Raw genomic sequence first — 112320 nt, forward strand, 5'->3', positions numbered from 1 at the left:
CACCAGCACCCGCTGCTCCCTGGGCAGCGTGTCGGCCAGCGAGCGGCGGCGTAAGGGCACTCTGTCTCTCAGGTGCGGCGCGGCCGCCCTGATCTCGATGTCGTGCGCGGCGACCAGCTCGGGCCGGCGCTCCAGCTCCGCCGGGACGAGGTGGCCGAGCAACGCGGCGGCCAGAGTGTACGGGCCGCCGATGCGGCGATCCGCGTCGATGAAGATCGTGTCCACGCGGTCCCTCTCCCGTGGTGAGGCAGGGCCGACGCACCATCCTGACACGCCGGCCCGGCGGGCCGAACCCGTTCCCGCACGCGCGGCTCGCGCGTGCGGGAACAAGCGAACTAGGCGCTGTGGCGGGGCGCGGCTCCGGCGCTCGGCTTCACGGTGCCGGGCTTGTGAACAACGATCTTCTTCATGAGCGGCCTTTCACGTTCAAACGGGACCGAACGATCAAATGACCGATACATGTCAACACATTGAAAAGTCGCCGATCAAGGTCTCATCTGGTAAGGCACATTTCAGTAGCCTTCGGGCCAGCCCTACTCGCCGAGGATCGCGTCGACGAACACCTCGGGGTCGAACGGCGCCAGATCGTCGGGCCCCTCGCCCAGCCCCACCAGCTTGACCGGCACGCCCAGCTCCCGCTGCACCGAGATGACGATGCCGCCCTTGGCGGTGCCGTCGAGCTTGGTCAGCGCGATGCCCGTGATGTTGACCACCTCGGCGAACACCTGCGCCTGCCGCATGCCGTTCTGGCCGGTGGTGGCGTCGAGGACCAGCAGCACCTCGTCGACCGTGGCCTTCTTCTCGATGACCCGCTTGACCTTGCCCAGCTCGTCCATGAGGCCGGTCTTGGTGTGCAGGCGGCCGGCCGTGTCGACGATCACGACGTCGACCTTCTCCTCGATGCCCTTGGCCACCGCGTCGAACGCCACGGACGCCGGGTCACCGCCCTCGGGCCCGCGCACGGTGTCGGCGCCCACCCGCTCGCCCCACGTCTGGAGCTGGTCGGCGGCGGCGGCGCGGAAGGTGTCGGCGGCGCCCAGCACCACCTTCTTGCCGTCGCCGATCAGGGAGCGGGCCAGCTTGCCGGTGGTGGTGGTCTTGCCGGTGCCGTTGACGCCCACGACGAGGACGACCGCCGGCCGCTCACCGTGCTTCTGCACGTGCAGCGTACGGTCGAGGTCGGGGTTGACCTGGGCCAGGAGCTGCTCCCTCAGCAGGCCGCGCACCTCGTCTTGAGTGCGGCTGCCCAGCACCTTCACCTTCGTGCGCAGCTCCTCCACCATGGCGCGGGTCGGCGCGACGCCCACGTCGGCGGTGATCAGGCTCTCCTCGATCTCGTCCCACACCTCGTCGTCGAGGCGGTCGCGGGACAGCAGCTCCAGCAGCCCGCGCCCGAGCGCGTTCTGCGAGCGGGCCAGGCGCGAGCGCAGCCGCACCATCCGGCCCGCGGACGGCGGCGGAACCTCCACCTGAGGCTCGACGACGACCGGCTCGGCGGGCTTGACCGGCGGCGGGGGCAGCGTGGTGGTCGCGCCCTCGGCCTCCTCGCCCGCTCCGGCGGGCCGCTTCTCCTCCTCGGGAAGCACGGGGGCCTCTGGCGGCTTGACCGGCGGGGCCGCCTTACGGCCCGGCCTGAACAGCAGGAAGAGACCGCCGGCCGCCAGCAGGGCGACGACGGCCACGATCACGATGACGCCGAGGTAACCATCCACAAGATGTCAGTTTTCCAGATCGACCACCATGGTCACGCACAAGGCCACACCGACCAGGCGAACCGCGTGGTGCCGATCAGGCGGTCTCGCGCTCTCTCAGCCGCTGGCTGACGACCTGGGTGACGCCGTCGCCGCGCATCGACACGCCGTAGAGGGCGTCGGCGATCTCCATCGTGCGCTTGTTGTGGGTGATGACGATGAGCTGTGAGCTCTGTCTCAGCTCCTCGAACAGCATGAGCAGCCGCTGCGTGTTGGTGTCGTCGAGGGCCGCCTCGACCTCGTCCATGACGTAGAACGGCGACGGCCGCGCCTTGAAGATCGAGATCAGGAACGCCACCGCCGTCAGCGACCGCTCGCCGCCCGACAGCAGCGACAGCCGCTTGACCTTCTTGCCCGGCGGCCGGGCCTCGACCTCGATGCCGGTGGTCAGCATGTCGCCCGGGTCGGTCAGCACCAGCCGGCCGTCGCCGCCGGGGAACACCCGGCCGAAGATCTGCTCGAACTCGCGGGCGACGTCCTCGTACGCCGAGGCGAACATCTGCTCCACCCGGTCGTCGACCTCCTTGACCACGGTCATGAGGTCGCGCCTGGTCTTCTTGAGGTCTTCGAGCTGGGAGTTGAGGAACGAGTGCCGCTCCTCCAGCGCCGCGAACTCCTCCAGCGCCAGCGGGTTGACCTTGCCGAGCTGGTTCATCTGCCGCTCGGCCGCCCTGGCCCGCTTCTCCTGCTCCTCCCGCACGTACGGGACGGGCGGCTCGCCCGGCACCGGCACCTCGGGGCCGTACTCGGCGACCAGCGCCTCGGCCTCGACCCCGAACTCCTCCAGCGCCCGCTGCTCCATCTGCTCCAGCCGCAGCCGCTGCTCGGTGCGGGCCACCTCGTTGCCGTGCACGCGATTGACCAGCTTGTCGAGCTCCTGGCCCAGCTCGCGCACGCGCAGGCGTACCTGCTTGAGCTCGGCGTCGACCGCCACCCTGGTCAGGTCGGCCTCGTCGCGCTCCCTGGAGGCGAGCTCGACGGACGCCGCGAGCGCCTGCAGCACCTGCTTGGCGCCCTTGCTGACGGCCTCGGCCAGCGCGGCCTGGCGCCTGCGCCGGGCGCGCTGAGCGGCCGCCTGGGCGCGTTCCTCGCGCTCCCGCCTGGCCGCCCGCAGCAGGCCGTCGGCGCGGCCCTCGATACCCTTGACGCGCTCCTCGGCGGTGCGCACCTGGAGGCGGGTGTCCATCTCGCGCTGCCTGGCGGCCTCCACGGCCGCCGCCAGGTCGTCGCGCAGGTCGGTGGTCGGCTCGGACTCCAGCTCCTGGGCGTACTCGGCCTCGGCCAGCCGGATCTCCAGCTCGGCCAGCTCCTCCTGGCCCTCCGTGCGGGCCTCCTCCGCCTGGGCCACGCTCCTGGCCAGGCGCTCGGCCTCGTCGCGGGCGGCGTTGGCGGCGGCCTCGATCTGGGCCAGCCGCCTGGCCGCGGCGGCGTTGCGCTGGTCGGCCTCCCGCTGGCGGGCCCTGACCTGGTCGAGGGCGCCCTGGGCGGCGCTCACCCCGGCCTGCGCGGTGGTGACGGCGCTCTGGGCCTCGCTGACGTGGGCCTGCGCCTGCTCCAGCGCCGTCTGGGCGACCTGCTCGGCCTCGATCGCCTCGTCGAGGGCGACGGCGCTCGCCTCGGCCCTGGCCTCGGCCTCCTCCAGGTCTCTGACGGCCTCGTCGAGCGCGGCCCGCACCTGGAGGACGGACGTGCCCCCTTCGGCCCCGCCGGTGGCCACGTGGGCGCCGACGAGGTCGCCCTCCTTGGTGACCGCCCGCAGCTCGCGATGCCGCTCGACCACGGCCCTGGCCTTGTCCAGGTCGTCCACGAGCACGACGTCGGCCAGCACGTGCTCCAGGGCCGGGCGCAGGTGGTCGGACACCGTCACCAGGTCCGCCACCCACCGGCCGTTGCCGGGCGCGGCCGCGCGGGCGCCCCCGGCCCCGCCGTGCCCGCCCCCGGCGACCAGCAGCGTGGCCTGGCCCGATCCTTGCGTACGCAGCAGCTCCAGGGCCTCCACGGCCGTGTCGAGGGTCTTGACGGCGATCGCCTCGGCCACCGGGCCCAGCACGGCCGCGACCGCCACCTCGGCGCCGGGCGTGACCTGCATCGAGGCGGCCAGCGGCCCCAGCATCCCGCCCAGGTCGGCGTCCAGCAGGGCGGCGCCGCCGTCGCCCTTGGCCAGGCCCAGCTCCAGGGCGTCGCGCCGGGCGGCCAGCGCCGCCACCGCGCGCTGCGCCTCCTGGTCGGCGGCGCGGGCCGTGCTCACGCCCGACTTGGCGGCCTGCAGCGCGGCGCGCGGCGCGTCGAGGCCGGACTTGGCCTCCTCCAGCGCGGCACGCGCCTCGTCGGCGACCGCCCTGGCCTCCTCGACCGCGGCCTGCGCGGCGGCCAACTCCTCGGCCAGCACGGGGTCGGCGGCGGGCGCCTCCAGGCGCTGGGCCTCCAGGTCTTCCCTGGCCTGGCGCTCGCGGGCGCCGGCCTCGGCCACGGCCTGCTGGAGCCGGCCGATCTCCTCCTCGGCGGCGCGGGCGCGGCTGCGTACGGAATCGACCCGGCCGCGCAGCTTGGCCAGGCCCTCGCGGCGGTCGGCGGCGGCCCTGGCGGCCAGCGCGAGCCGCTGCTCCTCGGCGCTCAGCTCGGCCTCGGCCTCGGCGCGCCGCTGGACGGCCTCCTCCAGCAGCTCGTGCGCCTGCTCCAGCTCGGCCTTGAGGATGAGCTCCTGCTCGCGCACCTCGGCGGCCTCGCGTTCGAGGTCTTCGGGGTCGCGGCCGCGGCGCTCGATGGCGGCGGCGTCGAGGGCGTGGCGGTGGCGCTCGGTGGCGAGCTGGTCGAGGCCCGTGATGCGCTCGCGCAGCGAGGACAGCCTGAAGTAGGTCTCCTGGGCGGCGGCCAGGCGCGGCTGGGCCTCGGCCTCGGCGGCCTCCAGCGCGCTCTCGCGCTGCTGCGCCTGCGCCAGCTCGGCCTCCACCTGCTGCCGCCTGGCCGTGATCGCGGCCTCGTCGGCGGCCTCGCGCTCCAGCGTGGCGCGCAGGATGCACACGTCGTCGGCCAGCAGCCGCAGCCGCGCGTCACGCAGGTCGGCCTGGATGACGGCGGCCTTGCGGGCGATCTCGGCCTGGCGGCCGAGCGGCTTGAGCTGGCGGCGCAGCTCGGTGGCAAGGTCTTGGACGCGGGTCAGGTTCGCCTGCATCGCGTCGAGCTTGCGCAGCGCCTTCTCCTTGCGCTTGCGGTGCTTGAGCACGCCCGCGGCCTCTTCGATGAAGGCCCGCCGGTCTTCGGGACCGGCGTGCAGCACGGCGTCGAGCTGGCCCTGGCCGACGATCACGTGCATCTCGCGGCCGATGCCCGAGTCGGACAGCAGCTCCTGGATGTCGAGCAGGCGGCAGGTGTCGCCGTTGATCGCGTACTCGCTCTGCCCCGACCGGAACATCAGCCGGCTGATCGTGACCTCGGTGTAGTCGATCGGCAGCGCGCCGTCGGAGTTGTCGATGGTCAGCGTCACCTCGGCGCGGCCCAGCGGGGGCCGGGAGGAGGTGCCGGCGAAGATGACGTCCTCCATCTTGCCGCCGCGCAGCGACTTGGCGCTGTGCTCGCCCATGACCCAGGCCAGGGCGTCGACGACGTTGGACTTGCCGGAGCCGTTGGGGCCGACGACGCAGGTGATGCCGGGCTCGAAGCGCAGCGCGGTGGCCGAGGCGAAGGACTTGAAGCCGCGCAGGGTGAGGGTCTTGAGATACAAGCGCGACCCCCTTCTCCTGAACGGACCTTGAACAGACCTCGGAAAAGCCTACTGGTCCTGGCCGCCCCGCGCGGGCATCCGCGTCGGGGCGGGGGAAGGGTGAATTCTCGGCAAATAACAAGGGACGCCTCTTCGAGACGTCCCTGGATCTTGCGCTCCGATCACTCTCAGGTGAGTGCCGGCTCGCGCTCCTGCACGCGGCTTAGCGCCTCGTCGCGGGTTTGCGCTGCAAGAGCGTCATTCGTGGCCTGAAGTCGGATGAGTTCTGCCTCCAGATCCCGGATACGCTGCTGCAGGCGGCGCATTTCCGAGACCATCCGAGGGTCAGGACCGCCGACGTGGCCGAGTAGAGCCTTCGCCATGGTAAAGGGTCCTCCACGCTGAGTGACCAGACTGGTTCGCGCACTTCTATTCCGCGGGAGGGGTGCGCGTGGTACCTAACAAGAGTCGCACCGGCAGTGTGGGCGGTCAAGTCGAACGAACCGCTGAGCCCTACTGATGGGCACTCCCGACATACAACTATACCCTATTTGGGCGGTTTGGCGAAACGTGCTACCTCTCCATGAACCCGGCCAAACTACCTCGGGGTTCGCTCCACCGTTCCACTACTCCATCCACCCTTCCCGGCGTGTCGCAACCCCTGAGCAGCTCCAGCAGGTTGACGCACGCCGCCCGCGGCCCCTCCGCGACCACCTCCACGCGGCCGTCGTCGGTGTTGCGCGCCCAGCCCACCAGACCGAGCTCCAGCGCCCGCGCCCGCGTCCACCAGCGGAAGCCCACGCCCTGCACCCGGCCGCGCACCCAGGCCGTCAGCCGGACGTCCTCGCCGCTCCCCGCCATCACATCCCCTTCACGCCACCAGCTCCATGGCCGACTCACGCACCGCCGCCTCGTTGAACGCCCTGATGGCGGCCGTCTCCCTGGCCCGCACCCAGGCCAGGCCCAGGATCGACGGGGGCAGCCCGGTGACGGGCACGAAGCGGAGGTCGGGGCGCACGAGCTGGTCGGCGGTGGGCGTGCAGAACAACATCCCACCCCGGTTCAGCGCCACCTGAGTCAAGCCCTCCTGCGTGGTCGCCACCCTACCGGCCAGGGGAATCGGACGTCCGGAAGGGGTCACGGAGGGTGCGATCCGCTCGTGCCACATGCGCGGCGCCGGCCCGTCCAGCCCGATCAGCGGGACGGAGGCCAGCTCCTCCGCCGAGATGCGCGCCCGCCCGGCCAGCGGATGCCGCACGGACAGGCCGAGCCGGTGGGAGACGTGGTTCAGCGCCGAGCCGGTGGCCAGGTCCGGCTCCGCCAGCGGCAGCAGCGTGAACGCGATGTCCACCAGCCCCGACCGCAGCTTCGTGAACGGGTCGGCCAGGGTGATCTCCACCAGCTCGACCGCGCAGCCGGGGTTGCGCCGCTCGAAGGCCCGCACGCTGCCCGTCACGACGTCCGTCGGCGTGGCCAGGAACCCGACCCTGATGACCCCCGTCACCTCGCGCGCCGCCGCCTTCGCCCTGGTCACGGCCTGAGCCATGCCGTCGTAGGCGGGCCGCAGGTCGGCCAGGAACCGCTCGCCGAGCGGGGTGAGCCGCACCCGCCTGCTCGTCCGGTCGAAGAGCCGGCCGCCGATCCTGGTCTCCAAGGCACGCAAGAGCTGGCTCACCCGTCCCGGCGACAAGTAGAGCCGCTCGGCCGTACGCGCGAAGTGCAGCTCCTCGCTGAGGACGACGAAGCACTCCAGCTCCCTGAACTCCATCCGGCACCTCCGATCGCTTAGCCCACCTAAAGCAAGCCTTCGGAGTTCGTCATTGTTCCCGCAGGCCGGCGACAAGAGGCTGAATCGCATGACGATGACAGATGTTCAGGTGAGGGCGCGGTGGCTGGCCGTGACCTCGGTCGCGATCGGCACCTTCACCATCGTGACGAGCGAGATGCTGCCCGTGGGCCTGCTGACCTCGATCGCCGGCGATCTCGGCATCTCGGCGGGCACGGCCGGGCTGGCCATGTCGGCCCCCGGGCTGGTGGCCGCGGTCGCCGCCCCCGTGCTGGCGGTGGGCGCGCGCCGGGTCGACCGGCGGCTCATCCTGATGGGGCTGATGGCGTTGCTGGCGGTGGCCAACCTCGCGGGGGCGATCGCGCCCGACGCCGCGGTCCTGCTGGTGGCCAGGGTGCTGACCGGGGTGAGCATCGGCGGGTTCTGGGCGTTCGCCGCCGGTCTGGGGCCACGGCTGGTGCCCGAGCGGTCGATCGGGCGGGCCACGTCGATCATCCTGGGCGGGGTGTCGGTCGCGTCCGTGCTGGGGGTGCCCGCGGCGACGTTCGTGTCGTCGTTCGCGGGCTGGCGCAGCGCGTTCGTGGCGACCGGCGTGCTGGCCCTGGCGTTGCTCGCGGTGCTGGCGGCGACCCTGCCGCCGCTGAAGCCGTCCCTTGAGCCGGAATCCTCCCCTACGCCGGAAAAGCGCTCCTCGTGGTTCTCAGGGCCCCTCAGGGTCATCCTGGTGCTGACCGCGCTCACCGTCGCCGGCCACTTCGCCGCCTACACCTACGTCCGGCCGTTCCTGGAACAGGTCGCGCACGCCGGGCCCGCCCTCGTCAGCACCGCCCTCCTCCTGTACGGCGCCGCGGGCGTCGCGGGCAACTTCGTGGCCGGCGCGCAGGCCGCCAGGAACCCCCGGACCACGCTGATCGTCCGGGTCCTGCTCATGGCGGTGCCGATGATCGCGCTCGTGACCACCGGGCTGCCCGCCCTCATCCCCCTGGTCGTGTGGGGGTTCGGCTACGGCGGCGTCGGCGTGACGCTGCAGCTGTGGATCATGCGCTCCGGCGGCGGCGAGCTGAGCACCGCGCTGTTCGTGTGCTCGTTCAACCTGTCCATCGCGCTCGGCTCGTTCGCCGGCGGGCGGATCGCCGACGCGCTGCCGGTCTCGGCCGTGATGTGGGCCGGAGCCGCGCTCACCCTGCTCAGCGCGGCCGTCGCTGGCATCGCGGGCAGGAGTAGGACGAGCGGTTCATGAACGCCTCACGCCTGATCGCGGTGCCGCAGCGGGAGCACGGCAGGTCGCGCCGGCCGTACACCTCCAGCGAGCGCTCGAAGTACCCGCTCTCGCCGTTGACGTTGACGTACAGGCTGTCGAACGACGTGCCGCCCTGCTCCAGCGCCGCCCCCATGACCGTGCGCACGGCCGCCAGCAGCTCGGCCACCTTCGGACGGGTCAGCGTCTCCGTCGGCCTGGCCCAGTGCAGCCTGGCCAGCCACAGGGCCTCGTCGGCGTAGATGTTGCCGACGCCGCTGATCAGCGACTGGTCGAGCAGCGCCCGCTTGATCTCGGTGCGCTTGGCCCTGAGCCTGCGGGTGAACTCGGCCTCGTCGAACGCCGCCTCGAACGGGTCGGGCGCGATGTGCGCGATCGGCTCCGGCACGCCGCCGACCAGCGGGCTCAGCATGACGTGGCCGAACGTCCGCTGGTCCACGAAACGCAGGTCGGGGCCGCCGTCGGCGAAGCGCAGGCGGACCCGCAGGTGCTTCTCCGGCGGCGCGTCCTGCGGCACGACCAGCAGCTGGCCGCTCATCCCCAGGTGGGCCAGGAGCGCCTCACCGGCGCCCGACAGCGGCAACCACAGGTACTTGCCGCGGCGCTCGGCGGACAGCACCGCGCGGCCCTTCAGCCGCGCGGTGAACTCGTCGGCGCCGGGCACGTGCCGCCTGATCGCGCGCGGGTGCAACACCTCGGCGGAGGCGATCTCGCGGCCGATCACCCACTGTGCGAGGCCGCGCCTGACGACCTCGACCTCCGGCAGCTCAGGCACATGGCCTCCTCGGGTACCTAACTCTCACCCCACGGGAACGCCCGGAGGGTTCGCACCCCTTCCGGCGCTCAGCCCGCGGGCTGGCTCTCGCGCTGCTCGCGACGGGCCCTGATGCGGGTCCACGCCGCCTCGGCCGCCTGCTGCTCGGCCTCCTTTTTGCTGCGCCCGGTGCCCGACCCGTAGGACTCGCCGCCGACCCGCACCATCGCCGTGAACGACTTGGCGTGGTCGGGGCCGCTCTCCTCCACGTGGTATTCGGGCACGCCGAGCGCCTCGGAGGCCGTCAGCTCCTGCAGCGAGGTCTTCCAGTCGAGCCCCGCGCCGAGCGAGGCCGAGCGCACGATCAGCGGGTCGAACAGCAGGTGCACCACCCGGAACGCCTCGTCGAGGCCCTTGTCGACGTAGATCGCGCCGATCAGCGCCTCAAGGGTGTCGGCCAGGATGGAGGACTTGTCGCGCCCGCCGGTGCCCTCCTCGCCCCTGCCGAGCCGCAGGAACCGGCCCAGCCCGAGCCCCCTGGCGACGTCGGCCAGGGCACGCATGTTGACCACCGCCGCACGCAGCTTCGCCAGCTGGCCTTCCGGCAGGTCGGGGTGGTTGCGGTAGAGGGTGTCGGTGACCACCAGGCCCAGCACCGAGTCGCCCAGGAACTCGAGGCGCTCGTTGGTGGGCAGGCCGCCGTTCTCGTAAGCGTAGGAGCGGTGCGTCAGCGCGCGCTCCAGGATGTCGGGGTCAAGACCGACCGACAGGACCCGCTCCAGCTCGTCTCTGGCGACCTCCACGGCCACCGGCTTCGGACCTGCGCCCACGTGCTTCCTCCTCGGACATCTTCCTATGGCGCGCCGACTGCGGAAGATGCCCGAAAACGTGGTGGGCGTCGGGGTAACACGTTAGCCCCGGCGTCCACCACGGCCGCGGGCGAACCGCCGCCGCACGCATCTGAGACGGTAACGCCGACCGAGGCACTTTGGCACCCGGTCGGCATCACGTCAACTGCTTCAGAATCAGGCGGACGGCTCGATGACCTGACGACGGTTGTAGGTGCCGCAGGTGGGGCACGCGATGTGCGGCTGCTTGGGCGAACGGCACTGCGGGCAGCTCACCAGGGCGACAGCAGTCGTCTTCCACTGGGAGCGACGGGCGCGGGTGTTGCTCCGCGACATCTTTCGCTTCGGGACGGCCACGTCACTTCTCCTGATCGTTATCTTTGTCGGTAATCAGACCTTGCAACGACGCCCAGCGGGCGTCGATCTTCTCGTGCCGGTGATCGTCGCCGGCCTCGGCCAGCTTGACCCCGCACTCCGTGCAGAGCCCCGCGCAGTCTTCACGGCAGACGGGGCTCAACGGCAGTGCGAGCACCACCGCGTCGCGGAACGTCGGCTCGAGGTCGAGCAGCTCGCCGTCGAGCAGCGAATCCTCCTCCGAGGCGTCCTCGTCGGAGTAGAAGAACAGCTCCTGCAGATCGACCTCGATCTCCGAGGAGACCGGATCGAGACACCGCGCGCACTCCCCGGCCAGCGGGGCCTGCGCCGTGCCAGAGACGAGCACGCCTTCCATCACTGCTTCGAGCCGCAGATCCAGCTCGACTTCGGCGTCTTTGGGGACACCGATCATGTCGACGCCGAGATCCGCCGGTGCCGGGAGGGTCAGGGTCATCTGCCGCATCGTCCCTGGCCGCTTACCCAGGTCATGAGTGGAGATCACCCACGGGGAGCGGGGGTCGAGGTGCTGAGTCATCCTGCTCTCGCTAGGCATGGCGAAAACGATCGCCGTCGTACAAGGCCGAAATGAAAGGATAGCAGCTTGCGCTCAGCCCCTGAGCCGCTCGACGAGCAGCTTGTGCACGAGATCGGGCACCAGCCCCGAGACGTCTCCACCATACCGGGCGATCTCCTTCACCCGGGAGGACGACAGGAACGAGTACTCGGGGTTCGTCGGCATGAACAGCGTCTCGACCCCCGACATGCGGTAGTTGAGCTGCGCCATCTGCAGCTCGTAGTCGAAGTCGCTGACCACCCTGATGCCCTTGACGATGGCGGGGATGTCGTTCTGCCTGCAGAAATCGACCAGCAGGCCGTGGAACTTCCGCACCTTGACGTTCGGAAACTCCTTGGTCACGGTCTGCAGGATCTCGATCCGTTCGTCAACGGTGAACAGGCTGCTCTTCTCGACGTTGATGAGGACTGCCACGGTCACCTCGTCGTACAGCCGTGCGGCACGGCCGATGATGTCGAGGTGGCCATTGGTGATGGGGTCGAACGACCCCGGGCAGACTACGCGGCGCAAGACGCCTCCCAGGTCTACGGGTTCCCGGCGGCGCGACCGTACCAAACGGACGCTTCGCCATAACGACGGACCCTCTCCTCAACGTAGCCTTCAGGCCACACCAAGGGCTTTCCCCTGCTTTCCCTCTCGAACGCCACCAAAGCCTCATCCGCCAGCCAGCCGTTGTCCCGCAGCAACGCCAGCACCGCCTGAACCTCGTCATCCGCCACCGCGTACGGCGGATCGGCGAACACGATCCCGAACGGCTGCGCCTCACCAGCTTTCGCCAGCATCCGCTCCACCTTGTCGGCCACCACGCGGGCACCCTCCAGGCCGAGCGCCGCCACGTTCGCCCTGATCGTGCGCACCGCCTTCGGATCCGACTCCACCAGCACCGCCTCGGCCGCCCCCCGCGACAACGCCTCCAGACCGACGGCGCCGGAGCCGGCGTACAGGTCGAGGACGCGGGCGCCACGGAGTCCGTACAGTGAATCCAGCGTCAAGAGGATCCCTTCCCTGGCCCTGTCGCTCGTCGGCCTCGTGCCGCGCCCCGGCGGCACGGCCAACCGCCGCCCACCTGCCACGCCTGCGATGATCCGCGTCATGTGACCCATTGTTCCGCATGTTCGCCCAGGTCAAGAGTGGACAAGTGTCTGCCTCGACTACGCAAGGGTGATTCACATCGGGGGGCCGGGGCCGCAAGATGATGACTGCGGCCTTCAAGGTGACCCACGTGAAGGCCGACCGGCGTGATCGTGAGCCCTTCCGCACGCCGGTTCCCTCGGCACCTGACCCGAGGGTGGGCCCAGCCGGGGACGGCATTCGGGGGGAGGCCGTCCCCGCGGCTGGGCATCATTCAAATCACCTTCTTTTACGGCACAGCCAAGGTCACCGCCACCCGCCGCACGCCTTGCGCCGAGCCCCGCCGCACACCGTGCCGCCGCACCGGCGCCCGAACCCAGCGGGAACTCAGCCCCGTGCGGCGCTCTCGCCCCGAAACGCCATCTCACCGCACCGGCGTGCCCCCGGCACGTGACGCGGCCCCGGCGTGGCGGTGGGGCGTGCGGCGACGGCGCACCCCGCCTTCCGACGCTCTCCAGCCGCCCGTCAGGTCTTCTCCAGGTACTCCGCTCGTTCGTCCGCCAGCAGTCGCTCGATCTCCGCGCGCAGCCCCTCGTGCCGTACCAGCTCAGGGTCCGATTCCAGCAGGGCCGCCGCTTCCTCGCGGGCCGTGGTGATGACGTCCTCGTCCCTGAGGAGTTGCAGGAGCTTGAGCGACGACCGCTTGCCCGACTGCGCGGCCCCCAGGACGTCGCCTTCCCGGCGCTGTTCCAAGTCGACGCGCGACAGTTCGAAGCCGTCGAGGGTGGCGGCCACGGCGTCGAGGCGGGCACGGGCGGGGGTGCCTTCGGGGAAGTCGGAGACCAGGAGGCAGAGGCCGGGCAGGCCGCCGCGGCCGACGCGGCCGCGGAGCTGGTGGAGCTGGGAGACGCCGAAGCGGTCGGCGTCCATGATGATCATGACGGAGGAGTTGGGGACGTCGACGCCGACCTCGATGACGGTCGTGGCCACGAGGACGTCGAGCTCGCCCCGCGTGAACGCGCGCATGATCGCGTCCTTCTCCTCGGGCGGGAGCTTGCCGTGCAGGGTGGCGACGCGCAGGTCGTGGAAGGGGCCCTGGGTGAGCAGCTCGGCCACGTCGAGGACGGCCAGCGGCGGCCGGCGCTCGTCGTCGGAAGACGCCCCCGCGAGGTCTCCCTCGTCGCCCTCCAGGTCGCCGATGCGCGGGCACACGATGTACGCCTGCCGCCCCAGCGCCACCTCCTCCCTGACCCGCTGCCAGGTGCGTTCGAGGTAGTGGGGCTTCTCGGCGGCGGGGACGACGTGGGTGGTGATGGGGGCGCGGCCGGAGGGGAGCTGGGAGAGCGTGGAGACCTCGAGGTCGCCGAAGACGGTCATGGCGACCGTGCGCGGGATCGGGGTGGCGGTCATGACCAGCACGTGCGGACGCCCGCCGCCCGCCTTCTCGCGCAGCGCGTCACGCTGCTCCACCCCGAACCGGTGCTGCTCGTCGACCACGACGAGCCCCAGGTCGGCGAACTGGACGTGCTCCTGGAGCAGCGCGTGCGTGCCGACGACGATGCCGGCCGTGCCGGAGGCGGCGTCGAGCAGGGCGGCGCGGCGGGCGGCGGCGCCCATGGAGCCGGTCAGCAGCGTGACGGCCGTGCCGCCGAACATGCCGCCCTGTGCCAGGTCGCCGAGCATGTTCGTGATCGAGCGGTGGTGCTGCTGGGCCAGCACCTCGGTGGGCGCCAGCAGGGCCGCCTGCCCGCCGGCGTCGACGACCTGGAGCATCGCGCGCAGCGCCACGACCGTCTTGCCGGCGCCGACCTCGCCCTGCAGCAGCCGGTGCATGGGGTGCTCGCGCGCCAGGTCGGCGGCGATCTCCTCGCCCACCTGGGCCTGGCCTTCGGTGAGCGAGAACGGCAGGCGCGTGTCGAAGTCGGCCAGCAGCCCGTCGGGGCGGCGCGGCCTGGGCTTGGCGGGCCAGGCGGTGGCGGCCTGGCGCCGCTGGAGCAGCACGGCCTGCAGCACGAACGCCTCGTCGAACTTCAGCCGCGCCCGCGCCCGCCCGATCTCCGCGAAGTCCTTCGGCCGGTGGATGGCGACCAGTGCCTCGCCGAGGTCCTGGAGCCCGTGGCGGGCGCGCAGGCTCGCGGGCAGCGGGTCGTCGAGCGGGCCGAGGGTGTCGAGCACCATGCCGATGGCGCGCCTGATCGCCCACGGCGTCAGGTCTTTGCCCGCCGGGTAGATCGGCACCGGCGCCGCCGCGAACTCCTCCGCGCTCGCCTCGCCCTCCTCGAACAGCTCGAACTCGGGGTGCGCGAGCTGCCAGCGCGGGTTCGTACGGGAGCCGAACAGGCCCACCTTGCCGGCGAACATCCCGCGCCGGCCCGGCTTGAGCCGCGACTCGGCCACGTGCGAGCCCTTGCCGAAGAACGACAGGTAGATCCGGCTGCCGTTGCCGTCGACGACCTCGACCTCCAGCCACGTGCCGCCGCGGTTGCGCATGGGCTTGCGCATCAGCCGGGTCACCTCGCCGACCACGGTGACGTGCTCGTCGACCTCCAGCGCGTCGAGCGAGGTCAGCTCGCCGCGTTCGGCGTAGCGGCGCGGGTAGTGGCGCAGCAGGTCGCCGACCGTCTCCAGGCCGAGCACACTGTGCAGCAGCTTGGCGGTCTTCGGGTCGAGCGCCTTCGTCAGAGGCTCGTCGAAACGGCTCACGGCAATAAGTTCTACCGCTTGCCGCCGACAGGAATCCTCAGCCGGCACACGGTCACGGCCGTTCGACCCCGATCAAGGCCCACGCGACCACCGCCAAGGCCCCCGGTCACTCCACGCCGATCAAAAGCGGGTAGCCGCCCTGCTCCCCGTCGTACACCACCAGGTCCACCTCCGGCCGCGTGCGCTTGAGGTGCGCCTCCAGGCGGCCGGTCAGCCCCTCCGGCGCCTGCCTGCCCGTGACCAGCGTGACCAGCTCGCCCCCGCCCGCCAGCATCCGGTCCACGACGGCGGTGGCCATGTCCTCGACGGACTCGCCGATGAGCGCCACGTCGCCGTCGATCATGCCGAGGACGTCGCCGGGCCGGCACACCCCGGCGCTGGTGAACGCCGTCCTGTCGGCGACGGTCACGTGCCCGTAGCGGGTGTGCCCGGCCGCGTCGGTCATCGCCACCACGTCGTCGTCGAAGCGCCGCAGCGGGTCGTGCACGGCCAGTGCCGCGAGCCCCTGCACGGTGGCCTTCGTGGGCAGCACGCTGACGGTCACGCCGTCCTGGCGGGCGATCTCCGCGGCGGCGGCGGCGACGGAGCGGACGCCGTCGTCGTTCGGCAGGACGGCGACCTCGCTGCCGGCCTGCCTGATCGCGCTCAGCACGGCGGGCAGGGCGGGCCGGGTGCCGGGCTCGCGCCGCACCACGACGGCGCCGCACTCCTCGAACAGCGCGGCGATCCCGTCGCCCGCCGCGACCGCGACGACGCCGCGGCCCGCGCCGTCGCGCCGGTCGCTCTCCGCCAGGTACGTGATGCGGATCCGGTGCGGCCGGCCCGCCCTGATCCCGGCCTCGACGGCCGGCCCTGCCTCGGGGACGTGGACGTGGACGTTCCACAGCCCGTCGCCGCCCACGACGACCAGGGACTCGCCCATCGCGTCGAGCTGCTCGCGCAGGGCCGCCACGGCCCGGTCGTCGGCCTCCAGCAGGTACATCACCTCGTAGCCCGCCCCCACCTCGCCCATCGGCGACACCCGGGAGGTGGGCTCGGGCACGTCGTAGTGGCCGGCGGAGGTGCCGCCGATCACTTCGGCGAGGGTCTCCAGCATGATCGTCGCCCCGGCGCCGCCGGCGTCCACGACGCCGCTGCGGGCGAGCACGTCGAGCTGGCCGGTCGTGCGGCGCAGCGCCGCGCGGGCCTCCCCCGCGGCCTGCCTGGCCACCTCGTACGGCTCCCCCTCCAGCCCCTGTACGGCCCGCGCCGCCGACTCCAGCACGGTCAGCACCGTGCCCTCGACCGGCCTGGAGACGGCCTCCCTGGCGAGCACGGCCGCCCTGAGCAGCCCGGCCCGCAGGTCGGGGCCGTCCTTGAGCACTTCTGCGAGGCCGCGCAGCGCCTGGCTGACGATCACGCCCGAGTTGCCGCGCGCGCCGACCAGCGCCCCGTACGAGAGCGTCTGCCACATCACGGCCGGCTCGACGTCGTCGGGCAGCGACTCGACGGCCTCGGCGGCGGACAGCAGGGTCAGGTGCAGGTTGGTGCCGGTGTCGCCGTCGGCCACGGGGAACACGTTGAGCGCGTCGATCTCCGTGCGCACCTGGCCGAGCGCGTCGGCGGTCAGGCGGGCCCAGCGTCGTACGGCTGGAGGGTCGAGGATCTTCATGTGCGCCTCCCGACCGGCCCGTATGCGCTACCGTTGTCCGAGGAGAATATCGCCGCTCGGGACCTGGTCCAGATGCTCTGGTTCGCGCCCATCGGCGTGGATCAGATATTCTCGTCTGGCTGGCCGGTTGTCCCGGCATGCCCTCCGCCCGTGGAATGCATCAGCGGACAGGGCTACATCGACTGTTTTAAGGAGCGATACCGTGGCTTCCGTCTGCGATGTCTGCCGCAAGGGGCCGACCTTCGGCAACAACGTGTCCCACTCGCACCGCCGCACCCGCCGTCGTTGGAACCCCAACATCCAGACGGTTCGCGCGGTCATCGGCGGCACGCCGAAGAAGCTGAACGTGTGCACGTCGTGCATCAAGGCGGGCAAGGTCACCCGCTAGTCCCGCACGTCCGCGAAGGCCCGCCTCTCCCGTCGAGGGAGCTGCGGGCCTTCGTCATGCCCTGGCCCGGCCCAAGAAAAAGGGGGGCTCTGGACGGTCGTCCAGAGCCCCCCTTTTCTTGCCGTGTGTCAGGTGACGACGCACTCCCCGGCGACCAGGCCGCAGTTCTGCGCCTCGGAGCCACGGCCCGTGGCCGTGAACGTGACCTCGACCGACTCCCCGGCCGCGAGCGGCACCGTCAGGTCCAGGATCAGCAGGTCGCCGTCCTGCGTCCATTCGGCGCCGTCCACGTCGGTGACGCGGCCGTCCACGGGGACGGAGACGGTGGGGTTCTCCAGCGTCTGGGGAGAGGTGTTCGACAGCGTCAGGTCCGCCGAGTACGTGGCGAGGCGCTGCTTGATCGTCTGCTTGACGTTGACCGAGCCGGCGTTGCCGCCCGTCGAGCCGACCGAGCCCGTGAACGTGGGCGCGGGCGTGCTGCCGCCGGGCGTGCCGGCGCCCGTGTCGGTGTGGGTGTCGTCCAGCGTCGAGACCTCGTCGCTCGGGGTCTCCGACACGCTCTCCTCGACCGGCGGGTCCTCCGTCTCCTCGTCCTTCGGCTCCGCCGGCTTCTTCGTCCTGCTCTTGCTCGGCGACGGCGTGGGCGTCGTGGTCACGCGCTGCGGCGTGCGGACGTTGGAGGAGGCGGTCGGCGTCGGGGTCTCGGCGGGCTCGCTGTCCTCGGCGGCCTCCTCCGCGGGCTCCTCGTCCGTCGGGGCCTCGGAGTCCTCCTCGGCGGGCTCGGAGACCGCGGGGCCCGGCGCGCTGCTCGTGACCTGTACGGCGGCGCAGGTCGCGCCCTCGCACTTGCCCGGCTCGCCGGACGAGCTCATGAACTTGACGCCCGCCACGGTGCCGCCGAGCACGACGGCCACGGCGGCCACGGACAGCAGCGCCACCCGGCCCTTGCCGGGTCCTGACGGGGCGGCCAGCACGTCGTCGCCGCCACCGCCGCCACCGGCGCCGCGGCCCTGCTTGCGGCGGCCACGGCGGCCCCGGGGCTCGTCGTCGTCCGGCCGGCCGGGGTCGTTGGACCAGCCGGCGTCGAGGAAGCCGGTCTCGGCGCTGGCCCAGGCGGGGGTCAGCGCGGCCGTGGGCTCGCCGGCCACCTTGATGTCGCCGGGCTCGGGCGGGCCGCTGTAGACGCTGGTGGGGCCGGACGGCGCGTCGAACCTGGCCGTACCCTCAGGGTCGGCCGCCCCGAACGGCCCGGTCCCCTCTCCAGGACGGCCGAAGGGCGGCTGGCCATCTCCATGACGCCCGGCGCCGGGATGGCCGGGGGCAGGGGCGCCCATACGGTCTGGAGGCCCGTCGAAGAACGCCGTGCGCTCGGCGGGCACGTCGAAGAAGCTCGTGCGCTCGGCGGCGGCGTCCAGCGGGCCGGGCCGGTCAAAGGGGTTCGAGCCGGGCGCACCAGGCGCAGGCGCACCAGGCGCGCCGAAGACGGCCGTCCCCTCGGGCCCGTTCGCGGGGAAGTCGCCGGTCGAAGGCCCGGAGAAGTCGCCACGCCCGCCCTGCTGGTCCCACTCGGGCGGCCGCGCGAAGGCGCCGGTCGTCTCGAACGGACCGGCTTCGTCCTCCTTCGGCCCTCTGGGGGGCGGGAAGGCACCCGCGGGGTCGTTGGCAGGGGGGAGGCCACCGGCGAGGTCGTTGGGCAGCGCGAAGGCTCCGGTGGTCTCGAACGGCTCCGGCTGCGGCCCACGCGGTGGCGGCGCGTCGGTGCGCCGCGGCATGGGGGCCCACTGCCCCGTGACCTCCGGCCGGTCCGGCAGCGACGGCCAGCCCGGCGGCTCGGCCTGCTCGTCAGGACCCCAGAATGCGCTGTTCCCCCGTTCGTCCCCGTCGTCGGATCCACCTGTGCCGTGGCGGCCCATGGCTGCCCTTTCTTTCCGGTTACAGTGGCCGCCAATCTTCATAACACCTTTACTACGCCGTTGTCACAGCAATCCCACGAGTCCTACCCCAAACTCGGAAAATTTCACTTAAATCGGGACAGATAATCACCCAAAGTGATCCCACCCGCGACGCCCGATTTCGCGCCCGTGCACCAGCACGCCCTCCCCCTCGGACACCCGGCCCACCACGTGCCACCCGTCCGGCAGCCGCACCTCCGCCGGGAACGCCGCCGCCAGAGCGTGATCCTCACCACCCGCGAGCACCCACTCCAGGGGGTCGGCCCCCAGCTCCTTGGCCGCCGCCACCACCGGCTCGCCCACGGGGAACGCCTCGGGGTCCAGCTCCACGCGTACGCCGCTGGCCTCGGCGACGTGCCCGAGGTCCTGCAGCAGCCCGTCGCTGACGTCGAGCATGGCGCTGGCTCCCAGCTCGGCCGCCAGCGGCCCCATCGCGTACGGCGGGCTCGGCGCGCGGTGCCCGGCCACGGCCTCGGCCAGCAGGGGCGTGTCGGCGGGCACCCCGGCCTCCAGCAGCGCCCATCCGGCGGCGGCGTACCCGAGCCGGCCCGCCACCGCCACCACGTGCCCGGGCCGGGCACCGGAGCGCAGCACGGGGGCCCGCCCGCCCAGGTCGCCCAGCGCGGTCACCCCGATGACGACCAGGTCGCAGCGGGTGACGTCGCCGCCGGCCACGCTCGCGCCGACGGTCGCGCACTCGTCGGCGAAGCCGTCGGTGAGCGCGTCGAGCCAGGTCAGGGGCAGGTCAGCGGGCAGGCCGAGCCCGACGACGAGCGAGGTGGGGGTGGCGCCCATGGCGGCCACGTCCGCGAGGTTCTGGGCGGCGGCCTTGCGGCCCACGTCGTAGCCGGAGGACCAGTCGCGGCGGAAGTGGCGGCCTTCGAGCAGCAGGTCGGTCGAGACGGCCACACGCCCGTCGGGCGCGGCGATGACGGCGGCGTCGTCACCCGGGCCGAGCATTACCGCCGCACCTTGGGGCAGACGGGTGGTAATACGATTTACTACACCGAACTCGCCGAGATCTCCGACTGTGATGACGCACCTCCTGACGCACACAGGGTACGGTGGGCGTTCGGCGTGATCCAATCGCCCGGGAGGACGTGATGGTGCAGGCCTACATCCTTATCCAGACCGAGGTCGGCAAGGCCGCCGCCGTGGCCCGCGAGATCTCCGGGATTCCCGGGGTCACTCAAGCGGAAGACGTGACGGGGCCCTACGACGTGATCGTTCGTGCGGAAGCGAGAAACGTCGATGAGCTGGGCAAGCTCGTCGTCGCCCAGATCCAGGCCGTGAGCGGGATCACGCGTACGCTGACGTGTCCCATCGTTCACATTTGAAGGTAGTCGTCGCATGCGTGCCGCCGCCGTCCTGCTCGTTCTCCTGACACTCGCCGGTTGCGGCGGCACCGTACAGGTCGAACCGCCCACCCCTGAGGGCGAGGCGGTGGCGGCCTGCGACAAGCTGGCCACCCTGCTGCCCCAGACCCTCGACGGCGACGAACGCGGCACGTCCGCGCCCGAGTCGCCGTACGTGGCCGTCTGGGGCTCGGGGACGATCGCGTTGCGCTGCGGCGTGCCCCGGCCGGCCAGGATGGCGCCCACCGACACGCTCCAGGAGATCGGCGGCGTGGGCTGGTTCGCCGATCCCGACAAGCCGGCGCTGTTCACGGCCGTGACCGACCCGGCCTACGTGGAGGTCACGGTCGGCGGCGAGCACGTGGCCGCCGAAGTGCTGGCCGACCTGTCCGGGCCGATCGGGCGACTGTCACCGCAGGCCGGGTGAGCGCGAGAGCGCGAGCTGGATGAGCCGCTCCACCAGCGCCGGGTACGACAGCCCCGAAGCCGCCCAGAGCTGCGGCGCCACCGACAACGACGTGAACCCCGGCATCGTGTTGATCTCGTTGAAGATCAGCTTGCCGTCGGCCGTGTAGAAGAAGTCGACCCGCGCGAGCCCCTCGCACTCCAGCGCCTCGAACGCGCGCACCGCCATCGCCCGCAGCTCCTCCGCCGTCTCCTGCGGGATGTCGGCGGGCACGGTCAGCGACATCTGGTCGGGGTAGTACTTCGCCTCGAAGTCGAAGAACTCCTGCCCGCCCTCGACCCGCACCTCGCCGGGCAGCGACGCGGCGGCCGGCTCGTCGCCGAGCGACTGCAGCACCGCGCACTCGATCTCGCGGCCGACGATCGCGGCCTCGACCAGCACCTTAGGGTCGTGCTGGCGGGCGAACTCGACCGCCGACTCCAGCTCGGCCCGGTCGGACGCCTTGGAGATGCCCTGCGAGGAGCCCGCCCTGGCCGGCTTGACGAACACCGGGTAGCCCAGCTCCTCGGCCTCCTTGAGCACCTGCTCGCGGTTGAGCCGCCAGTCGCGGTCGCGGATGACGACGTACGGGCCGGTCGGCAGCCCGGCGGCGGCGATCACCGTCTTCATGTACGCCTTGTCCATGCCGACGGCGCTGGCCAGCACGCCGGAGCCGACGTAGCGCACCCCCGCCATCTCCAGCAGCCCCTGGATCGTGCCGTCCTCGGCGTAAGGCCCGTGCATGACGGGGAAGACGACGTCGACGGAGCCGAGCTCGACGGGGATGGCGCCGGGGTCGTAGGCGACCAGCGAGCCGGAGCCCGAGGGCAGCGCGAGCGCCGCGCCCGTGGTGTCGACGATCGGCAGCTCGCCGTCCTCGATGGCGAACCGCTGGTCGGAAGCGGCCAGCACCCACCTGCCGTCCTGGGCGATCCCGATCGGGATCACTTCGTACTTGCTCCTGTCGATCGCATCCAGCACGCTGCCCGCGCCCATCAGGGACACGGCGTGCTCGGAATTGCGGCCTCCGAAAACGACGGCGACGCGTGGCTTGCTCATGGTGTCCGAATCTACCGGGGTGTCCCTGTCACAGCGAGCCGAGCACGCCGTATTCAGGTCATTCTCACACGCCGTACCGCTCCGGCTTGGGCGAGCGGGACATGAGGAGCATGCCGGCCTCCGACGGCGACATGCCGTCGTGGACGACGCCGACGACCACTTCGGTGATCGGCATCTCGACGTCGTGCTTCCTGGCCAGCTCCAGCACCGACTCGCAGGACTTCACGCCTTCCGCGGTCTGCTTGGTGACGGCGACGACCTCGGCGAGCGTCATGCCGCGGCCCAGGTTCTCGCCGAACGTGCGGTTGCGCGACAGCGGCGACGTGCACGTGGCGACGAGGTCGCCCATGCCGGCCAGGCCCGCGAACGTGTGCGCGTCGGCCCCGAGCGCCGCCCCCAGGCGGGAGATCTCGGCCAGGCCCCTGGTGATGAGCATGGCGCTGACGTTGTCGCCCATGCCCATGCCGGCGGAGACGCCGACGGCCAGGGCGATGACGTTCTTCACCGCGCCGCCCAGCTCGACCCCGATCACGTCGGGGTTGGTGTAGGGGCGGAACCACGGCGGCAGGTGGCAGATCGCCTGCAGCCGCTCGGCCACCGACAGGTCCGTGCAGGCCACGACGGTGGCGGCGGGCTGGCGGGCGGCGATCTCGGGCACCAGGTTCGGGCCGGAGACGACCGCGACGCGCTCCTCAGGCACCCCGACCACCTCGCGGATGACCTCGCTCATCCGCTTCGTGGTGCCCACCTCGATGCCCTTCATCAGGCTGACGAGCACCGCCCGCTCGGGGATCAGGTCGCGCCAGGCGGTCAGGTTGGCGCGCAACGTCTGGGACGGTACGGCGAGCACGACGAACTCGGCCCCGTCGAGCGCCTCGGCGGGATCGGTCGTGGCCCGCAGCCCGGCCGGCAACGTCACGCCGGGCAGGTAGTCGGCGTTGGCGTGGTCGCGGTTGATCGCGTCGACCACCTCCTGCCTGCGGCCCCACAGCGTCGTCTCGCTGCCGGCCTCCGCCAGGACCATCGCGAACGTGGTGCCCCACGAGCCCGCGCCGAAAACGGCCACCTTCGTCATTCGATCACCGTCCGGCCGGGTCGTAGGGAGTCGCCGGCGCCTTCTCGCCGCGCAGCTCGGCGAGCTGCACGGTGATCGCGGCCATGATGTCGGCCGTGGCCTCGCGCAGCACGTCGGCGTGCATCGGCTTGCCCGCGTACTTGGACAGGTCCACAGGCGGCCCCACGCTGACGCGGAACGTCTTGCGCGGGAACAACCTGGGCTTCTTCTCACCGTACGGCAGCAGCTCCTGTGCTCCCCAGTGCGCCACCGGGATGACGGTCGCGCCGCTCTCCAGCGCCAGCCGGGCCGCGCCCGTCTTGCCCACCATGGGCCACAGGTCCGGATCGCGGGTGCAGGTGCCCTCCGGGTAGAACAGGATCGCGCACCCGTCGTCGAGCCGCTGCGCGGAGATGCGCAGCGACTTGGCCGCCTCGCTGCTGCCCCGCTCGACCGGGATCGCCAGCAGCCCCGTCACGGCGCGCCCCAGGAACGGCACCCTGAACAGTCCCGACTTGGCGAGGATGACCGGCCAGCGGCCGTTGTTGTACAGGAAGTGCGACAGCAGGACGGGGTCGGTCCACGACAGGTGGTTGGCCGCGATGATCACACCACCGGTCCGCGGGATGCGCTCCCCGTGCCGCCAGTCGCGCTTGACCAGGAGCCGCGACAGCGGCTTGACCACGGCGACGGCGAAGCTCTCCCAGAAACGCGACGGTCGCGTGGGGCGGCTCATGCTTCCTCCAACACGGTACGGGGATGCGCCCAAGTCTCCCGGTTGGCCACGCGGGATGTCGAGGCGGGATGCTTAACCCTATGAGCATCCGCTGGTCCTTGGTCATTCCGGTGAAGACGCTGGTCGCGGCGAAGACCCGGCTGGCCGCCGCGACGGGCCCGCACCGCACCCGCCTGGCCGTGGCGGTGGCCAGTGACACCGTGGCGGCGGCGCTGGCGTGCCCGCCGGTCGCGCGGGTGATCGTGGTGACCGCCGACCCGGCCGCCGCCGGGCCGCTGGCCGCGCTGGGCGCCGACGTGGTGCCCGACCCCGACCGGGGCCTGAACACCGCCCTGCGCACGGGGGCCGCCCACGCCGTCCGGGTGGCGCCGGGCGACGCGGTGGGCGCGCTCCAGGCCGACCTGCCCGCCCTGCGGCCGGCCGAGCTGGCGGCGGCGCTGGCGGCGGCGGCCGAGTTCGACCAGTCCTTCGTGCCGGACGCGCTCGACGTCGGCACCACCTTCTACGGGGTACGGCCCGGCACGCCGTTCACGCCCCGCTTCGGCGGGGAGTCGCGGGCCAAGCACCTGTCCGGCGGGGCCAAGGAGCTGTGCGTGCCGGGCATCGACTCGGTGCGGCGCGACGTGGACACCCCCGACGACCTGCGCGCCGCCATCGCGCTGGGCCTGGGGCGGCACACGGCAGCGGTGGTCGCCGAGCTGTGGCCGGACGCCGGCATCACCCCGCCCGCCTGATCGAGGGGGCGGTGACGATCGCGAGGTACGACAGCGCGAGCAGCGCCACCCCCACCGCGAAGACCCCGTAGCCGCCCAGCCACTCCCCCAGCACGCCGCCCGCCAGCCCGCCCAGCGGCGTCGTGCCCCACATCAGGAAGCGCATGCTGGCGTTCACCCGGCCCAGGAGGTGCCCGGGGGTGATGCGCTGCCGGTAGCTGAGCTGGGCCACGTTGAAAACCACCCCGGCGGCGCCCGCCAGGGCCGCGGCGACGGGGAAGAGCAGCAGCCGCCACCCGGGCCCGGTGGCCAGGGCGGGGAGCTGGAGGAGCACGACGAGCGCCGCGGAGCCGTACAGGGTGGGGCCGACTCCATGGCGGCGCGTCACCCGGGCCACCAGCATCGCCCCCGCCAGGGCGCCGACGGCCGACGCCGACAGCAGCAGGCCGTAGGTGGTGGCACTGACGCGCAGGTGCACGACGAGGTAGAGCGGGTGGCCGACGGCGCAGACGCCGAGCGCCACGCGGGTGAGCGCTCCGCCGAGCGCGACCCGGCTCAGCACCGGCTCCCTGATCACGAACGTGACGCCCTCGCGGACGTCGGCCCAGAGCCGCCCTCTCTCCGCCGGCCCGGGCCGCTCGTCCGCCCGCACGCCCGACAGCAGCAGCCCCGAGGCGAGGTAGCCGGCGGCGTCGGCCAGCAGCGCGAACGGGGCGGTCAGCGCGCCCACCAGCCAGCCGCCCGCCGCCGGGCCCGCCAGCACGCTCACCTGCCGGGTCACCTCCAGACGGCCGTTGGCCCGTTCGAGCTGCTCCGGGGGCACGACCGCGGGCAGGAAGCTCATGTGGGCCACGTCGAAGAACACGGCGCCCACGCCGAGCACGAGCGCGACCGCGTACAGGTGCGGCAGGGTGAGCACGCCCAGCCAGGCGGCGGCGGGCACGGTGAGCAGGACCGCGCCCCTGACCAGGTGGGCCCGTACCAGGATGGGGCGGCGGCGCATTCGGTCCACCCAGACGCCGGCGGGCAGGCCGATCAGGAGGAACGCGGCGGCCTGCACGGCCGTCAGGAGGCCGAGCTGGAACGGGCTCGCCCGCAGCGTGAGCACGGCGGTCAGCGGAAGGGCGACGATCGTGACCTGGGTGCCGAAGCCGGAGATGCCGTTCGACCAGACCATGCGCCCGAAGCTGGAGATCCCGTCCGACCGGAGCAGGCGCCCGAAGCCGGAGAGCCCGCCCGACCGCGCCGTGCGCCCGACGCTCCCCCGGGGACCCATGCCGCGATCGTGCGTGCTCGTCCGCACGGGGGCAACCGATTACGCTGGACGCGTGCAAGGGACCGTACGGAGTTTCGACGAGGCCACGCGCTCGGGCACGGTGTTCCTCGACGACGGCAGCGTGCTGGAGTTCGGCACCGCGGCCTTCGACGCGGGGCCGCTGCGGCTGCTGCGCACGGGGCAGCGGGTCAATCTCGGGATGTCCGGCGGGCGTGTCGCCTATGTCACGCTGTCCACGTTTCCGGTGCCCGGCGAATTTCAAAACACGTGACAAACGTCACGCCCGGGCCGGGGCCCGGGCGTGCTGGTTCATCCGTCGGCCGGATTTATTTCTTTTTGCCGATCTTCTTGCCGCCCTCGTTCACCAGATCCTTGAAATCGGATCCGGGACGGAACTTGGGCGCCCAGCTCTCCGCGACGTTGATTTCCGCGCCGGTCGACGGGTTGCGTGCCGTGCGAGCGGGCTTGTTCACCATCTCGAACGCGCCGAAGCCCGTGATCGAGACCTTGTCGCCGCTGGCCACGGCTTTCTGGATGGCGTCGATGACCGCGTTGACGGCCTCCGTGGCCGTCTTCCTGTCGCCCACCCGATCCGCGATGGCCTCGACGAGTTCTCGCTTGTTCATGAAAGTCCTGCTCCCCCAGTTACGGCTCGGGGTTCCAGCTCACGACTTCGACGTAGAAACCCCTTACGCGCTCGAAAGTAGGCGGGATCGCGAGGGAACTCAATCACCCAGCGTGTTTTTCCGCTCGCGTGGCGTGTCGGACGGCTCCTGCGCGGCCCCGGGAACGGACCCGTGCGGGGGCTCATGCGGGGGCCCGTGCGGGGGCTCGTCGAGGGCGGCCAGAAACGCGTCGAGGCGGGCCGCGGCCCTTTCCGGGTCCCGCTTGGCCAGGTCGCAGATCGACAGGTAGCGGCGGGCGTGGCGCTCCTTGTCGGCGGCGGGCAGCATGCGGACGCGGCGGTGCGCATCGCGCAACCGCCGCGCCAGTTCGTCGTCCTCTAGACGGTCGTCGGCAGCCATGGCTGCCGACCATTCTCGTACGTGGCCACGTCGTCGGCGTGACGCAGGGTCAGCCCGATGTCGTCGAGGCCCTCCATCAGCCGCCAGCGGGTGTAGTCGTCGATCTCGAAGGGCACGACCTCGCCGGCCCAGCGGACCTGGCGTTCGACCAGGTCGACGGTCACTTCCAGCTTCGGCTCCGCCTCGACGGCGGCCTGCAGGGCCTCGACCTTGTCGCCGGGCAGGACGACCGGCAGCAGGCCCATCTTCGTGGAGTTGTTGCGGAAGATGTCGCCGAAGCGGGCGGCGATCACGACGCGGAACCCGTACTGCTGCAGCGCCCACACGGCGTGCTCGCGGGAGGAGCCGGTGCCGAAGTCGGGGCCGGAGACCAGGATCGAGCCGCCCTCGTAGGAGGGGTCGTTCAGGACGAACGTCGGGTCCTCCCGCCAGGCGGCGAACAGGCCCTTCTCGAAGCCGGTGCGGCTGACCTGCTTGAGCCAGACGGCCGGGATGATCTGGTCGGTGTCGACGTTGCTGCGGCGCAGCGGCACCGCCGTACCGGTGTGGGTGGTGAAGGCTTCCATGGAACGTGTCTCCCTTACAGGTCGGCGGGCGCGGTCAGGCGGCCGGTGACGGCGGTCGCGGCGGCGACCTGCGGCGACACCAGGTGGGTGCGGCCACCCTTGCCCTGGCGGCCCTCGAAGTTGCGGTTGGAGGTGGAGGCGCTGCGCTCGCCGGGCTTGAGCGTGTCGGGGTTCATGCCCAGGCACATCGAGCAGCCGGCCTCGCGCCACTCGGCGCCGGCGGCCTTGAACACCTCGTCGAGGCCCTCCTCCTCGGCCTGCTTCTTGACCATCATCGAGCCGGGCACGATGAGCGTGCGGGTCTTGACCTGGCGCCCGCGCAGGATCTCGGCGGCCGAGCGCAGGTCCTCGATGCGGCCGTTGGTGCAGGAGCCGACGAAGACGGTGTCGACCTCGATCTCGCGCAGCGGCGTGCCGGCGGTCAGGCCCATGTACTCCAGGGCGCGCTCGGCGGCGGAGCGGGCGACCGGGTCGTCGAACGACTCGGGGCTCGGCACGGACTCGCCCAGCGGCAGGCCCTGGCCCGGGTTGGTGCCCCACGTGACGAACGGGGTCAGCGTCGAGGCGTCGATCTCCACGACCTTGTCGAACACGGCGTCGTCGTCGGTGCGCAGCGACTTCCAGTACTCGACCGCCTGGTCCCACAGCTCGCCCTGCGGGGCGTGCTTGCGGCCCTTGAGGTAGGCGAACGTGGTCTCGTCGGGCGCGATCATGCCGGCGCGGGCGCCCGCCTCGATCGACATGTTGCAGACCGTCATGCGGCCCTCCATGGAGAGCTTGCGCACGGCCTCACCGCGGTACTCGACGATGTAGCCCTGGCCGCCGCCGGTGCCGATCTTGGCGATGATGGCCAGGATCAGGTCTTTGGCCGTGACGCCGACCGGCAGCTCGCCGGAGACCTCGATGGCCATCGTCTTGGGGCGGTAGGCGGGCAGCGTCTGCGTGGCCAGCACGTGCTCGACCTCGGAGGTGCCGATGCCGAACGCGATGCCGCCGAACGCGCCGTGCGTGGAGGTGTGAGAGTCGCCACACACGATGGTCATGCCGGGCTGGGTCAGGCCGAACTGCGGGCCGATGATGTGCACCACGCCCTGACCGGCGTCGCCCATCGGGTGCAGCCGGATGCCGAACTCGGCGGCGTTCTTGCGCAGCGTCTCGACCTGCGTCTTCGACACCGGGTCGGCGATCGGGCCGAGCACGGTCGGGACGTTGTGGTCCTCGGTGGCGATGGTGAGATCGGGCCGCCGCACCTTCCGGCCGGCGAGACGGAGCCCGTCGAACGCCTGCGGGCTGGTCACCTCGTGGATGAGGTGCAGGTCGATGTAGAGCAGGTCCGGTTCGCCCTCGGCGCGACGGACTACGTGTTGCTCCCAGACCTTCTCGGCCAGTGTGCGGCCCATGATCTCCTCCTTGAGAATCCTCCGACTTGCTTTCTCATATGTCGAGACTGCAGTATCGGTGTATGGACAACTCTAGCGGAGTCGGAGTACTCGACAAGGCAGTTCTTGTACTCAATGCCCTCGAAGCGGGACCCGCTTCCCTGGCTCAGCTCGTCCAGGCCACCGGCCTGGCCCGCCCCACTGCCCACCGGCTGGCCGTCGCTCTTGAGCACCACCGCATCGTGAGCCGTGACACGCAGGGCCGCTTCGTGCTCGGCCCGCGGCTGTCCGAGTTGTCCACCGCGGCCGGCGAGGACCGGCTGCTGGCGGTGGCCGCGCCGGTGCTGATGCAGCTCAGGGACCTGACCGGGGAGAGCGCGCAACTCTACCGCCGCCAGGGTGACGAGCGGGTCTGCGTGGCCGCCGCCGAACGCGCCAGCGGCCTGCGCGACACCGTCCCCGTGGGCTCCGCGCTGCCCATGACGGCCGGCTCCGCCGCGCAGATCCTGCTGGCCTGGGAGGAGCCCGACCGGCTGCACCGCGGGTTGCGCGGCGCCAAGTTCACCGCCGCGACGCTGGCCTCCGTCCGCCGCCGGGGCTGGGCCCACAGCGTCGGAGAGCGGGAGCAGGGTGTGGCGAGCGTCTCAGCGCCGATAAGGGGCAGCGGCGGCAAGGTGATCGCGGCCGTGTCCGTCTCGGGGCCCATCGAACGGCTCACGCGAGCCCCCGGACGCCTCCACGCGGTGCCCGTCATGGCGGCCGCCGAACGGATCACCGAGGCGATGCGCCGCACGTCATGATCGGGAAAAGGATGTATTTGGGGAGCCGAGTGCTGCCCCGGCGCACTAGCCTGAGTGCGTGACAGATCGCATCGAGGTAGCCGCCACTGAGCTGCGACCCCTGCTCGAAGAGTTCATCATGTGGGCGCGCGCGAACGCCCCTGAGAGCGACCCCGAGCTCGTGGGGCCCGCCGCTCTGTGGCACCGTCTCGCCTTCTCGCAGGACCTCGGCACGTGGAAGCGCGCCGACCTGCGTAACCTGCTGCTCGACCGCATGCCCAAGGTCGTGGAGGACCCTGACGCCGCCGCCGACGGGATGCTCCCCGCCGTCGACGCGTACCTGACGTTCCTCTCCCAGACCGGCCGGCTGAACCAGGGCTCCGACAGCCTCGCCGATCTGCAGGCCGAGCTGGACGACGTCGAAGACGAGTTCGTCGACCTCATGGAGGAGCTGCTCGACGACACCGAAGGCGACGACGAGGAGGACGAGAGCGGCGACCTGGGCGACTTCGAGCCGTTCGCCGACGAGCTGGCCGAGCTCGACACCATCAGGCTGCGGCCCGACACCGAGCTGGCCGAGGCCGCCCGGCAGGCGCCGCTGGTCGCCAAGGCCCGCGATCTGGCCGTCTGGGTGGGCTCGGGCCGCAAGGTCGGCGAGGACACCCTGCTCACCGACGCCGAGGTCGAGGAGGCGCTGGCCGCCGCCGGCCTGCCCAGGCCCGAGACCGACGGCCCCATCGCCGAGGCCGTCCCCCAGCTGTGGAACATCTGGAACCTCGCCGTCGACCTCGAATTCCTCGAGCCGGGCGAGGGCGGCACGGTGGCGGTCCAGGACGACACGGCCGAGTGGCCGTTCGACGACGACGAGGACGTCCTCGACGCCTGGATGCTCGGGCTCCACTCCGTCGACTACGGCGACCCCGAGCTCGACGACGACGACCTCACGATGGCCCTCGCGGGCCTGACCAGGGGCCTGCTCATCCGGCTGCTGCTGGCCGGCGGCTCGCGCGAGCGCGCCGAGCTGGCGCAGGAGCTCGCCGAGGCGGCCGCCGACCTCGACGAGCTCGGCGCCGACGCGTGGGAGGCGGCCGGCGACCCGCTCGCCCCCGCCATCGACTGGCTCATCGGGTACGGCATGGTCGAGCTCGACGGCGACACCGTCCGCCTGACCCCGCTCGGCACCGAAGGCGTCGTCCACCTCATCGACGACGCCGACATCGAGGTCGACGCCCGCCCCGCCATCGAGTCCATGAGCGCCCACGAGCTGCTCGCGCTCAGCGCCGAGCTGCCCGAGGAGGAGGCCGACGCCGAGTTCGCCGCCTGGATGCGGCTGCGCGAGCCGGCCAAGGCCGCCGAGGAGCTGCTCGACGCGGCGGCCGAGGACGACAGCGACGCCCTCATCAGGGTGCAGGCGGCCAGCGTCGTCGGCACGCTCGGCGAGGCCGCCGTCCCCGCCTGGCAGGCCGCGCTCAAGCAGCCGTCGCTGCGGCCCTACGCGGCCACGCACCTGAGCCAGCTCGGGGTGGAGGGGGCGCCCGAGCCGACCCAGGACGACACCCACTGGCTCATCCTCGACATGTGGACGATCTCGGCCGGCCTCGGCCGCTCCGAGTTCGTCAGCAGCCTGCGCGACATCGGCCCCGAGATGGTCAACGAGCTGCTCGAAGTGATCTGGAAGATCCCGCACGCGCACGTGGAGGAGCTGCTGGACCTGATCTCCCAGGTCCACCCGGACAAGCAGGTCGCCAAGGCGGCCCGCCGGGCGCTGTTCAAGGCCCGCTCGGTCTGACCCACAACAGAACGCCCCCGCCGTCCGAGCCGAACGGCGGGGGCGTCTTGTTGCACGCGAACGGTCAACCAAGCGCACATAACGGTGCTCAGCCGGGGAACCGGAGGAGCGTTTCCCTGGACGGGGGCCGGCCACGTGCGGTGGGTGGCGTCGCCCACGGCTTGCCATAAAACGCAAAAACGCCCTTTCCTGAAGGGAAAGGGCGAGCGTAGTCCCGACCGGATTCGAACCGGCGCTACCGCCTTGAGAGGGCGGCGTCCTGGGCCACTAGACGACGGGACCTTCGCGGGCTTGTGGCAGTGGTAGTCCCGACCGGATTCGAACCGGCGCTACCGCCTTGAGAGGGCGGCGTCCTGGGCCACTAGACGACGGGACCTTGCCCACAAGCTGCTCTGCCGGGCCTCCCCGGCAACGCAGGTAACTCTACCGCACCCGGAAGACCACACCAAACCGCTTATCCGGCCGCCGGATCAGCTCAGCAGCCCCCTGCGGTAGCCCTCCCCGACGGCGGCGGCGCGGTCGCGGACGTCGAGCTTGGCGTAGATGTGCAGCAGGTGCGTCTTCACGCTGGCCTCGCTGATGAACAGCTCCGCCGCCACCTCCTTGTTCGTGGCGCCGCCCGCCACCAGCCGCAGCACCTCCAGCTCGCGCGGGCTCAGCTTCCCCCTCGCGGGCCTGCGCAGGTGGTCGGCCAGCCGGCCGGCCACGGCCGGGGCCAGCACGGTCTCGCCCCGGTGGACGGCGCGCACGGCGCGGGCCAGCTCCTCCGGCGGCGCGTCCTTGAGCAGGTAGCCGCCGGCGCCCGCTTCGAGAGCGGGCAGGACGTCGGTGTCGAACGTGGTCAGCACCAGCACCTTCGGCCCCGTGCCGCCGATCCGGCGGATGGCGCTCACGCCGTCGAGGCCCGGCATGCGCAGGTCCATGAGGACGACGTCGGGGACGAGTTGCTCGGCCAGGCGCACGGCCTCCTCCCCGTCGGCGGCCTCGCCGACGATCTCCAGGTCGGGCTCGCCACCGAGCGCCGCCCGCAGGCCGTCACGCACGATCGGGTGATCGTCGGCGATCAGCAACCGCAGTGGGGGCATCAGTCCTGCCTCTCGTCGTTCGGGACGGCTGGGTTCGGGACGGCGGGATCCGGAGCGGCTGGATCCGGGGTGGCGGCGGGGAGGGCGGGGACGGCGGCGGCGATGGTCGTGCCCTGGCCGGGCTCCGACTCGACGGTCAGGGTGCCGCCCACGCCGCGTGCCCGCTGCCGCATGCCGTCCAGCCCGAAGCCGTCAGCGGGCCGCTGCGGGTCGAAGCCCCGGCCGTCGTCTCGAATGTCCAGGAGAACGCTTTCGTCCGTGTACGACAAGGTGAGGGCCGTCCTGGTGGCACCTGCGTGCTTGGCCACGTTCGCGAGGGCTTCCTGGGCCACGCGGAACAGCGCCGACTCCACCTCGGCCGCCAGGGCGACCGGCGTGCCCGTGACCTCGAACCGCAGCTCCACGCCCACCGTCTCGGCCCACGACCGCGCCAGGTGGCCGAGCGCGTCCGGCAGCTCGGTGTCCTCCAGCGGCTCGGGGCGCAGCGCGCGTACGGACCTGCGGGTCTCGGACAGGCCGCGGCGGGCCAGCTCGGCCGCGCGGTCGAGGTGGCGGCGGCGGGCGTCCTCGTGCGGGGCGCGGCCGGCGGCGGAGAGCTGCCCGATCAGGGCGACGAGGTCCTGCGCGAGGGTGTCGTGGATCTCGCCGGCCACGCGGTGCCGCTCGTCGAGCACGCCCGCCCGCCTGGCCTGGTCGAGCAGCCTCGCGTTCAGCTCGGCGTTCTCCTCCATGGCGGTACGCAGGCGCTCGACCAGGCGGCGGCGCCGGTCGTGCTCGGCGGAGACGTACCAGCCGGCCAGGACCAGCGGCACCGCCACGCCGGCGATGACGGTGAGCAGCGTCGTGCCCGCCTCGGGGCCCGCCTGGGCGGTCACGTTGACGAGCGCGGTGAGCGTGACGCCCGCCATGACGAGGCGCCCGGGGAGCAGGGCGATCGCGAGCGGGTAGCCGGCCGAGGCGAACACCACGAACGCCGCGCTCTTGGCGGCCAGGGCCGCGGCGAGGGCCAGGAGGACGAGGTAGTGGGCCACGACGAGCGCCCTGCGCGTGTCGCGGCGCCGGTGGAGCCACGGGACGGGAGCCAGCCAGCCGGCCGCCATCAGAGCCGCGACCGGCCACGGCACCGCCGCCCAGAGCCCCTGCTCGCCCAGCACCCCGTTCGGGCCGGCGCCGGTGACGGCGGTGGCGAGCGCGGAGATCGCGAGCAGCGCGTACGCCAGCCCCGCGTACACCCACCTCTCGCGCCCGTCGACCCAGCTCATGCCCCCAAGCCTGGCACGACGTCAACCGATCGGTGGATGGCGGCCGTCAACCGCTTCTCCGCCCGGCCGGCCGATGTGGCGGGCGGGCGGCCCGGGCGAGCATCGGGACATGACCGATCTGACCCGCAGAACCGCCTTCCAGCTCGCCGCCGCCGCCGGGACCGGCGCCGCCGTGACGTCCGTCCAGAAGCCGAGGAAAGAGGTGACCACGTTCGTGTTCGTGACCGGCTCGAACGGCACCGCCTCCGGCGACGCCGAGCTGGCGCTGCGCGGCCACCGCACCGTGGGCGTGAGCCTGCCCGGCCACGGCCCCGAGAGCCAGCTGCACCGGGCCTACCAGGCACCGCAGGACCTGGCGAAGCTGGCCACGCTGCCCTCGCCCATGGCCGGGGTGACGCTGGACGACTACGTCGAGGCCACGGTGGACGTGGTGCGCCGCGTCTCCCGGTACGGCCCCGTGATCCTCGTGGGCGGCAGCCTGGGCGGCTCGACGATCACCAAGGCCGCCGACGCGGTGCCCGGCCTGATCGACCGCCTCGTCTACATCGGCGCCTACTGCTGCACGAAGCTGCGCTCCCCCGCCGAGTACCTGGAGACGCCGGAGGGCAGGACGAGCCTGGGCGCCGCGATCCTGCCGGGCGTCGTCGGGGATCCGCGGGTGCTCAAGGCGATCCGGGTCAACTGGCGCACGAACGACGCCAAGTTCCTCGACGCGGCGAAGGCGGCGTTCATGAACGAGGGGACCGACGGGGAGTTTCTCGCGCTGCTCAACGCGTCGCTGCCGGACGAGAGCCTGGAGGTGTCGAGCGCGGACGCTCGCGGCCGCAAGGACGCCTGGGGGCGGGTGCCGAGGGTGTACGTCAGGCAGTCGCTGGACCGGGTGATCCCGCCGGCCTTGCAGGACCGCATGATCAGGGAGGCGGACGAGGCGACGCCGGGCAACCGCTTCAAGGTCTTCACAGTGCGGACGCCGCACGCGCCGACACGCAAGGCGTACCAGGAGATCACCGACATCCTGGACGGGCTCGCGCAATAAAAAACGGACGCCTCGAAACGAGACATCCGTTCACAAAATGCTGGGGTACCAGGACTCGAACCTAGACTAACTGAACCAGAATCAGTCGTGCTGCCAATTACACCATACCCCACCGCTGCGATCTCCTCGCGGAGCGCTTTGGCGACGTCCGAAAGAATAGCCCAGCTCGGGGGCTAAGACCAAAACGATTGCCGGACGGGGCCTCCGAAGCCCGCACCACGTGCGGGATCGTGCCAAGCTGAAGGGGACAAAACACCACGTGGAGGAGCCCGAGCGTTGGCCGAGAATCCGTTCTTCGCCCCTAGCGACCTGCCGTACGAGCTGCCGCCCTTCGCCGACATCCGGGAGGAGCACTACCTGCCGGCCTTCGAGCGCGGCATGGCGGAGCAGCTCGCGGAGGTCGAGGCGATCGCGAGCAGCACCGAGACCCCGACGTTCGAGAACACGATCGCCGCGCTCGAACGGTCGGGCCGGATCCTCGACCGCACGGCCACGGTCTTCTTCAGCGTCGCCGCGTCCAACACGACCGACGGCATCATGGAGATCGAGAAGGAGATCTCCCCGCAGCTCACCCGCCACAGCGACGCGATCAGGCTCAACCGCGCGCTGTGGGCGCGGATCAAGCAGGTCGCCGCCGACGACCCCGAGGAGGCGTGGCTGCTGGAGAAGTACCGCGACGACTTCATCAGGGCCGGGGCCGACCTGTCCGAGCCGGACCAGAACCGCCTGCGCGCGCTCAACGAGGAGCTGTCGAAGCTGTCCACGCAGTTCGCGCAGGCCCTGCTGAAGGCGTCCACGGAGTCGGCGCTCGTGGTGAGCGACCCGAAGGAGCTCGACGGCTTCGACGAGGCCAAGATCGAGTCGCTGCGCCAGGACGACGGCACGTACGTGCTGCCGCTGCTCAACTTCACCTGCCAGCCCGGCCTGGCCCAGCTCACCGACCGCGACGTGCGCCGCCGCCTGTACGAGCTGAGCGTCGGCCGCGCCCCCGGCAACTTCGCGATAGCGGCCAGGATGGCGGCGCTGCGGGCCGAGCGGGCGGCGCTGCTCGGGTTCCCCACCCACGCGGCCTACACCGTGGCCGACCAGACGGCCAAGACCGTCGAGGCGGTCGAGGAGATGCTCGGCCAGCTCGTCGGGCCCGCCGTGCGCAACGCGAAGCGGGAGGCCGAGGCGCTGGCCGAGCAGGCCGGGTTCGACATCGAGCCATGGGACTGGTCGTACTACTCCGAGAAGGTGCGCCAGGCCCGCTACGACTTCGACGGCGCGGCCATGCGCCCCTACTTCGAGCTGAACCGCGTCTACCGCGACGGCGTGTTCTTCGCCGCCACCAAGCTGTACGGCGTCACCTTCACCGAGCGGCCCGACCTCGGCGGATACCACCCCGACGTGACCGTGTTCGAGGTGGCGAACGAGGACGGCAGCCCGCTCGGCCTGTTCGTGCTCGACCCGTACGCCAGGCCCACCAAGCGCGGCGGCGCCTGGATGAACAACCTGGTCGACCAGTCGTTCCTGTTCGGCCAGCGGCCCGTCGTCATGAACAACCTCAACATCACCAAGCCCGCCTCCGGCCCGACGCTGCTGACCTACGACGAGGTCAACACCGCCTTCCACGAGTTCGGGCACGCGCTGCACGGGCTCTTCTCCCAGGTGCGCTTCCCGCGCGTGTCCGGCACCAGCGTGCCGCGCGACTTCGTCGAGTACCCGTCGCAGGTCAACGAGATGTGGGTGACCTGGCCCGAGGTGCTGGCCAACTACGCCAAGCACCACGAGACGGGCGAGCCGATGCCGGCCGAGCTGGTGGAGAAGCTGACCGCGGCCGAGACGTTCAACCAGGGCTTCAAGACCGTCGAATACCTCGCCGCCACGCTGCTCGACTGGGCCTGGCACAAGCTGGCCCCCGGCGAGACCGTGGCCGACCCCGAGGCGTTCGAGCAGGCCGCGCTGGAGGCCGCCGGCATCGCGTTCCCGCTGGTCCGGCCGCGCTACCGGACCAACTACTTCGCGCACATCTTCTCCGGCGGCTACAGCGCGGGCTACTACTCCTACATCTGGAGCGAGGTGCTCGACGCCGAGAGCGTGGAGTGGTTCAAGGAGAACGGCGGGCTGACCCGGGCCAACGGCGACCACTTCCGCCGCGAGCTGCTGTCCAGGGGCGGCAGCCTCGACCCGCTGACCGCCTTCCGCAACTTCCGGGGACGCGAGCCCAGCATCCAGCCGCTGCTCAAGCGCCGCGGCCTCGACTGAACGCCGCCGCGTGCTCGGCCGCCCACCGCGCGAACGTGCGCGGTGGGCGCCCCGTCACCTCCTCGACCGTGGGCGTGACCTGGTAGGCGCCCTCCGGCACGTTGCCGAAGACCTCGATCTGGAACTCGATCATCTCCTCCGGCACGCCCTGCGCCCGGTGGCGCTCGCGCATCTCGTCCACGGTCAGCTCCCTGAACGCGATCTCGCGGCCGATCGCCTCCGACAGGATCCGCACCTTGGCGGGCACGTCGAGCAGCTCGGGACCGGTGAGGCCGTAGGAGTGGCCCTCGTGGCCGTCCTCGGTGAGCGCGGTGGCGATCACGGCGCCGATGTCGGCCTCGTGCACCATCGCGGTCTTCGTCGCCGCGAACGGCTCCTCGATCAGGCCCCTCTCCCGTACGGGCTCGGCCCAGGCCAGCGCGTTGGCCATGAACTCGGTCGGCTGCACGTACGTCCAGGCCAGGTCGCTGCCGGTCACGGCGGGTTCGAGCGTGCCCGGCGACCAGCCACTGAGCAGCGTCACCTTGCCCACACCCGCCTCCCTGATCGCCTCGACGATCTCGGGCCCGTTGCGCAGCGGCGCGTACGCGGAGTCGGCGGCGTCGATGAGGTGCACGCCCTCGACGCCCTTCAGCGCCGGCCGGAGCGTCTCGGTACGGCCGAGATCCCCCTGGACGACCTCCACCCCTTCGGGCAGCCGCGCCCGGCCGGGGTCGCGGGTCAGGGCGCGGACCCGGTGGCCCGCCTCGAGAAGGTACGCGACGACGTGCCTGCCCACGGAGCCCGTGGCTCCGGTCACCAAATAGGTCATGACGCCGACGTTAGGCACTATTGCGGCACGTTCAGTTCCGCGATCATCCGGCGCAGCCACTCTTTCTCGGCCTGGCCGGCGGCGCGGGCGATCAGCAGCATGCCCCGGCGGTACGGGTCCGGCTCGTCCCGCGCCCTGACCGGCCGGCCGCCCTCGTAGAAGAAGCTCGCGGGCGCCTCCAGGAAGGCCAGCCGGCGGCTCAGGACCCGTGCCTGGTCGGCCGGGTCGGGCAGCGCCGACAGGAACGTCAGCAGCGCGAAGAACCGCGTCTGGTCGCTGATGTCGAGGTCGGCGGGCTCGCGCAGCCGCCGCAGCAGCTCCTCGCGGCCGGCGTCCGTGATCGTCAGCACCTGCCGGCGTGCCGCCGCCGCGCCCGCCTCCTCGTGCCGCTCCACCAGCCCCTTCGCCTCCAGCCTGGCGATCGCGGGGTAGAGCGCGCCGTCGCTGACCGGGCGCAGGTGGCCGGTGAGCGCGGTCAGCCGGGACTTGAGCTCGTATCCGTGCATGGGGCGCTCGTTCAGGAAGCCCAGGATCGTGAGGGACAGGTCGCCGCCGCTTGCCATGGGGTGCATCGTAACGCTATACCTCTTTTCGATATATAGCGAAAAGAGGTACCTGCGATGATCAAGCTGGCGCTGCCCATCTACGTGGAACTTCTCACCGCCGTGGTCGCGGTCGGCGTGATCGACCTGCTCTGGGTCTCCGGGCTCGGCGAGGCGGCCATCGCGGCCGTCACCGTGGGCACCACGGCCGAGTACCTCGCCTACGGGCTCTTCCTCGCCGTGCCGACCGGCGTCACCGTGCTGGTGGGCCGGCGCGACGGCCACGCGCCGCTCGGGCCCGTGATCAGGACCGGGTGGGTGCTGTGGGCGCTCTTCTCGGTGGCCGTGGCCGTGCCGGGAGTGCTGCTGCGCGAGCCGCTGGCGGCCCTGTTCACCGACTCCCCCGCCCTGACCGCCGGCTTCTTCCTGATCTCGCTCGGCGGGCTGCCGGTGTACTTCGCGCAGACGGTCGTGGACGGGGTGCTCAAGGGGCGGGGAGACACCCGGCGGCCCATGCGGCACGCGATCATCTGCAACGTGCTGGTGGTCGGGCTGGACCCGCTGTTCATCTACGGGCTGGGGATGGGAGTGCAGGGTGCGGCGCTGGCCACGGTGATCGCACGGGCCCTCACGCTGGCGATCGCCCTCAGGTCGCTGACCCGCCTGCGCGACCCGGCCGCGGGCGGGACGGGGCGTGACGGTGGGGGCCGCCGGATGGCGGGTGAGGTCGTTCGTACCGGGCTGCCCATGTCCGGAGATTTCCTGGCACGTGCCCTGGTGGGGATGGCGCTGGTGGAGATCGTCGCCGGGTTCGGCACGGCGGCGGTGGCCGGGTACGGGATCGGGCAGAAGGTCATGCTGGCCGGCGTCATGGTGTTCTACGCGCTGCGGCAGGCGGCGATGATCCGCACCGCCCGGTCCGAGGCCGCCGGGTCGCCGCTCCTGCTCGGGCTCGGGTCCGGCGCGGTGGTCGCGGTCGTCCTCAACGTGCTGGCCGCGCCGGTCGCCGGGCTGTTCACCGGCGACCCGGCGGTGGCCGTGGGCTTCCTGCGGTGGATGACGCTCTACCTGGTGCCCTTCGGCGGGCTGATCGCCGTGGGCGGAGTGCTGCAGGCGAGCGGGCGTGGCGGCCGGCTGCTCGCCGCCACGCTGGCGGGCTTCGCCGTGCAACTGCCCCTCGCGTACGCCCTGAGCGCGTGGCTCGGCGTGACGGGCGTGTGGCTCTCGATGGCGGCCGGCGCCACCCTCAGCCTCGCGGGCACGCTCACACCGCGCACGAACGCGCCGGCACCGCCCACGAGCGGAAGCCCGGTGGACGTGCCGGCGCAGTCTGCGGAGGTCAGCCCTTCAGGCGGGTCAGGGCGGCGCGCAGGCGGTCCTGGGCGCGTTCGCGGCCCAGCACCTCGATCGACTCGAACAGCGGCAGACCCACCGTGCGCCCCGTGATCGCCACCCGCACCGGCGCCTGCGCCTTGCCCAGCTTGAGGCCGTGGGCGGTGCCGACCTCCTCCAGTGCCTGCTTGAGCGACTCGGGGTCCCAGCTCACGGTCTCCAGGCGCTCGAGGTAGCCGGCGAGGATCGCCTCGGGGGCGTTCTTCATGGCTTTGTCCCACGACGCCTGGTCGAAGACGGGCTCGTCGAGGAAGAGGAAGTCGACGTTCTGCCGGATCTCCGACAGCACCCCGATGCGCGTCTGGGCCAGCGCGGCGACCTTGCTGAACAGCTCGCGGTCCCACGACGCGTCGAGGTAGGGCGAGCAGCGCTCCTCGAACGTCTCCAGCGGCAACGCCCGGATGTACTCGCCGTTGAAGGCGCGCAGCTTCTTCTCGTCGAAGAACGCGCTGGCGGAGTTGACGTCCTCCAGCTTGAACAGCGGCACCATCTCCGACCACGGCATGATCTCGCGGTCGTCGCCGGGGCCCCAGCCGAGCAGCATGAGGTAGTTGACCATCGCTTCGGCCAGGTAGCCCTCGGCGCGGTAGTCCTCAAGGGCGACCTTGTCGCGGCGCTTGGACAGCTTCTTGCGCTGCTCGTTGACGATCACCGGCAGGTGCGCCCACACGGGCGGGGTCGCGCCCAGGGCCGGCCAGAGCAGCATCTGCTTGGCGGCGTTGCCGAGGTGCTCCTCGCCGCGTACGACGTGGGTGATGTTCTGGGTGATGTCGTCGACCGCGTTGGCCAGCACGTAGAGGGGCGAGCCGTCGGTGCGGGCGATGACGAAGTCTTCCTGCGCGGCGTTGGGGAACTCGACGTTGCCGCGGACGAGGTCGGACACGACCGTCACGCCCTCGTCGGGGGTGCGGAAACGCACGGCGCCCTCGGTGAGGCCGCGCTCGCGGCAGTGGCCGTCGTAGCCCTTGTGCTCGGAGCCGGTGCGGGCGACCAGGGCCTCGCGCGTGCAGTCGCAGTAGTAGGCCCGGCCGTCGGCCAGCAGCTTGGCGACGGCCTCGCGGTGCTGCGGCTCGTACGCCGACTGGAAGTAGGGGCCCTCGAAGACCGGGTTGGTGCCGTTGATGCCGATCCAGTCGAGGGCGGAGATGATGCCCTCGGTCCACTCCGGCCGGTTGCGGGAGGCGTCGGTGTCTTCGATGCGCAGCACGAAGCGGCCGCCCGACTGCTCGGCCAGCGCCCAGTTGAACAGCGCCGTGCGCGCGCCGCCGACGTGGAACATGCCGGTTGGGGACGGTGCGAACCGCACCCGTACGTCAGTCACGGGAGACCACCTTGTTCGTGAGTGTGCCGATGCCTTCGATGCCGACGCTGACCTCGTCACCGATCTCGAGCGGGCCGACGCCCGCCGGCGTGCCGGTCAGGATGACGTCGCCGGGGATCAGCGTCATGACCGCGCTGACGTAGGCGACCAGCGCGGGGATGTCGTTGATGAGCTGGCTGGTGCGCCCGCTCTGCCGGATCTCGCCGTTGACCGTGGTCGTCAGCGCCAGGTCGCTCGCGTCGAGATCGGTCTGGATCCACGGGCCGAGCGGGCAGAACGTGTCGAACCCCTTGGCGCGCGTGAACTGCACGTCCTTCTTCTGCAGGTCGCGGGCGGTGACGTCGTTGGCGCAGGTGTAGCCGAAGATGACGTCCTTGACCCGCTCGACCGGCACCTCCCGGCAGAGCCTGCCGATCACCACGGCCAGCTCGCCTTCGTAGTCGACGCGCTCGGACAGCGAGGTGGGGTAGGCGATGCTCTCGCCGTGGCCGATCACGGAGGTGGACGGCTTGATGAAGATGAGGGGCTCTTCCGGCACCTCGTTGCCCAGCTCGGCCGCGTGCTCGGCGTAGTTTCTGCCGATGGCGATGACCTTGCTCGGCAGCATCGGGGCCAGCAGCTTCACCTGGGACAGCGGCAGCCGCTCGCCGGTGAACTGCACCTGGCCGAACGGGTGACCGGAGATCGCGGAGATGAACTCCTCCCCGGGGCCGCCCTCGACCACGCCGAACGAGACGCCTTCGCCTGTGGAGAACCTCGCTATACGCACCTGACAAGGCTATCGCCGCCGCCGGAGGGGTCCGTCACGTTTTCCGCGCGCCACCCCGCACGGGTCAGGAGCTGTCCATTTTTGGATCCAGAGTCCGTTTTGCAGGGCTTCGGGCGTGTAACAGCGGTTATTTGTGCCTTGAAGAAGACACCTAGGGAGGTGACGGATCGTGTCGGACACGATGTCCAACCGGCCCGGCGGGGCCACCGCGACGGGAACCGTGCCACGGGCCAGAACCCAGGAGAGCACGACCTCGCTGGTCACGGAGAAGGGCACCACGAGCATCGACGACGGTGTCGTCGCCAAGATCGCCGGCCTGGCGGCCAGAGAGGTGTCCGGCGTGTACGCCATGGGCGGAGGCGCGGCACGGGCACTGGGAAGCGTCCGCGGCATCGTCGGCGGGGACCGGAACGTCTCCCAGGGCGTGTCGGTCGAGGTGGGCGAGCGGCAGGCGGCCGTGGACCTCGACCTCGTCGCCGAGTACGGCACCGCGATCCCCGACCTGGCGGCGGCCGTCAGGAAGAACGTGATCGGGGCCGTCGAGCGGATGTGCGGGCTCGAGGTCACCGAGGTCAACATCCGCGTGGACGACGTCCACCTGCCCGACCAGGACCGCGACCGGGACCGGGGGTCCGACGGGCAGAGGGGGGACGCGCAGCCGGAGCCCCGCGTCCAATGACCGCACCCACCCCGCCGAGCCCCGCCCCAAGCTCCGCCCCGAGCCCCGCCGCCGGCCCGGCGGGCCCTGGCGCCGAGGAGCGCTCCGGGGCCGCCACCGAGGCGCGGCTGATCGCCGATCGGGCGCTGGCCTGCCGGGGTGTGGCGCGGCTGTCCGGCGGGCCGTTCGGCACGGTGGCCACCTACCTGCCGGGACAGCGCCTCACAGGCGTGTCCGCGGACGAGCGCGAAGTGGAGATCGCGATCGTCGCCACGCTGGACCGCCCGCTGCCGCAGACCGCCGACGAGGTGCGCGCCGCCGTGGCGGACCTGGCCGGGGACCGCCCGGTGCACGTGCGCGTCGACGACATCATCGTGGAGGGAACATGAACAACATCCAGTGGATGCCGCTCATCGGCATGGCCGTCGGCATCGTGCTCGGGCTGGCCGGCGCGTTCGGCGGGCTCGGCGCGTTCCTGCTCGTGCTCGTCCTGGGCGCGGTCGGGTTCCTGGTGGGCAGGATCGCCGAGAGCGGCGAGATCAACCTGTCGGGGCTGTCCGTGAGGCGTAAATGACCGTGACGGTGCCCGCCCAGCGGCGCGCTCCCCTGCCCGCGCCCGAGCGGCGCGGCCGCACGGAGGTCGCCGACCGGGTGGTGAGCAAGATCGCCTGCGTGGCCGCCGCGGAGGTGCCCGAGGTCCGCGACGTGCAGCCGCGCGGGCTCCCGTGGACGCCGTCGGCCGGCGAGGTGCACGGCGACCAGGCCGTCGTACGGCTCAACGTCAGCGTGGCCTACCCGGCGCCGCTGCACGCGGTGGCGGCCCGGCTGCGCGAGCACGTCATCGACCGCGTCGCCGCCCAGACCGGCCTGCACGTCACGCGCCTGGACATCACGATGACCGACGTGGGCGGGGACCTGCCATGACCGAACACGAACCACCACGCTTCAGGACCACCGACCCGGACCGCGACCACCTCGAAGGCGGTGCGCACCGGGCCACCGCCGCCCCGCCGCGCCCGGAAACCGGCGATCAGGCCACTGAGCGGGCCGATCACCGCACGAGCCGGGCCGATCACGCCGATCACCGGACCGATCGGGCCGCCGACCGGGCCGCCCTGCGGGCGTTCAGGCCGCGGCGGCGCGTTCCCGCCATGATCGTGGCGGCGTTGCTCGCGTTGCTGAGCCTGCTCGTCCTCGCCGAGACGGTCTCGGCCCTGGCCGGACGCCCCCTGCGCTGGGTCCCGTACGACCGGATGCTGGCCTGGGCGGGCTCCACATTGTGGTCGGACCCGAGGGTCCTGGCGGGGGCGGCGGTGGTGACGCTGGCCGGGCTGGTGTTGCTGGCGATCGCGCTGGTGCCGGGCCGGCCGAGGATGGTGCCCGTGCGGAGCGGGGATCCTGACCTGGTCATCGGGCTGCGTCCCAGGAGCGTCACCCGGGCCCTGGCGCACGCGGCCGAGCAGGTGCCGGGCGTGCGCTCGGCCCGTGCGACGCTGCGCGGCCACACGTTCGCCGTCACGCCGGTCACGTGCGGGCGGGACGTGGACGGCTTCGGCCAGGACGTGCGGGCCGCCGTGCTGTCGAGGCTGGCGGCGCTGGACCTCGTGGAGCCGTACCGGGTGTCGGTGAATGTCAGGGAGCAGCGGTGATCAAGGGGATGAACGGCAGGAGGACCGGGCGGGGCAACCGGTGGGGGCTGGCCCTGGTGGGGCTGGTGCTGGCGATCCTGGGCGGCTCGGCGCTGGCGCGCGGGCTGGGCGCGTTCCCGCAGAACTGGGCCGCCGCGCGCACGACGGTGGTGGACGGCAACGTGGTCGCCTTCTTCGCGCGCACCAGCCCGGGGATCTGGTGGCTGGTGGCGCTGGCCGCGCTGGTGGTGGCGGTGCTGGCGGTGCGGTGGCTGCTCGTGCAGGGGCGCAGGGACGCGCGGCGCGTGCTGCGCATCGAGGACGGCCCGACCGGCGTGACGGAGGTGTCGGAGTCGGGGATGGCGCAGGCGGTGGCCGCGGACGTGGAGTCGAGCCCGGCGGTGTTCCATGCCGCCGCGCACCTGGTGGGCCCGCGCCCGGAGGTGCGGTTGCGGGTGGTGGCCGACGAGTCCGCGCCCATGGGCGAGCTGAGCCGGCACCTGTCGGCGGTGGCGTTGCCGCACGTACGGGACGCGCTGGACCGGGATCGGGTGCCGGCGGTGGCCCGCGTTAGCCTGGAGCCCTCACCTTCGCCGCACCGAGTCGTGCGCTGACGAGAGGGGTCCTCTGGTGTCCGTCGTGAAGATCAACGTGCTGACCGTGCCCGCCGGGATGCGGGACGAGCTCGAACGGCGCTTCTCCAACCGCGCCGGGATGGTGGAGTCGGCCGACGGGTTCGAGTGGTTCGAGCTGCTGCGGCCGGTGGAGGGCACGGACCAGTACCTCGTCTACACGCGCTGGCGCTCGGAGGAGGACTTCCAGAAGTGGCAGCAGGGCGAGGCGTTCCGGCGCGGCCACGCGCAGGCGGCCGCCGCGGCGGCCGAAGGCGGCCAGGGGCATGGGCACGGCCACGGGCAGGGGCCCGCGGCGACCGGGTCTGAAGTGTGGACGTTCGAGGTCGCCGAGAGCACCGGCCCTAAGGAGTAGGGGTCAGCCGTCGAGCGGGTTGCGGATGATGCGGTCGACGATGCCGTCGCGCACGAACCGCGCCGCGAAGCTCGACGGCTTGCGCGCGCCCTGGTCGGCGATGCAGACGCTGAACTCCTTGGCGATCTCCAGCCGCGGGTGCCGCTCCAGCACCTCCTCACGGACGCGGGCGGGGATCTCGTCGGTGCGGCGGCCCGAGATGTCCATGCCGGTCGACAGCTCCAGCAGGTGCCCCTCGGGGTCTTCTTCCAGGGGCACCTCCGCCCACATGTGCCGGATGATGACCTCGCAGGCGCGGGTGCGGCGCTCGGGCGACCAGCCGGCCCCGGCGCAGAAGGCCCAGGCGACGTGCCCGCCGGCCTCTTCGTACGGCACGGTGTGGCTGTCGAACTCGGCCGCGAGCCCGATGTCGTGCAGCATGGCCGACACGTAGAGCAGCTCGGCGTCGAACGCGATATTGCGGGTCTGGGCGTAGGCCGCCGCCCACAGGTAGGCGCGGATCGAGTGGTTGAGCAGCGAGGGCGTGTGATACTGGGCGGCCACCTCCAGCGCGCCGCGGGCGGCGGGCGTGTCGGGGATCACCAGGTCGTCGAATCTCACGGCACCAGCATCTCATCAGGCGGCTAACGAATCGGGCACTCAACTTGACCAGATGATCGAGATGGCGAAAGCATGTCCCGCCTTCACCTTTTTGTCCTGAAAGGAACCTGGCGTGCGCCGCCTCGCGATCCCTCTTGCCTTCATGCTGGCCACCGGCACTCTGACCGGGGCCCCGGCGCAGGCGGCCGACAAGGTGACGCGCACCGCCGAGTGCCAGGGCGACTGGCTGCCCGGCACGCCGACGGCCGAGGACGTGATGAAGGGCGAGATCTCGCTGGTGGGCCTGCCGGCGTACAAGCTGGGCAAGAGCATCGACTGGGCCGCCAGCCCGTACCGGAACAGGTCGTGGGAGTTCGTCTTCCAGTCGCTGCGCTGGATGGGCACCCTCGTCGTCGAGTACGAGAACACCGGCGAGCGGCGCTACCTCGACCGCGCCACCGAGATCGCCGAGGACTGGGTGGCCGGCAACAAGTACGGCGCCAAGGGCACCCCGTCCTACGTCTGGAAGGACCACCCCGTCTCGCTGCGCACGCAGCCGCTGCTCTGCCTCAGCAGGCACGTCGACGCGAGCTGGCTCAAGGACAGCCTGGCCACGCACGCCAAGCTCCTGTCGAACCCGAGCCTGTACAAGAAGGGCCACAACCACGGCATCGACCAGGACATCGCCCTCATGGGCATCGGCTGCCGGTACGGCCGCAAGGACTGGGCGAGCCTGGCCTCCCGCCGCCTGACGGGCACGGTGAAGCTGGACGTCGACGCGCAGGGCGCCCTCATGGAGCAGGCGCCGCGCTACGCCGTCTACGTGTACGGCCGCCTCCAGGTCGCGATGACGAACATGAAGGCGTGCGGCCGCAAGGTGCCCGGCGAGATCGCCGAGCGCGCCGAGGCGCTGAAGGACTTCATCGCCCACGCGACCATGCCGAACGGCTTCATGGTGCCCATCGGCGACGGCAGCGCCGAGACCGAGCCGAAGATGGAGACGGGCACGCCGAAGCAGGAGGTCAAGACGTACCGGGCCGGGTACGTCTTCGGCCGCACCGCCTGGGGCAAGCCGGAGTCGGCGTACTACTCGATCAGGTTCGGCCCCGGCATGAAGTTCCACGGCCACGAGGACCACCTGGGCGTCACGTACTACGCGCAGGGCCGCGACATCCTGATGGACGGCGGGTTCCACTCCTACGAGAAGAGCTCCTACCGCTACTGGACGCTCTCCCCCGAGGCGCACAACGTGCCGACCGTGGTGGGCGCGAAGTTCCGGCCGCGCACGGCCAGCAAGCTCGTGGACACCTCGTACGGCAAGGACCGGCAGGCGTTCAAGCTGACCGACAAGGCGTACGGGGTCAGCCGCACCAGGTCGGTGCTCGTCAACCACGGCGAGGACCTGATGGCGGTGCTGGACACGGCGTCGGGCGGCAAGAAGGTGAGCACCATCTGGCGCTTCGCCCCGTCGCTCAAGGTCGTCTCGAACAGCGGCGGCAAGGTGGTGCTGGCCGACGGCAAGTTCAAGGTCACCCTGCTGCAGTTCTCCTCCTGTGACCAGGTCGGCGGCCAGAAGGTGGAGCGCGGCGGCAGGCTCGGCTGGGTCTCCCCCACGTACCTGTCGAAGCAGGCCACGAACGTGGTGGTGTCCCCGGCGGCGAAGTCGCTGCTGACGGTCATCGTGCCGGGGACGGACTCGCCCAAGGTGTCGTGCTCCGGCGGGAAGGTCACCGTGGACGGCGTGTCCTTCTCCGCCGGGCTCATCTGAGGTCAGCCGCAGTCGCGGCCGGCGCGCAGCAGGCCGTAGGTGACCGCCTGCTCCAGGGCCTGCCAGGAGGCGTCGATGATGTTCTCGGCGACGCCGACCGTGGCCCACTCGGTGCTCTCGTCGCTGGAGGTGATGAGGACGCGGGTGATGGCGTCGCTGCCGTGCGTGCCCTCGAGTATGCGGACCTTGAAGTCGACCAGCTCCAGCCTGGCCAGCTCGGGGTAGAGCTTCTCCAGCGCCATGCGGACGGCCTTGTCGAGGGCGTTGACGGGGCCGTTGCCCTCGCCGGTGGCCACGATGCGCTCGCCCTTGGCGTGCAGCTTGACGGTGGCCTCGCTGACCAGCTCGCCGCCCTTGGTGCGCTCGACGATCACCCGCCACGACTCGACCTCGAAGTGGCGCCGGCGCTCGCCGTGCACGGTGTCGCGCAGCAGCAGCTCGAACGAGGCGTCGGCGGCCTCGAAGGTGAAGCCGCGGGACTCCAGGTCCTTGACCCGCTCGACCAGCGCCTTGGTGTGCTCGGGGGTCAGCTCGTAGCCCAGCTCGCGGCCCTTGAGCTCCACGGAGGCGCGGCCGGCCATGTCGGAGACGAGCATGCGCATGTCGTTGCCCACCTGGGCGGGGTCGATGTGCTGGTAGAGGTTGGGGTCGACCTTGATGGCGCTGGCGTGCAGGCCGGCCTTGTGGGCGAAGGCGGAGGTGCCGACGTAGGGGGCGTGCGAGTTGGGGGTGACGTTGGTGACCTCGGTGATCGCGTGGGCGATGCGGGTCATCTCGGCCAGCGACTCCTGGGGCACGAGGTCGAAGCCGCGCTTGAGCTGAAGGTTCGCGACGACGGTGAAGAGGTTGGCGTTGCCGGAGCGCTCGCCGTAGCCGTTGGCGCAGCCCTGGACGTGCGTGGCGCCCGCCTTGACGGCCGCCAGCGTGTTGGCGACGGCGCAGCCGGTGTCGTCGTGGCAGTGGATGCCGACGCGGGCGCTGGTGCGCACGGCGTCCTGGACGATCTCGGCGAGCTCGTCGGGGAGCATGCCGCCGTTGGTGTCGCAGAGGGCGATGACGTCGGCGCCCGCCTCGGCGGCGGTCCTGATCACCTCCAGCGCGTAGGCTGGGTTGGACTTGTAGCCGTCGAAGAAGTGCTCGGCGTCGAGGAAGACCCGCTGTCCCTCCGCACGAAGGTGAGAGACCGTGTCGCGGATCATCGCGAGGTTCTCCTGGAGAGTCGTGCGGAGGGCCAGCTCCACGTGCCGGTCGTGACTCTTGGCGACAAGGGTCACGACCGGCGCGCCGGATTCGCGCAAGGCGGCCACCAGGGGGTCGTCGGCGGCCTTCACACCTGCCCGGCGGGTCGCGCCGAACGCGGCTAGTTGCGCGTGCTTCAGGTCGAGCTCTGTTCGAGCGCGCCTGAAGAACTCTGTGTCCTTGGGGTTGGCGCCCGGCCAGCCCCCTTCGATGAAGCCGACGCCCAGGCCGTCCAGGTGCCGCGCGACGGCGAGCTTGTCGGCGACGGTGAGGTTGAGGCCCTCTTGCTGTGCGCCGTCACGCAGCGTCGTGTCGTATACGTGGAAGCGGTCGTCGGCCATGAGTCTCTCTTCTCCGCGGAGGTCCGTAGGTGTCCGTGTGTTCGGAAGACAAGGTGCGTGTTCGGGAAAACAAAAAGACCCCTCACGGACGTGAGAGGTCTGCGCGCTGGCGGTGTCCCTGTGTCAGCCAGCGCGCCTGCCGATAATGAGCAGACCGTAGAACATGGTGCCGTCCAGTCTGCCATATGTATTCACCATCCGGCACGCGGGTCTCAGCACGTGGGACACCGCCGCTCGTCACACCTGGACGCCGACGCCTCCGGTGATCAGGCGCTCCAGCGCCGCCGGGTCGAACGCCTCGTCGCCCAGCATCTGGCCGTCGAGCACCACGGTCGGCGTGCCCTGCAGCGGGATCTTGGCCGTCTCGGTCAGGTGCGCCTGCGCGTACGTCTGCGAGGTGACGCACGCGTCGACCGACGCGCCCGCCTTGCGCGCCGCCCTGGTCAGCTCCTCGACGGTGAACCCGGAGGCCACGCCGTGCGGCGCGGGCTGCATGGCGTACACCTCGTCCCTGAACGCCAGCCAGCTCCCCTCCGGCACGCAGCGGGCGGCCGCGGCGGCGCGGATGGAATTGGAGCGCATCGGCTCGTCGCGGAAGATCGTCACGGTGTGGAAGACGACCTTGACCTTGCCCTCCTGCGCGAGCTTCCTGATCGTCGCGTCCACCTTGGAGTGCATGTCCTTGCAGACGGGACAGTCGAAGTCCTCGTACACGTCGAGCACGGGAGCCTCGCTCCCCAGGTCGGCCAGGATCATCGAGCCGTCCGCCTGCCGGGTGAGCGTCACCTCGCCGGACGACGACACGCCCGGTGGAGAGAACGCCAGCACCCCGAGTACGGCGATCGCCACGCACGCCAGCGCGACCGCCAACAACCGCTTCTTCATCAGCCCACTCTCACCTCATTGATCGCGCAGACCCTACCCGAAACGGGAACGAGGGCCGCATCGCGGCATACGGGTCACGGGTGAGAAGGGTGGGCCCTCAGGAAGGGAGGGCCCATCCGGCGTAGGTCAGCCGATCTTGTGGATCCAGTTGTGGGTGTCGGGGCGGGCGCCGTACTGGATGCCGACCAGCTCCTCGCGCACCCGCATCGTCACCGGGCCCGGCGTGCCGTCGGCGACGGTCCACGAGCGGTCGGCGCCCTTGACCGTGCCGACCGGCGTCACCACGGCCGCCGTGCCGCACGCGAACACCTCGGTGAGGTCGCCGGACGCGCTGGCCTCCTGCCACTCGTCGACGGTGATGAGCCGCTCCTCGGTCTCCAGGCCCAGGTCGCCGGCCAGCTCCAGGATCGACTCGCGGGTGATGCCGGGCAGCAGCGTGCCGGTGAGCGCGGGGGTGACGAGCTTGTCGCCGAAGACGAAGAACAGGTTCATCCCGCCCATCTCCTCGACGTAGCGGTGCTCGTGGGCGTCCAGCCACACCACCTGGTCGCAGCCGTTCTCCACGGCCTGCCGCTGCGCGACGAACGCCGCGGCGTAGTTGCCGCCGCACTTGGCGAAGCCGGTGCCGCCGGGGGCGGCACGCGTGTACTCGGTGGACAGCCAGACCGAGACGGGCTTGATGCCGCCGGTGAAGTACGAGGCCGCCGGCGAGGCGATGACCATGTACTTGTACGTCTTCGACGGGTAGTTGACCCCGAGCCCCGCCTGCGTGGCGATCATGAAGGGGCGCAGGTAGAGGCTGTGCCCCTCGGTGGTGGGCACCCACTCCTTGTCGTGCTCGACGAGCAGCTCCAGCGACTCGACGAACGTCTCCTCCGGCAGCTCCGGCATGGCCATGCGGGCGGCCGAGCGGTTGAAGCGGGCGGCGTTGGCGTAGGGGCGGAAGGTGACGATCGAGCCGCTGATCTGCCGGTAGGCCTTCAGGCCCTCGAACAGCTCCTGCGCGTAGTGGAAGACCGAGGTGGCGGGGTCGAGCGAGAGCGGCCCGTACGGCATGAGCCGGGCGTCGTGCCAGCCCTGGCCGTCGGTGTAGTCGATCGAGATCATGTGATCGGTGAACGTCTGCCCGAATCCCGGGTTCGCCAGTACCTGCTCCCGCTCGGCCGCGGTGCGAGCGTGGTCGGATAGCTGCACGTCGAAGCTGAGCTTCTGAGCGATGGTCATGACGTCGGTCCTTCTCTCTACGGTCTACCGAAATCTACCGGAATCCGGTCACCCCTCCGGGAGGCTGTCACACCCGTCGGGGCTGTCCGTACTTCCTATTGTCTCGCTATATGGGATGGCAAGCGGCTGATGGGGTGGTCAGCCCGGATTGCCGCCGTGGTCCGGGTACACGAAAACGCGCCCGGCAGTCCTCCTCGGACCGCCAGGCGCGTACGTACGGGGCTAGGCGGTCCTAGCCGGATACTCGCGCGGTGATGTCGTCACCGATCTGCTGGGTACTACGGCCCGCGCCGCGCTCGGCGATGTCGGCGGCGACCGCCCGCTCGACCCGGGCCGCCTCGTCGTGCAGGCCGAGGTGGTCGAGGAGCATGGAGACCGACAGGATGGTGGCGGTGGGGTCGGCCTTGCCCTGGCCGGCGATGTCGGGGGCGCTGCCGTGCACCGGCTCGAACATGCTGGGCGCCGCGCCCTCAGGGTTGATGTTGCCGCTGGCCGCCAGGCCGATGCCGCCGGCGATGGCCGCGCCGAGGTCGGTGATGATGTCGCCGAACAGGTTGTCGGTGACGACCACGTCGAAGCGCTCGGGCTGGGTCACGAAGAACATCGAGGCCGCGTCGATGTGGCAGTAGTCGGTGCTGACCTCGGGGTACTCCTCGGCCACGCGGTTGACCGTGCGCTGCCACAGGTCGCCGGCGAAGGTGAGCACGTTCGTCTTGTGGACGAGTGTCAGCTTCCTGCGCGGGCGCGCCTTGGCCTTCTCGAACGCGTAACGCACCACGCGCTCGACGCCGTGGGCGGTGTTGAGCGACTCCTGCGTGGCGATCTCGTGCGGCGTGCCGCGGCGCATGACGCCGCCGGTGCCGGCGTAGAGGCCCTCGGTGCCCTCACGCACGACGACCATGTCGATGTTCTCGGTCGGCGTGCCGGCCAGCGGCGTGGCGACGCCGGGGAACAGCTTGACCGGCCGCAGGTTGACGTAGTGGTCGAAGGCGAAGCGCAGGCGCAGCAGCAGGTCGCGCTCGAGGATGCCGGGCGGCACGCTGGGGTCGCCGATCGCGCCGAGCAGGATCGCGTCGTAGCCGCGCAGCTCGTCGAGCACCGCGTCGGGCAGCGTCTCGCCGGTACGGTGATAGCGTGCGGCGCCCAGGTCGTAGTGGGTGGGCTCGATCTTCGTGCCTACTGCCTCAAGGACCTTGAGCCCTTCGGCGACGACCTCGGTGCCGATGCCATCCCCAGGGATGACGGCCAGGCGGATGTTACGCGACTCCATGACGGCAACCATACCGGCTCGTCTCGTCTGACGAACACACCATCTCAGTGGTCGGACGTCCGGTTTGAGGGGTTTGCGACCTTTTGGCCGTTTCGTTAGAGTCCGTCGGGCCTAATCCACGCAGCCGCTGCGTGGAGCCGGGGACCCACCTTCCCCCCAGGGGCGAATCGGCGCGCCGCGCCGTAGGGCTGTCTTCCAGGCCCGAGCCCGTCAGCTAACCCGGTCGGCCGCATGGAAGGACAGTCCCCTGTCTCGCATCGGCATCACCCTGGCGGCGGCAGCCTCCGCCGGGCTCATCCTGACCAACACCCCCTCCGCACAGGCCGCCACAGGATCACCCACCGGGTCCGCCATCGACGCGGACGCCACCACCCTCACCGGCGCCGAGATCCGGCGCATCACCCTGGCCCAGGCGCCCAGGCCCGCCTGGAAGGTCGCCCTCGAGTTCGCGATGGACAAGCGCGGCATCCCGTACGTCTGGGGCGGGACCAGCGACCGGGGCTACGACTGCTCGGGGCTCATGCTCCGGGCGTACGAGAAGGCGGGGATCGAGCTGCCCCGCACCGCCCGCGAACAGTACGGGGCGTTCGACAGGAAGATCGACTGGGACCGGCTCAAGCCCGGTGACCTGGTGTTCTTCAGCGGCCTGGGCCACGTCGGGATGATCTCGAAGCCCGGCTACATGGTGCACGCGCCGCACTCGGGCGACGTCGTGAAGGAGGAGAAGCTGTCGAGCTGGCGCAGGCAGGCGTTCGTCGGCGCGGTGCGGCCGGACCCGAAGGGGGTGCGCCAGTGGGCGGAGCTGCGCGAACAGCGCCGTGAGCCGGTGCCCGCCTCACTGACCGCCACGCTCTGAGCCGAAGCGCGGGCGGCCCCGCCTTCCCCCCGCGGGGCCGCCCGCCCGCCTCAGACGGCCGGCACGATCGGCGCGGCCAGCCGCTCCACGAAGCACGGGTTGGGGTAGTCGTCGGTGAAGTCCACCGGCTCGCCCAGGTAGTCACCGCGGATCTCGACGTGCACCGGATCGAAGATCCTCGGGCAGGCCACGCCGGGGCGGAACCGGATCCGGTCGAGGTCGCCGCCGAGCTCTTCCAGCCGGTCGCACGCGGCTCCCGGCTCGGGGTGGACCCCGCCGTCGGGGCCGCAGGTGAGGAACCACTGCGCGGTGCTGCCACCGTGGTAGGTGGTGATGCGCAGGTAGGACTCCTGCGCCTGGGCCGGAGCGGCGATCAGCGCCGCCGCGGCCAGGGCGGGCAGGGCGACGGTGGCGGCACGCCGGATCATGCTCAGCGAAGCGGAAGCAGACGCACGCATGGGGGGACCTCCTCTTGAACGGATACGTAGAGTGAAGTTATCAATACTCTCCGTATCTACAAGGGGAGGTCTTCGTCACCCCGTCGAGCGCACCGCCAAGAGGCTCTAGTGGTTCGGATGCTGGGGGGCGCCGCCGTTGTCGCGCCGGTCCAGCGCGGTCTGCAGGGCCTCGGCGGCCTCGTCCTGCTGCTCTTCCGTACGGTTCCAGGCATACATGTCGTACATGTCACTCAGCTCATTTCGCGGACGCGTTCCAGTGGGAAGCCGGATCCCGGTCGCGAACCCGACCGGGCCTGATCTCGCGGTCCGGGTCACGGACCGGGCGGATGGGACTTACTGGCCGACGCAACACCGCTCGCCGCGGCGGGTCGTCGACCTGCCCTAACAGGCCCCGCCGCGGCAGGCAATGAGTACGAGCACCTGGCGCATTAGCAGCCACAGTACCCGAGGATCTGCTCGGAAGTCCTAGTATCTTGCATGCTGAGACAGAAAAGGCCGCCACCCGGACGGGTGACGGCCCTTCACGAGCAGGTGCGAAGTCAGTCCTCCAGGTCCACCGAGCGGCCGCTCTCGGCGCCGATCTCGGCCCCGATCTGCTCCACGACGTCGGCGGGGATGGCGGAGTCGACGGTCAGCGCGATGAGCGCCTTGCCGCCCTTGGCGTCACGGGCCACCTGCATCGAGGCGATGTTGATGCTGTGCTCGCCCAGGAGCCTGCCCACCACGCCGACGATGCCGGGACGGTCGGCGTAGGTGAAGAAGCACAGGTGGGCCGTCGGCTCGATCTCCATCTCGTAGCCGTTGACCTCGACGATCTTGGTGATCTGGCGCGGGCCGGACAGCGTGCCGGAGACCGAGACGGTGCGGCCGTCAGCGAGCACGCCGCGCACGGTCACGACGTTGCGCCAGTCGGGGCTCTCGGAGCTGGTGATCAGCTCGACGGTGATGCCGCGGTCCTTGGCCAGCAGCGGCGCGTTGACGTAGGTGACCTGCTCCTCGACCACGTCGGCGAAGACGCCCTTGAGCGCGGCCAGCTCGATCACCCGCACGTCCTGGGCGGCGATCTCGCCGCGCACCTCGACGTCGAGCTTGGTGGCCACCTCGCCGGCCAGCGCGGTGAAGACGCGGCCGAGCTTCTCGGCCAGCGGCAGGCCCGGCTTGACGTCCTCGGCCACGGCCCCGCCCTGGACGTTGACCGCATCGGGCACGAACTCGCCCGCCAGCGCCAGCTTCACGCTGCGCGCGACCTGGGTGCCGGCCTTCTCCTGGGCCTCGTGGGTGGAGGCGCCGAGGTGCGGCGTGACGACGACCTGGTCGAGCTCGAACAGCGGGCTGTCGGTGCAGGGCTCCTTGGCGAACACGTCGAGGCCCGCCCCGGCGACCCGGCCCTCCTTGATCGCGGAGTAGAGCGCGCCCTCGTCGACGATGCCGCCGCGCGCGACGTTGATGATCCGCACGCTCGGCTTGACCTGGTGCAGCTCCTTGTCGCCGATGAGCCCGATCGTCTCCTTGGACTTGGGCAGGTGCACGGTGAGGAAGTCGGCCTGCTTGAGCACCTCTTCGAGGCTGAGCAGCTTGACGCCCATCTGCGCGGCGCGGGCCGGCGGCAGGTAGGGGTCGTAGGCGATCAGCTCGACGCCGAACGGCTGCAGCCGCTGCGCCACGAGCTGGCCGATCTTGCCGAGACCGAGGATGCCGACGACCTTCTCGTCGAGCTCGACACCGGTGTACTTCGAGCGCTTCCACTCGCCGTTCTTCAGCGCGGCGTGGGCCTGGGCCGTGTTGCGCGCGCTGGCCAGGATGAGCGCGATCGTCTGCTCGGCGGCGCTGGTGATGTTGGAGGTCGGGGCGTTGACGACCATGACGCCGGCCTTGGTGGCCGCCTCGACGTCGACGTTGTCGAGACCGACGCCCGCGCGGGCGACGACGCGCAGCTTGGGCGCCGCGGCGATGGCCTCGGCGTCGACCTGGGTGGCGGAGCGCACGATGAGCGCGTCCACGTCGGCGAGAGCGGGCAGGAACTGGGAACGGTCGGCGCCGTCGGTGTGGCGGACCTCGAAATCAGCACCGAGTACGGCGAGGCCAGCCTCGGACAGCTCCTCTGCGACCAGAACGACGGGCTTGTTCACGTCTGTGCATCCTTAAGGCACGGCGGAGGGGGGTCACCGTCCACGGAACCCCCCGGCGGTCCCACAGAGTGTATCCGCAGCTTGTGAACGTATTCACGAGGGGTCAGCATGTGAGACGGATCCGGGCCTACCCGTCCCGCGCCAAACTCATCCACTCCGGGCTAATCTTTGTCTTGATCGGGAGATTTATTCGCCATTAGCCTGATAAGCCGTGGCCGACTACCTATGGTTCGTCATATGAGCATCGGGAATCCTGCGCTTGCCGACGTGCTCGCACAGCATGGCACGCCCCATCGCCTGCTGGGCGCTCTTGCCGACGGTGGAGTCCTGGTGGCAGTGCGACCAGATCGTTCCGTCGTCCTGGGGACGACACAGGCCGGTGACCGGGTCCTGCTCGGATACACCAGCCCCGCGACCTATGCCAGACACCGCGGCAGCCATTCCCTGTCGGCCTGCGACGCCGACACCATCCTGGACATCCAGCGCGTCACCGGCGTGCGCGAGATCGTGATCGACGCGGCCGGGCCGGCCGCGGCCGCCGTGCCCATCGACGATCTCCAGCACTTCATGACCACGACGCGCACGGGGCCCACGCCCGTCCTGTCGGGGGCCGTCCCGGCCGCCTACGCCACGGGCGCGATGGCCACCGTGTCGCGGGGCGCCGCGCTGGCCCAGGTCGCCCCGCCGAGCCCGCAGGCCCCCGCGCTGCCCTGGGTGCCCGCGCCCCGGCCGCACCTGTCGGGGCCGATGCAGCAGGTGGACCCGGGCTACCGCCGGTGCACGCACCCGATCCTGCCCGCGCTGCGCCAGGCGATCGCGTACCTGCTCATGGACTTCCCGCTCGTGCACCACGTCTGGATCTCCGAGGCGGGCACGGCCTCCGGCGCCACCGGGATCATGCTGCACGTGAAGGTGCACATGTCGGCCGCCGAGGACGTCGTGCGCGACCTGCACCGGCTGGTCCGCGCCCGGCTGCCGCAGTTCGCCGCCTCGGGGGCGCCGATCCTCATGGCCAGGGTGGCCGACGCCCGCAGCGAGCGCCGCATGATCGAGATCGGCGCGCACGTGGTCTGCGCGAACGTCTCCGACTAGGCACGTGGAGGCAGGGCCCGGGAAACTGGGCCCTACCGAACAAGCCCTCGCTCGGTTCTAATGAGGGGATGATCACACCGGCGGCCGGTACGGTCTCCGTCCCCAAGAGCGTGCGCCTCGGCTACGGCGTCGGCTCCTTCTGCACCGCCACCTTCAACGGCGTGCCAGGGCTGCTGCTGCTGTTCTACATGACGAACTTCCTGGCCGTGCCCGCCTGGCTGGCCGGCGTGGTCGTCACCGCGCCCAAGGTCTGGGACCTGTTCGTCAACCCCCTGGTCGGCCGCTGGTCGGACCGGACGACCTCCCGCTGGGGGCCGCGCCGGCCGTGGCTGCTGGCCGGGGCGTGCACGCTGCCGATCGCGTTCTTCCTGGTGTTCGCGGGGCCACCGCTGACCGGGGTGCCGGCCGCCCTGTACGTGGGGGCGTGCTTCCTGGCCGCGGCGACGGCGTACGCGTTGTTCGAGGTGCCGTACAAGGCGATGCCCGGCGAGATGACGGACGACTACCACGAGCGCACGTCGCTGCTGCAGTGGCGGATGGTGTTCGTCGGCGCGGCGACCGCCATCAGCGGCGTGCTGGCGCCGGCCATCGCGACCAGCGACGGCCAGGACGGCACGCTCGGCAGCTACCGGGTGATGGCGCTCACCATCGCGGTCATCCTGCTCCTCGCCATGCTCGGCTCCTTCTTCGGCACCGCCCGCGCCCCCATGACCGGCGCACCCGAGCCCGACCGCGGCGGCTGGCGCGAGCAGCTCGCCGCCGTCAAGGACAACCCGGCCTTCCTGTGGCTGACCGTGCTGGCCTGCGTGCAGATGCTGGCCGTCAGCATGATGCTGGCCGCCGCCCCCTACTTCGCCACGTACACGCTGGGCTCCGCCTCCGCGACGCAGACGCTCTTCGCCGCGCTGGTCGGCCCGATCCTGCTGACGATGCCGCTGTGGGTGCGCGTGGCCAGGCGCTTCGACAAGCGCGGCGCGATGCTCCTGGCGGTGCTGCTGTTCGGCGGCGGCACGACGGCCGCCATGGCCACGCCGCTGTTCGGGCCGCTGTGGGCGCACCTGACGATCCTGGTGGTCGGCGTCGGGTACGCCGGGCTGCAGCTCATGCAGTTCTCCATGCTCGCGGACGTCATCGCGGTGGACGCGGCCACGACGGGCAAGCGGCGGGCCGGGGTGCTGACCGGCCTGTGGACGGCCATCGAGAGCGGCGTCAGCGCGTTCGGCGCGCTCATCTTCGGGATCATCCTGACGATCGGCGGCTTCGTCGAGTCGGAGCCGAGCACGTTCGTGCGGCAGCCGGACAGCGCGGTGGCCGCGGTCCTCATCGGTCAGACCGCGGTCCCCGCGCTGATCATCTTCGCCTCCGCGCTGATCACGCTGAAGTACCGGCTCACGCCACCCGGCGCGCCGGCTTCGCCCTCGTCCGGGTGAACAGGCCCGCGAGCAGCGCCGCCAGCAGCGGCAGCCCGAGGACGAGCGCGGCCAGGAACGCCCACGGCACGACGACCGGGTTGTCCCCCCACATCCACGCCATGGACGCCGACAGCGAGCGGCCGGTGACCGCGCCCGCGACCAGCCCGATGAGCGCGCCCAGCCCCGCGATGTAGCCGGCCTGGGCCGCCACCACGAGCCTGCGGGTCAGCGGCCGGCCGCCCACGGCGTGCAGGATGTCGAGGTCGCGGCGCATGTCGGCCACGGCGAGCCCGGTCGCCGCGAACGTCCCGCCCAGCACGAGGACGACCGCCGCGGCCAGCGCCGCCGCCAGCAGGGTCGCGAGCTTCTGTGCGGTGGGATCCTGGGCCAGCCCCGCGTACGCGTGGGTCGTCACCGACTGCAGGTGATCGCTGAAGCGCTGCAGGTCCCGCTGGTCGCGCACGTGCCCGGCGGGCGGGACGTAGATCCGCCGCTCGGCCGTCCTGTACCCGGCCGCCGTCACCGCGGAGGCGGGCACCACGGCGCCGCCCTGCTCGGGCTGCGCCCCCTGCGCCACCACGGCCGGCACCTGGAGCTTCTTCTCAGGGCCACCGTCGCCGGTTCTGGGCAGCATCGTCAGGCTGACGGTGCCGTCGCTGACCAGCCTGGGGTCGAAGACCACGACCTTGCCGGCCGCGAGCGCCGCCGCGGCCTGCGGGTCCCTGCGGCCCTGGAGCAGGGCGAGCACCCGGGCATCCCCGATCGGCACGTCGAAATAGCTCAGACCGTGGTGCGGGCACTCCTCACTGGCACATTCCGGGGACTCAGTCTGGATCATCGTCGCGATGCTGTGCCCGGCGCCGTCCTGGGCCTCCAGCGCCGGCACGAGGCTCGCTCCCGGCAGCCTCTCCTGGACGGCGGCGCGGACCCGGGCCCAGGTCGCCGCGTCCAGGTCGCTGCTCTGCACCGTCAAGGTGCCCTCGGGCGCGTCGATCCGGTTCATCCGCTGCTCGGCGGTGTAGGTGGTGGTGTAGGCCAGGCCGACGGTGACCGCGCCCATGGTGGCGGCCATGACGGCGGCCACCGCCGAGACGGTGCGGGCCCGGTGGCGGGTGGCGTCCCTGACCGACAGGCGCGCCGGCAGCGGCAGGCGCGCGGCCAGCGGCGCGGTGCGCCGCACCAGCCAGGGCATCAGCAGGATCAGCCCGAACAGCACCACGGTGGACGCCGCCACCACGAGCAGCTCGTGCCGGGACTCGGACAGGACCCTCACCCCGGAAACGGACATGAGCCAGTGCGGCTGGAACGCCAGCAGGACCGTCAAGCTCAGCCCGAGCACGAGCAGCACGAGGCCGGCCAGCGGGCGGGCCGGGCGGTCGCGCACCTCGTCCGGGCGGCCGGCCAGCACCCGCGCCGGGCTCTGCCGCGCCGCCTGCACGGCCGGCGCCACGGCCGCGACCAGCGCGCTGAGCAGGCCGAGCGCGGCGACGCCGAGCACTTCGGCCCACGGCACGTCCACCGGGCCGCTGTTCCAGTCCAGCAGGCGCGCCGCGATCGACTCCGCCACCGCGCCGGTGCCGATGCCGAGCGCGACGCCGATGAGGGCCGCCACGCCGCCGAGCACGAGCCCGTCGGCCAGCACGATCATGCGCAGGTGTGCGGCAGAGCCGCCCTGCGCGGCGATGGTGGCCAGCTCCCGCCTGCGCCGCCGCAGCCCGACCGCGAACGCGGGGCCCGCCAGCAGGACCGTCTCGGTGACGACGAGCAGCACGGCGATGGCCAGCCAGAGCCAGTCGTCCCGCTGGAACCGCGCGTAGTCGCGCTGCTCGCCACGCGGGCTCTCGATCACCGCGCGGGAGGCCACGCGCAGCCCCGCCTGGTTCAGCTCGCGCACCTTCTCCCAGGTGACCGGGCCCGGGGTGTCGACCAGCCAGCCATTGCCCTGCGGGTCGATCTTCTTCGCCAGCACCGACCCGTACAGGCCGACGACCTCCATGACGCCGGGCCTGGTCGGGTTCCCGACGACGCCGACCACGCGCTTCGGCGCGCCGCTCCTGGTCAGCTGCAGGGTGCCGCCGACGCGCACGCCGCGGTCGAGCAGCGCGGGCGTCACCGCGATCTCCTGCGGCGTGGCCGGCAGCCGGCCCTCGGCCGGCGTGCGCAGGCCGCCGGTGAGCGGGTCGCGCAGGTCGATCTCCAGCAGGTCCACCCGCTCGAAGCCGTCCTGGATCCGGGCGTCGGCGGTGTAGTCGTAGAACGGGATCGCCCTGCCGCCGATCAGCCGGGCCACCTCGGCGGTCGTCCAGTGCGCCGGCGCGCCGGTCTTGTCCGGGTCCTGGTTGCCCCACCGGCCGGCCGGCTCCTGCTCGACGGGGAGCGTCGTCGGGTGTGCCAGGACCGCGGCGTCGGCGACCGAGCCCAGCCGGGACGGCAGCTCCTCGCGCGGCGTCAGTTCCGTGGTACTCGACAGCGTCAGCAACGCCGTGATGGCCAGGACGGGCAGGCCGATCATGACCATGATCAGGGCGGTGCGGCCCTTGGCACGCAGGGCGTCGCGCCGGGAGATGCGCAGCGCGGCACGCAACGCGCTCATCGAGCGCTCTCCAGCCGCACGGCGCCCGACTCGGCGATCAGGCCGTCACGCAGGTAGATCACCCGATCGGCCCAGGCGGCGTAGCGGGGCTCGTGGGTGACGAGCAGCACGGCCGCGCCCGCGTCGCAGCGGGCCCGCAACAGCTCCAGGATCTCATCGCCGGTGGCCGTGTCGAGCGCGCCGGTCGGCTCGTCGGCCAGCAGCAGCCGCCGCTCGCCCACCAGCGCCCTGGCGATGGCCACCCGCTGGCGCTGCCCCCCGGACAGCTCCTCGGGGAAACGGTCGGCGATCTCCTCCACCCCCACCTCGGCCAGCACGGCCAGCGCCTCCGGGCGGGCCCGCCCGGAGCGCACGCCGTCCAGCTCCCTCGGCAGCATCACGTTCTCGGCCGCGGTCAGCGACGGGATCAGGTTGAGGTCCTGGAAGACGTACCCGACGCGGTTGCGCCTGATCGCGGCCACGTCCTTGACCCGCGACAGGTCCTCGCCCTCGATCGTCACCACCCCCGAGGAGGGCCGGTCCAGACCGCCCGCCAGGTTGAGCAGCGTGGACTTGCCCGAGCCGGACGGCCCCATGACCGCGACCAGCTCCCCCGCCGAGACCTCCAGGCTCACCCCCCTCAGCGCGTGCACCTGCCCGTGCTCGCGGGTGACCTCCCGCAGCTCCACCACACTCATCGGTTCTTCTCCTTGGAAACGGCCTCGCAGTGGTCCAGCCAGCGCTGCTCCGCCTCGGCCTTGAAGATCAACGAATCCAGCACCAGGCGCTGCGCGAGCCCGCCGGCGGCGGCCCGCTTGGCCCTGGTGAGCTCCTGCAGCGCGCGCATCGTGGCCATGCGCTGCGTGTGGATGACCTCGGCCACGTCCACGCCGCCCGCCACGGCCATCGCGACCTTGATCGCCAGCTCGTCCCGAGGCCGGTCGGTCTGCGCGACGGGGGTGCTGAACCAGCGCGCCAGCTCCGCCCGACCGGCCTCGGTGATCGTGTGGACCACACGGCCCTGCTCATCGGCGCCGACGGGCTCGACAAGCCCGTCACGCTCCAGGCGGGACAGCGTCGTGTAGACCTGGCCGATGTTCAACGGCCAGGTCGCCCCCGTGGACGCCTCGAACTCCACCCGCAGCTGATAGCCGTACCGTGGTCCGCTGCTCAGCAACGCCAGCAGCCCGTGCCTGATCGACATGAATACTGAGTATGCATACTCAGTATGCCTAGGGCAACCTGATCCGCGTATTCTGGACACAGCCCGAGGTTCAGGCCGATACTCGCTCTATGAGCTCCACGCATCCGCCCTTTCGCGCCTCAGATGGGGAACGTGACCGTGCGATCGACGAGCTCAAGGAGCGCGCGGTAGAGGGCCGCATCTCGCACGACACCTTCGTGGGGCGGGTGGACCAGGCACTACGGGCGCGCAACCAGTTCGAGCTCGACGAGCTGGTCGCCGACCTGCCGCGGCGGCCCACGTTCCGCCAGCGGCTCACCGACGCCGTCTCCTCGGTCTCCGAGTTCACCACCAGGCTCCAGGCCGCCTGGCGGCGGCCCCGGCTGCCCCGGCTGGCGCTGCCCGACGACGACCGCCTGCGTTACGTGGTGGGCCGCGGGTCGGCCTGCGACCTCGTGCTCTCCGACCTGACGGTCTCCCGCGTGCACGCCGAGCTGCGCCGCGAGGGCGACGGCGGGTGGATGCTGGTCGATCTCGGCTCGCTCAACGGCACCCGGCTCAACGGGTGGCGGCTGGTGGGGCCGGCACGGGTGAAGTCGGGCGACGAGGTGTCGTTCGGCGACTGCGGCTTCATGGTCACGTCCCAGCAGCCGACCTGACGGGCTTTCCGCCCACCCGACGGCCCGGCAGCCGACCTGATGAGCTTTCCGCGAACCCCAACAAATACGGATATTTGCGGATTACAGGCTGACGGGGCTGATCCATGCTCTCATGCGATCCCCCAGTCACTTGGAGACCCCATGCGGCGCACCTCAGCCTCCCTCGTCGCGGGCACGCTCGTCGCGGCCCTCGCGTGGGCGTCCGGACCCTCCACGCCCGCCGTCGCGCTCGACCCCGCCGTCGGCGTCGCGGACCTGACCCAGGACATCAACCAGATCCTCAGCGACTCGCGGCTCACGATCGCCCGGGCGGGCGTCGTGGTCAAGAGCGCCAAGACCGGCGAGGAGCTGTACGCCACCGACGCCGGCAAGCTCCTGACCCCGGCCTCGAACACCAAGCTGTTCACCTCGGCCGCCGCGGTGGAGACGCTCGGCCTCGACTACCGCTTCCCCACCACCGTGCTGGGCACCGGCCGCAAGGCGGGCTCGGTGCTGGCCGGCGACCTGGTGCTGCGCGGCACCGGCGACCCGACCATGCTGGCCGAGGACTACGACGCGCTGGCCGCCAAGGTCGCCGCCGCCGGCGTCAAGGTCGTGACCGGCAAGCTGGTGGCCGACGACACCTGGTTCGACTCCCAGCGCCTCGGCAACGACTGGTCGTGGGACGACGAGACCGCGTACTACGCGGCGCCGATCTCGGCGCTGACGGCCTCCCCCGACCGGGACTACGACGCCGGCTCGGTGATCGTCTCCGTGGCGGCCGACGGCGACAAGGTCAAGGTCTCGACCACGCCGGAGACCGACTATCTGAAGATCGTGAACAAGGCCACGGTGGGCGCGGAGACGGACGTGCTCATCGAGCGGCAGCACGGCACCCGCACGGTGGTGATCACCGGCACGGTGGCGGAGCCGTACCAGGAGTGGGTGGCGGTGGACGATCCCACCGCGTACGTCTCCTCGCTGTTCCGCAAGTCGCTGGCCGGGCACGGCGTCAAGGTGCTCGGCCCGACGACGGCCGGCGCGGCGCCGTCGGGGGCGAAGGAGCTGGCCCGGCACGAGTCGATGACGCTGGGCGAGCTGCTGGTGCCGTTCATGAAGCTGAGCAACAACATCCACGCCGAGATCCTCACCAAGGCCATGGGCCGCAAGGTGTCGGGTCAGGGTACCTGGTCGGCGGGCCTGAAGGTCAGCACCGACTTCGCCAAGGCGAACGGCGTCCAGGTGATCAACATGCGGGACGGCTCAGGCCTGTCGCGCCGCGACGGCTTCTCGCCTGGCTCGATCGTGCAGCTCCTGACGGCCGTGCGCGCCAAGCCGTGGTTCTCCACCTGGTACGAGTCCCTGCCCATCGCCGGCAACCCGGACCGGTTCACCGGCGGCACCCTGCGCAGCCGGATGCGCGGCACGCCCGCCGAGAACAACGTGCACGCCAAGACGGGCTCGCTCACGGGCGTCACCTCGCTGTCCGGTTACGTCACGAGCGCCGACGGCGAGCCGCTGATCTTCTCGATCATGCTGAACCAGTACCTGTCGGGCTCGCCGAAGGACATCGAGGACAAGATCGCCGTACGGCTCGCGCAGTTCTCGCGGACGGCGGCGGCGGGCGACGCGGCCGCGCTGCGCACCGCCGGCGAGCCGGCGCCGGGCGACCTGGAGTGCTCGTGGCTCAAGCCCGCGCCGTGCTAGTCGCTCGCTGAAGGAAAATCTCGCGGCCCCCTGACGCCCAGGGGGCCGCTCCGGTTTACCGAGATCAGAGGGGGTGATATTACGATTCAGCCACTTGGAGCTCCAAGTTAGGACTTGAATTTCCGTACAAAGCCGACTTGGGGCGACCAGAATGCGGGTTCGACGCACAGTCGAGCCCCTCATCCGGAGGACGGTCAATGCGCAGAGAGCTCCAGGCGGTGGCCTGTGTGGGATGTCTGGCGACCTTGAGCATCCCCGCGCCCGCCGCCGCCGGGCAGGCCCCCGGCGGCGCCGCCGGGCAGGCCCACGGCTCGGGCGCGCGCCGCGGCTTCGCGTCGGCGGCCGAGAGCCGGGTCGTCGCGCTCACCAACGCCGCCAGGGCCAGGAACGGCTGCCGTCCCGTCGTCCACGACCCCAAGCTGCACCTCGCCGCCGAGCGCCATTCGGCGGACATGGCCCGCAGGAACTACTTCTCCCACACCTCGCGCGACGGCCGCACGTTCGGGCAGCGGATCAAGGCCGCCGGCTTCGCCTTCCGCAGGGCCGCCGAGAACATCGCCCAGGGGCAGCCCACCGCCGCCGCCGTGGTCAAGGCCTGGCTCCACAGCCCGGGGCACCGGGCGAACCTGCTGAACTGCGCGTACACCCATATCGGCGTCGGGCACCACCCCAAGGGGCCCACCTGGACGCAGGACTTCGGCGCCCGCTAGGGCGCCGCGACAAGCACCACTCCCCCCGACCAAGGGAGCGTCGGGCTTTCGCCGGCCCCACCCGAGCCGGTTCCCACCGCACGCCCACGCGCTCCCCTCCGGGCGGACCCGGCCGCGCCTCCCCCCGCACACGGACCGCGGCCGGGTCCGCACTGCCGCACTCAGGACGGTGTCCGGGGCCGCGCCACTACCGCACCGCCTCGCGCAGGAGGTCGCGCAGCCGGTCGTAGCCGGGTGCGAGCCACCGCAGCCCCGCCGACACGGCCGCGTCGTCACCCGTGGTCAGCGGAAGCTGCAGGCTTCCGAGCACCCGCGCCTGCTCCCACGTCACCGCGGCGGCCCCGGCCAGGCCGAGGCTGCCCAGGCAGGCCGCCGCGTCGGCCAGCCGCCGCGCTCCGAGGCGGATGCCGAAGTGCAGGAGCATGCCGCGCGCCGGCCCGCCGAGCCCGCCGTCCACCTGCTCGGCCAGCCGCAGCAGCGCCGCCGCCCCGCCGAGCGTCCCCGGCGGCACCGGCAGGTCGTCCCGGCCCTCCAGCCAGCGCACGGCGGCGGGCAGCGAGTCCCGCAAGGCGCCCAGGGCGGACGTCCGCCGCACCCGTACGAAACCGGTCCGCAGCACGTAAGGCGTGTCGAGGTAGGCGACCGCCTCGCCCCGCCACGCGTCGAGGAAGGCGGCGGCGGGCAGCGTCGCGAAGGGATGCCCGTGCGGGTCGTGCACCACGACGACGTCGTCCTCGACGGCGATCGCCACCACGTAGTGGTCGCCGGCCCCGCCCGGCGTGTACGCCAGCAGCCCCATGTCCACCGGCCCCACCAGGACGGGCCCGCCCGCGCACGCGGCACGCAGCCGGTCGAGCGCCTGCTCGGCCGTGCCGCCGTGGCCGCGCTCGCACTCCCAGCCGAGCAGCCCGATGGCGGCGTCGAGCCCCAGCTCGGGGTCCCAGCCGTAGGGGTCGAAGAACGGCTCGGAGCCGCCGATGAGCTGCATCCCGAACGGGGAGCCCGTCAGCGTCTCGATCACGCCCACGTCGGGTGCGCCGGGCCCGAGCACCATGGCCAGCGAGTGGGCGTAACAGTACGGTCCTGAACCGGAGTAAGGCAGCATGGCGCCCAGTGAAGGGCCTGACACGGTGTCAGGCGCAACTCATCCGGGGCGCCGGTCGGAGAAGCGGGCCAGGACGAGCGATTCGACGACGCCGACGACCGCGTACGCGAGGATCGACACGCCCGTGACGACCACGATGTCCGCCCACACCTCGTCGTAGCGGAACCCGCCGATGGCGCGCAGGATCTCGGCCCCGATGCCCTCGCCGGTGGCCAGCCATTCGGCGATGAGCGCCCCGATGATGGAGGCGGGCACGGAGATCCTGGCCGAGGCGAACACGGCGGGCATCGCGGTCGGCACCGCGACCTTGCGCAGCACGGTGAGGCGGGTGCCGCCGTACGCCATGATCAGGTCGGTGGCCTGGGGTGAGGCGGAGCGCAGGCCGAAGGCGATGTTGACCAGCGCGGGGAAGAAGACCACGATGCTGCCGATCACGGCGACGCCGAGCAGGTCGCGGCCGAAGACGAGGGTGATCAGCGGCGTCATCACGACGAGCGGCACCGAGCGCAGCAGCATGGCGACCGGCATGAACGTCTGCTCGACGGTCCGCAGCAGCACGAACGCGACGGCCACGACGATCGCGGCGGCCATCCCGGAGACGAAGCCGATGGCCGCGTCCCTGATTGTGATGCCGAGCGCGCCGAACACGGCCTCGCGGTGCGCCTGCGAGGCGGTCAGGTACTCCCAGACCTGCGGCGGGCGCTTGCCGACGAGCGGGCTGATCCCGAACGCCTCCAGCGCCAGCCACCAGGCGGCCACGACGATGACGACGGAGGGCACCAGCGGCCCGACGATCCGCAGCACGGTCCGCCCGATCATGCGGCCTCCCCTCTCGACCACGGGGTGACCACGCGGGCGACGAGCGCGACGACGGCGTACCCGAGGCCCGCGACCAGGCCCGCCACGAGCGCCAGCCCCCAGGTGCGCGGCACCTGGAACTGCTGCTGGGAGATCATCAGGGAGACGCCGAGCCCCTGGTCGTTGCTGCCCAGGTACTCGCCGATAATGGCGCCGAGCAGCGCCGACGGCGCGGAGATCTTCAGGCCGGCGAACGTGCTGGGCAGGGCGGAGATGACCTGGACGTAGCGGAGCCTGGCCAGGCGGCCGCCGCCGTACACGGTGATCAGGTCGAGGCTGGCCCGGTCGGCGGAGCGCAGCCCGAGCAGGGCGCCGATGAGCGTGGTGAAGAAGACGGAGATGGCCGCGAGGAACACCACGGTCGCGTCGCCGCCGAGGACGACGAGCACGATCGGCCCGATGGCCAGCAGCGGGATGCAGTACGAGATGACGGCGAGCTGCGTGGCGACGGCTTCGAGCCGGGGCACGAGCAGCACGAGCAGCGCCACGCCGAGGGCCAGCCCGTTGCCCCACAGGAAGCCCTGGACGGCGGCGGACAGGGTGGCGCCGGCGTTGGGGCCGTAGAAGGCCCAGCCGTCGCGGCCCATCGACTCCAGCACCGCGACCGGGGTGGGCACGGCGCCGCCGCCGGCGAAGACGGTGGCGGCCAGCAGCCACCAGATCGCGACGAGCGCGACGACGCCGGCCAGGCCGTGCAGCCGTCTCATGAGCCGTGCCCGAACAGCAGGTCGCTGAGATGGTCGTGGTAGGCGTGGAACTCGGGCGTGCGCATCATCTCGGGCGTACGCGGGCGAGGCAGGTCGATCTTCACCATCTCCACCACCCGCCCGGGGCGCGGGCTCATCACGGCCACCAGGTCGGACAGGAAGACGGCCTCGCCGATGCCGTGGGTGACCATGAGCGTGGTGGCGGGCTTCTCCGTCCAGATGCGCAGCAGCTCCAGGTTGAGCCGCTGGCGGGTCATGTCGTCCAGGGCGCCGAACGGCTCGTCGAGCAGCAGCACGCTGGGCTTGACCACGAGGGCGCGGGCGATCGAGACGCGCTGGCGCATGCCGCCGGACAGCTCGGCCGGGCGGGCCTTCTCGAAGCCCTCCAGGCCGACCAGCTTGATCAGGTCGTCGATCACGCCGGGCTCGGGCTTGATGCCGGCCACCTCCAGCGGCAGCCGGATGTTGGCGGCGACGCTGCGCCAGGCGAGCAGCGCGGAGTCCTGGAAGGCGATGCCGAGGTGGTGGCTCCTGCGCAGCTCCTGCGGCGTCTCGCCGTTGACCCTGATCTCGCCCGCCGTGGGCTCCTCCAGGCCGGCGAGGATGCGCAGCACCGTGGACTTGCCGCAGCCGGACGGGCCGAGCAGCGACAGGAACGAGCCCTTCGGCGTGCTCAGGTCCACGCCGTCGACGGCGGTGACGCCCTTGCCGAACGTCTTGGTCAGCCCGGTGATGCCGATGCCGCTCATGACAGCTTCAGGCTCGGGTCGGCCTGGTAGATCTCGTTCAGGATCGACAGGTCGAAGAGCTGCTCGGCCTTGATGGTCAGGCCGGCCTTCGACAGCGAGGAGATGTTCTGCTCGATCAGCTCAGGCGTCATCGTGAACAGCCCGTTGGCCTTGGCGTCGTCGGTGACGACGAGCTCGTTCTGCATCTTGGCCTCCTCGGTCTGCTCCTTGACGTCGAGGTTCTGGTCCTTGCCGTAGACGGTGGCGGCCAGCTCGGCGGCCTTGGCCGGGTTCGCGACGGCGTCCTTCCAGCCCTTGATCTCGGCGGTCAGGAACGCCTTGAGCTTGTCGCGCTCGTTGTCGATGGTCTCCTGCGTGACCGTGAACGTCTCGGCGACCAGCGGCAGGCCGGCGTCGGCGAGCAGCAGGTACGCCGGGTCGTGCCCCTTCATCCGCAGGTTGACGGGGCCGCTGGTGACGAAGCCCACGTACCCGTCGAGCTGCCCGGAGGTGAGCATCGACGGGTCCGACTGGAACGGCACCCTGGTGACCTGGGCGGCGTCGATGCCGTTGGCCTTGAGCACCGCGTTCCAGACCAGCTCGTTGGAGTCCTGGACGCCGATCTTCTTGCCGACGAGGTCCGCGGCCTTCTCGATCGGGTTCTTGCTCAGGGAGATGATGGCGAACGGGTTCTTCTGGAACGTGGCGCCGACGATCTTCAGCGGGGCGCCCTGGAGCACGGCGGGCGCGGTGATCGTGGGGGCCGACAGGCCCGCCCAGCAGCGCCCGGTGGCCAGGCCCGACTCGACCGAGGTGCCGGAGCCGCCGCCGGACAGCAGCTCGACCTGCGAGAACCCGGCCGCCTTGAAGTATCCGTTGGTGTCGGCGAAGTACTCGCCGGCGAACTCCACGTTCTTCTTCCAGGAGAGCTGCAGCTTGACCGACCCGAACCCGCCGCCACCGCCGCTGGAGGAGGTGCCCGTGGTCGTGCCGGTGTCCCCGCACGCGGCCAGACCGAGCGCCAGACCGGCCAGACCGGATGTCCGCAGGAACGCGCGACGGTCGAAGGTAGCCATAATTCTCCTTGAACGGCCCGTGAAGATGCAGGTCAGGAAGGTATCCCTCGATTATTACCATCGTGTGACGATGGTTTCGGACATCACGGCCCGGGGAACGCCCGCGCACCGGGAAGCCGGGAAAACCGCTGGCGGCCCCTGTAGGTCCCTACGAGAGCGCCGCGCGAGGACCGTAGATCCCTCCAGCCGCCCAGGGGCTCCGGTAGCGTCGAGCCCGAGATGAGACTCGACGGAATCCCCCTTTGGGACGGTACCGAATTCCGCGGCCCGGTCGATCTGACGTGGGAGCCCGACCGGATCACCGGCGTCACCCCCGCCGCGACGGCCCGGCACGCCGACCTGTGCGTGCTGCCCGGCCTGGTGGACACGCACGTCCACCTCGTCGGCTACGCGGGCCCCGGCACGCCGCCCGACTTCGCGACCTGGCCGCTGACCACCACCCGCGACGAGCAGGTGCTGCACGGCGCCGCCCACGCCCAGCGGGCCATGCGGCACGGCGTCACGACGCTGCGCGACCTGGCGGGCGACGAGGCGCAGATCGCGCTGCGCCGCGTCTTCGACGCCGGGGTGCTGCCCGGTCCGCGCATCCAGGTGCACGGCGTCGTCGGGATGACCGCCGGGCACAACGACCTGTTCGTGCCGCCCGCGTTCCCGATCAGGAAGCCGACGGCCGACGGGCCCGACGAGTGCCGCAAGCTCGTCCGCACCTGGGCCAGGGCCGGCATGGACGGCATCAAGCTGACGACCAGCGGCGGCGTGCTGTCCATCGGCGACAAGAACGTGTGGCGCAACTACACCCGCGACGAGATCAGGGCGGTCGTGGACGAGGCGCACGCCCTCGGCATGCTCGTCGCCTCGCACGCCCACTCCGAGGACGGCATCCGCGTGGCCGTCGAGGAGGGCGTCGACTCGATCGAGCACGGCACGCTGATGAGCAAGGACCTCGCCGAGACGCTGGCCGCCCGCCGCACGCCGGTGGCGCCGACCCTGCTGATCAACGAGGCCATCGCCGACGGCCGGGTGCCCGTCACCGGCGAGGCCAGGGCCAAGGCCGCCGAGCTCGTCGCCACCCGCGACGTGCTGCTGGCCCAGGCCGCGGCGCTGGGCGTGCGGTTCGTGCTGGGCACCGACGCCAACGGGCACCACGTGCGGTTCGGCGACCAGCTCGCCGAGGTCGTGCACATGACCCGGATCCTCGGCCTCGACGCCGAGTCGGCGCTGCGCGCGGCCACCTCCGACGCGGCCGACTCGATCGGCATGCCCGTGGGCCGCGTCACGCCCGGCCTGGGCGCCGACCTGGTCGTGCTGCGCGGCCGCCCGTGGGAGCGCATCGAGGACCTGGCTTCCGAGAACATCGTGGCCGTCGTCTCACGTGGCCGGGTCGTCGCGGGCCGCCTGCCCTGACCGCAGCGCCAGGTAGAGGTCCGTACGGTCGCGCATCGACGACATGCGCCGGCCGGTCAGCTCCTCGATCCGCTGCATCCGGTAGCGCAGGGTGTTGACGTGCACGTACAGCTCGTCGGCCGTGCGCTGCCAGGAGCCGCACGTTTCCAGGAACGTGTCGAGCGTGCGCAGCAGCTCGGAGCCGTGCCGCGCGTCGTACTCCTCGACGGGGCCGAGCAGATGGTCGCGGAAGGAGCGGCGCACGCTCGACGGGAGCGCGGCCAGCAGCAGGTCGAAGCTGTCGATGTCGGCCACCGACATGATCGAGACCGGGCCCGGGCCGCCGCGCGCGGACTCCATGCCGCGCCTGGCCGTCTCCAGCGCCTCGCCGAGCTGCGACACGCTGGCCACCATCTCGCTGATCCCGGCCGCGATGCTCACCCCCTGCCGCCTCGCGTCGCCCGGCGCGCCCCGCCCGTCGGGGACGAGGGCGCGCAGCTCGTCGGCCAGGCTCTTGCGCGAGGCGCGGCCGTTGACCAGCACGATCGCCTCGCGTGAGGTGCCGCCGACGATCAGGTGACGGCCCTTCCTGGCCAGGCCCTCGTGCAGCAGCTCGGGCAGGTCGAGCTCGGGCCCGCCGGTCAGCGTGACCGCCATGGCCGCGGTCGGCAGGCCGGGGTCGGCGCCGAGCAGCCGCAAGTGCGCCGACACCTCGCCGGGCGGGATCTGGCCGAGCACGTCGAGCAGGGTCTGCGCCCTGACCCGCTCGGCCCTGCGCTGCTCGGCGGCGAACCCCTCGGCCGTCACCACCTCGCTGATCGCGCCGAACGCCTGGTCGGGCGCGGCCAGCAGCAGCGGCAGCCGCCGCCGCTCGCACGCCTCGACCAGCGCCCGCGGCAGCTCGCCGAGCACGATCAGGCCGACCACCAGGCCGGCGACGTCGGCCGCCCACAGCGCGTCGGCGAAGCGCTCGCAGTCGGCCGGCCCTGTGTACCAGACGCCGCTGGTCAGCACGAGGTCGCCGGAGCGCAGGTAGCGGCGGGGGTCGGGCAGGTCCGTCGGGTACGCGCGCAGCACCTCCCGGTCGAGCGGGTCGCCGGGGCTCGCGGGGCCGGTCACCGGCGTCAGCCGTAGGTCCTCGCGGGCGAGCAGATCCGACAGCCTCATGAAATCTGATGTTATGCCAGCTCAGAGCGGGAGAGTTCAGAGGTTCGCACGATACCTCCACCCTCCGGGGTCCGGTTTACTCGATGCATGCGTCCCAAAGCGGAACTCCACCTGCACATCGAGGGCACCCTGGAGCCTGAGCTCGTCGTCGAGCTGGCCCGGCGGAACCGGATCGACCTGCCCACCTTCGACGTGGAGGCCATCCGCGCGCGTTACTCCTTCGCGAACCTGCAGTCGTTCCTGGACGTGTACTACGAGAACATGGCCGTCCTGCGCACCGAGGAGGACTTCTACGACCTGGCCACCGCCTACCTGCGGCGGGCCGCCGCGCAGGGGGTGCGGCACGCGGAGATCTTCTTCGACCCGCAGGCGCACCTGAGCAGGGGCGTGCCGCTGGAGGCCGTGTTCGGCGGCCTGTCGGCGGCGCTGAAGGACGGCGGGATGTCCGCCGCGCTGATCCTGTGCTTCCTGCGTGACCGGGGCCCCGAGGAGGCCGAGGAGGTGCTGCGGGCGGCGCTGCCGTACCGGGAGCGGTTCATCGGGGTGGGGCTCGACTCGGCCGAGGTGGGGTATCCGCCGTCGCTGTTCCGGCGGGTCTTCGACATCGCCGCCGCCGAGGGCCTGCGCCGGGTCGCGCACGCGGGCGAGGAGGGCGGCCCCGACTACGTGTGGGAGGCGCTGGACATCCTGCGGGCCGAGCGGGTGGACCACGGCATCAGGGCCATGGAGGACCCGCAGCTCGTGGCGCGGCTGCGGGCGGAGCGGATCCCGCTGACCGTGTGCCCGCTGTCGAACGTGCGGCTGCGCGCCGTGCCGTCCCTGCGCGACCACATCCTGCCCGCGATGCTGGACGAGGGCCTGGTCGTGACCGTCAACTCCGACGACCCCGCTTACTTCGGCGGCTACGTGGACGACAACTACGAGGCGCTGCGGCGCGAGCTGGGGATGACGGACGACCAGCTCGACCGGATCGCGCGCCACTCGTTCGAGGCGTCCTTCGCTTACGAGCCGGCCTGAGCCCTTCGAGGCGTCCTCCGCCTGCAGTCCTTCGAGGCGTCCTTTCGCCTGCAGTCCTTCGAGGCGTCCTTTCGCCGGCGAGCCGGCCTGAGCACGCGGATGGGGCCCGCCCTCGCCGGGCGGGCCCCATCAGGACGTCTCGTCAGCCGCTCAGGACACTGCTGAGCAGCTCGTTCAGGAGGTCCAGGTCGAGGATGTCGTTGTCCTCACCGAAGTTGTTCCACTCGCCGAAGTCCCACTTCGTCTCGTCGTCCTTGCCGTGGTTGGGGCCGGGCAGGATGCCCGACTCGGCGGTGACGCTCGGCGCGGCGGCGAGGGCGGTGCCACCGAACATGACCATCCCGCCGACGAGCCCGGCGAGGATAAGTCCGTTTCTATACATTGTGTTTCTCCCTGATACCTCTCGACTACTCTCCGTAGCTATCGGTGGGAAATCTCCCCCTCGCCCCAGTTCGACAAACACCGACATTTCTGCTGTTGACCTGCAAAAATGCCGCGTCTAGTCAAACGGTGACAGAGATCGCCCCACTTGACGCATATGTGTCAGGGAGTGCACAACCGCCGACCTTTTCCTGCCCGAGCCATGACCATGGCTCCGCGCGGCCTACGGAAGGGTCAGGATGACCGGCCCGTCGTCGGTGATGGCGACCGTGTGCTCGACGTGCACGCTCCTGCTGCCGTCGCCGGTGCACACCGACCATCCGTCGGCGGCCATGTAGTAGCGGTCGCCGCCGCCCGCCATCAGGCTGGGCTCGATCGCGATCACCATTCCGGGCCGCAGCCGCAGCCCGCGCCCGGCGCGTGCCTCGTTGGGCACGAACGGCTCCTCGTGCATGGCCCGGCCGATGCCGTGGCCGCCGAAGTCGTTCTGCATGCCGTAGCCGGCGCCGCGCCCGACCGTGGACATCGCGTGCCCGATGTCGCCCATCCGGCCGCCGGGCACGGCCGCCTCGATGCCCGCGGCGAGCGTCTCCTCGGCGACCCTGATCAGCTTGAGGTCCTCCGCGCGCGGCTCGCCGACGGTGAAGCTGACCGTGCCGTCGGCGTGCCACCCGTCGATGTACGCGGCGCAGTCGACGCTGATCAGGTCACCGTCGCGCAGCTCGTACGGCGACGGCAGCCCGTGCAGCATGACGCCGTTGACGGAGGTGCAGATCACGCCGGGGTAGGGCATGGCCCCGAAGGAGGGGTGGTAGCCGAGGAACGACGGCTTGGCCTTGGCCTCCGCGATGACGGTCCGCGCCACCTCGTCGAGCTCCTTGAGCGACACGCCCACGCCCGCCTGCTCGCGCACGGCGGCGTGGACGGCGGCGACGACCTTGCCGGACTCCCGCATCGCGGCGATCTCCCCGGCCGACTTGTACTCGATCACTGCCCCTCCTTGCCGATAACTATACCGGTATTATTATCACGGATCATGGCAGCGTTGGCAGCGTTCACGCCGGGGACCCTCTACCCCGCTCAGTCCATCCCTCTCCTTCCCGGCGTCCAGAACGGCTTCGTCCGCACGTCCCTGCGATGCCAGCCGCGCTCGCCGACCAGGTGGGCACGGACGGCCTGGATCGTGCGCGCCTCCCCCGCGAGGTAGGCCACCCCGGGCCTGTCGGGCAGCTCCAGCTTCCGCACCGCCTCCACCAGGACCTCCGAGCCCGCCGCGGACGCGTCGCCCCGGCACACCCGCACCAGGCCGCCCGGCAGGTCGAGATGGTCGTCCGGCGAGCCGGCCTCCACCACGCCGTGCACCTCCGCTCCGGCGGGCAGCGCGCCGAGCATCGCCCCGAACGCCACCGACGCCGTCTCCTCGCCGGCGAACAGGTGGTAGGGCGCCTCCCGCTGGATCACGAAGCTCCCCTCGGGGCGCATGAAGGAGATCTCCTGGCCGGGCCGCGCGTTCCTGATCCAGGAGACGCCGGGCGAGTCGCCGCCGTGGTCGAACCCGATCACGTCGAGGGCCTCCCAGGAGGGGTCGTGACGCCAGACCGAGTACGTGCGCAGCACGCCGCCGAGCGGCCCGCCCGCACCCACGAGCAGCCGGACGTGCTGCCCCGGCGTCCAGCGCAGATCCGCCAGGGCCTCGCCGCCGATCCTGACCCGGCGCATGCGGGGCGTGACCTGCTCGGCCTCCAGCACCTCGCCGGTCACGAACATCCGGTCGAGCAACCTGCGGGCGATCGTCCGTCGCACGACTACCTCCTCCGGGGGTCGAGCTGCTCGATGCGGTGGCGGGCGTCGACGAAGACCTCCTGGATGCGTTCGACCACGCGGGGGTCGCCGTGGGCGTGGGCGAGCGTCTTCACGGCGGCCTTGACCAGCCGCAGGGCGGGGCCGATGATCTCGGCGGCCTCGGGCTCGCGGAACAGCCCCCACTCGCCCCTGCTGGCGGCACGGCCCCACAGCCGCTCGATCTCCGCGGCCTGCTCCGCCACGACCCGGCGGCCCTCGCCGGTGAGGTGGTGGACCTTGCGGCCGTCGGCGGGCTCGACGCGGACGAGACCTTCGTCCTCCAGCAGTTGCAGGGTGGGGTAGATGGAGCCGGCACTGGGCTCGTAGGTGCCGTTGAAACGGTCGGCGAGGCGGTTCATCACGTCGTAGCCGTGGCCGGGCTGCTCGGCGATCAGGGCGAGGACGGCCAGGCGCAGCTCGCCCGGCCCGAAGAAGCGGCCCGTGGGGCCCATCCCGCCCGCGCCCGGGTTTCGGCGCGCGTTCATCATGTGTCGGATGCTATATCGAACGATATAGCGCGGTAAAGACGTACTATCGCGTTTTCACAGAGCGATGACGACCTTGCCCTTCGCGTGCCCCCGCTCCACGTGCGCGATCGCCTCGGACACCGCGGCCAGCGGGAAGACGCGCTCGACGACCGGCGTCACCTCGCCCGCCTCGATCAGCTCGCGCAGCTCGGCGAGGTCGGCGGCGTTCTCGCGGGTCACGAACGTGGGCAGCGTGTGGCGGGCGAACAGGTTCGTGAGGTTCAGCCGGATGACGCGGCCCATCACGCCGACCCAGCGCCCGCCCCCGCCGCTGTTGCTCAGGTAGGCCCCGGCCGGGGTGAGCAGCCGCCGGCACTCCCCCACCGTGCGGTTGGCGATGTTGTCGAGGATGACGTCGTAGCGCCGGCCGGTGCGAGTGAAGTCCTCCTTGGTGTAGTCGATCACGTGGTCGGCGCCGATCGAGCGGACCAGCTCCACGTTCGCGCCGCCGCACACGCCGGTGACCTCGGCCCCGAACGCCTTGGCGAGCTGCACCGCGAACGTGCCGATGCCACCCGCGGCGCCGTTGACGAGCACCTTCTGCCCCCGCTCCAGGCCCGCCTTGTCGCGTAACGCCTGCAGCGCGGTCATCGCCGACGTGGGCACGGCCGCGGCCTGCTCGAACGTCAGCCCGGCGGGCTTGGCGGCGATCGGGCCGCCCTCGGGGACGGCGACGTACTCGGCGAACGAGCCGGGCGCGCAGCCGTACACCTCGTCGCCGGGCTGGAACCGGCTGACGCCCTTGCCCACCGCCTCGACGACCCCGGCGAAATCGGCCCCCAGCCCGGGGACCTTCGGCTTCGACAGGCCGGACACGGCCCGCAGGACGTACGGGGTGCCCCTGAGCAGGTGCCAGTCGCCCGGGTTGACCGCGGCCGCGCGGACCCGGACGAGCACCCCGTCGTCGCCGATCTCCGGCTTGGGGACCTCCTCCAGCTCGATGACCTCGGGCGAACCGTAGACGTGACGGCGAACTGCCTTCATTTCAGCTCCTCTGACACCTGAAAGAAAATGCTGACACATGAAAACAGTACCTCTCGCGAGGCGTTCGCGGGCAAACGAAAAGCGGCGGCCGGGAGGAAGATCCTCCCGGCCGCCGCTCTCTACGGGATCAGGCCTTGAGCCAGCTCATCATCGGGCGGAGCTTGGCGCCGGTCTTCTCGATCGGGTTCTCGGCCAGCTCGTCACGGTAGCGCTGGAACTCCTTCTGGCCGCTGTCGAACTCCTCGACCAGCTGGCGGGCGAAGGTGCCGTCCTGGACCTCGGCGAGGATGCGGCGCATCTCCTGGCGCGACTCCTCGTTGATGACGCGCGGGCCACGCGTGTAGCCGCCGTACTCGGCCGTGTCGGAGACCGACCAGTACATCTTGGAGATGCCGCCCTCATACATGAGGTCGACGATCAGCTTCATCTCGTGCAGGCACTCGAAGTAGGCCACCTCCGGCTGGTAGCCGGCCTCGATCAGCGTCTCGAAGCCCGCCTTGATCAGCTCGGAGACGCCGCCGCACAGCACGGCCTGCTCGCCGAACAGGTCGGTCTCGGTCTCCTCCTTGAACGTGGTGCGCAGCGCGCCCGCGCGGGTGCCGCCGATGCCCTTGGCGTAGGACAGCGCGAGGTCGAGCGCCTTGCCCGAGGCGTCCTTCTCCACGGCCACCAGACACGGCACGCCGCGCCCGGCCTCGAACTGGCGGCGCACGAGGTGGCCCGGGCCCTTCGGGGCCACCATGCAGACGTCCACGCCCTCCGGGGCCTCGATGAGGCCGTAGCGGATGTTCAGGCCGTGGCCGAAGAACAGCGCGTCGCCCTCGACGAGGTTGGGGGCGACGTGTTCGGCGTACAGGTGGCGCTGGATGTGGTCGGGCGCCAGGATCATCGTGAGGTTGGCCTCCTCGACCGCCTCCGACGGCGTGAGCACGCGCAGGCCGTCGTTCTCGGCCTTCTCGCGGCTCTTGGAGCCCTCGGGCAGGCCGACGCGCACGTCGACGCCGGAGTCACGCAGGGAGAGCGCGTGGGCGTGGCCCTGGCTGCCGTACCCCAGCACGGCCACGTGGCGTCCCTGAATGATCGACAGGTCGGCCTGGTCGTCGTAGTAAATCTCGGTCACTTGCTCAAAACCTTTCAGGCGGTACGGTCCAGTGCCCTGAGGGACCGGTCGGTGATGGAGCGGGCGCCGCGGCCGATGGCCACCATGCCCGATTGGACGAGTTCCTTGATCCCGAACGGCTCGAGGACCTTCACGAAGGCCTCCAGCTTGTCGGGGGTGCCGGTGACCTCGATGGTCACGGCGTCGGCCGCCACGTCGACGCAGCGGGCGCGGAAGAGGTTGACGAGCTCCAGCACGTGGGAGCGGCTCTCGGAGTCGGCCTTCACCTTGATCAGCATCAGCTCGCGCTGCACCGACTGGTTCGGGTCGAGCTCGACGATCTTGAGCACGTTCACCAGCTTGTTGAGCTGCTTCGTGACCTGCTCAAGCGGCAGCTCCTCGACGCTCACCACGATCGTCATGCGGGAGATGTCGTCGTGCTCGGTGGGCCCGACGGCGAGGGAGTCGATGTTGAACCCCCGGCGGCTGAACAGCGCCGACACCCGGGCGAGCACGCCCGGCCGGTTCTCGACCAGCACGGACAGCGTGTGCCTACTCATCCTCGTTCTCCCACCTCGGCGCCATGTCACGGGCGATCTTGATGTCGTCGTTGCTGGTGCCCGCCGCGACCATGGGCCAGACCATGGCGTCCTCGTGGACGACGAAGTCGACCACGACGGGCACGTCGTTGATCTCCATGGCCTTCTTGATCACGGCGTCCACGTCCTCGGGACGCTCGCACCGCAGGCCCACACAACCATAGGCCTCCGCGAGCTTGACGAAGTCAGGGATGCGGCGGGGGGCCTGCAGGTTGGTGTTGGAGTAGCGCTCGTCGTAGAACAGCGTCTGCCACTGGCGGACCATGCCGAGATTACCGTTGTTGATGATGGCGATCTTGATCGGCACGCCCTCCAGCGCGCACGTGGCCAGCTCCTGGTTGGTCATCTGGAAGCAGCCGTCGCCGTCGATGGCCCACACCGTGGCGTCGGGGCAGCCCATCTTGGCGCCCATCGCGGCCGGCACGGCGAAGCCCATCGTGCCCGCGCCGCCCGAGTTGATGAACGTGCCCGGGTTCTCGTAGTCGATGAACTGCGAGGCCCACATCTGGTGCTGCCCGACCCCGGCCACGTAGTAGGTGTCGGGTCCCGCGATCGCGCTCAGGCGCTCCATGACGTACTGCGGGGCCAGCGAGCCGTCGTCGAAGGTGTCGTAGCCCAGCGGGTAGGTCTGCTTGTAGCCGTTGAGCGTCGCCCACCACTCGTCGTAGTCGCCCTTCTGGCCACTGGCCTGGACGGCGGCGATGAGGTCGGTGAGGACCTCCTTGCAGTCGCCCACGATCGGCACGTCGGCGTGGCGGTTCTTCGAGATCTCGGCCGGGTCGATGTCGGCGTGCACGACCTTCGCGTACGGGGCGAACGACGACAGGTCACCGGTCACCCGGTCGTCGAAGCGCACGCCCAGGCCGATGATCAGGTCCGACTTCTGCAGCGCGCCCACGGCGGAGACGCTGCCGTGCATGCCCGGCATGCCCATGTGCTGCGGGTGGCTGTCGGGGAAAGTGCCCCGGGCCATCAGGGTGGTGACGACCGGGATCTTCGTCAGCTCGGCGAGCTGCAGCAGCTCGGCCGACGCGCGCGCCTTGTGGACGCCGCCGCCGACGTACAGGACGGGCCGCTTGGACTCGGCGATCAGCTTCGCCGCCTCGCGGATCTGCTTGGAGTGCGGCCTGGTGACCGGGCGGTAGCCCGGCAGCTGCATGGTGGGCGGCCACGAGAACGTGGTCTCGGCCTGGAGCGCGTCCTTGGAGATGTCCACCAGGACCGGGCCGGGACGGCCGGTGGAGGCGATGTGGAACGCCTCCATGATCGTGCGGGCGATCTCGCTCGCGTCGGTGATCAGGAAGTTGTGCTTCGTGATCGGCATGGTGATGCCGGAGATGTCCGCCTCCTGGAAGGCGTCCGTGCCGATCATCGGGGAGGCCACCTGACCGGTGATCGCCACGATCGGAACGGAGTCCATGAAGGCGTCGGCAATCGGGGTCACCAGGTTCGTGGCGCCGGGGCCGCTGGTCGCCATGCACACCCCGACCTTGCCCGTGGCCTGCGCGTAGCCCTCGGCCGCGTGACCCGCGCCCTGCTCGTGCCGTACGAGCACGTGCCGGACCTTGGTCGAGTCGTAGAGAGGATCGTAGGCCGGCAGAATGGCACCGCCCGGGATCCCGAACACTGTGTCGACTCCCACGTGCTCCAGCGCCCTGACCAGGGCCTGTGCACCTGTCATCCGTTCGGTCATCGGCTCGTTCCTTGCGTGGCTACTCGCTTAAGGACATAAAAAATGCCCCTTCCCACCTAGACGGCGGGTCTGGGGCGGCGCGCAGGTCGTCGTGCTTCGCTATCGGCCTGCGCGCCGGCGAAGTACTACGAGAATCTCACTGCGAAGCATGGCCTACACCATAGCCGCTCGGAACGCCATCGCGCCAACTTCGTGGACACAAGTCTCAAACAGTGAGACTCGTACGCATCAGCGAGTCGACCCCGCGCGCCGCCATCGGCCGCGCCACCAAGAAGCCCTGCCCCCTCGTGCAGCCCATCTGCTTCAGCAGTTCGAGCTGCTCAGGACGCTCGATCCCCTCAGCCACCACGATAAGCCCGAGGTCGTGCCCGAGCCGCACGATCGTGCGCGTGAGCAGGGTCAGCGTGTCGTCCTTGCCGAGCCCCGACACGAACGACGGATCGATCTTGATCATGTCGACGGGGAGCTGCCGCAGGAACGCCAGCGAGGCGTAGCCGGTGCCGAAGTCGTCGATCGCCAGCCGCACGCCCAGGGCCCGCAGCTCCGACAGCCGCTTGATCGTCTCCTCGGCGTCCTCGACCAGCATCTCCTCGATCACCTCAAGGGTGAGCATGGACGCGGGCAGGCCGCTCTCCGTCAGCGCCTCCTCGACCGTCTCGACGAACCTGGGCGCCATGATCTGGCGCGCCGACAGGTTCAGCGACAGCCCGATGTCCCACGACGAGGCCCGCCAGGCGGCCACCTCGCGGCACGCCTCCCGCAGGATCCACTCGCTCAGCGGCACGATCAGCCCGGTGTCCTCGGCCGCGTCGAGGAACTGCTCCGGCGGCACGAACACCGACCCGCGCCACCACCGCACCAGCGCCTCCACGGCGGTCACCCGCGAGGTCGCGAGGTCCACCACCGGCTGGTACTCGATCGCGAACTGCTGCTCGATCAGCGCCCGCTGCAGGTCGGCGGCCAGCTCCAGGCGGCGCATCACGTCGGCGTGCATCTGCGCCGCGAACACCTCCACCCGCCGCCCGCCCAGCTCCTTGGAACGGGCCATCGCCACATCCGCGTTGCGCATGAGATCGCCCGCCGGCAGGTCGTCCTCGGTGAAGGCGACGCCCACGCTCGCGGTCAGCGCCACGTCGCGGTCGGCGACCCGGAACGGCTCCTGCGAGACCGCGCGCACCAGCCGCTCGGCCAGGTCCACCGCCACCTGCGCGTCGCCGCCCGTCTCCACCAGCACCGCGAACTCGTCGCCGCCCCACCGGGCCAGCGTGTCGTCGGCCCGCACCGCGCCGCGCAGCCGGCGGGCCGCCTGCCCGAGCAGGTAGTCGCCGCTGGCGTGGCCGACCGAGTCGTTGACCGAGGTGAAACCGTCGAGATCGAGGAAGATCACCGCCACGTTGGCCGTGCCGGGGCCCGACGTGCGGCCCGCCAGCACCTCGCGGGTGCGCTCCTCGAAGTAGGCGCGGTTGGGCAGCCCGGTGACGCCGTCGTGGAAGGTCAGGTGGGCGACCTGGTTGCGCAGCGCCTCCTCGTCGCTGACGTCTCTCGTCGTCACCAGCAGCAGGTCTTCGCCGCCCGCGTGGCGGGTCGCCACGGACTCCGTGGGGCGCCAGGTGCCGTCGGCCGCGCGGACCCGGCAGGCGATCAGGCAGGCGCCCGGGGCGGTGTTGTCCTCGTCGAGGTTCATCGCGCGCATGGCGACCTGGATGCCCGGCACGTCCTCGGGGTGCAGGTAGTCGAAGATCGACCCGCCGACCAGCTCCTCCGGGCTGTAGCCGTAGGTGACCTCGACGCCCGCGCCGATCTCGCGGACGACACCCTCGTAGTCGCAGGTGAACACCACGTCGCCGGTGCTCTCCGCCAGCTCCCTGAGCTGGCGCTCGCTCAGCTTCGCCAGTCCGCGCAGGCGCACGTTCGCCGCCGAGACCACGAACAGGCGCACCAGCAGGAGCAGCACCACGGAGACCGCCACCACCACGACGCCGGTCACCGGCGCCCCGGTGCGCCCGCCGGCCTGCTGGACCAGCAGCACCCCGGCGGCCACGGCCACCAGCGCCAGCGGCACGATCGCGACCGCGTGCCCGACCGCCGGCCGCGCCACCTGCCGCACCCGCGGCCCCCACGGGACCGCCGCCAGCAGCAGGAACGCCACAGGCGCGAGCATGACGGCCCACAGCTGCGGCTCGACGTCCATGAGCCGGGCCACCGCCGCCGACAGGCCCGCCACCGTCATCGTGGCCAGCACCCCCACGCCCGCCAGGCCGAGCAGCCAGGACGACGCCTTGCTGGTCAGCACCGACGGCACCACGGCGAACGTCACCAGCAGCCCCACCAGCGGCGGCAGCATGACCAGCGTGAACGCCGGCGCGTCGGCGGTCTCGGCGTACACGTGCCGCAGCGCCACCATCCAGCCGATCAGGAACAGCGAGGCCGCGCACAGGTAGGCGTCGGTGAGATGCCGTAAAGCGAGCCGCGCGGAAAGCTTCCGGTCGGCGGCGATCAACGCGCCGCTCGCCGTGACCACCGTGCCGACCAGCATGAACATGTCCGCGAAGCTGTCGAACGCGTTCTCGGTGAACGGCCGCAGCGCCACCCCCGCCGTCCAGATGACGGCGCCGCCGCTCATCCAGCGCGCGGCCATCGCCGCCGGGCGGTGCGTGGCCGCCTGCTTCACCGAGGCGATCAGCAAGGAGACTGCGGCGACCATCGCCGCGATCCCACCGGCGACCGCTCCGGTGACCAAGGCCGGGCTCTCCGTCAGGAGGGCGGCGGCGAACGCCACCGCGCCGGCCGCCGCAGCGGCGGCCGGCGGCACCCGGGGATCACGCCAGCGGATCACAGTCGTTGCCCATCCCGTCTCGAACTCTGCACCAGTGACCGCCGAAGCCCGGTCGATCACTTCGCCAGTGTGTGCTGTCGTGGGTGCGCGGGTGGTGACAACGCCGATGTCGTCACCGATCTGATAACCAGACAGACCAATTGCCGCCAAGAGCTCCTTGACAGTGAGTCAGGAACTCCCTGCAAACGCAACCGTACGCACCGAAGGTCACGGACCAGCCACGTTCGGGGATCCTCTCAGTACGAGTCGGTGATGACATTCTCCAAGGGTTCACCAGCGAGATACCGCTCCACCTGGGCGCGGACCAGCCGCAGCGTGCGGCGTACCGAAGCGGGGGTGCTGCCCGCCACGTGGGGGGTGATCAGCACGCCCGCCGCGCTCCACAGAGGGTGCCCCTCGGGCAGCGGCTCCGGCGCCGTCACGTCGAGCGCCGCGCGCAGCCGGCCGTCCTTCAGCTCCGCCACCAGCGCGTCGGTGTCGACCACCCCGCCCCTGGCCGCGTTCACCAGCACCGCGCCGTCCTTCATCCTGGCCAGGAACGCGGCGTCCACCATCCCCGCCGTCGCCGCCGTCGCCGGCACCAGCAGCACCACCACGTCCGCCTGCGGCAGCAGCGCGGGCAGCTCGTCCATGCCGTGCACGCCCTCCCGGGCGCTGCGCGCCACCCGGACGATCTCCACCTCGAACCCGTCGAGCCGCCGCTCCAGCGCCGCGCCGATCGAGCCGTAGCCGACGATCAGCACCGTCGAGTCGGCCAGCACGTCCGTGTGATGGTAGGTCCACTCGCCCCTGCGCTGCGCGTCCACGAACCCCGGGAACTCCCTGAGCACCGCGATCATCGCCCCCACCGCCCACTCCGCGGTGCCCGCCTCGTGCACGCCGCGCGCGTTGCACAGCACCGCGCCCTCCGGCATGTGCGGCCGGTACGGCTCCACCCCCGCCGTCACGGTCTGCAGCAGCCGCAACGAGCTCATCCTGGCCAGCGTCCCCGGCACGTCCGGCACCGTCACCAGCGGAGGGATCCACACCTCCACTTCCTCCACCCCGTCCGGCATCGAGGACGTGCCGTCATAGACGGCACATTCGACGCCGGGAAGCTCGGACAGAACATCAGCCACCGAATCGGACGGAACCCAGGTCTTCATGCGGAGAACCTTACGACTACGGGGGAAGTATGGAACACATGAGGAAGCTCTGGACGATCATGCTACTGACCGCGCTCACGGCATGCTCCGGGCTCACGGCCTGCTCCGAACGCGGCGGAGAAGTCCTCCCCACGGCGGCCGTGTCGGCGGGGCCCGCCCCGAGTGACCCCAAGGACATCGTGACCGGGCTCGCCGTGCCCTGGGGCATCGCGTTCCTGCCCGGCGGCGACGCCGTCGTCACCGAACGCGACACCGCCCGCGTCCTCCGCGTCACCCCCGCCGGCCAGGTCACCGAACTCGCCAAGATCGAGGACGCCCGCCCCGACGGCGAAGGCGGCCTGCTCGGCGTGGCCGTCAAAGACGACCAGATCTTCCTCTACTACACCGGCGAACTCGACAACCGCATCGTCCGCTACCGCCTCACCGACGGCGGGCTCACCGACCAGCAACTCCTCGTCCAGGACATCCCCAAAGGCGGCATCCACAACGGCGGCCGCCTCGCCTTCGGCCCCGACGGCTACCTCTACGCCACCACCGGCGAGACCGGCGACCGCTCCCTCGCCCAGCGCACCGACTCCCTCGGAGGCAAGATCCTGCGCATGACCGTCGACGGGGCACCCGCGCCCGGCAACCCGTTCGGCACGCTCATCTACAGCTACGGCCACCGCAACGTCCAGGGCCTCGCCTGGGACGGCTCCGGCCGCCTGTACGCCTCCGAGTTCGGCGCCAGCACCTACGACGAGGTCAACCGCATCCAGTCCGGAGGCAACTACGGCTGGCCCGAGGTCGAGGGGCGCGGCAACGACCAGCGCTACATCAACCCCATCCTCACCTGGTCCACCTCCGAAGCCTCCCCCTCCGGCATGGCCTACGCCAACGGCTCCCTGTGGGTGGCCGCACTGCGCGGCGCCCGCCTGTGGCAGATCCCTCTGGGCGAGGACGGCTCCGCCGGCGCCCCGGTGGCCCGCTTCACCGACCGCTACGGCCGCCTCCGCGCCATCGCCGCCGCACCGGGCGGGGGGTTGTGGGTGGGAACCAGTAACAAGGACGGCCGCGGCTCCCCCCGGGACGGCGACGACCGCATCATGTCCGTCACCCCCTCCTGACCACCTCCGGCGCGGGCGGGGGTACGGCGGTCCTCCCCGTCGGAAGGACCTCAGCCGCAACAGCGCCGCACGGACGGGCGCGGCGCGGGCCGACGCGCACGGGGCATGGCCGGCGCGGACGCGGCACCGCGAGACCGCCGCAGGGAGGCAGCACGGCGGCGCGGCAGGGCGGGAGCGCGGCACGGCGCGGGCGGGCGGGAGCGGGGCATGGCGCGGGCGGGGCGGACAGGGCGCACGGGGCCAACCGCGCGGCGGGGCGCCAGGGCAAGCGCCCCTCTCCCCCTGAAGGACCTCAGCCCCCTACGGCGCCGCACAGGCCGAGGTCCTGGGGTGGGAGGGGGGCGAGGCCCAGGGGCCGCGGGCCCCGCGAACCGGGGGTCAGCCTGTGCCGGTTCCCGTGCAGGTCACCTGCGGTTGGGGGCGGTATTTGGTGGTCAGTTTCTTGTCCTTCTTGACCACCTTGCCGTCCTGGTGGAACACCCGGGTCACGTCGATCGTGAACCCCTGCTCCCCCACCGTAGGCAGGCAGTCAGGAGCCGAGCTGCTCTCCCGCCGGAACGGCGTGAGGTCGCGCCGCTCCGATTCCACGGCCTCCACCCGGTCGTACCGTTTGGTGCTCCAGAGGGAGACGGTCACGGAGGTGTCGGTGAAGGCGGTCTTGATGAGCACCCCGTACTCGGAGTCGTTGCGCCATTTGAGGTCGAGGTCGGGGTACAGGAGCGCGGCGTCCCGCCCGGCCGGGTAGCGGGGCGCGTAGTAGTCCATCGGCTGGTGTTCGACGTCGTCGAAGCCGCCGAAGAAGGCCGCGTTGTACATGGTGGTGGCGAACTGGGACCCGCCGCCGCCGACGATGTTGACCATGCGCCCGCCGACGATCTGCCCGGCTTCGACGTATCCGTCCTCGACGGTGGGTTCGCCCACGACGTCGTGGAGGGAGAACGTGTCGCCGGGTTTGACGAGGTGCCCGTCCACTTCCTGTGCCATCCGCTGGATGTTCTTGACCCGGGCCTGGCAGCAGTCGTAGGTGGTGGTGAACTCGCCGACCAGTTCCTTGATCCCGAGGCCCTGGATCTGGGAGGTGTCCACGGTGGGCGCGACGGTGCCGAGCCGTACCGGGATGGTGCGGGTCCCGCCGTCGGCGAAGACCTTTTCCGCGTCTCTGGCGAGCAGCTTGTCGTTGACGCCGCGCCCCGTGCGGGCGGGCACGAGGACGGGCTTGCCGTTGACGATCTGGTAGGAGGCGTCGCGCGGCTGCTGGGCGGCGTCGACGAGGCCGCCGCCGACGGCGGCGAGCACCTTCTCGGCGTCGAACTCGGGCGCGAGGGTGCCGTCGCCGTCGGAGTTGTACGTGAGGTTCGCGGCGATCATGGCCGGCGGCACCTGCACCTGCTTGGCCCCGAGCGTCAGCGTCAGGGGCGCGGCGACCGCGGCCTTGGCCTTGGCGAGGGCGGCGGTGACGGCTTCGGGGGTGGTGGCGGGCTTGGCGGGCCTGAGCGTCAGGACGACGGGCCCGCCGCCTTTGAGGAACGTCTCGCTGATCCTGCGTACGGCGTCGTCGCGGTCGAGCAGCACGCCGTCCTCGGGCTGGCGGGCCCTGGGCCGCAGGCCGGTGAAGGTGACGCGGCCTTCGACGGCGGGCTTGTCGATGCTCTCGGCGAGCCCTTCGACGGTCCGGGTGAGCTGGGAGGAGTCGACGCTGATGCGGGGCTGCAGCTCGGTGGTGCCGAAGAGCCCGCGCCACACTTCCTCGGGGGTGGGGAACCCGCTGGGCGCCTGCCCGATGGTGGCGACGACGTCGAGCTCCAGTCCGGCCTCGTCGGGCTGAATGGTGTCCTTCTTGCCGCCGATGTCGGCGACGACGGGCTTGCCGAGCTTGGCGGCCAGTTCGGTGCGGAGCTTGTCGGCGGCCTGCGTCACGGTGAGGCCGCCGATGTCGACGCCGGCGACGCGGGTGCCGCGCAGGACGGAGCCGGACATGAGGACGGCCGGCACCACGTACGCGAGCGCGGCCAGCACGAGCGCGAGCACGACGAGGCCGGGCAGCAGCCGGCGGCGCCGGGGCGGTTCGGGCTCGAACGGCGAGGGCCGTTCGGGCGTGCCGAACGCGGTGGCGGGCCGGCTCTGCGGCTCTTTGTCGGCGGCCATGGGCCAGGGCTGCGCGGGCGGCGCCACCGGGGGCAGCGCGGGCTTGCCCGACGTACCGTCCGGGGCGCTCGGGCCTTGGGCCGGTCGGGGCTCCGTTCGCTCCGGCGGGCCGAAGATGTCCCGGGAGACGCCCGGGGGGAGTCCTTCGATCCGCGGCTTCCTGGAGACGGCCGACGTGGGTAAGGGCACCGAGGCGAACGGGTCGGTCGGTGATTCGATCGGTCCGGCGTTACGCACGCCTCAATCTCCTCCCGGTCCGCAGCCAAGTCTCAGGCAACAGTAAGGCACGCGGATCCGCATATGTCACGGGAAATGGCTACGGAAATGTGTCAACCTAGCCACCGGTAGCGATGTTCGGGCCGGCCGGCCGTGCCGTACCGCGGTCGGAGCTCGGCCTGTCCCGCCGCGCACAGGTGTTCCAGATAGCGGCGGGCGCTGACCCGTGACAGGCCGGTGAGCTCGGCGGCCTCGGCGGCCGACAGGTCGCGGCCCGCTTCCCGGAGGGTATCGGCGACCAGCGCGCACGTGGCCGCGGACAACCCTTTCGGCATGGGCACGGCGGTCTTGAGGGTGCCGAAGAGCCGGTCCACGTCGTCCTGGCGGGCTTCGGGGCCGATGGCGGTCAGGCGGTTGCGGGTGTCGGCGTACTGCTGGAGCCGCTCGGTCAGGGCGGCGGCGGTGAACGGCTTGATGAGGTAGTTGAAGGCGCCGCCGCGCATGGCCTCCCTGACGGTGGGCACGTCGCGGGCGGCGCTGATCATGAGGACGTCCATGTCGTGCAGCGCCTTGAGCACGTCCAGGCCCGACATGTCGGGCAGGTAGATGTCGAGCAGCACGAGGTCGGGCCGCAGCTCGGCCGCCGCCGCGAGCGCCTCGGCGCCGCTGTGCGCGACGGAGACCACGCCGAAGCCCGGCACCCGGCTGACGTAGCCGCTGTGGATGCGGGCGACCATGAAGTCGTCGTCGACGACCAGTACGCGAATCATGAGCCTGCCTTCACCGCCGGGAGCAGCGCGGTGAAGACCGCCCCGCCCGCGTTCCGCACCCGTACCCAACCGCCCCGGCGCAGGCACACCTGCCGGGTCAGCGCCAGCCCCAGCCCGCGCGGCCCCGCCTTGGCGGCCTTCGTCGTGAACCCCTCCCTGAAGACCTCCTCCACCAGGTCGGGCGCGATGCCGGGGCCGGAGTCGCCGACCCGTACGCGCAGCCCGCCGGCGTCGGCCTGCACCGAGACCTCGATCGTGCCCTGCGCGCCGTCGAGGGCGTCGATGGCGTTGGCGACGAGGTTGCCCACCACGAGCACCGCGTCGCGCGGGTCGCCGATCAGGCCCTCCGGCACGGAGGAGTCCTCGGCGAGCACCAGCTCGGCCCCGCGCTCGGCCGCCTCGGCGGACTTGGCCAGCAGCAGCGCGGCGAGCGTCGGGTCCTGGATGCGCTCGCGCAGGTCGGTGGCGTACGCGCCGTGCGTGGTGCGGGTGATGAAGCCGATGGCGGCCTCGTGCTCGCCCAGCTCCAGCAGCCCGACCACGGTGTGCATCCGGTTGGCGAACTCGTGCGCCTGGGCCCGCAGCGCGTCGGTGGCGCTGCTGGCGTCGTCGAGCTCGCGGGCCAGCCGAATCAGCTCGGTACGGTCGCGCAGGGTGACCACCCAGCCGCGGTGCCGCCCGCGCACCCACACCGGGGTGCGGTTGAGCACGAGCACCCGGTCGCCGTGCAGCACGATGCGGTCCTCGCCGGGGTCGGCGCCGCCGAGCACGTCCCGCATGCGCTCGGAGACCGGCATCCGCGTCAGGTCGGCGCCGACGTCCCCGAGCAGCTCGCGGGCGGCGTCGTTGACCAGGGTCACTCTCCCCTCCAGGTCGAGCGCGAGCACGCCCTCCTTGACGCCGTGCAGCACGCCCTCGCGCTGCTCCAGCAGCGCGGCGATCTCGCGCGGCTCCAGCCCGAACGTCTGCCGGCGCACCCGCGCGGTGATCAGCGCGGCCAGGGCGAGCCCGGCCAGCAGCACGGCCAGCGCGGTCCACACGAGCGGCGGCAGCGCCTGGAAGACCTGGCTGGTGACCGTGGTCTCCAGCACGCCGACCGAGACGAGGCCGATGACGGTGCCGAACTCGTCGCGGATCGGCGCCTTGCCCCTGACCGTGGTGCCGATGGTGCCGGTCTCGGTGCCGACCCAGCTGCGGCCCGTCCGCAGGACCGTGCTGCCGTCGGTGGACAACCGTTTGCCGATGAGGGAGGTGTTGGGGTGGGCGTAGCGCTTCTGCTCGGTGTTGGCGATCACGACGTAGTCGGCGCCGGTCTCGTGCTGGACGCTCATGGCCAGCGGCTGCAGCACGCTCTCGGGGCGTTCCAGCCCGAACGCCTTCCGCACCTCGGGCAGCCCGGCCACCGACTGGGCGATCGCCAGCGCGCGCTGCTGGTGCAGCGCGTCGAGCTGGTCGCGCGTGTGCTCGGCCCACACGCCGCCGGTGCCTCCGACGGCGAGCAGCACGATCACCATCTGCAGCACGAACAGCTGGGTCCCGAGGGAGGCGTCACGAACCCGTCTCATCAGGCCCATGGAAACAGTCGCAGGTCACGTCCGGGTCGCGACCAATACGACCACTATGACGCCAAGCGTGCAAAGGCTCGACGCGCGGGGGAAGGAACTTCACCATGCCAGTTCCATAACGGTGAAATCCCCCCTGGAGTGATCATGCGCTTGCGCGTACTCGCCGCCCTCGCGGCACTCTCCCTCGGCGCGCTGACGGCGTGCGGCCAGTCAGGCGGCGGCACGTCCGCCGCCGGCCCCTTGCGGATCATGGCGCCGGCCGCGCCCGGCGGCGGCTGGGACCAGACCTCCCGCACGGCGGAGCAGGCGTTCAAGGCGGCCGACCCGAAGCGCAAGGTCGAGGTGTTCAACGTGCCGGGCGCCGGCGGCACGATCGGGCTGGCGCAGCTGGCCGGCGAGAAGGGCAACGGCAACCTGCTGATGACGATGGGCCTGGTCATGGTCGGCGCCATCGAGCAGAACAAGTCGAAGGTCACACTCGCCGAGACCACGCCCATCGCCAAGCTGACCGAGGAGTACGAGCTGGTCGTGGTGCCGGCGCAGTCCCCGTACAAGTCGCTGGCCGACCTGGTGGCGGCCTGGAAGGCCGACCCGGCGAAGGTGTCGATCTCGGGCGGCTCGGCGGGCGGCACCGACCACATCGTGGCCGGGCTGATGGCCAAGGCCGCCGGCGTCGACCCCAAGCGGGTCAACTACATCGCCCACTCGGGCGGCGGCGAGGCGCTGAACGAGCTGCTCGGCAACAAGGTCAGCGTGGGCATCTCGGGCGTGGCCGAGTTCGCGGAGCACGTGAAGTCGGGCAAGCTGCGCGCCCTGGGCGTCACCTCCGCCGAGCGGGTGCCCGGCCTCGACGCCCCCACCCTCAAGGAGGGCGGCCTGGACGTCGAGCTGGCCAACTGGCGCGGCTTCGTCGCCCCCGCCGGCCTGTCGGAGGCCGACAAGAAGGCGCTGACGGACGCGGTCACCAAGATGCACGACTCCCAGCCGTGGAAGGACGCCGTGACCAAGAACGGCTGGATCGACTCCTTCCAGACCGGGCAGCAGTTCGCCGACTTCCTCGGCGCCGAGCAGACCCGGGTCAAGGGCATCATCGCCGAGATGGGGCTCGTCTCCTGATGATCGGCCGTTGGTGGCGGCCCGAGCTCGGGCTGGCGGTCGTCGTGCTGGTGCTGGGCGTGCTCGTCGTGGTCGGCACGCTCGACGTGTCCGCGGCGGCCTCCCAGCTCGGCATCGGGCCGCGCTTCTTCCCCATGCTGGTGGGCGGCGCGATGGTGGTCGTCGGCCTGTTCTACGTGGCCGACGTGCTGCGCGGCGGCCACGGCGACCCCGAGGAGAGCGAGGACGTCGACGCCGAAGCCCCCGCCGACTGGCGCAGCGTCGGCCTGGTCAGCGGCATCTTCCTGGCCTTCGCCGCGCTCCTCGACCTGCTCGGCTGGATCATCGGCGCGAGCCTGCTGTTCTTCGCCCTGTCGGTCGTGCTGGGCGCCGAGCACAGGCTGCGGGCCGCCGTGGTCGCGGTGGTGCTGGGCGTGGCGACGTACCTGCTGTTCGTCAAGGGCCTCGGCGTGAGCCTGCCCGGCGGGGTGCTGCCGCTATGACCTCGCTCCAGCTCCTGCTCGACGGCTTCGCCGCCGCGCTCACCCCCGTCAACCTCCTGTACGCGCTCATCGGCGTCACCCTCGGCACCCTCGTCGGCGTGCTGCCCGGCATCGGGCCCGCGATGACCGTGGCACTGCTGCTGCCGATCACGTTCACGGTGCCGCCGGCCAGCGCGTTCATCATGTTCGCCGGCATCTACTACGGCGGCATGTACGGCGGCTCCACCACCTCCATCCTGCTCAACACGCCCGGCGAGTCCTCCTCCATGATCACGGCGCTGGAGGGCAACAAGATGGCCCGGCGCGGGCGGGCCGCCCAGGCGCTGGCCACGGCCGCCATCGGCTCGTTCGTGGCCGGCACCATCGCCACGGCGCTCCTCGTCGTGGCGGCGCCCGCGGTGGTCAGCTTCGCGATCGCGTTCGGCCCCGAGGACTACTTCGCGCTGGCCGTCCTCGCCTTCACCGCCGTGTCGTCGGTGCTGTCCCGCTCCATCGTGCGCGGCCTGGCCTCGCTCGGCCTCGGCCTGGTCATCGGCCTGATCGGCATCGACCAGCAGACCGGGCAGGCCCGGCTCACGATGGGCATCCCGCAGCTCCTCGACGGCATCGACGTGGTGATCGTCGCGGTCGGCCTCTTCGCGCTCGGCGAGGCGCTCTACGTCGCCTCCCGGCTGCGCCATGCGCCCCCCGAGGTCGTGCCGGTCGGCCGGGCCTGGATGGGCCGCTCCGACTGGCGCCGCTCCTGGCTGCCCTGGCTGCGCGGCACCGCCCTGGGCTTCCCGTTCGGGGCGCTGCCCGGCGGCGGGGCCGAGATCCCCACGTTCCTGTCGTACGCGGCCGAGAAGCGCCTGGCCCGCGGCGTGGCCCGCGAGGAGTACGGCAAGGGCGCCATCGAGGGCGTCGCCGGCCCCGAGGCGGCCAACAACGCCTCCGCCGCCGGCACGCTGGTGCCGCTGCTCACGCTCGGCCTGCCCACCTCGGCCACCGCCGCGATCCTGCTGGCCGCCTTCCAGCAGTACGGCCTGCAGCCCGGCCCGCAGCTCTTCGACCACAACCCGGCACTGGTCTGGGGCATGATCGCGTCGCTGTTCATCGGCAACACGATGCTGCTGGTGCTGAACCTGCCGATGGCCCCGCTCTGGGCGCGCGTCCTGCGCATCCCCCGGCCGTACCTCTACGCCGGGATCGTCCTGTTCGCCGCCCTCGGGGTCTACGCGCTGAACGGCAGCGTGGTGGACCTGTTCGTCCTGTACGTGCTCGGCCTGCTCGGCTACGCCATGCGGCGCTTCGGCCTGCCCGTCGCGCCCGCCGTCATCGGGATGATCCTCGGCCCGATGGCGGAGATCCAGCTCCGCCGCGCCCTGGCCATCGGGGCGGGCGACGTGAGCGTGCTGGTGCGCAGCCCGATCGCGGCCGTCCTGCTCGTGCTGTCGGCGCTGGCGCTGCTCGCGCCCGTGCTCAGGAAGCTCCTGGCCCGCCGCGGCCTGGCGCCCGCACCCTCGAACGACGAGTAACGCGCGCCCCGGCGGGGAATCCCCCGGGGTGGTTCTTGGCTGACGGCCCCGCCGATCTGTCCGGATCGACGGGGCCGAGGGTGTGCGTGGCGGGCTCCGGGAAGGTCGCCCGCTTGCTTGCTTACTCGCTGACCGCTTGCTTACTCGCTGACCGCTCGCTTGCTTACTCGCTGACCGCTCGCTTGCTACTCGCTGACGCCGAGCTTCTCCAGGATGAGCTGCCGGGCCCGGGCCGCGTCCGCCTTGCCCTTGCTGGCCCGCATGACCCCGCCGACGAGCGCCCCGGCGGCGGCGATCTTCCCGGAGCGCACCTTCTCGGCCGCGTCGGCGTTGTCGGCCAGCACCTGGTCGATGATCGCCGACAGCTCGCCCTCGTCGTTGACGATCTTCAGCCCGCGCCGCTCGACCACCTCGTCCGGGGCGCCCTCGCCGGCCAGCACGCCTTCGAGCACCTCGCGCGCCAGCTTGTCGTTGAGCGCGCCCGACGCCACCAGCTCGGTCACCCGGGCGATCTGCTCCGGCGTGATCGGCAGGTCGGCCAGCGGCGTGCCGCTCTCGTTCGACTTGCGCGCCAGCTCGCCCATCCACCACTTACGCGCGTCGGCCGCCGGCGCACCCGCCGCGACCGTCGCCTCGACCAGGTCGATCGCGTCGGCGTTGTGCATGGCCTGCATGTCGAGGTCGGACAGCCCCCACTCGGCCTGCAACCGCTTGCGCTTGACCGACGGCAGCTCCGGCAGCGCCGCCTTCAGCTCCGCCACCCACGCCGGGTCGGGCGCGATCGGCACCAGGTCGGGCTCGGGGAAGTAGCGGTAGTCCTGCGCCTCCTCCTTGGACCGCCCCGACGTGGTGGTGCCGGTGTCCTCGTGGAAGTGCCGGGTCTCCTGCGTGATCGTCCCGCCGCCGGCCAGCACCGCCGCCTGCCGCTCGATCTCGCTGCGCACCGCCCGCTCGACGCTGCGCAGCGAGTTGACGTTCTTCGTCTCCGTACGGGTGCCCCACTCGGACGAGCCGCGCGGCATCAGCGAGACGTTCACGTCACACCGCAGCGAGCCCTCCTCCATGCGTACGTCGGAGACGCCCAGCGAGCGCATGATCTCGCGCAGCTCGGTGACGTACGCCCTGGCCACCTCCGGCGCCAGCCGGTCGGCGCCAGGGATGGGCTTGGTCACGATCTCGACCAGCGGGATGCCCGCGCGGTTGTAGTCGACGATCGAGTAGTCGGCCCCGTGGATCCGCCCGGTCGCGCCGCCCACGTGCGTGGACTTGCCGGTGTCCTCCTCCAGGTGCACCCGCTCGATCTCGATCCGCACGGTCTTGCCGTCGACCTCGACGTCCACGTAGCCGTCGAAGCAGAGCGGCTCGTCGTACTGCGAGATCTGGTAGTTCTTCGGCATGTCCGGATAGAAGTAGTTCTTCCGGGCGAAACGGCACCACTCGGCGATCGAGCAGTTGAGCGCCAGGCCGATGCGGATCGTCGACTCGATCGCCTGGGCGTTGGCCACCGGCAACGCGCCGGGAAAGGCCAGGCAGGTCGGGCAGACCTGCGTGTTGGGCGGAGCGCCGAAGGTCGTCTTGCAGCCGCAGAACATCTTCGACCTGGTGCCCAGCTCGACATGCGTCTCGAGGCCGAGCACCGGCTCGAACCGCTCGAGCGCTTCGTCGTACGGCATGATCGTGCCGGCAGTCATGGTGAGGTCCTTCGTTCAGATCGTCGTTTCAAGCTATCGGTTCGGCGGTCAGAGGAAGCCATGGCTCCTCAGCGCCTTCGAGGTCGCATCCAGCCACGCGGCGTAGGCGGGGAGCCGAGCCAGCACGGACAGGTCCACATGGTCACCGGCGAAGTGCTCCGAGACCTTCCGGTGGGACACGCCCGCGAGCATCGCTCTCAGCGTGGCCTTCGGATCGGGGATCTTCTCGGTCTCGCGCGACCTGCCAGGCAGGGAGGAGGCGTCGGCCCCCGGGACCCGGGCCCAGATGCTCGCGTCGGCCAGTAACCAGCTTTCCGTCTCCTTGACCGGGACCAGCGGCACCACGCACTCGTCCGCGTGCCGGTCGGCCTTGGCGCGCTCGCGGTGGTCACTGTGCAGGAAGATCAGGTGACAGTCGCCCGCCAGCTCCTCGATGGCCTGGCGGGCCGTGGCGTCGTCCTTGGTCATGCGGCAGGTGCCGTACTGCACGGACTGGACGTCCACGGGACGCGGCGCGAGGTCCGTCAACGCACGGACGTCGTCCTTGACCCCGACGCGCTGGGCCACCCGCTGCAGCAGCTCACCGAGTCTGCTCGGATGGAGGCCGTTCTCGATCTCCTCCACCATCAGCAGGCCGGAGGAGGTCTGGTCGTACAGCGCCGCGAGCAGCGCCAGCACCCGGAGCGTGCCGTCGGACGCCAGCCTGCCCGGCACCGGCTCGCCGTCGATCAGCAGATCGAAGGACCGCTCCTCCGACCTCTCCTCCAGCACCGGCCGGACCCCCATGACATCGGGCACCAGCGCCGAGAGGTCGTCCAGCTCGCCGTTCCCGGCCATCCGGCCGAGCACGGCGGCCAGGTTCCCGGCGTCCTCCGAGAGCGGCCGGCGATCCAGCGCGCTGACGGGCCTGCGCATGGCGGCGGGGTCCGGCACGTGGAAATGCCAGTTGCCCACCTCCCATGACCAGAGCTCGCCGGATTCCCGGCGCACCGTCCAGTCACCGGAGCGGCTGGCCTCCACCTCGGCCACCATCGACTCACCGCCGGCCGCTGCCGTCACTCGGATCGTGAAAGCGGGCCGCGCGTCGTCACCCGCCGGCCGGTGGAAGAGCTCCTGCGGCTTGCCCCTGCGCGCGTGCGGAAGCGGATCCTGCTGCAGCTTGCCCAAGCCGTCCGCGAGCAGCGCCGTACGGACGAACGCCAGCGCGTCCAGCAGGTTGGACTTTCCGCTCGCGTTCGGCCCCACCAGGGCAAGGAACGGCGGCACGCCGAGCTCGAAGTCCAGGAAGGACTTGAATCCGTCGATCTCGATCCTCGTGAGCACGCCGCCGCCCTCTCCACAGCCCTACAGCGCGGGCGCCTTGGACAGCAGGCTGCCGCCCCAGCGGCTCTCCAGGGCCTGCTCCACGGCCGCCCCGACCCGGTAGCAGCGGTCGTCGGCCAGCACCGGGGCCATGATCTGCAGGCCCACCGGCAGGCCGTCCTCGTCGGCCAGGCCGCACGGCACCGACATGGCCGCGTTGCCCGCCAGGTTGGACGGGATCGTGCACAGGTCGGCGAGGTACATCGCCATCGGGTCGTCGGCGCGCTCGCCGATCGGGAACGCCGTGGTGGGCGTGGTCGGCGACACCAGCACGTCGACCTGCTGATAGGCGGCCTCGAACTCGCGCGCGATGACCGTGCGCACCTTCTGGGCCTGGCCGTAGTAGGCGTCGTAGTAGCCGCTCGACAGCGCGTACGTGCCCAGCATGATGCGCCGCTTGACCTCGGGGCCGAACCCGGCGGCCCTGGTCAGCGCCATGACCTCCTCGGCGCTGCGGGTACCGTCGTCGCCGACGCGCAGGCCGTAGCGCATCGCGTCGAAGCGCGCCAGGTTGGACGAGCACTCCGAGGGCGCGATCAGGTAGTAGGCGGGCAGCGCGGTCGTGAACGACGGGCAGGAGACCTCGACGACCTTGGCCCCGAGCGACTCGAGGAGCTGCACGGCCTCGTGGTAGCGGGCCAGCACGCCCGCCTGGTAGCCCTCGCCGGCGAACTCCTTGACCACGCCGATGCGCATGCCGGCCACGTCGGGGTTCTTCGCTGCCTCGACGACGGAGGGGACGGGCGCGTCGATGGAGGTGGAGTCCATCGGGTCGTAGCCGGAGAACGCCTCGTGCAGCAGCGCCGCGTCGAGCACGTTGCGGGCGAACGGGCCCGGCGTGTCGAGGGAGCTGGCGAAGGCGATCAGGCCGTAGCGGGACGAACCGCCGTAGGTGGGCTTCATGCCGACGATGCCGGTCACGGCGGCGGGCTGCCGGATCGAGCCGCCGGTGTCGGTGCCGGTGGACAGCGGCGCCTCGTACGCGGCCACCGCCGCACTCGAACCGCCCGAGGAGCCGCCGGGCACCTTCGTCAGGTCCCACGGGTTGTGGGTCGGGTGGTAGGCGGAGTTCTCCGTGGAGGAGCCCATGGCGAACTCGTCGAGGTTCGTCTTGCCGAGGATGACCAGCCCGGCCTCGCGCAGGCGGGCGGTGACGGTCGCGTCGTACGGGGGACGCCAGCCCTCGAGGATCTTGGAGGCGGCCGTCGTCGGCATGTCGCGCGTGGTGAAGATGTCCTTGTGCGCGATCGGCACGCCGGCCAGCGGCCCCAGCTTCTCGCCGGCCCGCAGCCGCGCGTCGACGGCGCGCGCCTGCTCGAGCGTGACCTCCCGATCGACGTGCAGGAACGCCTGAACCTTGGGCTCCACCTCGGCCATGCGGTCGAGGTGCGCCTCGGCGACCTCCACGGCCGAGACCTCGCCGGCCGCGATCATCGAGCCGAGCTCGGCGGCGGTCTTGCGGATCAAGCTCATGCCTCCTCCCCGAGGATGCGCGGCACCCGGAAGCGGTCGTCCTCGACGGCGGGGGCGCCGCCGAGCGCCTGGTCGGGCGTCAGGGACTGTCGCACCTCGTCGGCACGGAAGACATTGGTCAGCGGAAGCGCGTGCGACGAAGGCGGCACGTCCTCGGCGGCGACCTCGGCCACCTTCGCGACCGACTCGATGATGGCATCGAGCTGGGTGGCGTAGTGATCGAGCTCGTCGTCGGTGAGCGCCAGCCTGGACAACCGGGCCAGGTGTGCGACCTCGTCGCGGGTTATGGCGGACATGAGTCGTTGAACCCGTTTCGTGGATGGAGTCTTTGGACACTGCCATCCTAGGGGGCTTGACCTGGCAGCCCCGAACGCATTATCCCGCCGGGGACGTCCTCACCCGTAGAGCTCCCCGAGCCCCACCGCGCGCACATCTCTCTCACGCGCCAGTGAGGCGTCGAATCCCGCGCCGCTGTAGCACGTCAGGACGGTGTCGCTCACGTCGTACCCCTTGGCGTCGAGCACGTCCCTGGCCCTCCTGAGCCGGGCGACGTGCCCGGATCCCATGGTCTTGCCCCATTTGGCCTCGCCGAGCGAGAGGATGCGGCGCCGCTCGCCGGGCATGGCGGGCGCGAAGACCGCCACGTCGATCTGGATCTGCTCACGACGTACGGGGTCGGTGACGACCCCTGAGCCGACCTCACCAGATGAGGACATGGCGAACTGGCGGCACATCTTCGCGAAGTGCGGACCGAGCACCCGGTCGTCGAAGGTGGCCGCCGAGCCGGTCCACACGTCGCGCGCGCGACCGCTCTCCAGGAGTCCCCAGTGCGGCCGCATGATGTTCTCGTAGAAGGCGATCAGCGGCTCGTGGATGCGATAGTGCGAGCGCGAAGGGCGGAAGACGTCAGGACCCCTGCGCAGGAGCCGGCAGTCCTCCAGCGTGCGCAGGCAGTGCCCGATGCCGGCGACCTCGCCCCCGACGCGGGCGGCGATCGTGTCCTTGGTCCCGTTGCCCGCGGCCACTGCCGCCAGGACCGAGTGGTACGTCGCCCGATCTGGCCCCGGCAACTCCTCCGTGAGGAGCCAGCGGGCCTCCCAGAAGAGGGGGATCGCCGGGTTGAGCACCGTGCGCCGCACCCAGTCGTCGAAGTCGTCCGGCCCGTCGCCCCCCGCGAAAGGCAGGTAGGCGGGGGTGCCTCCCACGGTGGCGTGCGTCCGCACCGCGAGCCGCCGGTCCGTCATACCCCAGTACTCGGCGGCGCGGCGGAAGGCGAAGGGGTGGAGCACCAGCTCCAGGACCGCCCGCCCACGCAACGGGGCGTCGTTCTCCAGCAGCCGTCCCATGTCGGGCGTCCCGCACAACAGCAGCGAGACGGGCGCGTTGCCGAGCACCGCCCGGTCGATCTCCCGCCGGGTGATCGAAGGCAGGGCCGGTGACGACTTGCACAGGTTGGGGAAGTCGTCGAGCACGATGAGCTCCCGCCGCTCGGCGAAGATCGCGAAAAGCCGCCTGATCGCCGTTTCCCAGTTCCGGAAGCCGGTCGGCGCCGATACCCCGGTGTGCTCGGCGAGGGCCGCGGAGAACAGGCTCAGCGACTCCTTCTCCGTGGCCTGCGCCGCACAGAAGTGGAACCCGCCCGTTCTCCGAGCGAGTGAGACCGTCAGGAAGGTCTTGCCCTGGCGGCGGCTTCCGCGGACGATCCCCAGTTGCGTGCCCGCGCCGACCCGCTCGGCAAACGCGGTCAGAGCGGCCCATTCGGCGTCGCGGGCGAAGATCTCCGCGGGCTTCGTCAGCAACCGAGTCCTTGGCTACAGAAGTGAGTCACGAAGAGATTCAACCGTAGTTCTGTGCATGATCGGCTACAGAACGTCAGGCTGAGCTGCTGACCTCGTACTCGACCTCGGCCCCCATCCTCTCGCGCAGCCACGCCGCGGCGTCCGGAGCCGGCATCGGGTGGCAGAAGAGCCAGCCCTGCCCCACGTCGCACCCCATCTCCGCCAGCCGCAGCGCCACGTCGTCCGATTCGACGCCCTCCGCGACCGAGCGCAGGCCGAGAGAGCGGACGAGGTCCACGATGGAGCGGACGATGCGGTAGTCGTCCTCGGACTCGGCGATGCGGCGGACGAAGGAGGCGTCGATCTTGACCTCCGAGACCGCCAGCCGCTGGAGGCGGATCAGGGAGGAGTAGCCGGTGCCGAAGTCGTCGAGGGCGAGGGGGACGCCGAGCGTGGCCAGGGCCTTGATGGTCTCCTGGGTGTAGGCCTGGTCGCCGGTCAGGATGCGTTCGGTGACCTCGAGCTGGATCGCGGCGGGCGGCAGGCCGTACCTGGCCAGGCCGACTTCGAGCTGCTCGGGCAGGGCGGAGGCGAGCAGGTCGCGGGCGGAGATGTTGACGGAGATCTGCACCCGCAGCCCGGTGTGCCACCAGGCGGCGGCCTGTTCGAGTGCCTCCTCGATCACGTACGCGGTGAGCTGCCGCATCAGGTACGACTGCTCGGCCAGCGGCACGAACTCCGACGGCGCGATCATGCCGTGCACGGGGTGCCGCCAGCGCAGCAGCGCCTCGACGCCTTGGACGTCGCCGCCGGCCAGCCCGACCTTGGGCTGGTAGTGCAGGCGCAGCTCGCGGTTGTCGATGGCGCGGCGCAGGTCACCGAGCAGGGTGAGGCGTTCGGGCGAGTTGCGGTCTTTGTCGGCCTGGTAGAGCTCGACGCCGGTGCGGCCCTCCTTGGCCAGGTACATGGCCACGTCGGCGCGCTGCAGCAGCAGCTCGAAGTCGGGTGCGTGGTCGGGGTAGAGGGCGATGCCGACGGAGCCGTCGAGGTCGAAGGTCATGCCTTCGAGGCGTACGGGCTCGGTGAGCGCCGCCCGCAGCCGGGCCGCGACCTCCCTGGCGGCGTGGGCGTCCCTGATCGAGGGCAGCAGCACGGCGAACTCGTCGCCGCCGAGCCTGGCCACGACGTCGCCGGGGCGTACGGAGTGGGTGAGCCGGTGCGCGATGAGCTGCAGCAGCCGGTCGCCGACGGGGTGCCCCAGCGTGTCGTTGACCTCCTTGAACCGGTCGAGGTCGAGCAGGAACAGCCCGACCCGCTCGTCCTGGCGCGCCTCGGCCAGCGCCTCCTCGGTGCTGACGATGAGCATCTTGCGGTTGGGCAGGCCGGTCAGCTCGTCGTGCAGGGCCTGGTGGTCGCGGCGCATGGACAGCGTGGCGGTGAAGTAGACGGCGGCCAGCGGGGCGACGAACAGGGGCACGAGGCCGGGCGAGTGGCTCATGACGACCACGACCAGGGGCGCCAGGCCGAGCAGGCCGGTGTAGACGAGGCCCTGCGGGCCGACGGTGACCTTCAGCACGCGCACGATCGAGCGCCGCTCGTGCAGCGCGACGGCACCGCTGACGAGGGTGGCCCTGGTGACGAAGTACGCGATGCCGGCCAGCGCGATGGCCAGCAGGTCGTTCCCGGCGGGCACCCAGGGCGCGGCGGGGCTGGGCACGATGCCGAACGTGCCGAGCACGACGGCCGCGGCGGTGAGCGCGAGCGTGGACTGGGCGATGTTGAACATGACCCGGTGCCAGGACTTGCGCGTGACCACCCCGTTGATGATCACGGCGACGGCCTGCATGAGCACGGCCACGGGCAGCCCGAGGTGGAGCAGCACGGCGAAGGTGAACATGGTGGAGGGATAGGTGCCGCCCACGGCCGTCGCGGACGAGACCATGACGGGCCGCAGCTCCCCCAGGACCACCAGGACCGCGAGCACCCAGAACAGCGGCGTGCGGGCGAGCCCCGCCACCCCGGTCGCGTCGAGCCTGAGCATGGCCACCACCAGGGCGGTGAAGCCGATCACAGTGATGCCCGCGAGGTATCCCCACAAGGGCGTGCCGACGCGTGGTCCGGTGTCGCGGGTGTCGGTTGGGTCAGTCATCGGTAACAGAACCCCCATTAGGTCACTATGGGAGGGTACGACCTTCACCCCACTTCGCGAAACCAAGCGCGTACGGTCCGTAGTTCTAGTCTCCAGACATATACCCAAAAAGCACCCTCAGTAGCAAACCGAGCACACAACGCCGAAGGGGCCCGCCCGCACACCCTCCGCGGACGAACCCCTCCCGGCTCGAGACGTCAGCCCTCGGGCGTGACCGCCACCCCGGCCGCCGCCTCAGGCCCGTCGTTCAGCAGCACCTCGAACCCGGCCCCGTCGAGGATCGGCACGCCCAGGGTGACCGCCTTGTCGTACTTCGACCCGGCGTTCTCCCCCGCGATCAGGAACGACGTCTTCTTCGACACCGACCCCGACACCTTCCCGCCCCGGCTGGTGAGCGCCTCGGCGGCGGTGTCACGCGTGTAGCCCTCCAGGGTGCCCGTCACCACGAACGTCAGGCCCTGCAACGTCTGCGGGCCCTTCTCGGGCGCGGGTTCGTCCTCCATGCGCACGCCCGCCGCCCGCCACCGCTCGACGATCTCGCGGTGCCAGTCGACCTCGAACCACTCCTTGATCGTGGCCGCCACCCTGGGCCCGATGCCCTCGACCGCGGCCAGCTCCTCCTCGGAGGCGTTCATGATGGCGTCGATCGAGCGCATGGCGTCGGCCAGCGCCCGCGCCGTGGGCGGGCCGATGTGCCGGATCGACAGGGCGACCAGCACCTGCGCGAGCGAGGATTCCTTGGCCCGCTCCAGCTCCTCCATCAGGCGCAACGCGTTCTGGCTGGGCTCGCCGTTGATGTTGGAGAAGAACGTGACGACCTTCTCCTCGCCCGTCTTCGGGTCGATCTTGGGCAGGCCGGTGTCCTGGTCGCGGACCACCGACCGGATCGGCAGCAGCCGCTCCAGCGTCAGGTCGAACAGGTCGGCCTCGGTGCGCACCACCGGCTCCTGCGGCGGCAGCGGCTGGGTGAGCGCGGTGGCGGCGACGTAGCCGAGCCCGTCGATGTCGAGCGCGCGCCGCCCGGCGGCGAAGAAGATGCGCTCGCGGATCTGCGCCGGGCAGCCGCGCGCGTTGGGACAGCGCAGGTCGGCGTCGCCCTCCTTCTCGTACGCCAGCTCGGTGCCGCACTCGGGGCAGTGCGTGGGCATGACGAACTCCCGCTCGGACCCGTCACGCAGCGCCGCCACGGGGCCGACGATCTCGGGGATGACGTCGCCCGCCTTGCGCAGCACGACGGTGTCGCCGATCAGCACGCCCTTCTTCACCACGATCGCGGCGTTGTGCAGCGTGGCCCGCTCGACCGTCGAGCCCGACACCACGACCGGCTCCATCACCCCGAACGGCGTGACCCGCCCGGTGCGGCCCACCCCCACCTGGATGTCGAGCAGCTTGGTGTTGACCTCTTCCGGCGGGTACTTGTAGGCGATCGCCCAGCGCGGCGCCCGCGAGGTGGAGCCCAGCTCCCGCTGCGTGCGGAAGTCGTCGACCTTCACGACCACGCCGTCGATCTCGTAGGCGGGGTCGTGCCGGTGCGCGCGGTAGTACTCGATGAACTCGTTGATGCCGTCGAGCCCGTCGACCACCTTGTACAGGTCGCTGACCGGCAGGCCGAACTCGCGCAGCCGGTCGTAGACGTGCGACTGCGCGCGCGGCTCCGCCGCGCCCTCCCAGACGCCGATGCCGTGCACCAGCATCCGCAGCGGGCGCTGCGCCGTGATGCGCGGGTCCTTCTGCCGCAGCGTGCCGGCCGCGGAGTTGCGCGGGTTGGCGAACGGGGGCTTGCCCTGCTCCACGAGCTGCTCATTGAGCTGCTTGAAGCCTTCGACCGGGATGTAGACCTCGCCGCGGATCTCGACCAGGCTCGGGATGTCGTCGCCCTTGAGCCGGTGCGGGATGCCCTTGATCGTGCGCACGTTGGCCGTCACGTCGTCGCCCGTGCGCCCGTCGCCGCGGGTCGCGCCGCGCTCCAGCTTGCCGTCACGGTAGACCAGCGCGATGGCCAGCCCGTCGATCTTCAGCTCGCACAGGTAGGGGCCGGGGTCGCCCTCGGCCAGCCGCTCGGCCCGCGCCAGCCAGGCCGCCATGTCGTCGGCGCTGAAGGCGTTGTCGAGGCTCTCCATCCGGTTGAGGTGCTGCACCTTGGCGAAGTCGCCCGACGGCGCGGCACCCACCTTCTGCGTGGGCGAGTCGGGCGTCTGCAGCGTCGGGTGCGCCTCCTCCAGCGCGAGCAGCTCCCTGAACCACTCGTCGAACTGGGCGTCGCTCACCGTCGGCTGGTCGAGCACGTAGTAACGCCAGCGGGCGTCCTCGACCAGCTCGCTGAGCTCCGCGTGCCGCTTGAGCGCGCTCACCGGCACACCCTCGACCTCATCCACGTGAGCCTCCTTCCGTACGATGACCTGTGCAAACGCTATCGTCGCGCACTGACAGAACGAGCACCGGCAGAGCCACGGCTCACCCCTCCCGGGGATCGTCCCTGAGCACCTGCGCGGCCTTCCGCACGGCCGCCAGCGCCGCCCGTGCGTACCTCGGGGAGGCGCCCGCGAGGCCGCACGCCGGCGTCAGCACGACCTGCCCGGAGAGACGGTCGGGCGCGAAGCCCAGCCGCCGCCACAGCTCCAGCGCCGGCTTGGCCACCACGCCCGGGTCGGGCAGGCGGGTGTCGGTGCCGGGCACGACCCCCATGAACAGCGTCGTCCCGGCCTCGAACAGCTCGCCGAGCGCGTCGTCGTCGCGGCGCCGCAGCAGCGCCGCGTCCACCGACACGGCCCGCACCCCGGCCCTGCGCAGCAGCGCGTACGGCACGCCGGGCGCGCAGCAGTGCACCACGGGCCGCTCGAACGAGCGCAGCGACTCCTCCACCCGCCACTCCTCGACGGCCGCGAGCCGCCCGAACCCGGACGCGGTCGGCACGGTGCCCGCCAGCACCCCGGGCAGCCCAGGCTCGTCGAGCTGCAGCACGATCTCGGTGACGCCGGGCAGCCGCCGGCGCACCTCGGCGCAGTGGTCGGCGACGCCCTGGGCCAGCGAGGCGGTCAGGTCGCGGACGGCGCCCGCGTCGGAGAGCATCTTGTCCCCGAACTTCAGCTCGATGGACCCGGCCAGCGTCCACGGCCCGCAGACCTGCAGCTTCAGCGGCCCCTCATAGTCGTGGGCGACCTCCTCCAGCCCGTCGAGGTCGCGCCGCAGATGGTCGACGGCCCGCTGGTGGTCGCGGCCCGGCCGGTCGCTCAGCCGCCACCCGGACGGCTGCACCTCCACGGGCAGGTCGATGAGCAGGGCCGCCGTCCGCCCGACCATGTCCGCGCCGACGCCTCTGGCGGGCAGTTCGGGCAGGTACGGCAGCCCGGGCACCTCGCCGAACACGACCCTGATCGCCTCAAGATGATCCTCACCCGGATGCGAACCGACCCCGGTGGCTTCCCACGTAGACATGGGCACAAGCGTAGGCTCTGCCGAATGAAGCTCACGAAATTCGGCCACGCCTGTGTGCGCGTGGAGAAGGACGGCAAGGTCCTGGTCATCGATCCGGGCTCGTTCACGCAGGACCCGGTGCTCGACGGCGCCGACACGGTGCTCATCACCCACGAGCACTTCGACCACGTGGACGTCGAGAAGCTGAAGGCCGCCTCACCCGATCTGGAGATCTGGACGTGCGAGGCCGTCGCGGCGGGGCTGAGCGAGGTGCCGGGCAAGGTGCGGGTCGTGCGGCACGGTGACGACTTCGAGACGGCCGGTTTCCAGGTGAAGGTGTTCGGCGAGTGGCACGCCAAGAACCACCCGGACGTGCCCGTCGTGCAGAACGTCGGCTTCCTGGTGGACGACGAGGTGTTCTACCCCGGTGACGCCTTCACCGTTCCCCCGGCCGAGGTGGGCACGCTGCTGGTGCCGACCGGCGCGCCGTGGCTCAAGCTTGGCGAAATGGTGGAGTATCTGCGGGAGATCCGCCCGGCGCGGGCGTACTCCACCCACGACGCCCTCTACAGCGAGATCGGCTACCGGCTGGTGGACGGCTGGCTGAAGATGGAGGCGGACAAGCAGGGCACCGACATCCGCCGGCTCAAGGTCGGCGAGTCGACCACGCTCAGCTAGCCGAGACGATGGTCGCCGAGCCGATCACGGTGGCGCCGGAGTAGAGCACGGCCGCCTGGCCCGCCGCGACGCCCGTGGCGGGCCGGTCGAGCTCGATCGTCAGGCCGCCCGCGCGCTCCTCGAACCGGCACGGGTAGACCTCGCCGTGCGCCCTGAGCTGCACGGTCAGGTCGTCGCGGCGCGACGGCCCGTTCCAGACGGGGGCGCCGCACGTGATCGTGGTGACCTCCAGCGCCGAGCGCGGCCCCACCGTCACCGTGTTGGACACCGGCTCGATGGACAGCACGTAACGCGGCCTGCCGTCGGGCGCCGGCCGGTCGATGCGCAGCCCCTTGCGCTGCCCCACCGTGAACCCGTGAGCCCCCTGGTGGCTGCCCACGACCTCGCCGCTCTGGTCGACGATCGGCCCCTCGGCCGAGCCGAGCCGCTTGGCCAGGAAGCCGCGCGTGTCGCCGTCGGCGATGAAGCAGATGTCGTGGCTGTCGGGCTTGTCGGCCACGGTCAGGCCGCGCCGGGCGGCCTCCTCGCGCACCTCGGCCTTGGTGGACTCGCCCAGCGGGAACATCGCGTGCCCCAGCTGCTCGCGGGTGAGCACGCCCAGCACGTAGGACTGGTCTTTGGCCTGGTCGACGCTGCGCGACAGCACCCCGTCGACCAGCTTGGCGTGGTGGCCGGTCGCGACGGCGTCGAAGCCCAGCGCCAGCGCCCGGTCGAGCACCGCCGCGAACTTGATCTTCTCGTTGCAGCGCAGACAGGGATTGGGGGTGCGGCCCGCGGCGTACTCGGCCACGAAGTCCTCGACGACGTCGCGCTGGAAGCGCTCGGCCATGTCCCAGATGTAGAAGGGGATGCCGATGACGTCGGCGGCGCGTCGCGCGTCGCGCGAGTCTTCGATCGTGCAGCAGCCCCTGGCCCCCGTGCGGTGCGATTGGGGGTTGGCGGAGAGCGCGAGATGGACACCAGTGACGTCGTGACCGGCCTCGGCGATCCGAGCGGCGGCCACGGCGGAGTCGACGCCGCCCGACATGGCGGCAAGCACACGCAGTCCCATGACCGTTCCAGCGTACTGTCCGGCGGGGAGTGCACGACCTCGCCCCCGGTCTGGGAGTATGCGAGCATGCGACTGTTCGGGCGCAAGGACGCCGACGAGGAGGCCGGCGGGCCGGCCGAGGCCATCGCCGGATTCTGGACGTGGTGGCAGGAGGCCAGGCCCCGGCTCGACACCTTGCTGGGCGCGGGCGACGCCGAGGAGGTGGAGAAGCTGCTCACCCCGGCGGTCGCCGCGATCCACCCCGGGCTGGTCTACGAGGTAGCCCCCGGCAAGGAGGCCGCGCACGCCCTGGTCGTGACCGCTGCGGGCGACGCCGAGCTGCGCTCGCTCGCGCACCGCTGGGCGAAGGCGGCGCCGACGCCCGACCTGCTGTGGGAGTTCCACCCGTCGCGGCAGGCCAATCCGATGGCCCTGGAGGTCACACTCGACGTCGGCGGCTACGCGTTCGCTCTCGACAAGCTCACGCTCGGCCTGCGCGTGCCGCGCAACCAGCCGCGCGTCGACGTGGCCGCCTACCATCCGATCTTCGGCGAGCTCGACGACGACACCCGCATGGAGACCACGCTGCTGGCCCTCGACTGGCTGCTCGGCGAGGACGACGTCGCCCGCTGGGTGGGCGAGATCACCGCCGTCACGTTCGAGCCGATCGACGCCGTCGCGGCCGTGCACCTGCCCGCCGTCGTCGCCGACGTGGCCTCCGGCTACTCCGAGGAGGAGTGGGTGCTCATGGAGGGCCAGACCGGCACGGGCGCGCCGCTGGTCGCCACCGCCCGCCACCCGCTGCGCCCGGTCGACCACCCGCTCTTCGACCAGCACATCGCGATCACGCTCCCCTACGCGCACCGCGACGAGAGCGGCCTGCCGGTCGGCGACTCCCTGGCCGCGCTGCGCGACTTCGAGGAGCGCCTGGCCGCCCGCCTGCTCAAGCTGCGCGACGACGCCGTGCTGGCCGCCCACCTCAGCGCGGAGGGGCACCGGATCATCCACGTCTACGCCGACCCCACGAGCGAGGCGGCGATCCACGCCAAGGAGCTGATCGTGGGGTGGGAGGAGGGCGAGCCCCGGGTGGACGTCTCCGCCGACCCGGCCTGGACCGCGGTGGCGCCGTTCCTGACCTGAGTGCGGCTAGCCGAGGCCGGCGCGGCCCTGACCTGAGTGCGGCTAGCCGAGGCCGGCGCGGCGGGCGCGCTCGACGGCGGCCGGCAGCACCTCGATGAGCCGGTCGACGTCCTCGCGCGTGGAGGTGTGCCCGAGCGTGAAGCGGAGCGAGCCGCGCGCCGCCGCCGCGTCGGCCCCCATCGCGAGCAGCACGTGCGACGGCTGCGCCACCCCCGCCGAGCAGGCCGACCCGGTGGAGCACTCCACGCCCTTGGCGTCGAGCAGCATCAGCAGCGCGTCGCCCTCGCAGCCGGGGAAGGAGAAGTGCGCGTTGCCGGGCAGCCGGTCGGCGGGGTCGCCGTTGAGCACCACGTCGGGCACCGCGTCGCGCACGCGCTGGATGAGCTCGTCGCGCAGCGCCACCAGGCGCCGCTCCAGCGCCTCCTGCTCGCGCACGGCGGTGCTGACGGCGGCGGCCAGGCCCGCGATGGCGGGCGCGTCGAGCGTGCCTGAGCGCACGTCGCGCTCCTGCCCGCCGCCGTGCTGGACGGAGACCGGCGTCAGCCCCCTGGCCAGCAGCAACGCTCCGACCCCCATCGGCCCGCCGATCTTGTGACCGGTCAGCGTGAGCGCGTCGGCGCCCGAGCCGGAGAACGACACGGGCAGCTGCCCCACCGCCTGCACCGCGTCGGTGTGGAACGGGATGCCGTGGTCGTGCGCGATGGCGGCCAGCACGTGGACCGGCTGGACGGTGCCGACCTCGTTGTTGGCCCACATGACGCTGATCATGGCGACGTCGTCGGGGTCGCGCTCGACGGCGGCGCGCAGCGTCTCGGGGTGGACGCGGCCGTGCTCGTCGACCTCCAGCAGCTCCACCTCGGCGCCCTGGCTCTCGGCCAGCCAGTGGGCGGGGTCGAGCGCGGCGTGGTGCTCGACCGAGCTGATCAGCACGCGCTTGCGGGGGCGGCGCGCCCAGAAGAGGCCCTTGATCGCGAGGTTGTCGGCCTCGGTGCCGCCGGAGGTGAACACGACCTCGCTGGGCCGGGCGCCGAGCGCGGCGGCGATCGTCTCGCGTGACTCCTCGACCACCCTGCGGACCTGACGACCGGCCGCGTGCAGGGAGGAAGCATTTCCGACGCGTTTGAGTTGAGCCGTCATGGCCTCGATCGCTTCGGGGAGCATGGGGGTGGTCGCCGCATGATCAAGGTAGGCAGACGGTCTGGTCACGTGCTCAGGGTATCTCGCTTGCAACTGTACCGTCCGGACGGTACAGTAGAGGCATGCGAAGGGACGAGCTGTTGGACGCGGCGGAGGATCTGCTCTGCGACCAGGGCTCGGCCGCGCTCACCCTGGCGGCCGTGGCCGACCGGGCGGGCGTGAGCAAGGGCGGCTTGCTCTACCACTACGGCTCCAAGGAAGCCCTGATCAAGGGCATGGTGGAGCGGTTGATCGAAGACTTCGACGCACTGCTGGCCGCCCAGCCCGGCGACACCTATACCGAGCGCTACCTGGCCGCCACCCTGGCGGCCGTCCGCTCCGGGCGGCTGCGACGATGGGCGGTCGTCACGGGGGCGTCGGGCAACCTCTTCCTGCTCGCCCCGCTGCGCGAGGCCATGACCCGATGGCATCGCGAGGGGCTGGGCGAGGAGCCCGACCCGGTGGCCTCGCAGATCGTACGGCTCGCTTGCGAGGGGCTCTGGGACGTCGCCAGCCACGACCCGGAGCTGAACACGGAGGCCGACCTCCAGGCCCTGGAGCGGCGCCTCAAGGCGCTCATCAAACCCTCGCCCGCCTGACGCTCCGGTCCGGACGGCCGGCCTCGTCCATGCCGCGCGCCCTGCTCTTTCGGTACGGCACCGACGACGCTCCAGACCACTCGACCGGCAGCCGATCGGCCTGAACCGATCGCGCACCGGCCCCTGAACCGGTCGCGCCCCGCCGATGGGCAGGCACGCCTCCAGGGCCAGGATTTCCCAGCGGACGGTCCGGATTCCCGACGGGCTGCGCACACGTGCACGCGTGTGTGCGTGCGTGCGTTCGGCCTGGCACGCCCGCCCTCAGCACCGTTCCCCGGCACCGGTCGTCCCCCAGCACCCCCACCACCCCCCTTTGCCCGATTTATCCACATAAAGCACGAAATTCAGTGAGGTGGCCTTATGACCCGCGAGCTGAGGAGTGCCCGTTACGGGGCGGTCCTCACTTTTGTCCTTGCCGGCCTGATGGTGGGCACGATGACCGTGCGCATCCCCGCCCTGACCGACAAACTCGGCCTGTCCGAGGCCATGGTCGGGACGATCCTGCTGGTATGGGGCCTGGGCGCTCTGGTGACGATGCAGTCCATGCGCCGCGTCATGGCGCGCCTGGGCAGCCGGACGCTCCTGCGGGCAGGCGGCCCCCTGACGGCCCTCGGCCTCCTCGGCGTGGCCCTGGCCCCCGACCTTCCCCTGCTCATGGTGGCCGTGGCGCTCTTCGGCATGGCCTTCGGCACCGTGGACGTCGCCATGAACGCCCAGGGCTCCGCGGTCGAGCAGGCGTACGGGCGCCCGCTGATGAACGGCATGCACGCCGGCTGGTGCGTCGGCGCCATCTCGGCGGGCGGGCTGGGCAGCCTGGCGATCGCCGTCGGCCTGCCCTTCACGGCGAACGTCGCGCTGGTCGCGCTCGTCTCGCTGCCGGTCATGGTGCTGCTCGGCCGCACGTACCTCCAGGAGCGCCCGGCGGCCGAGGCCGCACGGAAGGGGCGCAAGCGCATGCCGCCGATCGTCTACCTGCTCGGCACCATCATGTTCTTCGCCTTCATGGTGGAGGGCACCGTGGCCGACTGGAACGGCCTCTACATGCGTGACGAGCTCGGCGCGCCCGAGGCCGTGGCGGCGCTCGGCTACCCGGTGTTCGAGGTGGGCATGCTGATCGCCCGGCTCACGGGTGACCGGCTGCGCGTCCGGTTCGGGGTGCGCGGGATGCTGACCGTGTCCGGGGTGGCCACGGCCGGGTTCTTCGCGGTCGTGCTGCTGGCGCCGGCGGCGCTGGTGGCGGTCTCGGCGATGTTCTTCGTCGGGCTCGGCGTGGCGACGATCTCGCCGCTCACGCTGTCGCTGGCGGGCACCGCGACGGACGCGCCAGGACCCGCGATCGCCCAGGCCGGCGCCATGGGCTACGTGGGGCTGCTGCTCGGGCCCGTGGTGATCGGCTTCCTGTCGGACGCGACCTCGCTGCGCACGGCGCTCGGCATCGGCGTCGTCCTCGGCGTGCTGATCGCCCTGGCGGGCCGCCTGCTCCCCCGCCGCGAGCCGGCCGAGCTCACCTCCCTGCCCGCCCGCGAGGCCGTGGAGGCCGCGGCCTGACACCATCGGATCATGGACCCCGATGGGAAAGTGCCGTTCGACGTGGCCGCCTACGTGGAGCGGGTGAGGTCGCGCCCCTGCTTCATCTGCGCGATCGTGACCGGCGACCCCGCCTACTCCCTCGAACGCATCGTCTACGAGGACGCGGAGCACCTGGCGTTCCTGGCCCGCTACCCCACCCTCCCCGGCTACGTGCTGGTCAGCCCGAAGCGGCACGTCGAGCACGTCGTGCGAGACCTCGACGAGGGCGCGTTCCACGCGATCATGGGCGTGGTCAGGAGGGTGGCGCTGGCCGTGGAGGCGGTGGTGCCGTCGGAGCGCACGTACGTGCTCTCGCTCGGCAGCCAGCAGGGCAACGCGCACCTGCACTGGCACATCGCCCCGCTGCCGCCCGGCACCCCGTACGAGCGGCAGCAGTTCCACGCGCTGATGGCGGAGAACGGCGTGCTGCCCTGGGACGAGGAGCAGGCCGGGGAGCTGGCCGCCCGCCTCAGGGCGGCGCTGTCCTGAGACGTTCCTGTGGATCCGGTGCGGGCGCCGCCGCCCGCCCCAGGTGGCGGCGTTCACCGAGACGGGCGCGGCCGTGGTCGTCAGGACGCCGGAAGCGGCGGCCTTCGCCCGGCGGCTGGAGGTCTCCGGCGCCCGCGTTCAGGCGGGTGAGGCCGGCGAGTTGCCGGTCACCGGGATGAGCATGCCGGACGTGGGGCGGCCGGCCTGCGCGGAGAGCGTGCCCCTGGAGGAGCTGAGCACGCGGCGCGGGTCAGTGGAGGAGGCCCGGCTGCGGCAGGTCGTCAGCAACCTCGTCGGCAACGCCGTCACCCACCCGCCCGCCGGCACGCCGGTCAGGGTCGGGGTGGGCACCGACGGCGGGGCCGGGCTGGGGCTGGCCATCGTACGGTCGATCGTGGCCGCGCACGGCGGGCGGGTCGAGCTGCGGTCGGCGCCCGGCCGGGACGCCGCCTTCGAGATCAGGCTCCCCGCCCACCCTTCCCTGGAGAAGGCGCGGTAGCGCTCGCTCAGTCTCTCGGGCAAGCTCAGCCTTCTTTGGAGAAGTCGCCGTAGGTGGGCCTGCCCGCCGGCCGGTAGACGCTCAGCACGCAGCCGCTCCCCGTCGGCCTGGTCTCGGCCAGGCGCATCGCCGTCGGCGTGCGCCCCGGCTCGAACAGCCGCATGCCGCTGCCCAGCACCACCGGGTACGTCCACAGCCGCAGCTCGTCGATCATCCCGTGGTCGAGCAGTGTCCTGGCGAGGGTGCCGCTGCCGTGGATCTGCAGCTCGCGGCCGGGGCGGTCGCGCAGCTCGGCGACCTCCTTCAGCACGTCCGAGCCGATGACGGTCGTGTTGTGCCAGTCCGCCCGGCCCAGGGTCGTCGAGACGACGTACTTGGGCAGGGTGTTGAGGCTGGACGCGACCACGTTGTCCGGGTCGGTGAC

Annotated in this window: 106 protein-coding genes, 3 tRNA genes, 1 pseudogene and 1 riboswitch (1 of these 111 only partly in view); of the genes and pseudogenes, 37 read left to right on the forward strand and 73 right to left on the reverse strand. The window is 71.6% G+C overall.

Annotation, left to right across the window (positions count from 1 at the left end):
• From HCN51_RS11780 to HCN51_RS11805, 6 genes and pseudogenes are all read right to left on the reverse strand, one after another.
• Positions 1-225 (reverse strand): annotated as a pseudogene (locus HCN51_RS11780) (tetratricopeptide repeat protein); the annotation flags it as partial.
• Between the two features lie 308 nt (positions 226-533).
• Positions 534-1712, reverse strand: a complete 1179-nt coding sequence (ftsY, locus tag HCN51_RS11785; RefSeq protein WP_168009621.1) for a signal recognition particle-docking protein FtsY — start codon at positions 1710-1712, stop codon at positions 534-536.
• A 76-nt stretch (positions 1713-1788) separates the two neighbouring features.
• Positions 1789-5472 (reverse strand): chromosome segregation protein SMC, encoded by a 3684-nt coding sequence (gene smc, locus HCN51_RS11790; protein WP_168009630.1) that lies wholly within the window; start codon positions 5470-5472, stop codon positions 1789-1791.
• A 167-nt stretch (positions 5473-5639) separates the two neighbouring features.
• Positions 5640-5834, reverse strand: a complete 195-nt coding sequence (locus tag HCN51_RS11795; RefSeq protein WP_043618321.1) for a hypothetical protein — start codon at positions 5832-5834, stop codon at positions 5640-5642.
• A gap of 190 nt (positions 5835-6024) precedes the next feature.
• A complete protein-coding gene (locus HCN51_RS11800) occupies positions 6025-6312 on the reverse strand; it encodes an acylphosphatase (RefSeq protein ID WP_080047542.1) in 288 nt (95 codons plus the stop codon).
• A gap of 10 nt (positions 6313-6322) precedes the next feature.
• Complete coding sequence (locus tag HCN51_RS11805; protein WP_168009632.1) at positions 6323-7219, reverse strand: LysR family transcriptional regulator; 897 nt, start codon at positions 7217-7219, stop codon at positions 6323-6325.
• A gap of 88 nt (positions 7220-7307) precedes the next feature.
• Between HCN51_RS11805 and HCN51_RS11810 the strand changes: the two genes are divergently transcribed.
• The gene (locus tag HCN51_RS11810; protein WP_168009634.1) at positions 7308-8477 is read left to right on the forward strand and encodes an MFS transporter; all 1170 of its coding nucleotides are present in this window, start codon (positions 7308-7310) and stop codon (positions 8475-8477) included.
• Here the strand turns inward: HCN51_RS11810 and mutM are convergent.
• The 8 genes from mutM to HCN51_RS11850 all read right to left on the reverse strand — a co-directional run bounded on the left by mutM (position 8425) and on the right by HCN51_RS11850 (position 16471).
• Positions 8425-9270, reverse strand: a complete 846-nt coding sequence (mutM, locus tag HCN51_RS11815; RefSeq protein WP_168009636.1) for a bifunctional DNA-formamidopyrimidine glycosylase/DNA-(apurinic or apyrimidinic site) lyase — start codon at positions 9268-9270, stop codon at positions 8425-8427. The genes HCN51_RS11810 and mutM overlap by 53 nt on opposite strands.
• Before the next feature lie 68 nt (positions 9271-9338).
• A complete protein-coding gene (rnc, locus tag HCN51_RS11820) occupies positions 9339-10058 on the reverse strand; it encodes a ribonuclease III (protein ID WP_080045554.1) in 720 nt (239 codons plus the stop codon).
• 216 nt (positions 10059-10274) lie between these two features.
• Positions 10275-10454 (reverse strand): 50S ribosomal protein L32, encoded by a 180-nt coding sequence (gene rpmF, locus HCN51_RS11825; protein ID WP_033409409.1) that lies wholly within the window; start codon positions 10452-10454, stop codon positions 10275-10277.
• Position 10455: 1 nt separating this feature from the next.
• On the reverse strand, positions 10456-11025 hold the full coding sequence (locus HCN51_RS11830) for a YceD family protein (protein ID WP_080045553.1): 570 nt from the start codon (positions 11023-11025) through the stop codon (positions 10456-10458).
• Between the two features lie 54 nt (positions 11026-11079).
• Positions 11080-11556, reverse strand: coding sequence for a pantetheine-phosphate adenylyltransferase (gene coaD / locus HCN51_RS11835; RefSeq protein WP_080045552.1), 477 nt, complete (start codon positions 11554-11556; stop codon positions 11080-11082).
• A 14-nt stretch (positions 11557-11570) separates the two neighbouring features.
• Positions 11571-12140 carry a 16S rRNA (guanine(966)-N(2))-methyltransferase RsmD gene (rsmD, locus tag HCN51_RS11840; RefSeq protein WP_168009646.1) on the reverse strand — a complete coding sequence of 190 codons (570 nt, stop codon included), beginning with the start codon at positions 12138-12140 and terminating at the stop codon, positions 11571-11573.
• A 502-nt stretch (positions 12141-12642) separates the two neighbouring features.
• Positions 12643-14820: an ATP-dependent DNA helicase RecG gene (gene recG, locus HCN51_RS11845; protein ID WP_168009648.1), complete on the reverse strand. Its 2178-nt coding sequence runs from the start codon at positions 14818-14820 to the stop codon at positions 12643-12645.
• Positions 14821-14926: 106 nt separating this feature from the next.
• The gene (locus HCN51_RS11850; RefSeq protein ID WP_168009650.1) at positions 14927-16471 is read right to left on the reverse strand and encodes a DAK2 domain-containing protein; all 1545 of its coding nucleotides are present in this window, start codon (positions 16469-16471) and stop codon (positions 14927-14929) included.
• 202 nt (positions 16472-16673) lie between these two features.
• On the opposite strand from HCN51_RS11850, the gene rpmB reads away from it, so the two are divergent.
• A complete protein-coding gene (rpmB, locus tag HCN51_RS59350) occupies positions 16674-16859 on the forward strand; it encodes a 50S ribosomal protein L28 (protein WP_049556934.1) in 186 nt (61 codons plus the stop codon).
• A 128-nt stretch (positions 16860-16987) separates the two neighbouring features.
• Here the strand turns inward: rpmB and HCN51_RS11860 are convergent, their stop codons facing one another.
• Both HCN51_RS11860 and HCN51_RS11865 read right to left on the reverse strand, forming a co-directional pair.
• The gene (locus HCN51_RS11860; RefSeq protein ID WP_168009652.1) at positions 16988-18772 is read right to left on the reverse strand and encodes a hypothetical protein; all 1785 of its coding nucleotides are present in this window, start codon (positions 18770-18772) and stop codon (positions 16988-16990) included.
• Between the two features lie 126 nt (positions 18773-18898).
• Positions 18899-19846, reverse strand: a complete 948-nt coding sequence (locus HCN51_RS11865; protein ID WP_168009925.1) for a thiamine-phosphate kinase — start codon at positions 19844-19846, stop codon at positions 18899-18901.
• Between the two features lie 68 nt (positions 19847-19914).
• Between HCN51_RS11865 and HCN51_RS11870 the strand changes: the two genes are divergently transcribed.
• Positions 19915-20148 carry an Lrp/AsnC family transcriptional regulator gene (locus HCN51_RS11870; RefSeq protein WP_080047540.1) on the forward strand — a complete coding sequence of 78 codons (234 nt, stop codon included), beginning with the start codon at positions 19915-19917 and terminating at the stop codon, positions 20146-20148.
• 13 nt (positions 20149-20161) lie between these two features.
• Positions 20162-20593, forward strand: a complete 432-nt coding sequence (locus HCN51_RS11875) for a DUF3515 family protein (RefSeq protein ID WP_168009654.1) — start codon at positions 20162-20164, stop codon at positions 20591-20593.
• Here HCN51_RS11875 and HCN51_RS11880 read toward each other — a convergent pair.
• From HCN51_RS11880 to HCN51_RS11890, 3 genes are all read right to left on the reverse strand, one after another.
• Positions 20576-21670 carry a D-alanine--D-alanine ligase family protein gene (locus HCN51_RS11880; RefSeq protein WP_168009656.1) on the reverse strand — a complete coding sequence of 365 codons (1095 nt, stop codon included), beginning with the start codon at positions 21668-21670 and terminating at the stop codon, positions 20576-20578. The genes HCN51_RS11875 and HCN51_RS11880 overlap by 18 nt on opposite strands.
• A 64-nt stretch (positions 21671-21734) precedes the next feature.
• Complete coding sequence (locus tag HCN51_RS11885; protein ID WP_168009658.1) at positions 21735-22745, reverse strand: NAD(P)H-dependent glycerol-3-phosphate dehydrogenase; 1011 nt, start codon at positions 22743-22745, stop codon at positions 21735-21737.
• Between the two features lie 4 nt (positions 22746-22749).
• Positions 22750-23460 carry a lysophospholipid acyltransferase family protein gene (locus HCN51_RS11890; RefSeq protein ID WP_080045545.1) on the reverse strand — a complete coding sequence of 237 codons (711 nt, stop codon included), beginning with the start codon at positions 23458-23460 and terminating at the stop codon, positions 22750-22752.
• 80 nt (positions 23461-23540) lie between these two features.
• On the opposite strand from HCN51_RS11890, the gene cofC reads away from it, so the two are divergent.
• On the forward strand, positions 23541-24194 hold the full coding sequence (gene cofC / locus HCN51_RS11895; protein ID WP_168009660.1) for a 2-phospho-L-lactate guanylyltransferase: 654 nt from the start codon (positions 23541-23543) through the stop codon (positions 24192-24194).
• Here the strand turns inward: cofC and HCN51_RS11900 are convergent.
• The gene (locus HCN51_RS11900; RefSeq protein ID WP_168009662.1) at positions 24178-25449 is read right to left on the reverse strand and encodes an MFS transporter; all 1272 of its coding nucleotides are present in this window, start codon (positions 25447-25449) and stop codon (positions 24178-24180) included. The genes cofC and HCN51_RS11900 overlap by 17 nt on opposite strands.
• Before the next feature lie 52 nt (positions 25450-25501).
• Here HCN51_RS11900 and HCN51_RS11905 point away from each other — a divergent pair, with 52 nt between their 5' ends.
• The gene (locus HCN51_RS11905) at positions 25502-25720 is read left to right on the forward strand and encodes a hypothetical protein (protein WP_080045542.1); all 219 of its coding nucleotides are present in this window, start codon (positions 25502-25504) and stop codon (positions 25718-25720) included.
• Between the two features lie 55 nt (positions 25721-25775).
• Here HCN51_RS11905 and HCN51_RS11910 read toward each other — a convergent pair whose 3' ends face one another.
• The 4 genes from HCN51_RS11910 to leuC all read right to left on the reverse strand — a co-directional run bounded on the left by HCN51_RS11910 (position 25776) and on the right by leuC (position 28440).
• Positions 25776-26075 carry an HU family DNA-binding protein gene (locus HCN51_RS11910; protein ID WP_080045541.1) on the reverse strand — a complete coding sequence of 100 codons (300 nt, stop codon included), beginning with the start codon at positions 26073-26075 and terminating at the stop codon, positions 25776-25778.
• A gap of 99 nt (positions 26076-26174) precedes the next feature.
• Complete coding sequence (locus HCN51_RS58080) at positions 26175-26474, reverse strand: SCO5555 family protein (protein WP_206066896.1); 300 nt, start codon at positions 26472-26474, stop codon at positions 26175-26177.
• Positions 26453-27040: a 3-isopropylmalate dehydratase small subunit gene (gene leuD / locus HCN51_RS11920; protein ID WP_168009664.1), complete on the reverse strand. Its 588-nt coding sequence runs from the start codon at positions 27038-27040 to the stop codon at positions 26453-26455. The genes HCN51_RS58080 and leuD overlap by 22 nt, the downstream gene beginning before the upstream one ends.
• Positions 27041-27054: 14 nt before the next feature.
• A complete protein-coding gene (leuC, locus tag HCN51_RS11925) occupies positions 27055-28440 on the reverse strand; it encodes a 3-isopropylmalate dehydratase large subunit (RefSeq protein ID WP_168009666.1) in 1386 nt (461 codons plus the stop codon).
• Between the two features lie 62 nt (positions 28441-28502).
• Here leuC and HCN51_RS11930 point away from each other — a divergent pair, with 62 nt between their 5' ends.
• Together HCN51_RS11930 and HCN51_RS11935 are read left to right on the forward strand one after the other, a co-directional pair.
• Positions 28503-29219 (forward strand): IclR family transcriptional regulator, encoded by a 717-nt coding sequence (locus tag HCN51_RS11930; RefSeq protein ID WP_043618626.1) that lies wholly within the window; start codon positions 28503-28505, stop codon positions 29217-29219.
• A 58-nt stretch (positions 29220-29277) separates the two neighbouring features.
• Complete coding sequence (locus HCN51_RS11935; protein ID WP_168009668.1) at positions 29278-30987, forward strand: hypothetical protein; 1710 nt, start codon at positions 29278-29280, stop codon at positions 30985-30987.
• Between the two features lie 209 nt (positions 30988-31196).
• Here the strand turns inward: HCN51_RS11935 and HCN51_RS11940 are convergent.
• The 4 genes from HCN51_RS11940 to HCN51_RS11955 form a co-directional block, all read right to left on the reverse strand.
• Positions 31197-31269 (reverse strand) — tRNA-Glu (locus HCN51_RS11940).
• Between the two features lie 18 nt (positions 31270-31287).
• Positions 31288-31363 (reverse strand) — tRNA-Glu (locus tag HCN51_RS11945).
• Positions 31364-31457: 94 nt separating this feature from the next.
• Positions 31458-32072: a response regulator gene (locus HCN51_RS11950; RefSeq protein WP_168009670.1), complete on the reverse strand. Its 615-nt coding sequence runs from the start codon at positions 32070-32072 to the stop codon at positions 31458-31460.
• Positions 32072-33334: a sensor histidine kinase gene (locus tag HCN51_RS11955; RefSeq protein ID WP_168009672.1), complete on the reverse strand. Its 1263-nt coding sequence runs from the start codon at positions 33332-33334 to the stop codon at positions 32072-32074. The genes HCN51_RS11950 and HCN51_RS11955 overlap by 1 nt, the downstream gene beginning before the upstream one ends.
• Positions 33335-33443: 109 nt before the next feature.
• Here HCN51_RS11955 and HCN51_RS11960 point away from each other — a divergent pair, with 109 nt between their 5' ends.
• The gene (locus HCN51_RS11960) at positions 33444-34370 is read left to right on the forward strand and encodes an alpha/beta fold hydrolase (protein ID WP_168009674.1); all 927 of its coding nucleotides are present in this window, start codon (positions 33444-33446) and stop codon (positions 34368-34370) included.
• 40 nt (positions 34371-34410) lie between these two features.
• On the opposite strand, the gene HCN51_RS11965 is transcribed toward HCN51_RS11960, so the two are convergent.
• Positions 34411-34482, reverse strand: a tRNA-Gln gene (locus HCN51_RS11965).
• Positions 34483-34646: 164 nt separating this feature from the next.
• Here HCN51_RS11965 and HCN51_RS11970 point away from each other — a divergent pair.
• A complete protein-coding gene (locus HCN51_RS11970; protein ID WP_168009676.1) occupies positions 34647-36617 on the forward strand; it encodes a M3 family metallopeptidase in 1971 nt (656 codons plus the stop codon).
• Here HCN51_RS11970 and HCN51_RS11975 read toward each other — a convergent pair.
• Positions 36595-37428 (reverse strand): NmrA family NAD(P)-binding protein, encoded by an 834-nt coding sequence (locus HCN51_RS11975; protein WP_168009678.1) that lies wholly within the window; start codon positions 37426-37428, stop codon positions 36595-36597. The genes HCN51_RS11970 and HCN51_RS11975 overlap by 23 nt on opposite strands.
• A gap of 17 nt (positions 37429-37445) precedes the next feature.
• The gene (locus HCN51_RS11980) at positions 37446-37991 is read right to left on the reverse strand and encodes a PadR family transcriptional regulator (RefSeq protein WP_168009680.1); all 546 of its coding nucleotides are present in this window, start codon (positions 37989-37991) and stop codon (positions 37446-37448) included.
• A gap of 57 nt (positions 37992-38048) precedes the next feature.
• On the opposite strand from HCN51_RS11980, the gene HCN51_RS11985 reads away from it, so the two are divergent.
• Complete coding sequence (locus tag HCN51_RS11985; RefSeq protein WP_168009682.1) at positions 38049-39416, forward strand: MATE family efflux transporter; 1368 nt, start codon at positions 38049-38051, stop codon at positions 39414-39416.
• Here the strand turns inward: HCN51_RS11985 and gltX are convergent.
• Entirely contained in the window at positions 39310-40683 is a 1374-nt protein-coding gene (gene gltX / locus HCN51_RS11990) for a glutamate--tRNA ligase (protein WP_168009684.1), read from the reverse strand. The two genes, HCN51_RS11985 and gltX, sit on opposite strands and share 107 nt — an antisense overlap.
• Positions 40676-41452: a fumarylacetoacetate hydrolase family protein gene (locus HCN51_RS11995; RefSeq protein ID WP_080045530.1), complete on the reverse strand. Its 777-nt coding sequence runs from the start codon at positions 41450-41452 to the stop codon at positions 40676-40678. The genes gltX and HCN51_RS11995 overlap by 8 nt, the downstream gene beginning before the upstream one ends.
• A gap of 181 nt (positions 41453-41633) precedes the next feature.
• Here HCN51_RS11995 and HCN51_RS12000 point away from each other — a divergent pair, with 181 nt between their 5' ends.
• The 7 genes from HCN51_RS12000 to HCN51_RS12030 are packed head-to-tail and all read left to right on the forward strand — an operon-like array spanning position 41634 to position 44725.
• The gene (locus tag HCN51_RS12000) at positions 41634-42131 is read left to right on the forward strand and encodes an Asp23/Gls24 family envelope stress response protein (RefSeq protein WP_168009926.1); all 498 of its coding nucleotides are present in this window, start codon (positions 41634-41636) and stop codon (positions 42129-42131) included.
• A complete protein-coding gene (locus tag HCN51_RS12005; protein ID WP_240972755.1) occupies positions 42128-42499 on the forward strand; it encodes a hypothetical protein in 372 nt (123 codons plus the stop codon). The genes HCN51_RS12000 and HCN51_RS12005 overlap by 4 nt, the downstream gene beginning before the upstream one ends.
• The gene (locus HCN51_RS12010; RefSeq protein ID WP_080045529.1) at positions 42496-42684 is read left to right on the forward strand and encodes a hypothetical protein; all 189 of its coding nucleotides are present in this window, start codon (positions 42496-42498) and stop codon (positions 42682-42684) included. The genes HCN51_RS12005 and HCN51_RS12010 overlap by 4 nt, the downstream gene beginning before the upstream one ends.
• Positions 42681-43034 (forward strand): Asp23/Gls24 family envelope stress response protein, encoded by a 354-nt coding sequence (locus HCN51_RS12015; protein ID WP_080045528.1) that lies wholly within the window; start codon positions 42681-42683, stop codon positions 43032-43034. The genes HCN51_RS12010 and HCN51_RS12015 overlap by 4 nt, the downstream gene beginning before the upstream one ends.
• The gene (locus HCN51_RS12020) at positions 43031-43759 is read left to right on the forward strand and encodes a DUF6286 domain-containing protein (RefSeq protein ID WP_168009686.1); all 729 of its coding nucleotides are present in this window, start codon (positions 43031-43033) and stop codon (positions 43757-43759) included. Before HCN51_RS12015 ends, HCN51_RS12020 begins: the two co-directional genes overlap by 4 nt.
• Complete coding sequence (locus tag HCN51_RS12025; protein ID WP_080045526.1) at positions 43756-44352, forward strand: hypothetical protein; 597 nt, start codon at positions 43756-43758, stop codon at positions 44350-44352. The genes HCN51_RS12020 and HCN51_RS12025 overlap by 4 nt, the downstream gene beginning before the upstream one ends.
• A 16-nt stretch (positions 44353-44368) precedes the next feature.
• Positions 44369-44725, forward strand: a complete 357-nt coding sequence (locus tag HCN51_RS12030; RefSeq protein WP_346433616.1) for an antibiotic biosynthesis monooxygenase family protein — start codon at positions 44369-44371, stop codon at positions 44723-44725.
• 3 nt (positions 44726-44728) lie between these two features.
• On the opposite strand, the gene HCN51_RS12035 is transcribed toward HCN51_RS12030, so the two are convergent.
• On the reverse strand, positions 44729-45325 hold the full coding sequence (locus tag HCN51_RS12035; RefSeq protein WP_168009688.1) for an HD domain-containing protein: 597 nt from the start codon (positions 45323-45325) through the stop codon (positions 44729-44731).
• Between the two features lie 112 nt (positions 45326-45437).
• On the opposite strand from HCN51_RS12035, the gene HCN51_RS12040 reads away from it, so the two are divergent.
• A complete protein-coding gene (locus HCN51_RS12040; protein WP_346433617.1) occupies positions 45438-47072 on the forward strand; it encodes a heparinase II/III domain-containing protein in 1635 nt (544 codons plus the stop codon).
• A 2-nt stretch (positions 47073-47074) separates the two neighbouring features.
• On the opposite strand, the gene cimA is transcribed toward HCN51_RS12040, so the two are convergent.
• The 4 genes from cimA to HCN51_RS12060 form a co-directional block, all read right to left on the reverse strand.
• Positions 47075-48652 (reverse strand): citramalate synthase, encoded by a 1578-nt coding sequence (gene cimA, locus HCN51_RS12045; RefSeq protein ID WP_080045523.1) that lies wholly within the window; start codon positions 48650-48652, stop codon positions 47075-47077.
• Positions 48653-48889: 237 nt separating this feature from the next.
• Positions 48890-49537, reverse strand: a complete 648-nt coding sequence (locus HCN51_RS12050; RefSeq protein WP_168009690.1) for a DsbA family protein — start codon at positions 49535-49537, stop codon at positions 48890-48892.
• A gap of 126 nt (positions 49538-49663) precedes the next feature.
• Positions 49664-50761, reverse strand: coding sequence for a branched-chain amino acid aminotransferase (locus tag HCN51_RS12055; RefSeq protein ID WP_168009692.1), 1098 nt, complete (start codon positions 50759-50761; stop codon positions 49664-49666).
• A 232-nt stretch (positions 50762-50993) separates the two neighbouring features.
• Entirely contained in the window at positions 50994-52031 is a 1038-nt protein-coding gene (locus tag HCN51_RS12060; RefSeq protein WP_168009703.1) for a 3-isopropylmalate dehydrogenase, read from the reverse strand.
• A gap of 98 nt (positions 52032-52129) precedes the next feature.
• A riboswitch (cyclic di-AMP (ydaO/yuaA leader) is annotated at positions 52130-52275 on the forward strand.
• Between the two features lie 207 nt (positions 52276-52482).
• Here HCN51_RS12060 and HCN51_RS12065 point away from each other — a divergent pair.
• Entirely contained in the window at positions 52483-52887 is a 405-nt protein-coding gene (locus HCN51_RS12065) for a C40 family peptidase (RefSeq protein ID WP_168009705.1), read from the forward strand.
• A 50-nt stretch (positions 52888-52937) separates the two neighbouring features.
• On the opposite strand, the gene HCN51_RS12070 is transcribed toward HCN51_RS12065, so the two are convergent.
• Together HCN51_RS12070 and serA are read right to left on the reverse strand one after the other, a co-directional pair.
• Positions 52938-53345 carry an SSI family serine proteinase inhibitor gene (locus tag HCN51_RS12070; protein ID WP_168009707.1) on the reverse strand — a complete coding sequence of 136 codons (408 nt, stop codon included), beginning with the start codon at positions 53343-53345 and terminating at the stop codon, positions 52938-52940.
• 539 nt (positions 53346-53884) lie between these two features.
• A complete protein-coding gene (serA, locus tag HCN51_RS12075) occupies positions 53885-55474 on the reverse strand; it encodes a phosphoglycerate dehydrogenase (protein WP_168009709.1) in 1590 nt (529 codons plus the stop codon).
• A gap of 330 nt (positions 55475-55804) precedes the next feature.
• Between serA and HCN51_RS12080 the strand changes: the two genes are divergently transcribed.
• Positions 55805-56566, forward strand: a complete 762-nt coding sequence (locus HCN51_RS12080; protein WP_230465821.1) for a hypothetical protein — start codon at positions 55805-55807, stop codon at positions 56564-56566.
• A gap of 68 nt (positions 56567-56634) precedes the next feature.
• The gene (locus HCN51_RS12085) at positions 56635-57996 is read left to right on the forward strand and encodes an MFS transporter (protein ID WP_168009711.1); all 1362 of its coding nucleotides are present in this window, start codon (positions 56635-56637) and stop codon (positions 57994-57996) included.
• Here HCN51_RS12085 and HCN51_RS12090 read toward each other — a convergent pair.
• Genes HCN51_RS12090 through HCN51_RS12100 form a run of 3 tightly spaced genes read right to left on the reverse strand, consistent with a single transcriptional unit; the run spans position 57956 to position 61754 of the window.
• Positions 57956-60571, reverse strand: a complete 2616-nt coding sequence (locus tag HCN51_RS12090; RefSeq protein WP_168009713.1) for an FtsX-like permease family protein — start codon at positions 60569-60571, stop codon at positions 57956-57958. The genes HCN51_RS12085 and HCN51_RS12090 overlap by 41 nt on opposite strands.
• Positions 60568-61248 (reverse strand): ABC transporter ATP-binding protein, encoded by a 681-nt coding sequence (locus tag HCN51_RS12095; RefSeq protein WP_168009715.1) that lies wholly within the window; start codon positions 61246-61248, stop codon positions 60568-60570. The genes HCN51_RS12090 and HCN51_RS12095 overlap by 4 nt, the downstream gene beginning before the upstream one ends.
• The gene (locus HCN51_RS12100) at positions 61245-61754 is read right to left on the reverse strand and encodes a PadR family transcriptional regulator (protein WP_168009717.1); all 510 of its coding nucleotides are present in this window, start codon (positions 61752-61754) and stop codon (positions 61245-61247) included. Before HCN51_RS12100 ends, HCN51_RS12095 begins: the two co-directional genes overlap by 4 nt.
• A gap of 89 nt (positions 61755-61843) precedes the next feature.
• Between HCN51_RS12100 and HCN51_RS12105 the strand changes: the two genes are divergently transcribed.
• The 3 genes from HCN51_RS12105 to HCN51_RS12115 all read left to right on the forward strand — a co-directional run bounded on the left by HCN51_RS12105 (position 61844) and on the right by HCN51_RS12115 (position 64788).
• Positions 61844-62392, forward strand: a complete 549-nt coding sequence (locus HCN51_RS12105) for an FHA domain-containing protein (protein ID WP_168009726.1) — start codon at positions 61844-61846, stop codon at positions 62390-62392.
• Between the two features lie 141 nt (positions 62393-62533).
• Positions 62534-64078, forward strand: coding sequence for a D-alanyl-D-alanine carboxypeptidase/D-alanyl-D-alanine endopeptidase (gene dacB, locus HCN51_RS12110; RefSeq protein ID WP_168009735.1), 1545 nt, complete (start codon positions 62534-62536; stop codon positions 64076-64078).
• A gap of 197 nt (positions 64079-64275) precedes the next feature.
• A complete protein-coding gene (locus HCN51_RS12115) occupies positions 64276-64788 on the forward strand; it encodes a CAP domain-containing protein (protein ID WP_168009737.1) in 513 nt (170 codons plus the stop codon).
• Between the two features lie 187 nt (positions 64789-64975).
• On the opposite strand, the gene HCN51_RS12120 is transcribed toward HCN51_RS12115, so the two are convergent.
• From HCN51_RS12120 to HCN51_RS12140, 5 genes are read right to left on the reverse strand one after another with little or no spacing between them, the layout of a single operon-like run.
• Entirely contained in the window at positions 64976-65893 is a 918-nt protein-coding gene (locus tag HCN51_RS12120) for a hypothetical protein (RefSeq protein ID WP_168009739.1), read from the reverse strand.
• A gap of 39 nt (positions 65894-65932) precedes the next feature.
• Positions 65933-66712, reverse strand: a complete 780-nt coding sequence (locus HCN51_RS12125) for an ABC transporter permease (protein ID WP_168009741.1) — start codon at positions 66710-66712, stop codon at positions 65933-65935.
• Positions 66709-67458, reverse strand: coding sequence for an ABC transporter permease (locus tag HCN51_RS12130; protein WP_168009743.1), 750 nt, complete (start codon positions 67456-67458; stop codon positions 66709-66711). The genes HCN51_RS12125 and HCN51_RS12130 overlap by 4 nt, the downstream gene beginning before the upstream one ends.
• A complete protein-coding gene (locus HCN51_RS12135; RefSeq protein WP_168009745.1) occupies positions 67455-68207 on the reverse strand; it encodes an ABC transporter ATP-binding protein in 753 nt (250 codons plus the stop codon). The genes HCN51_RS12130 and HCN51_RS12135 overlap by 4 nt, the downstream gene beginning before the upstream one ends.
• Entirely contained in the window at positions 68204-69262 is a 1059-nt protein-coding gene (locus HCN51_RS12140; protein ID WP_168009747.1) for an ABC transporter substrate-binding protein, read from the reverse strand. The genes HCN51_RS12135 and HCN51_RS12140 overlap by 4 nt, the downstream gene beginning before the upstream one ends.
• Positions 69263-69481: 219 nt before the next feature.
• On the opposite strand from HCN51_RS12140, the gene HCN51_RS12145 reads away from it, so the two are divergent.
• Positions 69482-70666 carry a metal-dependent hydrolase family protein gene (locus HCN51_RS12145; RefSeq protein ID WP_168009749.1) on the forward strand — a complete coding sequence of 395 codons (1185 nt, stop codon included), beginning with the start codon at positions 69482-69484 and terminating at the stop codon, positions 70664-70666.
• Here the strand turns inward: HCN51_RS12145 and HCN51_RS12150 are convergent.
• Complete coding sequence (locus tag HCN51_RS12150) at positions 70631-71812, reverse strand: PucR family transcriptional regulator (protein WP_168009751.1); 1182 nt, start codon at positions 71810-71812, stop codon at positions 70631-70633. The genes HCN51_RS12145 and HCN51_RS12150 overlap by 36 nt on opposite strands.
• Positions 71813-71899: 87 nt before the next feature.
• On the opposite strand from HCN51_RS12150, the gene HCN51_RS12155 reads away from it, so the two are divergent.
• Positions 71900-72829 carry an adenosine deaminase gene (locus HCN51_RS12155; RefSeq protein ID WP_168009753.1) on the forward strand — a complete coding sequence of 310 codons (930 nt, stop codon included), beginning with the start codon at positions 71900-71902 and terminating at the stop codon, positions 72827-72829.
• A gap of 142 nt (positions 72830-72971) precedes the next feature.
• On the opposite strand, the gene HCN51_RS12160 is transcribed toward HCN51_RS12155, so the two are convergent.
• From HCN51_RS12160 to HCN51_RS12205, 10 genes are all read right to left on the reverse strand, one after another.
• Positions 72972-73211, reverse strand: a complete 240-nt coding sequence (locus HCN51_RS12160) for a hypothetical protein (RefSeq protein ID WP_155129175.1) — start codon at positions 73209-73211, stop codon at positions 72972-72974.
• A gap of 222 nt (positions 73212-73433) precedes the next feature.
• Positions 73434-74201 carry a type I methionyl aminopeptidase gene (map, locus tag HCN51_RS12165; protein ID WP_168009755.1) on the reverse strand — a complete coding sequence of 256 codons (768 nt, stop codon included), beginning with the start codon at positions 74199-74201 and terminating at the stop codon, positions 73434-73436.
• An 89-nt stretch (positions 74202-74290) separates the two neighbouring features.
• A complete protein-coding gene (locus tag HCN51_RS12170) occupies positions 74291-75013 on the reverse strand; it encodes an SIP domain-containing protein (RefSeq protein WP_206066897.1) in 723 nt (240 codons plus the stop codon).
• Positions 75014-75015: 2 nt separating this feature from the next.
• On the reverse strand, positions 75016-75540 hold the full coding sequence (locus HCN51_RS12175; RefSeq protein ID WP_168009757.1) for a PadR family transcriptional regulator: 525 nt from the start codon (positions 75538-75540) through the stop codon (positions 75016-75018).
• A gap of 54 nt (positions 75541-75594) precedes the next feature.
• Positions 75595-76563 (reverse strand): NAD(P)-dependent alcohol dehydrogenase, encoded by a 969-nt coding sequence (locus HCN51_RS12180; RefSeq protein WP_168009759.1) that lies wholly within the window; start codon positions 76561-76563, stop codon positions 75595-75597.
• A gap of 127 nt (positions 76564-76690) precedes the next feature.
• Complete coding sequence (gene ilvC, locus HCN51_RS12185) at positions 76691-77674, reverse strand: ketol-acid reductoisomerase (RefSeq protein WP_080047534.1); 984 nt, start codon at positions 77672-77674, stop codon at positions 76691-76693.
• Positions 77675-77697: 23 nt separating this feature from the next.
• Complete coding sequence (gene ilvN / locus HCN51_RS12190) at positions 77698-78222, reverse strand: acetolactate synthase small subunit (RefSeq protein WP_080045495.1); 525 nt, start codon at positions 78220-78222, stop codon at positions 77698-77700.
• Positions 78215-79954 (reverse strand): acetolactate synthase large subunit, encoded by a 1740-nt coding sequence (locus HCN51_RS12195; protein ID WP_080045494.1) that lies wholly within the window; start codon positions 79952-79954, stop codon positions 78215-78217. The genes ilvN and HCN51_RS12195 overlap by 8 nt, the downstream gene beginning before the upstream one ends.
• Before the next feature lie 205 nt (positions 79955-80159).
• Entirely contained in the window at positions 80160-82790 is a 2631-nt protein-coding gene (locus HCN51_RS12200; protein ID WP_230465820.1) for a putative bifunctional diguanylate cyclase/phosphodiesterase, read from the reverse strand.
• A 236-nt stretch (positions 82791-83026) separates the two neighbouring features.
• Positions 83027-83935, reverse strand: a complete 909-nt coding sequence (locus HCN51_RS12205; protein ID WP_168009761.1) for a 2-hydroxyacid dehydrogenase — start codon at positions 83933-83935, stop codon at positions 83027-83029.
• A 38-nt stretch (positions 83936-83973) separates the two neighbouring features.
• Between HCN51_RS12205 and HCN51_RS12210 the strand changes: the two genes are divergently transcribed.
• Complete coding sequence (locus HCN51_RS12210; protein WP_168009763.1) at positions 83974-85041, forward strand: PQQ-dependent sugar dehydrogenase; 1068 nt, start codon at positions 83974-83976, stop codon at positions 85039-85041.
• Between the two features lie 378 nt (positions 85042-85419).
• On the opposite strand, the gene HCN51_RS12215 is transcribed toward HCN51_RS12210, so the two are convergent.
• The 3 genes from HCN51_RS12215 to HCN51_RS12225 form a co-directional block, all read right to left on the reverse strand.
• Entirely contained in the window at positions 85420-87423 is a 2004-nt protein-coding gene (locus HCN51_RS12215; RefSeq protein ID WP_168009765.1) for a VanW family protein, read from the reverse strand.
• A 92-nt stretch (positions 87424-87515) separates the two neighbouring features.
• Positions 87516-88172: a response regulator gene (locus HCN51_RS12220; RefSeq protein ID WP_168009767.1), complete on the reverse strand. Its 657-nt coding sequence runs from the start codon at positions 88170-88172 to the stop codon at positions 87516-87518.
• The gene (locus tag HCN51_RS12225) at positions 88169-89737 is read right to left on the reverse strand and encodes an ATP-binding protein (RefSeq protein WP_240972756.1); all 1569 of its coding nucleotides are present in this window, start codon (positions 89735-89737) and stop codon (positions 88169-88171) included. The genes HCN51_RS12220 and HCN51_RS12225 overlap by 4 nt, the downstream gene beginning before the upstream one ends.
• A 144-nt stretch (positions 89738-89881) precedes the next feature.
• Between HCN51_RS12225 and HCN51_RS12230 the strand changes: the two genes are divergently transcribed.
• The 3 genes from HCN51_RS12230 to HCN51_RS12240 are packed head-to-tail and all read left to right on the forward strand — an operon-like array spanning position 89882 to position 92849.
• Complete coding sequence (locus HCN51_RS12230; RefSeq protein ID WP_155129172.1) at positions 89882-90853, forward strand: tripartite tricarboxylate transporter substrate binding protein; 972 nt, start codon at positions 89882-89884, stop codon at positions 90851-90853.
• Positions 90853-91335, forward strand: a complete 483-nt coding sequence (locus HCN51_RS12235; RefSeq protein ID WP_168009771.1) for a tripartite tricarboxylate transporter TctB family protein — start codon at positions 90853-90855, stop codon at positions 91333-91335. Before HCN51_RS12230 ends, HCN51_RS12235 begins: the two co-directional genes overlap by 1 nt.
• Positions 91332-92849 carry a tripartite tricarboxylate transporter permease gene (locus tag HCN51_RS12240; RefSeq protein ID WP_168009773.1) on the forward strand — a complete coding sequence of 506 codons (1518 nt, stop codon included), beginning with the start codon at positions 91332-91334 and terminating at the stop codon, positions 92847-92849. Before HCN51_RS12235 ends, HCN51_RS12240 begins: the two co-directional genes overlap by 4 nt.
• A gap of 185 nt (positions 92850-93034) precedes the next feature.
• Here the strand turns inward: HCN51_RS12240 and gatB are convergent, their stop codons facing one another.
• The 8 genes from gatB to HCN51_RS12280 all read right to left on the reverse strand — a co-directional run bounded on the left by gatB (position 93035) and on the right by HCN51_RS12280 (position 104737).
• Complete coding sequence (gatB, locus tag HCN51_RS12245; protein WP_168009775.1) at positions 93035-94540, reverse strand: Asp-tRNA(Asn)/Glu-tRNA(Gln) amidotransferase subunit GatB; 1506 nt, start codon at positions 94538-94540, stop codon at positions 93035-93037.
• 48 nt (positions 94541-94588) lie between these two features.
• A complete protein-coding gene (locus HCN51_RS12250) occupies positions 94589-95863 on the reverse strand; it encodes an AAA family ATPase (RefSeq protein WP_168009777.1) in 1275 nt (424 codons plus the stop codon).
• A gap of 21 nt (positions 95864-95884) precedes the next feature.
• A complete protein-coding gene (gene gatA / locus HCN51_RS12255; RefSeq protein ID WP_168009779.1) occupies positions 95885-97375 on the reverse strand; it encodes an Asp-tRNA(Asn)/Glu-tRNA(Gln) amidotransferase subunit GatA in 1491 nt (496 codons plus the stop codon).
• Positions 97372-97671: an Asp-tRNA(Asn)/Glu-tRNA(Gln) amidotransferase subunit GatC gene (gene gatC, locus HCN51_RS12260; RefSeq protein ID WP_080045484.1), complete on the reverse strand. Its 300-nt coding sequence runs from the start codon at positions 97669-97671 to the stop codon at positions 97372-97374. Before gatC ends, gatA begins: the two co-directional genes overlap by 4 nt.
• Positions 97672-97770: 99 nt before the next feature.
• On the reverse strand, positions 97771-99174 hold the full coding sequence (locus HCN51_RS12265; RefSeq protein ID WP_206066898.1) for an AAA family ATPase: 1404 nt from the start codon (positions 99172-99174) through the stop codon (positions 97771-97773).
• A 73-nt stretch (positions 99175-99247) separates the two neighbouring features.
• The gene (locus tag HCN51_RS12270; RefSeq protein ID WP_168009781.1) at positions 99248-101302 is read right to left on the reverse strand and encodes a putative bifunctional diguanylate cyclase/phosphodiesterase; all 2055 of its coding nucleotides are present in this window, start codon (positions 101300-101302) and stop codon (positions 99248-99250) included.
• A 197-nt stretch (positions 101303-101499) separates the two neighbouring features.
• A complete protein-coding gene (gene ligA, locus HCN51_RS12275; protein ID WP_168009783.1) occupies positions 101500-103677 on the reverse strand; it encodes an NAD-dependent DNA ligase LigA in 2178 nt (725 codons plus the stop codon).
• 79 nt (positions 103678-103756) lie between these two features.
• Complete coding sequence (locus tag HCN51_RS12280; protein ID WP_168009785.1) at positions 103757-104737, reverse strand: methionine synthase; 981 nt, start codon at positions 104735-104737, stop codon at positions 103757-103759.
• A 24-nt stretch (positions 104738-104761) separates the two neighbouring features.
• Here HCN51_RS12280 and HCN51_RS12285 point away from each other — a divergent pair, with 24 nt between their 5' ends.
• Complete coding sequence (locus HCN51_RS12285) at positions 104762-105394, forward strand: MBL fold metallo-hydrolase (protein WP_168009787.1); 633 nt, start codon at positions 104762-104764, stop codon at positions 105392-105394.
• Here HCN51_RS12285 and mnmA read toward each other — a convergent pair.
• The gene (gene mnmA, locus HCN51_RS12290) at positions 105387-106445 is read right to left on the reverse strand and encodes a tRNA 2-thiouridine(34) synthase MnmA (protein WP_080045478.1); all 1059 of its coding nucleotides are present in this window, start codon (positions 106443-106445) and stop codon (positions 105387-105389) included. The genes HCN51_RS12285 and mnmA overlap by 8 nt on opposite strands.
• A 66-nt stretch (positions 106446-106511) precedes the next feature.
• Between mnmA and HCN51_RS12295 the strand changes: the two genes are divergently transcribed.
• Complete coding sequence (locus tag HCN51_RS12295; RefSeq protein WP_168009789.1) at positions 106512-107564, forward strand: DUF695 domain-containing protein; 1053 nt, start codon at positions 106512-106514, stop codon at positions 107562-107564.
• Between the two features lie 42 nt (positions 107565-107606).
• On the opposite strand, the gene HCN51_RS12300 is transcribed toward HCN51_RS12295, so the two are convergent.
• The gene (locus HCN51_RS12300) at positions 107607-108770 is read right to left on the reverse strand and encodes a cysteine desulfurase family protein (RefSeq protein ID WP_346433618.1); all 1164 of its coding nucleotides are present in this window, start codon (positions 108768-108770) and stop codon (positions 107607-107609) included.
• 53 nt (positions 108771-108823) lie between these two features.
• Here HCN51_RS12300 and HCN51_RS12305 point away from each other — a divergent pair, with 53 nt between their 5' ends.
• The 4 genes from HCN51_RS12305 to HCN51_RS58085 all read left to right on the forward strand — a co-directional run bounded on the left by HCN51_RS12305 (position 108824) and on the right by HCN51_RS58085 (position 111896).
• The gene (locus tag HCN51_RS12305; protein ID WP_168009793.1) at positions 108824-109339 is read left to right on the forward strand and encodes a TetR/AcrR family transcriptional regulator; all 516 of its coding nucleotides are present in this window, start codon (positions 108824-108826) and stop codon (positions 109337-109339) included.
• Positions 109340-109699: 360 nt separating this feature from the next.
• Positions 109700-110887, forward strand: coding sequence for an MFS transporter (locus HCN51_RS12310; protein WP_168009795.1), 1188 nt, complete (start codon positions 109700-109702; stop codon positions 110885-110887).
• A gap of 12 nt (positions 110888-110899) precedes the next feature.
• Positions 110900-111397 carry an HIT family protein gene (locus HCN51_RS12315; RefSeq protein WP_168009797.1) on the forward strand — a complete coding sequence of 166 codons (498 nt, stop codon included), beginning with the start codon at positions 110900-110902 and terminating at the stop codon, positions 111395-111397.
• A gap of 43 nt (positions 111398-111440) precedes the next feature.
• On the forward strand, positions 111441-111896 hold the full coding sequence (locus HCN51_RS58085) for a sensor histidine kinase (protein WP_206066899.1): 456 nt from the start codon (positions 111441-111443) through the stop codon (positions 111894-111896).
• Positions 111897-111921: 25 nt separating this feature from the next.
• Here the strand turns inward: HCN51_RS58085 and HCN51_RS12325 are convergent, their stop codons facing one another.
• Positions 111922-112320, reverse strand: the 3' portion of a protein-coding gene (locus tag HCN51_RS12325; protein ID WP_168009799.1) for a dihydrofolate reductase family protein. It continues 219 nt past the right edge of the window; 399 of the gene's 618 nt are visible here — the last part of the coding sequence; its start codon lies beyond the right edge, outside the window — the gene reads right to left on this strand; its stop codon occupies positions 111922-111924.

Source organism: Nonomuraea composti, assembly GCF_012034275.1.
GTDB classification, from domain to species: domain Bacteria; phylum Actinomycetota; class Actinomycetes; order Streptosporangiales; family Streptosporangiaceae; genus Nonomuraea; species Nonomuraea composti.

Coding starts and splice junctions, on each gene's coding strand:
- HCN51_RS12220 (WP_168009767.1), bottom strand. CDS start 88,172: ATGATTCGCGTACTGGTCGTCGACGACGACTTCATGGTCGCCCGCATC.
- HCN51_RS11795 (WP_043618321.1), bottom strand. CDS start 5,834: ATGGCGAAGGCTCTACTCGGCCACGTCGGCGGTCCTGACCCTCGGATG.
- dacB (WP_168009735.1), top strand. CDS start 62,534: ATGCGGCGCACCTCAGCCTCCCTCGTCGCGGGCACGCTCGTCGCGGCC.
- HCN51_RS12070 (WP_168009707.1), bottom strand. CDS start 53,345: ATGCGTGCGTCTGCTTCCGCTTCGCTGAGCATGATCCGGCGTGCCGCC.
- HCN51_RS11810 (WP_168009634.1), top strand. CDS start 7,308: ATGACGATGACAGATGTTCAGGTGAGGGCGCGGTGGCTGGCCGTGACC.
- HCN51_RS12180 (WP_168009759.1), bottom strand. CDS start 76,563: ATGAAGGCAGTTCGCCGTCACGTCTACGGTTCGCCCGAGGTCATCGAG.
- HCN51_RS12295 (WP_168009789.1), top strand. CDS start 106,512: ATGCGACTGTTCGGGCGCAAGGACGCCGACGAGGAGGCCGGCGGGCCG.
- mnmA (WP_080045478.1), bottom strand. CDS start 106,445: ATGGGACTGCGTGTGCTTGCCGCCATGTCGGGCGGCGTCGACTCCGCC.
- HCN51_RS12115 (WP_168009737.1), top strand. CDS start 64,276: ATGCGCAGAGAGCTCCAGGCGGTGGCCTGTGTGGGATGTCTGGCGACC.
- HCN51_RS11980 (WP_168009680.1), bottom strand. CDS start 37,991: ATGGCAAGCGGCGGCGACCTGTCCCTCACGATCCTGGGCTTCCTGAAC.
- HCN51_RS12100 (WP_168009717.1), bottom strand. CDS start 61,754: ATGTCGATCAGGCACGGGCTGCTGGCGTTGCTGAGCAGCGGACCACGG.
- HCN51_RS12090 (WP_168009713.1), bottom strand. CDS start 60,571: ATGAGCGCGTTGCGTGCCGCGCTGCGCATCTCCCGGCGCGACGCCCTG.
- HCN51_RS12060 (WP_168009703.1), bottom strand. CDS start 52,031: ATGGAGTCGCGTAACATCCGCCTGGCCGTCATCCCTGGGGATGGCATC.
- HCN51_RS12195 (WP_080045494.1), bottom strand. CDS start 79,954: ATGACCGAACGGATGACAGGTGCACAGGCCCTGGTCAGGGCGCTGGAG.
- HCN51_RS12015 (WP_080045528.1), top strand. CDS start 42,681: ATGACCGTGACGGTGCCCGCCCAGCGGCGCGCTCCCCTGCCCGCGCCC.
- ilvN (WP_080045495.1), bottom strand. CDS start 78,222: ATGAGTAGGCACACGCTGTCCGTGCTGGTCGAGAACCGGCCGGGCGTG.
- HCN51_RS11960 (WP_168009674.1), top strand. CDS start 33,444: ATGACCGATCTGACCCGCAGAACCGCCTTCCAGCTCGCCGCCGCCGCC.
- leuD (WP_168009664.1), bottom strand. CDS start 27,040: ATGGAAGCCTTCACCACCCACACCGGTACGGCGGTGCCGCTGCGCCGC.
- HCN51_RS12160 (WP_155129175.1), bottom strand. CDS start 73,211: ATGTATAGAAACGGACTTATCCTCGCCGGGCTCGTCGGCGGGATGGTC.
- HCN51_RS12055 (WP_168009692.1), bottom strand. CDS start 50,761: ATGACCATCGCTCAGAAGCTCAGCTTCGACGTGCAGCTATCCGACCAC.
- HCN51_RS58080 (WP_206066896.1), bottom strand. CDS start 26,474: ATGGCTGCCGACGACCGTCTAGAGGACGACGAACTGGCGCGGCGGTTG.
- HCN51_RS12000 (WP_168009926.1), top strand. CDS start 41,634: ATGTCCAACCGGCCCGGCGGGGCCACCGCGACGGGAACCGTGCCACGG.
- HCN51_RS11955 (WP_168009672.1), bottom strand. CDS start 33,334: ATGAGCTGGGTCGACGGGCGCGAGAGGTGGGTGTACGCGGGGCTGGCG.
- HCN51_RS11800 (WP_080047542.1), bottom strand. CDS start 6,312: ATGGCGGGGAGCGGCGAGGACGTCCGGCTGACGGCCTGGGTGCGCGGC.
- HCN51_RS12005 (WP_240972755.1), top strand. CDS start 42,128: ATGACCGCACCCACCCCGCCGAGCCCCGCCCCAAGCTCCGCCCCGAGC.
- HCN51_RS11900 (WP_168009662.1), bottom strand. CDS start 25,449: ATGGGTCCCCGGGGGAGCGTCGGGCGCACGGCGCGGTCGGGCGGGCTC.
- leuC (WP_168009666.1), bottom strand. CDS start 28,440: ATGGGCCGCACACTGGCCGAGAAGGTCTGGGAGCAACACGTAGTCCGT.
- HCN51_RS12240 (WP_168009773.1), top strand. CDS start 91,332: ATGACCTCGCTCCAGCTCCTGCTCGACGGCTTCGCCGCCGCGCTCACC.
- HCN51_RS12270 (WP_168009781.1), bottom strand. CDS start 101,302: ATGACTGACCCAACCGACACCCGCGACACCGGACCACGCGTCGGCACG.
- HCN51_RS12235 (WP_168009771.1), top strand. CDS start 90,853: ATGATCGGCCGTTGGTGGCGGCCCGAGCTCGGGCTGGCGGTCGTCGTG.
- HCN51_RS12050 (WP_168009690.1), bottom strand. CDS start 49,537: ATGAAGAAGCGGTTGTTGGCGGTCGCGCTGGCGTGCGTGGCGATCGCC.
- HCN51_RS11950 (WP_168009670.1), bottom strand. CDS start 32,072: ATGCCCCCACTGCGGTTGCTGATCGCCGACGATCACCCGATCGTGCGT.
- HCN51_RS11805 (WP_168009632.1), bottom strand. CDS start 7,219: ATGGAGTTCAGGGAGCTGGAGTGCTTCGTCGTCCTCAGCGAGGAGCTG.
- HCN51_RS12135 (WP_168009745.1), bottom strand. CDS start 68,207: ATGAGCGGCATCGGCATCACCGGGCTGACCAAGACGTTCGGCAAGGGC.
- HCN51_RS11885 (WP_168009658.1), bottom strand. CDS start 22,745: ATGACGAAGGTGGCCGTTTTCGGCGCGGGCTCGTGGGGCACCACGTTC.
- HCN51_RS11910 (WP_080045541.1), bottom strand. CDS start 26,075: ATGAACAAGCGAGAACTCGTCGAGGCCATCGCGGATCGGGTGGGCGAC.
- HCN51_RS11880 (WP_168009656.1), bottom strand. CDS start 21,670: ATGAGCAAGCCACGCGTCGCCGTCGTTTTCGGAGGCCGCAATTCCGAG.
- HCN51_RS12150 (WP_168009751.1), bottom strand. CDS start 71,812: ATGAGGCTGTCGGATCTGCTCGCCCGCGAGGACCTACGGCTGACGCCG.
- HCN51_RS11975 (WP_168009678.1), bottom strand. CDS start 37,428: ATGACCTATTTGGTGACCGGAGCCACGGGCTCCGTGGGCAGGCACGTC.
- HCN51_RS12210 (WP_168009763.1), top strand. CDS start 83,974: ATGAGGAAGCTCTGGACGATCATGCTACTGACCGCGCTCACGGCATGC.
- HCN51_RS11875 (WP_168009654.1), top strand. CDS start 20,162: ATGCGTGCCGCCGCCGTCCTGCTCGTTCTCCTGACACTCGCCGGTTGC.
- HCN51_RS12020 (WP_168009686.1), top strand. CDS start 43,031: ATGACCGAACACGAACCACCACGCTTCAGGACCACCGACCCGGACCGC.
- HCN51_RS12125 (WP_168009741.1), bottom strand. CDS start 66,712: ATGATCGGGCGGACCGTGCTGCGGATCGTCGGGCCGCTGGTGCCCTCC.
- HCN51_RS12010 (WP_080045529.1), top strand. CDS start 42,496: ATGAACAACATCCAGTGGATGCCGCTCATCGGCATGGCCGTCGGCATC.
- HCN51_RS12315 (WP_168009797.1), top strand. CDS start 110,900: ATGGACCCCGATGGGAAAGTGCCGTTCGACGTGGCCGCCTACGTGGAG.
- HCN51_RS11870 (WP_080047540.1), top strand. CDS start 19,915: ATGGTGCAGGCCTACATCCTTATCCAGACCGAGGTCGGCAAGGCCGCC.
- HCN51_RS11850 (WP_168009650.1), bottom strand. CDS start 16,471: ATGAAGATCCTCGACCCTCCAGCCGTACGACGCTGGGCCCGCCTGACC.
- HCN51_RS12230 (WP_155129172.1), top strand. CDS start 89,882: ATGCGCTTGCGCGTACTCGCCGCCCTCGCGGCACTCTCCCTCGGCGCG.
- HCN51_RS12120 (WP_168009739.1), bottom strand. CDS start 65,893: ATGCTGCCTTACTCCGGTTCAGGACCGTACTGTTACGCCCACTCGCTG.
- HCN51_RS12140 (WP_168009747.1), bottom strand. CDS start 69,262: ATGGCTACCTTCGACCGTCGCGCGTTCCTGCGGACATCCGGTCTGGCC.
- HCN51_RS12130 (WP_168009743.1), bottom strand. CDS start 67,458: ATGAGACGGCTGCACGGCCTGGCCGGCGTCGTCGCGCTCGTCGCGATC.
- HCN51_RS12065 (WP_168009705.1), top strand. CDS start 52,483: ATGGACAAGCGCGGCATCCCGTACGTCTGGGGCGGGACCAGCGACCGG.
- HCN51_RS12305 (WP_168009793.1), top strand. CDS start 108,824: ATGCGAAGGGACGAGCTGTTGGACGCGGCGGAGGATCTGCTCTGCGAC.
- gatA (WP_168009779.1), bottom strand. CDS start 97,375: ATGAGCTTGATCCGCAAGACCGCCGCCGAGCTCGGCTCGATGATCGCG.
- HCN51_RS11830 (WP_080045553.1), bottom strand. CDS start 11,025: ATGCCTAGCGAGAGCAGGATGACTCAGCACCTCGACCCCCGCTCCCCG.
- HCN51_RS12155 (WP_168009753.1), top strand. CDS start 71,900: ATGCGTCCCAAAGCGGAACTCCACCTGCACATCGAGGGCACCCTGGAG.
- gatC (WP_080045484.1), bottom strand. CDS start 97,671: ATGTCCGCCATAACCCGCGACGAGGTCGCACACCTGGCCCGGTTGTCC.
- HCN51_RS11985 (WP_168009682.1), top strand. CDS start 38,049: ATGATCAAGCTGGCGCTGCCCATCTACGTGGAACTTCTCACCGCCGTG.
- HCN51_RS12285 (WP_168009787.1), top strand. CDS start 104,762: ATGAAGCTCACGAAATTCGGCCACGCCTGTGTGCGCGTGGAGAAGGAC.
- HCN51_RS12280 (WP_168009785.1), bottom strand. CDS start 104,737: ATGTCTACGTGGGAAGCCACCGGGGTCGGTTCGCATCCGGGTGAGGAT.
- cofC (WP_168009660.1), top strand. CDS start 23,541: ATGAGCATCCGCTGGTCCTTGGTCATTCCGGTGAAGACGCTGGTCGCG.
- rsmD (WP_168009646.1), bottom strand. CDS start 12,140: ATGACGCGGATCATCGCAGGCGTGGCAGGTGGGCGGCGGTTGGCCGTG.
- HCN51_RS11890 (WP_080045545.1), bottom strand. CDS start 23,460: ATGAGCCGCCCCACGCGACCGTCGCGTTTCTGGGAGAGCTTCGCCGTC.
- HCN51_RS12105 (WP_168009726.1), top strand. CDS start 61,844: ATGAGCTCCACGCATCCGCCCTTTCGCGCCTCAGATGGGGAACGTGAC.
- cimA (WP_080045523.1), bottom strand. CDS start 48,652: ATGGCCGACGACCGCTTCCACGTATACGACACGACGCTGCGTGACGGC.
- HCN51_RS12085 (WP_168009711.1), top strand. CDS start 56,635: ATGATCACACCGGCGGCCGGTACGGTCTCCGTCCCCAAGAGCGTGCGC.
- gatB (WP_168009775.1), bottom strand. CDS start 94,540: ATGACTGCCGGCACGATCATGCCGTACGACGAAGCGCTCGAGCGGTTC.
- HCN51_RS12310 (WP_168009795.1), top strand. CDS start 109,700: ATGACCCGCGAGCTGAGGAGTGCCCGTTACGGGGCGGTCCTCACTTTT.
- HCN51_RS12205 (WP_168009761.1), bottom strand. CDS start 83,935: ATGAAGACCTGGGTTCCGTCCGATTCGGTGGCTGATGTTCTGTCCGAG.
- HCN51_RS11930 (WP_043618626.1), top strand. CDS start 28,503: ATGGACAACTCTAGCGGAGTCGGAGTACTCGACAAGGCAGTTCTTGTA.
- HCN51_RS12175 (WP_168009757.1), bottom strand. CDS start 75,540: ATGATGAACGCGCGCCGAAACCCGGGCGCGGGCGGGATGGGCCCCACG.
- HCN51_RS12145 (WP_168009749.1), top strand. CDS start 69,482: ATGAGACTCGACGGAATCCCCCTTTGGGACGGTACCGAATTCCGCGGC.
- HCN51_RS12225 (WP_240972756.1), bottom strand. CDS start 89,737: ATGAGACGGGTTCGTGACGCCTCCCTCGGGACCCAGCTGTTCGTGCTG.
- HCN51_RS12095 (WP_168009715.1), bottom strand. CDS start 61,248: ATGAGTGTGGTGGAGCTGCGGGAGGTCACCCGCGAGCACGGGCAGGTG.
- HCN51_RS11860 (WP_168009652.1), bottom strand. CDS start 18,772: ATGGGCCGCCACGGCACAGGTGGATCCGACGACGGGGACGAACGGGGG.